Here is a 115,343-nt window from a genome sequence, read left to right as displayed (position 1 = left end):
TTGCCGGAAAGAAGAACGTCCGGCACCTTCATGCCGCGGAAATTTGCAGGGCGCGTATAATGTGGATGTTCGAGCAAACCGGAGCTATACGAGTCAAGTACAGGCGAATGTTCATTGCCGAGCACGCCGGGAAGCAAGCGAACAACACTATCGATAACGACCATCGCCGCGAGTTCTCCACCGGTTAGGACGTAATCTCCAATAGAAATTTCGTCCGTTACTACATGCTCTCGAATGCGCTCGTCATATCCTTCATAATGTCCGCAAATGAAAATGATATGTTGTTCTTTCGCCAGTTCTTCCGCTTTTTTTTGCGTATATCGTTCCCCTTGTGGACAAAGTAAAATGATGCGCGGACGATGTTCGCTCTGTTTTGTTAAATGATCGACCGCATCAAAAATCGGCTGCGGCTTCAATACCATGCCTGCACCACCGCCATAAGGATAATCGTCCACTGTTTGATGTTTATTATCGGCAAACTCGCGAAAGTTGACGAGCCGAAACGTGACAGCTCCTTTCTCTTGCGCCCGCTTTAAAATGGACTCGTTCAGCACGCCGGTAAACATCGTTGGAAATAAAGTGAGCACATCGATTTTCATTCGTCAAGCAACCCTTCCATCACATGAATCGTAATCATCTTATTTTTCACATCGACTTGTTTAACAACATCTTCAATATATGGAATGAGCACATCGCTGCCTTTTTTCCGCTTAACAACCCATACGTCATTCGCCCCTGGCGTTAAAATTTCTTTCACTTCACCAATCGTTTCACCATCTTCCGTGACAACGACAGAGCCGATAATTTCGTGAAAATAATACTCCCCTTCAGCAAGTGGTTGAAGCTGGCTTTCAGGCACTTTAATGATTGCTCCTTTAAACTTTTCAACTAAGTTAATGTTGTCATATCCTTCAAATGTTAACAAATCAAATGACTTATGCACACGATGGTTCGCCACTTTTACTTCGACTGGCGGCTCGTTTTCCATAAAAATGTATAATACATTTCCTTTTTTATATCGCTCTTCAGCAAAATCGGTGCGTGAAATGACGCGCACTTCACCGCGAATGCCGTGCGTATTTACAATTTTTCCGACATGAAACCATTTCACAACGATCACCCCTCACGTATGTCGACAACGATTCCATCTTCAATGACAATCGTTTTCGGAGACTCCCATCGCATCCCTATTTGGACGTCGATGATCGCCTCGACATCTCTTTCTTTTATTTCACTTCCTATCGGTAATATGCGCAATTGCTCAAGAAGGAAATCAAGCTCTTCTATTTTTTGACGACGAACGTTCATTTCGCGTTCAAACTTGTCTTTTATTTGCTTTGGTGAAAACGAAGTGTGCTTTTCCATTCGCTTTTGTTCAAAGATGAGTTGCGCACATTGTTGTTCCAGTTGTTGTTTTTGTTGCATAAATTGTTGAATGAGTTGCTGCTTACTGTTCTCAGTTAATCGCTGTCTCACTTCCACTTTTTGAATAATTTTCATGGCGCACCGCCTTTCTGAACGAAAAAAGGGGAGGTATGTCCCTCTCCCTTACTCTTCGATGCGTACGTCTATTCGCTTTTTCGACTCGTTTGCTGCTTGAACTACGGTGCGAATCGCTTGAATGATTCGCCCGTTCTTCCCGATCACTTTCCCTACATCTTCTTGATGAAGGGCAATCGAATACGTGATCGATTGTTGTTGTTCCGCCTCGCGAACGACGACGCATTCCGGATGATCGACAAGTGACCGAACAATCGTCTCAAGCAACGTTTTCATACATTACTTTCCGTACTTTAAGTTGTGGAATTTTTCTAAAATTCCTTGTTTTGAAAGCAAGTTGCGCACAGTGTCAGATGGTTTCGCACCGTTTTGCAACCATTTTAATGCAAGCTCTTCGTTAATTTTTACTTCTGCAGGCTCTGTTAACGGATTGTATGTGCCAATTGTTTCGATGAAACGACCGTCACGTGGAGAACGAGAGTCTGCAACAACGATACGATAAAATGGTGATTTTTTTGCACCCATACGTTTTAAACGAATTTTTACTGCCATAATTGTAGCACCTCCGAAAATATTTCACACAAGATAGTATATTAGCAATAAACGTTTTGTTTGTAAAGTGTTTTTTCTTAACACTGTTATTTTGCTTACATAAACGGGAACCGGAACCCTTTCTTTTTCCCTTTTGGCATCGTCGTCATCATTTTCATCATCTTTTTCATCTCATCAAATTGTTTAAGCAAGCGGTTGACGTCTTGTACTGTCGTTCCGCTTCCTTTCGCAATTCGCTTTTTGCGGCTAGAGTTGATGATGTCTGGGTTCATTTTTTCTTCTTTCGTCATCGAGCGAATAATTGCTTCTACCCGACTAATTTGCTTTTCATCAATGTGTATATTGTTAAGACCTTTCACCTTATTCGCGCCTGGCAACATCTTTAAAATTTCATCGAGCGGACCGAGCTTACGCACTTGTCCTAGTTGCTCTAAAAAGTCGTCAAGTGTAAATGATGCCGTGCGCATTTTTTGCTCTAGCTCTTTTGCTTTTTCTTCATCGACGGCCGCTTGCGCTTTTTCGATTAGCGTCAATACGTCGCCCATGCCTAAAATGCGTGACGCCATTCGCTCGGGATGAAACGGCTCAAGCGCATCGAGCTTTTCGCCCATTCCGACAAATTTAATCGGCGTATTCGTGACCGCTTTAATGGACAATGCTGCTCCACCGCGCGTATCACCATCGAGTTTCGTCAAAATGACGCCCGTCAGCCCAAGCTGTTCGTTGAAGCTTTGGGCGACGTTGACCGCATCTTGCCCTGTCATCGCATCGACGACGAGGAAAATTTCATCCGGCTTCGCCACTTCTTTTATTTGCTTTAATTCGTCCATGAGCGCTTCGTCAATATGAAGCCGGCCGGCTGTATCAATTAAGACGTAATCATGATGTTCTTCTTTTGCTTTCGCAATCGCTTGTTTCGCAATTTCAACAGGACTCACTTGATCGCCGAGAGAAAAAACAGGAATGTTGAGCTGTTTCCCTAACGTTTCAAGCTGTTTAATCGCTGCCGGCCGATAAATGTCGGCTGCGACGAGCAACGGTTTGCGATTATGTTTTTTGCGCAATACATTCGCTAGCTTCCCCGTTGTCGTCGTTTTTCCTGCCCCTTGTAACCCGACCATCATGACGACAGTTGGCGGGCGGCTCGCTACAGCGATTTTGCTATTTTCTCCCCCCATCAGCTCCGTCAATTCTTCTTTCACGACTTTGATGACTTGCTGTCCTGGGGTTAAGCTTTTCATCACTTCTTGTCCGACAGCCCGTTCGCTCACTTTTTTTACGAAGTCTTTGACGACTTTAAAATTGACGTCAGCTTCTAATAGCGCTAGCCGCACTTCGCGCATCATTTCTTTTACATCGGCTTCCGTGACTTTGCCTTTGCCACGAATTTTATTCATGACATGTTGCAGACGGTCGGCCAATCCTTCAAATGCCATCGTTACCGCCCCCTACTCTAATTTCTCCAACTCCACAACGAGCCTCATCAGCTCTTCATCGTTCGGATAGCGCTCGGCAATGTGCGCTTTTAATACATGTAGCAGTTTTTGCCGCTGCTGAAACTTTTGAAAGAGCAACAATTTTTGCTCATAGTCTTCTAGCATAGCTTCCGTCCGTTTAATGTTATCGTACACCGCTTGACGACTCACTTCGTACTCTTCGGCAATTTCACCGAGGGAGTAATCGTCTAAATAATAAAGGGACATATAGTTTCGTTGCTTCGGTGTTAACAACGATTGGTAAAAATCGTATAAATAGTTCATTCTCGTTGTTTTCTCTAGCATGAAACTCCCCCCTGTTAAGTGAAACGCCTTTACATGACTTTAGTTTATATGTTTTGTGCGATGCTGTCAAGTTATTCTCCTTGCACTTCCTCACGTTCCATAAACGATGCAAATAACCCATAAACGAATTGTTCTGCGTTAAATGGCTCTAGATCGTCCATTTTTTCCCCTAAACCGACAAACTTCACCGGAATGTTTAACTCGTGGCGAATCGCCAATACGATGCCACCTTTAGCCGTGCCGTCCAGTTTCGTCAGTACAATGCCCGTCACGTTTGTCGCTTCTTTAAACGTTTTCGCTTGGCTCATCGCATTTTGTCCTGTCGTTGCATCCAATACGAGCAATACTTCATGCGGTGCGCCCGGCACTTCACGTTCAATGACGCGTCTCACTTTTTCAAGCTCTTTCATTAAGTTGACTTTATTTTGTAAACGGCCGGCTGTGTCGCATAATAAAACGTCGACGTTGCGCGATTTAGCCGCTTGAATAGCATCGTACATGACCGCAGCCGGATCGGACCCAGCCGATTGTTTAATGACTTCCACACCGACTCGCTCGCCCCATACTTCAAGCTGTTCAATTGCACCTGCCCGGAACGTATCGCCAGCTGCCAACATGACTGTTTTCCCTTCGTTCTTTAATTTGTGCGCAAGCTTTCCGATCGTCGTCGTTTTTCCGACGCCGTTTACACCGACAAATAAAATGACCGTTAAGCCGTTTGATTGGATATTTAGTTCTGTTTTTTCATCGCCGCTCGCTTGATATATATCAATGAGTTTTTCGGAAATGACGCTATACATGTCTTTCGGGTCTTGAATGTTGCGGCGCTTTACTTCCATTTTCAGCTCGTCGATGAACTCCATCACAGTAGCAACCCCGACGTCAGATGCGATTAAAATTTCTTCTAGTTCTTCAAAAAACTCTTCGTCCACTTTGCGATAGCGGGCGATTAAATCGTTCACTTTTCCCGCGAACGAATCGCGCGTTTTTTCTAAACCTCGCTTAAACTTTTCCGTTACTGTATCTGCTTGTTTTGCGATTTTTTCTTTTAACTTTTTAAAAAAGCTCACCGTTTCTCATCCTTTCTTTCCAGCTGCTTCTTCCAATCGAACAGAAACAAGTTTCGATACACCTGATTGTTGCATCGTGACCCCGTACAATACATCGGCTTCTTCCATCGTTCCTTTGCGATGAGTAATGACGATAAATTGCGTTTCGCTGCTAAATTTCTTTAAATATTTTGCATATCGTTGCACGTTCGCTTCATCGAGGGCAGCTTCTACTTCGTCGAGCACGCAAAACGGAACAGGACGAACGTTTAAAATCGCAAATAAAAGCGCGATGGCTGTTAATGCCCGTTCTCCGCCTGATAATAAACTTAAATGTTGCAGTTTTTTTCCCGGCGGTTGTGCGACAATATCAACACCTGTATGAAGTAAGTCGTTCGGATCCGTAAGCTGTAAATCTGCCTTTCCTCCTCCGAACAGTTCGACAAACACGCGCGCAAATTGCGTGCGAATGAGTTCAAACGTCGTCGCAAATCGTCGCTTCATTTCATCGTCCATTTCATCAATCACTTGGTAAAGCGTATCTTTTGCCCGCTGTAAATCTTCTTTCTGTTCCGTTAAAAAGCGATGGCGTTCTGATACACGTTCATATTCTTCAATAGCACCAAGGTTGACCGTTCCGAGCTCATCAATAGCAAGTTGAATGAGCTTTACTTTTTTCCGCGCTTCTTGCGCTGGAATGTGGAGCGGGAACGATTGTTTCGCTGCTTCAAACGACAGTTTGTATCCTTCACGAAGACGGTTTAACAAATGGTCTAATTCCATATCTAAACGAGCCAGTTTCACTTCTTCGTCTTTTAACGTATCGGTTAGTTGTTTATGTTGACGTTTCCATTCTTTTATTTCTTTTTCGAGCTGTTCAAGTTTCGTTTGGTAATGTAACCGCTGCTCACGCCGCGTAGCAATAAGCTGCGTTGTTTCTTCTTTTTGTCTCGTTTTTTCTTCACATATTCGTTCAAGTTGTTGTTCATCTTCCGTTTGTTCGTTCGTATGGCGTACAAGTTCATTGCGTTCTTTTTCGATGTGCGTAAGTGTTCGCTTCACTTCCTCCCATTCTTCCGTTAGTCGATGCACATGTTGCTCTTCATTTCTGACGTGTTCTTGCTTTTCAGCGAGCGCGACTTTCAATGCGGTCAACTTTTCTTGCATTTGCTCCTTCGATTGCTGCTCTAACTGTTTTTTTTCTGTCCATTGTTTCACTTGTTCATCGATAGAAGCAATATGTTTCTCAAGTGTATGGAGCGAATGCATAATATCGTGAAGTCGAGCAGTCAATTGTTTCTTTTCTTCTTCGAGCGTCTGTCTTTCATAGCGATATACAGCGAGTCGTTCGTCCATATGTTTTTTACGAAGGTTTAGTTCCATCCATGCGCTTTTTTCTTCTTGCAGCTCCATACGGCTTGCTTCTAGCTCAGTATAAAGCGCTGTTCGCTCTTGCTCAGCTTGTGCAATGGCTTCTTTTTCTCGTTGTACAAGCTGTTCAAGCTCGATCGTTTTTTGCTCGACATCGCGCCAATGTGCTGTCACTTCTTCAAGCTCACGCGCACGACTAAATAATGAGCTTGTCTGTTTATTTACCGTTCCTCCCGTCATCGCCCCGCCTGGATTCACAACATCCCCTTCTAGCGTGACGAGACGATAGCGGTATTGCAATTGGCGAGCAAGCTCATTTGCCCCTTTTAAATCACGTGTAACAATGACTGTTCCAAGAATGTTTGTCATAATGTTTTCGTACGTTGCTTCATACGAAATTAATTCGGAAGCAATGCCAACGTAAGCGGGGTGTTTGGCAATGTTTTCCCGAACGGATGGAGGAAATAGTTTTCGCTGAATAACGTCGAGCGGCAAAAACGTCGCTCGTCCATACTTATTTTGCTTTAAAAATTGAATGGCTTCACGCGCGCTTTGTTCGTTTTTTACGACGATATGTTGCGCCGCTCCCCCGAGCGCCACTTCGATCGCTGTTTCAAGCTCAGATGGCACCGTCATCAACTCAACAACCGCTCCATGAATGCCGTTTAACCGATCTTTTGCTTTTAATACTTCTTTTACCCCTTGGAAAAATCCAGCATACTCTTGTTGCATCGCCTCTAACATTTCTTTTTTTGATTTTACTTTTTGTACATATTGATACGCTTCATATAACGTCGTTTCTTTTTTTCGATATTGTTCTTTTCGTGCGGTCAATTGTTCTTCTTTTGTTTGAAGCGTTTGCTCTTGTTTAGCGATGCGTTCTTGCAGCTCATGGATGAGTTTTTGTTTTTGTTCCCATTGTTCAACGATCTGTTCGTATGCTTGAATATGTTCGTTGTTTGCAGTGACGAGCTGCTGTTGTTTTTCTTCATTTTTTTGCAACTGGGACTCAATGTGCATGCGCTCATTTTTTAACGTCGCTTGTTCGTGAACGAGATCAATGTATTCGCTTTTTAGCCGTTCAATTTCTTCCTCCGCTTTTGGACCGTAAGCAGAAAGGACGTTGTTTTGTTCTTTTAATTGCGCTTGAAGCGCTTGCACATCTGTTTGAAGCTGTTGCAGCACTTTCTTTTTTTCAGCAATTGTCGCTTCAAGTGCACGTTCTCGCTCAGCAAGTTGCCCCATCGTTTGCTCCATTTGCTGTTGTTGCTTATAGGCGTTGCTTTTTCGCTCTTTTAATAACTGTTTTTTCCCTTCCATTTTCTCAAGCTCTTCGCTAACAAGCAACAATACTTGCTGTAAGCCATCTATCGACTCATCAAGCGCTGTCAGTTCATGACGCAACTGAGCGATGTGCGCTTCTTCTTTTTGTAACGTCGTCGCTAATTCCATTTCGTTTTGTTGATGTAAAGCGAGTTGTTTTTTCAACGCTTCCCATTTTTCATGTAGCTGCTCGATTTCATAAACAATTAAGCCGACTTCATATGTTTGTAGCTGCTCTTTTTTCTCAAGATATTCGTTGGCGATTGACGCTTGTTGTTTCAACGGCTCGAGCTGCTGGTTTAGTTCGTGTAAAATATCTTGCACACGCTGCAAATGATCTTCTGTTTCGTTTAGTTTTTGCTCTGCCTTTTTTTTCCTTGTTTTATATTTTAAGACGCCCGCTGCATCTTCAAAAATCATGCGGCGATCTTCCGCTTTACTGCTTAAAATTTCTTCTACTTTTCCTTGACTAATGATGGAGAAAGCTTCACGACCAACGCCAGAATCCATAAATAAATCGACAATATCTTTTAAACGGCAAGGCTGGTTATTAATAAAAAATTCGCTATCGCCGGAACGATAGACACGTCTTGTTATACTTACTTCTTCGTATTCGAGCGGCAAAAATTGATCGCTATTATCGAGCGTTAATGTCACTTCCGCCACGTTTAACGGCTTGCGTGATTCGCTTCCCGAAAAAATGACGTCTTCCATTTTTGCGCCGCGAAGCGACTTGGCGGACTGTTCACCAAGCACCCAACGAATCGCGTCTGTAATGTTGCTTTTTCCACTTCCGTTCGGACCGACGATCGCCGTCATCCCCGGAACAAAATCGATGGAAATACGATCCGCAAAAGATTTAAATCCGATAGCTTCTAAACGCTTGAGGAACACATATATCCGTTACAGAAAACTTACAAGACTGTTTCCTTCCTTGTTCATCGCGCCCGATTTCGCGAAACGCTACTCTCGTTTCCTTGACGCTCCGAAGGCTTCACTTCCCCACTAACGGATGGGTACATGTTGTGCTTTACTTGTCATAGTTTTTCAAGTTGATGCTTGCGTTGAGGTCACGATCCATTTCTATCCCACACGCCTCGCAACGGTACGTCCGTTCGGATAAAGAAAGCATCTCTTTTACGTGACCGCAACGGCTACACTTTTTGCTTGACGGATAAAACCGATCCGCCACGATCAACTCGATCCCATGCCATGCACATTTGTACGTCATTTGCCGCTTGAACTCGTGGAATGTTTGTTGCTGAATCGCTTTCGATAGCTTGCGATTTTTTAACATGCCGCTTGTATTCAAGTCTTCCATCACGACATACGCTGGCTTGGTTTTCACCAACGTCGTGGTGATGTGGTGGGTATAGTTTAGCTGGGTATTTTTTAGCCTTCGGCGTTTTTTCAAAACAAGGAATTCTAGTTTCTTGATGTTTTCCGTTTTTCTGTAACGGAATTCACCTCCTTCTGTTTGGATCTTGTTCATTTCATATTTTCGCGATATTTTTCTTTGCATTCGTTTCATTTGTTTTTCAAGCTTTTTCACTTGAGGCATGTGATGGATGTTAGGAAACGTCATCCCATTGCTAACGGTAGCGAACGATTTTACTCCCAAATCAATACCAATGCCTTCGTTGTACGTTTCATGTTTCACTTCCACTTCCTCTACACCGACCGTTAAAAACCAATGAAGTCCGTCAAACACGATGCGCGGATTGACATACTTTATATGTGCACCGTGAGGAATACGACCTCTTTCAGCTAGACGGATCCAATTCAATTTTTGCTTGTTTTTTTTCTTAGAAGGCGTCAGTTTCTCTAGTTTCACATGCGTGTCGGTGATTTTGATTTTCGATGTATCTTGATAAAAGCTCGGTCGCGTTCGTTTTTTCGTTTTAAACTTCGGAAACTTCGCCCGTCCTTCAAAAAAGTTTTTGTAAGCTTGATACGCGTCTTTGATTGCTTGTTTTGTGATGTTGTTTGAGAATTGATTGAGCCAACTGTACTCTTTCGTTTGTTTGAGCTGCGTTAATCTTTTTCTTAGTTCACTATCACTTAAAAATTTGCCACCTTGTTTATGATTTTCTTGTTGTTGCGCTAATGCAAAGTTATACGCCCATCTGGCAACACCTGCGCATTGAAAAAGCTTCGTCTTTTGCTTATTGTTGGGCAGAAGCATGACTTTGTACGTGCGAATCATCTTCTCCCAGCCCCTTTTTGACTTTTTTCATATAAAATGATCATCAGATTTTTATAAATATTTTATATATTTATCATGAACAGTCAAAAGTCCCCTTTATCCAAAAAAATGTCACAACAAGCAAGGCTGTCCTTTCGCACCGGATCAGCCTTGTTGTAATTGTTTTAGCTTAGCTAATGCCATTTGCGCGGCGCGCTGCTCTGCCTCTTTTTTCGAGCGCCCAACTCCAACACCGAGCTCCTCGCCATTTAACGATACGCGCGATACGAACTCTTTATTATGAGCAGGACCTCGTTCTTGTAAAATTTTATATTCTAATACTCCACTTCCATCACGTTGTACAAATTCTTGTAGTTGACTTTTGTAATCCATCACATGAGAAAAAGCACCTTCGCGGATTTTAGGGAAAATCGTTTTCCCTAAAAATTGCACGACCGTCTCCATACCTTGATCTAAATAAAGCGCTCCGATAAAAGCTTCAAATACGTCGGCTAACAACGACGGACGCATGCGACCACCCGTTAGTTCTTCCCCTTTACCGAGCAACACGAGATCGCCAAACGACAATGCATGGGCAAACGTAACAAGCGACGGTTCACAGACGATCGCTGCCCGCATTTTTGTTAATTCCCCTTCGCTCATTTGTGGAAACTGTTCAAATAAATATTGTGAAACGGTCAATTCTAAGACAGCATCCCCTAAAAATTCAAGACGCTCATTGTCTTCATGCAGCCGCTTGCGATGCTCATTCACATATGATGAATGGGTAAATGCTTGCATAAGCAATTTTTCATCGCGAAAAAAAATGCCAATTTGCTCTTGAAACTGTTTAAATTTCATGTACGGTCGTTGCTTCGACATGCATATGAACCCCCAACTGTAAACGTAAAAAGCATAGAAAGCCCCGCTTACAAAACGGGACTTTGCATATTATGATAGACGGCTTTTTATGTAGTTAACTGCATCACCTACAGTAACGATTTTCTCCGCCTCTTCATCTGAAATTTCCATATCAAACTCATCTTCTAATTCCATAACAAGCTCAACAACATCAAGAGAGTCTGCTCCTAAATCTTCTTTAAATGAAGATTCGAGCGTCACTTGCGACTCTTCTACACCAAGGCGATCTACGATAATTTTCGTTACACGCTCTAATACGTCTGCCATTTTATTCACCTCCCCTCAAGTCATTATACTGAATTATATCAGAAAATAAAACGAATTTTTACATGACCATGCCGCCGTCGACATGAATCGTTTGCCCCGTCATATAGCTTGCCCCATCTGAAACGAGAAAAGCCACGACGTGCGCAATATCTTCTGGATTTCCAAAGCGTGCAAGCGGAATTTGTTGCAACATCGCTTGGCGAACATCTTCGCTTAATTGATCCGTCATATCTGTCGTAATAAATCCGGGTGCGACAGCATTCACTGTAATGTTTCGGCTTGCGAGTTCTTTGGCCGCCGTTTTCGTCAACCCGATCACGCCCGCTTTCGCCGCAACATAGTTCGCTTGCCCAGGATTGCCGCTTACACCGACGATGGACGCTACGTTTACAATTCGGCCGTACCGTTGTTTCATCATTTGGCGCGTGACCGCTTTCGTACATAAAAAGACGCCTTTTAAGTTCGTGTTTATGACGGCATCCCATTCTTCTTCCTTCATGCGCATAAGCAAGTTATCGCGCGTAATACCTGCATTGTTCACTAAAATATCTACCCGTCCCCATCGCTCAAGCACTTCTTTTACCATGCGGTCAACGGCCTCACTGTTGGCGACGTCAGCTTGCACAGCAAACGCCTCGCCACCGTGTTCTACAATTCGCGCGACAACTTCGTTTGCTTTCGCCTCGCTTCCTGCATAGTTGACCGCTACTTTTGCACCAAGCCGAGCTAAATGTAAAGCAATTTCGCGCCCGATGCCTCGCGACGCCCCTGTGACAATCGCTACTTTCCCTTCCATTTTCATTCCCCTTTCACCGCAGCTACCGTCGCTGTAAACGATGCTTCATCAAAAATAGAATAGACGTTGACATGACGGTTTATTTTTTTCACAAGACCGCTTAACACTTTTCCAGGACCAATTTCGATAAACGTATTTACGCCGAGATCGATCATCGTTTGAATCGATTGTTCCCAACGAACAGGCGAATATAGCTGTTCGACAAGGCGCTGTTTTATTTCTATTGGATCTGTCATCGGTTGGGCTGTGACGTTTGAAATGACTGGTACGTCGCTTGCTTGGAACGACAACGTGTCGAGCACGGACGAAAACTGCTCTGCCGCTCGTTTCATTAAAATGGAGTGAAACGGCCCGCTCACTTCGAGCGGAATGACCCGCTTAGCCCCTTTTTCTTTCGCGAGCTGCGCCGCACGCTCAACTGCCTCTTTCGCACCTGAAATGACAATTTGTCCCGGACAGTTTAAGTTCGCTAATTGGACAGGTGATGATTCCGTTGCTGCTTCATCGACAACTTGTTGCAATAAAGCTTCATCCATCCCGAGCACCGCCGCCATCGTTCCTTGTCCTGACGGCACCGCCTGCTCCATCAATTCTCCGCGCTTGCGCACCGCATATACACCATCAGTGAACGAAAGCACAGACGCTGCAACAAGCGCACTATATTCTCCAAGACTATGTCCAGCTACGTAATGTGGACGAATGCCCGCTTCTTTTACTTTTTGTAAATATGCGATGCTCGTTGTTAACAATGCCGGTTGGGCATTTTCTGTTTTTGTTAGTACGTCTTGCGGCCCTTCAAAAATGAGTTGTGACAAAGACATTTGCAACCGTTCATCTGCTAGGCGAAAGATTGCAGCTACCGCCTCGTCTTTCTCTGCCCATTCTTTCCCCATGCCGACCGTTTGTGAACCTTGTCCTGGAAAAATAAATGCAATTTTCCCCATCATGCCACCTCTTATTGTTTAATTTCCGCTATCGATTGCTTTACCGTTTGTACTACTTCGTTTGCAACCATTTCTCGCGCCTGACGCACGGCGTGAAACATCGCGTGAGCATCGGATGAACCGTGCGCTTTAATGACAGGTGCGCGCAAGCCAAAGAGCGCTGCCCCACCATATTCGGCATAATCCATCTTTTGCTTCAGTTGTAGAAGTTGCGGCTTTAAAGCGAGCGCCGCCATTTTGCTGACAAATCCGCTTGTCAGCGCCGATTTTAGCATAGAAAACATGGCGATGGCCGTTCCTTCAATCGTTTTTAACGCAACGTTGCCAGTGAACCCGTCAGTAACGACGACGTCGGCTACTCCTTCTAGCAAATCGCGCGCTTCCACGTTGCCGACAAAATTTAACGATGTATGTTGCATAAGTTGAAACGCTTTTTTAGCTAGCTCATTGCCTTTTTGGTCTTCTGTCCCTACGTTTAGTAGCCCGACGCGCGGTCGTTCAACCCCGCGTACTTTTTCGGCGTATGCTGCACCCATAAACGCATATTGCAATATATGTTCTGGACGAGCGTCTACGTTAGCACCAACATCTAACAGTACAAAGCCTTTTCCATCAATCGTCGGCAGCGTCGGCGCAAGCGCTGGGCGATCAATTCCATCTATACGGCCAACAATAAACAACCCTGCCGCCATTAAAGCGCCTGTATTCCCAGCTGAAATGCACGCATCGGCACGCCCTTCACTTACTTCATTTGCCATTAACACCATGGACGCCTCTTTTTTGCGGCGAACGGCACGAACGGGCTCATCTGTTGCTTCAATGACTTGTTCCGTATGAATGATCGATAGTCGTTCATCGTTTGTTATGTACGGGCGAATGAGCGATTCGTTCCCAACAAGCGTAATTTCGATATCGTTGAAATGCTCAATCGCCTTTTGTGCACCGATCACGACTTCCTTTGGTGCGTGATCTCCTCCCATGGCATCAATTGCGATTTTCATCATTTTCTCCATCCTTTTTAACAACGTTTGAGCGGTACATATGAAATTCTCCTTGAAAAACAAGCTCTTGACCTACGTAGCTATTCACTTCGACGATCGTGCGACCGTTTTCGTTTAAATTTTTTACTTTTGCTTTGGCGACGACTCGCTCCCCTTCTTTTACCGGGCGCATAAAGCGAATGTTTGCTTTGGCGGTCAATGCTAATTCATCGTTAATGACCGCGACTGCGAGCGAGTTCGCCTGCGCAAATACGTGATGCCCTCGCGCAATTTGATTTCGTTTAAATACATGTTCTTTTTTTACATCGAAAATGGAAATCGCACTTTCGTCCAATTGCATATCGATAATTTCTCCGATCACTTCTTCAATAGGCAACGACTTCACTTCATCAGCAAATGTGCGCTCAGCGACATGTTTAATGCGCTCGCGCAATTCCGGAATCGACAGTTCAAGGCGATCGAGGCGGATCGTTTGAATGCTGACTGAAAATTTTTCGGCAAGCTGTTCGTCCGTAATAAATGGATTTTCTTCAATCGTTGCTTGCAATAGACGTTGCCGTTCTCGCTTATTTCTTCTCATCTTCGATCCACCATCCGAATTATTACTAGGTACTAATAGTAGTATATAACACCCGTGCTTCCATTTCAACAACTTTTAATCTAATTTTTCGCCGTTTAAAATGCCTGATTGTTGTAAATAGTCGCGAAGAAAGGCGTATTTATCGTCATGCCAAAAAGCTTGCGAATCAACGAGGCGAGCAGCGTCTTGACGGGCAACCTCTAAAATGCGATAGTCGTGAACGATGTCGCCAAGACGAAATTCAGGCATGCCGCTTTGTTTCGTGCCGAAAAAATCACCCGGTCCGCGCAGCTCTAAATCTTTTTCCGACAGCACAAAGCCGTCGTTCGTTTCCGTCATAATGCGCATGCGTTCTTTTCCCGTTTCTGACTTCGGATCAGCGACTAAAATGCAGTACGATTGGGCTTGTCCACGGCCAACTCGTCCGCGCAGTTGATGAAGTTGGGCAAGACCGAACCGATCCGCATCGTAAATAACCATAACGGTTGCGTTCGGGACGTTTACACCGACTTCGACAACGGTTGTAGATACTAAAATATGAATGTCGTTGGCGCTAAACGCTCGCATCACTTCTTCTTTTTCTTCTGAAGATAAGCGACCGTGCATTAATCCGATGCGATATCGCCCTTTATAGTAATGAGTAAGCATCGCATGGACATCGATTGCATTTTGAACATCGAGCTTTTCTGATTCTTCAATGAGCGGGCAAATGACGTATGCTTGATGTCCTGCATCAACTTGTTTAGCGATAAATTGAAATACGCGCTCAAGCATATCGTGCTTCACCCAGTACGTCTCGATCTTTTTTCTCCCTTTTGGCATTTCATCAATGATGGAGACGTCCATTTCTCCAAATGCTGTAATGGCCAGCGTGCGCGGAATGGGCGTTGCTGTCATAAACAACACATCAGGCGATTGCCCTTTTTCACGCAAAATGCGACGCTGTTCCACCCCAAAACGATGTTGTTCGTCCGTAATGACCGCTCCGAGTTTCGCAAAATTCACGTCATCTTGAATGAGCGCGTGCGTACCAACAACGACATGTACTTCACCAGCTGCAAGTTGCTCAAGCAGCTGCTTTCGCCTTTTTCCTTTCACCGAGCTCGTCAACAGTCGGACGTCAATTCCCATCGGCTCAAGCAGCGCACGAAGCGATTCAGCATGCTGTTCAGCTAAAATTTCTGTCGGCACCATCAACGCCCCTTGATATCCTGACAAATGGACGGCATATAATGCGATGGCGGCGACAACTGTTTTCCCGGAACCGACGTCCCCTTGAAGCAATCGATTCATGCGATATGGAGATGTTAAATCTTGTACAATTTCGCGCACAACACGCTGCTGAGCATTCGTTAGCGGAAATGGAAGCGATTGAATAAAAGCTTGAAGCTGTTCATTAGAAAAACGATGTGCGATGCCAGGCGACTGTTCGCGACGGTATTTTTTCAACGCTTGCATTTTCAATTGGAAAAGTAAAAATTCCTCATAAACGAGCCGGCGGCGCGCTTGCTTAAGTTGTTCGTGCGAAAGCGGCATATGAATCGCTCGAATGGCGTCACGTTTTGAAATAAGTCGATACGCTTGCAGCAGCTCGCTCGGTAATGGGTCGATGATTGCATCGCCGTATTGTTGTAGCGCGAGCGCAATCAATCGGCGCATCCCTTTCACCGTCACATTCCCGCGTGTAGAATAGATCGGTTCAATTTCTTTTTGTTGTTTCATTTCACCGACATGTAAATGTTGTACGGTGATCATTTGCCGATGTTTATCCCATTTTCCTGTCATCGTCACCGTCTCATGCAAAGCAAGTTTCTTTTTTAAATATGGCTGGTTAAAGCAGACGGCTGTCACTAAAAACCGATCAACGAGCACGCGAAACGTCAACCGCGACTTTTTTTTACTATAGTATGTGAGCACTGGCTCGCTATACACTTTGCCGACAATCGTCACTTTTTCATCGTGTTTTGCTTCTTCTAACGGACATATACGATAATCTTCATAACGAAAAGGGAAGTGATACAACAGTTGTTCAATTGTATCAATTCCCATTTCATGAAGTGCAGCTGCTGTTTCTTCACCAATTCCTTTGACCGCTGTGACTGCTTGTTGTAGTATGTCACTCACGTTTTTCATTCGGCTTGCCGAAAATGCTCGCTTCAAATCGACGAGCAGTCGGCGTCGCCGCTAACCCTCCTTGTGCTGTTTCTTTTAAGGCGACTGGCATCGTTTGACCGATGCGGAACATCGCTTCAATGACTTCATCGCACGGAATGCGACTTTGTATGCCGGCAAGCGCCATATCAGCAGCGATCATCGCATTCGCCGCTCCGATGGCATTTCGCTTCACGCACGGCACTTCCACTAAACCTGCTACCGGATCACAGACGAGGCCGAGCATATTTTTTAAAGCGATCGCCATCGCTTCTGCCGCTTGTTTTGGCGTCCCTCCTGCCATCTCTACGAGCGCCGCCGCCGCCATGCCTGCCGCGGAACCGACTTCTGCCTGGCATCCTCCTGCTGCTCCCGAGATTGAGGCGTTATTTGCGACGACAAATCCGAACGCACCAGCGGTAAATAAAAACTCAACCATTTGTTCGCGTGTCGGGTTTAATTTTTCCTTGACCGCAAACAACGTACCTGGAACAACCCCAGCGGAACCTGCTGTCGGCGTAGCACAAATCATCCCCATCGCCGCGTTCACTTCGTTCGTGGCCATCGCCTTGCTTACGGCATCTAAAATCGTCTCTCCCGATAAAAATTGACCGCGTGCAATGTATTGTTGCAAGCGAGTAGCGTCGCCGCCCGTTAATCCTGAATGCGAGCGGACGCCCGCTAATCCGCGCAACACCGCTTGCTCCATCACTTGTAAGTTTTTCTCCATTTGAGCGACAATGTCCTCCCGGCTTCGCTCTGTCACTTCCATCTCTTGTCGAATCATCACTTCTGCAATTTTGATTTGTTCCCGTTCTGCCCGTTCAACAAGTTCTGCTACATTTCGAAACATCGTCGTCTCCCCTTTGCGCCGCTTTAGTCTACAATTTTTGTTACATCAATAATATGTGGTAACGTTTTTAATTGCTCTACAATCGCATCGTCAATATTTTGATCCACTTCAATCGTCATAAGCGCTTGTTTTCCTTTTTCTTTGCGCGACACTTCCATATGGCCAATATTGATCGCATATTTCGCCAATACGTTAGCCACGCCTGCAATCGCTCCGTAACGGTCGTTATGCATAATTAAAAGCGCAGGATGATGGCCGGACAGCTTCAACTCAAATCCATTGAGTTCAATAATTTCGATTTTCCCGCCGCCGATGGAAATGCCAACAAGTTCCAGCTCACCTTGGTCGTCACCGAGGCGAATTTTTGCTGTGTTTGGATGAGGCGGAATCGCTTCTTCTTCGTGAAACGTAATGCGAATGCCCTCTTGCTTGGCGATGTGCAACGACGTTTTCATCCGTTCATCAAACGTATCGAAGTTTAATAACCCGCCAACGATCGCCACATCTGTTCCATGCCCTTTATACGTTTCAGCAAACGAGCCGTAAAAGAAAATATCAGCCCAAGTTGGCTTTCTTCCAAATAAACGGCGCGCCACTTTTCCAATGCGAACTGCTCCTGCCGTATGAGAGCTCGACGGACCGATCATAATGGGACCTATAATATCAAATACGCTCCGATATTTCATTTTCCATTCTCCCCTTTGTCATCTTCATGAAAAAGAAGGGGACGTTTTCCCCTTCTACTCAATTGCAAAAATAAATGGATATAACGGCTGACCACCGCGATGTGTTTCTACTTCAACGTGTGGGAATTGTCGTTCAACAAATTGAACAACGTGGGCGATTTGTTCATCGGTCGCATCTTCACCGGAAAGAACCGTTACAATTTCATCTTCTTCGCCAATCATATTGATAAGCAACGTCTCGACAACGTAAGCAAGCTCTTTATGAGATACGACAATTTTCCCATCGGCAATTCCCATATAATCATCTTTATTGATTTCGACACCATCAATATTTGTATCGCGCACAGCGAACGTCACTTGTCCCGTTTTGACGCGAGCAAGCGCCTCAGTCATCGCTTTTTCGTTTTCTTCTTTCGATGCGGAAGGGTTAAACGAGAGCAAGGCTGTCATCCCTTGTGGAACAGTTTTCGATGGAATGACGACAACGTGACATGAAGCGACAGAAGCGGCTTGTTGAGCTGCTAAAATAATATTTTTATTGTTCGGCAGCACAAATACCGTTTCCGCATTTACTTCTTCAATCGCTTTCACAATGTCTTCTGTGCTCGGGTTCATCGTTTGTCCGCCTTCGATCACAGCATGGGCACCGATGCTTTGAAATAGTTCAGCGATGCCATCCCCCATCGCTACCGCAACGATGCCGTACGGGATACGCTCTTGTTTTTTCGGCGGCTGCACTTCTTGATGAACAATACTCGCATGCTGTTCGCGCATGTTTTCAATTTTTATGTTAATTAAACTTCCGTAACGTTGCGCATAAGTGAGCACTTCACCCGGTTGTTCAGCGTGAATGTGTACTTTGACAAGCTCATCGTCTGCAATGACAAGAAGCGAATCACCGAAGCGGCTTAAATCTTGACGAAACGCTTCCTCGCTGAACGGATGTTTCGCTACTTTGTCTTGCTCAAATTTCACCATAAATTCCGTACAATAACCAAATTCAATATCTTCGGCGCTTATATGGCTTTGAACGCTACGATGATGTTCGGTACGAACGAGTTGCTCCATCGATACCGTTTCCGCCTGTGCGACCGTCTCGCCTTTTAATGCGGCCAAAAACCCTTCGTACACAAAGACGAGCCCTTGTCCACCGCTATCAACGACGCCTACTTCCTTTAGCACAGGAAGCAAATCTGGCGTACGTTTAAGCGACGCTTTCGCTTCTTTTAACGTTTCCTCCATGACGGCAACGATGTTTGTCTCTTTTTTGGCAACGTCAACTGCCCGTTTCGCTGCGTCTTTCGCAACCGTTAAAATCGTTCCTTCGACCGGCTTCATAACAGCTTTATACGCCGTCTGAACTCCCGCTTCTAGCGCAGCTGCAAACTCTTTGCTGTTTACTTCGCTTTTTTGCTCAATTGCTTTCGCAAACCCGCGAAACAGCTGGGATAAGATGACGCCTGAGTTTCCGCGCGCGCCCATTAACAGCCCTTTTGCTAAGGCGCTCGCCACTTTGCCGATATGGTCAGATACTTGATTTTTTACTTCTTTCGCACCAGACGTCATCGACAAGTTCATATTCGTTCCTGTATCTCCGTCTGGAACAGGGAAGACGTTTAATGCGTCAACTGTTTTTGCATTGTTTGCTAAATGTGCCGCGCCTTGCAACACCATTTGCGCAAAGCGTTTTCCCTCTAATGTTGTAATTGCCACCGACTATTTCCTCCTCACTTACGGATTCGTGACACGAACCCCTTGAACGTAAATGTTGATCGATTGAACAGATAAGCCTAACGTTTTATCTAGCGTATACTTTACTTTCGTTTGTACGTTGTGCGCTACTTCGGAAATTTTCGTGCCGTAGCTAACGATGACGTATAAATCAATATGCACTTCATCGTTTTCTTGCCGTACAACAATTCCTTTCGCGAAGTTTTCGCGACGTAACATTTCAGCAATTCCGTCTTTCAGTTGGTTTTTTGATGCCATGCCAACAATACCGTAACAATCTACTGCCGCTCCCCCGGCAATCGCTGCAATGACATCGTTGCTAATTTCAACACGACCATATTTCGTTTGTAATTCAATGGACATCGCTCAAGTCCCCTTTCTTGTTAGGTAGCTAACGCCATTGTACTATACTCGGCTTATTTTTAAAAGCTTCTACCCATAGTATATTTACCCGAAATAGAAAACGGATGTCAAGGTTATTTTCTTGAAACAGTTGATCGGAAGTATTGCAATCCGTTTTTATGTATGATAAATTATAGTAGTGTTTTGAGCACGTAGTTTGGCAAGTGAGGAGGGAAACAAAATGGCAAAATGCTTTGTGACTGGTAAGAAAAAATCATTCGGAAACGCTCGTTCTCACGCAATGAATGCGAGCCGCCGCACATGGAAAGCAAACCTTCAAAAAGTTCGCATTTTAGTTGACGGAAAGCCAAAGCGCGTTTGGGTTTCTGCTCGCGCATTAAAATCCGGAAAAGTAGAACGTGTGTAATAGAAAAAAGCACCAATCATTTGGTGCTTTTTATCCTTTTTTGAACGAGTTTAACATCGCCCGTACAATCCCACCTAAAAACTTCGGCAACTTAATCGTATAAAATTTCATCATCATTCCCTCCCCTACTGTGCACACTCTTCCATCATTATATTCATCTCCGCACAAATCGTACCTCGAAGCGTTATTTTTCATCCTTGCTTCTTATCATCATTAATATGCCTTCAGTAAATGAAAAAGTACCAAAATGATGGATAAGTTCGTTGCTGACGCATAATGTCGATCCGAGCGGCACATCGTGCGCATCGAGAGGGTATTTAAACCCACGAAGCGTCAACGCGCGAATCGGGGTCAACGGAATAAATGAAACATACCGGTATTCATCTTTTTTAGCAACGACATGTTTCCCGTTGCGATGAAGCGTAACGATATTTTGACGATCAATTAACTCAATTTGTCCGTCTTCTCCCTTAAATAATAGTTGAACGTTACCGAATAGATGATCGAGCCGTCCCCCTGTCGCTCCAAACAATCGAATTTTTTCCGCTTCTTGTTCAAGCGCCCACTCAAGTGCAATGTCTGTATCCGTTTGATCTTTTTCAGACGGCCATATGTCGATGTGCGGCAATTGCGTTTGTAATTGTTGCAACTCTTGCTCGCTTATCGAGTCAAAATCGCCGAACGCCCTTTTCGGTACGATCCCTTCAGCTAGCAACGTCAAGACGCCGCGATCGACCCCTATCCAGTATACATCTTCGTTATCATATGCAGACAAATGCGGCAATACATTCGTTGGTCCACCCGCAACAATATGAACAATCAATTTTCATCGCCCCTCCTAATAAAGAAGGATGTGTCAAGATGACACACCCTCACGAATTGTACGAATCGCCTGTGCGCGATCGGCTTGGTTATAAATAGCTGATCCCGCAACGAGAACGTTCGCACCTGCTTCCACGCAAAGCTTAGCCGTTTCGGCGTGAATGCCACCGTCTACTTCAATTTCAACAGAAAGCCCTCGTTCGCGGACGAGCGTGGCACATGAACGAATTTTTGGCAACACAGCCGGAATAAACGATTGTCCGCCAAATCCTGGATTAACCGTCATAAATAAAACTAAATCTACATCTTCAATAACATGTTCAATCATTGTCAACGGCGTATGTGGATTTAATGCGACACCCGCTTTCACGCCGTGCTCTTTCATCAGATGAATTGTACGATGTAAATGTGGACAAGCTTCAACGTGCACAGTTAAATAGTCAGCACCTGCTTTTGCAAACGTCGGAATATAGCGATCTGGCTGCTCAATCATTAAATGAACGTCAAGCGGCAATTTCGTCACAGGGCGGATCGCTTCAACGATAAGCGGCCCAATTGTCATGTTTGGGACGAAATGACCGTCCATCACATCGACATGAATGTAATCGGCTCCTCCGCGCTCGACGTCTACAATTTCCTCACCAAGCTTAGCAAAGTCGGCAGATAAAATAGATGGTGCAATTTTAATCATATTTAATACCTCGGCTTTCGTTCCTTAATTTCTTCAATAAAGCTAACATAATGTTCGTAGCGGTAAGAAGGAATGTCTCCTGATGCGAGCGCTTCTTTTACCGCACATTTCGGCTCAGCTGTATGCGTGCAACCGCGAAACTTGCAATCGCCGCTTCTCGCAACAAACTCTGGAAAGCAAAGCGGCAATTGTTCGAGTTCTATCTCATCAAATTCTAGTGCGCTAAACCCCGGTGTATCTGCAACGAAACCACCGCCGATTTCGATTAACTCGACATGCCTTGTCGTATGTTTTCCGCGTCCGAGGTGATGGGAAATGTCGCCCGTTTTCAATTGCAATTCCGGGCGCAATGCATTTAATAAAGACGACTTCCCAACACCTGACTGCCCAGCAAACACAGATACTTTCCCTTCAAAATATGGCAACAACGCTTCAACAGTTTCGCGCGTTTGAACAGACACTTGTAATACATCGTATCCAATTTGGCGATAGTCACGAATATACTGTTCCAGACGCGGCTTCGTTTCATCATCCACTAAATCCATTTTGCTTACGACTATAATCGGACGAATGCCTTTAGACTCAATTAATACGAGAAAGCGGTCCAACAACCCTGGGCTAAAATCTGGCTCAACGGCCGAGAACACTAAAATAGCTTGATCGATATTGGCAATCGGAGGGCGGACAAGCTCATTTTTCCGCTCAAACACATCTAATATGTAGCCCTCTCGCTCATTTTCTGCCTGAAAAACGACATAATCGCCGACAAGCGGGGTTACTTTCCGCTTGCGAAACACCCCGCGCCCTCGGCATTGATACACTTGGCCGTCACTTAATACGTAGTAAAAGCCGCTTAGTGCTTTAATAATTTTTCCTTCTGCCATAACTCCCCTCCTTTTACGGTGTTTCCGGGTACGGTACAATGCCTTCGCGAACGACCGTATCGTTAACCACGACGCGATAACGTCCTTGCGTTCCTTGTTGAATAACGAACTCGACGCGCTCTTTCATCGTTTTCGTTAGTCGATATCGTTTGTACGGTTCAGAAAATTGGCGATTGGCATCTTCAATGTACAATTCGGCAATGACAGCTTCCCCGTCTTCGCTCGCTGTAGGCTCGTATGGAATCTCGATTTCTTGGACGACTTTTTTTGTCGTCACCGGTTCCTTTCCGAGCGAAATGACAACGGTAACGGTCGCTCCTTTCTCTAATCTCGCATTCGCTTGTGGCGTTTGGGAAATGACAAGCCCTTTTTCGACCGTGTCGGAATATTGCTGTTTGACGATGACGTACAGCTGTTGATCTGCCGCATAATCGCGCACGCTTTTTTCCGTGTACCCTGTTAAATCTTTTAAAATAATTTTTTCTGGTCCAAGGCTAACTGTAAAGCGTACTTCTGTTTCTTCCGGTACAACTTTTTCATTTGGAAGCGGAAATTGATCGATAATCGTTCCTGCCGGTTCGTCGCTATATACTTCTTTTTTACTAATAAGCAAATACTTTTCGGCGCGCAGTTGCGGTTCAACGTCGCTTATTTGCTCACCGATATAATTTTTGAACTCGACCTTTTTCTTTCCTATGCTTTTGTACACCGTTATCGCTGTACCTACTTTGACCAATTTTCCAGCTGATGGGTTGGTGCGAATGACGCGCCCCGCTTCGATGTCGTCATGCTCTTCTTCGATCGTTTCTTCGATTTTTAATCCTATCTCCGTCAATTCCGCGATCGCTTCGTCGTAATCTTTGTCTGTCACATCTGGAACGGTGACATCTTTCGGAAAAAACACGTTCGGAATCCATGTGACCACGCTCACCCCGATACCGATGAGCAAAAGAAGAAAAACAGTTAAGGCGATCATCCATTTTTTTTGCCGCTTTTCTTTTTGAATGGACACGTTTTCCTTTTTTTCTGATGCGGGAGATAGCGGCGGTTTCACGACCGGAATGACTTTCGTCTCTTCATCGTCATCTTCCGTCGGCAAAGAAAATTTTTCTTCGTTCATCCGCTCCGGCAAAAGAGCGGTGCGAATATGTTGTTGCATGTCTAGCGCGCTGTTGTAGCGATGCAACGGATTTTTTGCTGTCGCTTTCAACACAATGTTTTCTACGCTTTGCGGAACGTTCGGATTCCACCGCCGAACAGACGGCGTCTCAGTTTGTAAATGTTTTAATACGATCGCTACAGCGGACTCACCGGAAAACGGCAAATGACCTGTTAACAGCTCAAACATGACAATGCCGAGTGAGTAAATATCCGACTTTTCTGTCGCCATGCCGCCTTTTGCTTGTTCAGGCGATAAATAATGGACAGAACCGAGCACAGAATTCGTCTGCGTAATCGTCGTCGAGCTTAACGCAACAGCGATGCCAAAATCCGTCACTTTAATTGTTCCATCTTCTGCCACTAAAATGTTTTGTGGCTTAATGTCGCGATGAATAACCCCGTTTTGATGAGCGTGGGCAATCGCTCCTGTTAATTCATCCATAATGCGCAACGCTTCGTGAACAGAAAGGGGAGCGTGTTGTTGAATATATTGTTTCAACGTGCAACCACGCACATATTCCATCACCATGTAATAAATGCCGTCATCTTCCCCAACGTCATAAATGGTCACAATGTTTTCATGGTTTAAGCTTGTCGCCGCTTGCGCTTCACGACGAAAACGTTTAATAAATAAATGATCGTTAACAAAATCTAAGCGCAACACTTTCACTGCGACGTCGCGGTCTAAAATCATGTCTCTCGCTAAGTAAACGTTCGCCATCCCGCCGCCGCCGATCAATTGCAACACTTTATACCGATCGTTCAATCGTTTACCGATGAGCACGGGCGATCACCTACTTTCACTCACATCTAAAAATTGCACGATCGCTAACGTAATGTTATCTTCACCACCATGCTCGTTTGCCACATCAATGAGCGCTTGCGCTTTTTCTTCGAGCGAGCGATCGGACGTAAGTAAGTCGACCATCGTCTGTTCAGTCACTTTGTTTGACAGCCCGTCAGAACAAAGCAACAACATATCTCCTTCTTCAACAGAAACCGTTTTTACGTCCAATTGAATCGTTTGCTCTGTTCCGAGTGCGCGCAATAAGACGTGTTTTCGCGGATGATATTCCGCATCTTCTTTCGATAGTTGCCCGCTTTTGACGAGCTCATTGACAAGAGAATGATCTTCCGTCATTTGTTGAAACCCGTTCGCATTCAATACGTAGCACCGGCTATCTCCAATATGCCCGATCGTTGCAAATTGTTTCGTGCAAATGGCTGCCACAATCGTTGTGCCCATGCCTTGGCAATGATCGTTCGTTTGGGAATGGTGAAAGAGCGATTCGTTTACTTTCATGACGTGTTCCTTTAACCACGCTTCCGCTTGTTGAGGAGATGAGATCGCTTCTGTTTCTTCCCAAAACTGTTTTAATTGCGTCATCGTCATTTCACTCGCTACATCGCCAGCACGGTGACCGCCCATCCCGTCGGCGACAACAGCTAAATAATCACCCGCTCGATTAATAAACACACCGCCGTTATCTTCGTTATGCGACCTAATTTTACCGACATCCGTCTGAAAAACCGCCTTCATACATGCACGACACTCGCACGAGTATCGCTTCCTCCCTTCTGTATGTGTATCCCGTTTACGCTTTCGTTTCTTCTTTCCGCTCCTTCGCTCTTAGCTGTCCGCATGCCGCATCGATGTCATGCCCTTGTTCACGACGAATCGTGACGTTAATGCCATGCTTTTTCAACGTCTTTTCAAACGCAAAAATTTGCTCGCGCGGCGTTCGAACGTAATTGCGTTCAGGGACGTAGTTCACCGGAATTAAATTCACATGGCATTTCAATCCTTTAATTAGCTTCGCTAGCTCTTCTGCATGTTCAATTTGGTCGTTTACCCCACCGAATAAACCGTATTCAAATGTGACGCGACGCCCTGTTTTTTCGATGTAATAACGTACCGCTTCCATTAATTCTGGCAATTTGTAAGCGCGGTTAATCGGCATAAGCTTCGTGCGCAATTCTGTATTTGGCGCATGCAATGAAATCGCAAAGTTAATTTGCATATTTTCATCGGCAAATTGATAAATTTTCGGAATAATGCCGCTCGTCGATACAGTAATGTGACGCGCGCCGATATGCAGCCCTTTCGGATGGTTGACAATTTTTAAAAACTTCATCAGTTCATCATAGTTGTCGAACGGCTCGCCAATGCCCATCACGACGATGCTGCTTACTCGTTCATTCGTTTCATCAAGCGCTTTTTGTACTTTGACGACTTGCGCAACAATTTCACCTGCTTGTAAATTTCGTTTTAATCCGCCTAATGTCGAAGCACAAAACGTACAGCCGATTCGGCAACCAACTTGGGTCGTGACACAAATGGAATTCCCGTAGTCATGGCGCATAAGTACCGTTTCGATCGAATAGCCGTCGTGAAGTTCAAATAAAAACTTCATCGTGCCATCTTTTGACGTTTGCTGCACGAGCGTGTTTAGCGTCGTGATGACAAAATGCTCATTTAGCCGTTCGCGTAACGTTTTTGGAATGTTCGTCATCTCTTCAAATGACGCAACTCGTTTTTGGTATAGCCATTCAAATATTTGCGTGGCGCGAAACGGCTTTTCTCCTTGCTGTTCCACCCAACTTTGCAAGTCTTCTAAACGCATCGAGTAAATGGATGGTTTCATATCATTTCACCTTTCTTTTCAATGTTGCGATAAAAAATCCGTCGCTACATACGTAATGTGGAAGCAATTGCAACATGCCGTCATGCACATATGGCGCAACCGATGACGGGAGACGGGAAGCGAGCGTTTCGTCGCGCTCATATTGAGGATGCTCATGTAAAAACTTAGCGATCACCTGTTCATTTTCTTCCCGGTCGACTGTGCATGTGCTATATACAAGCGTTCCGCCACGTTTTAATAGCGGAGCAACCGCCCGTAAAATGTCCAATTGAATATCGGCTAGTTGCGCGACATCTGTTTCGTTTTTCGCATATTTAATTTCCGGCTTTCGACGAATGACGCCAAGCCCTGAGCACGGGGCATCAACTAATATGCGATCAAACGTTTCGGCATGAAATTGCGTATAGGCTTGACGACTATCGAGTTGTTTCGCTTCAATATTCGACAAATGCAGCCGTTTTGCCTGCTGTTCAATGAGATTTACTTTATGGTCGTGAATGTCTAACGCAACGACGCGCCCGCGACCATTCATTCGTTCAGCAATATGCGTCGTTTTTCCACCCGGCGCGGCGCAACAATCTAAAACGACGTCCGTCTCATTTGGAGAAAGAGCATAAGCGACGAGCATCGAACTTTCGTCTTGAATCGTAATGAGCCCTTCGTGAAACACGCTCGTTTTCGCAGCGTTTCCGTTTGTCATTTTTATCCCTGCCGGCACGACGGAAGAAGGAACAGCGTCAATGTCTTCTTGTTTTAAGCGGGCGATCACTTCTTCAACTGTCGCGCGCGTCGTGTTGACGCGAGCGGTTTGTTCAGGCGGTAAGTTGTTCGTTTCACACATTCGTTTCGTCTCATCCCATCCGAACTGTTCGACCCACCGGCGCACGAGCCAAAGTGGATGGCTCGTGGCAACGGCGAGACGTTCGAGATCATCTTTTACTTCATCGAATGAACGCACCCCTTGGCGCTGAATGGAGCGCAATACGCCGTTCACGAGCGAGGCGATGCCGCGATGCCCTCTCCGCTTAGCTATTTCTACCGCTTCAAACAACACGGCGCGATCAGGAATACGATCTAAATATATCATTTGATAAAGCGACATCCGCAGCAACATGCGCACCCAATGTTCAATTTTCCCTTTAATAAACGGTTGTAAATAGTAATCGAGCGTATCGCGACGTTGTATTGTTCCGTACACTAATTCCGTTAAAAGCGCCACGTCTTGGGGAGATAATTTGTTCGTTTCAATCGTATGATGTAATGATAAATTGCTATATGCCCGTTTTTTTTCAATATCTACTAGCACATCTAATGCTAAGTTTCGCACGTTTTTTTTACTCATTCGCCCCTCCTAATACTGTCCCAATTTCAATCGTCGTGCCGCGCAAAAAGTCGGTCGCACTCATTTTTCGCTTTCCGGCTGGTTGCAGCTCGGTTATTTTTATCGCTGTTCCGTTTCCTGTCGCAACGATGATGCCATCTTTCTCAACGGCGATCATCGTGCCCGGTTTTGCTGGAGAAGGAGCTGGCACTTTTTCTCCCCACCAAATTTTCCAACGTTCACCACCATATGTCGTATAGGCGACAGGCCACGGATTCATGCCGCGAATATGGTTGTAAATGTCTTCCCCATCTTTTTCCCAATCAATTCGTTCTTGTTCTGGTTTAATGTTGTACGCAAACGTCGCTTTGGCGTCGTCTTGCTTGATCGGTGTAATGTCACCGCGAAGCAATTTCGGAATCGTCTCAGAAAGCAGTTTCGCCCCAGCTTCGCTCAGCTTATCGTGCAACGTTCCGACCGTATCGCGTTCGTCGATCGGCACTTCCACTTGCGTCAATATGTCGCCTGCATCTAGTTTTTCAACCATATACATAATCGTAATGCCCGTTTTTTCTTTCCCTTGCAAAATCGCATAATGAATCGGCGCCCCTCCGCGCAACTCCGGCAAAAGCGACGCATGAACGTTAATGCAGCCGTACTTTGGCGCGTCAAGGAGCGGCTTCGGTAAAATTTGTCCAAATGCCGCCGTTACGATAAGATCCGGTTGCAAGGCGAGCACTTGCTCGTATTGCTCTCGTTCGCGAATTTTTGTCGGCTGCAACACAGGAATGCCGTATGATTGTGCTGTCACTTTCACAGGAGGTGGCGTCAACTGTTGTTTCCTCCCTTTCGGCTTGTCGGGCTGCGTCACGACACCAACGACGTTGTATCCATCTTTCACGAGCTGTTCTAAAACCGGCACGGCAAAATCAGGCGTGCCCATAAATACGATGTTCATCCGTCGATCTCTCCTTCTTCATAATAGCGAATAACTTTTGACGTAAATAAGATGCCGTGCAAATGGTCAATTTCATGTTGTAATGCGCGCGCTAAAAAGCCTGTCGCTTCAATTTCAAACGGGCGCCCACGACGGTTTTGCGCACGTACTTTTACGTATTGAAAACGCTTCACTTCCCCAAATAGTCCTGGAAAACTTAAACATCCTTCTGGCCCGATTTGTTCGCCGCTCTGTGCAACGATGATAGGATTGATTAATTCGATGCGCCCATGACGGTCACCGACGTCAACGATCGCAATTTGTTGATCGATGCCAATTTGCGGAGCAGCTAAGCCGACCCCATCGGCCGCCATCATCGTATCGTACATGTCGTTTAATAGCTTAGTTAGCTTTCGGTCAAATACGGTGACCGGCTGACAAACGGTTTCTAAAATAGATGCAGGATATGTCACAATCGGTAAAATGGCCAAAACAGTTCCTCCCTTATTTACATCATCATATATGGGTTTAAATCGACTGTAATCGTTACATCGCCGCGCGCCATTTCGCGCTGATAATGTTCAATAATCGTGCGGAGCGCCGTTGTTAAGTTCGCTTCCCGCTTGTATTTTATCATGCATTGGTAACGATATCTATCATTCATCCGCGCAATCGGAGAAGCGACTGGGCCGAGCACAACCGACTCAGCGGACAAATGTTTCTTCAAATGGGCGGCAATTTTCTCCGCTATGCTTACACCTTTAAGCGGATCGAGGTGCGCTACTGTAATGAGCGCTAAATAGTAAAACGGTGGATACCCGTGTTTTTTTCGATTGATCATTTCACGCTCATAAAACGCTTCAAAATGGTGATCGGCAGCGAGCTGAATGCTGTAATGTTCCGGGGTGTACGTTTGAATAACGACTTCGCCAGGAAGATGATGCCTTCCTGCTCTGCCACTTACTTGCGTCAACAGTTGAAACGTTTTTTCCGCCGCGCGAAAATCAGGCACGTGGAGCATCGTGTCAGCAGCTAACACACCGACTAATGTAACGTTCGGAAAATCAAGCCCTTTGGCGATCATTTGTGTTCCGAGTAAAATGTCTGCTTTTCCTTCCCCAAATTCATTCAACAATCGTTCATGCGCTCCCTTTCGGCTCGTCGTATCAACGTCCATGCGAATGACGCGCGCTTCGGGGAGAAGCTTTGTTAATTCTTCTTCGACTTTTTGTGTCCCAGTCCCAAAAAAGCGAATATGCTCGCTTTGGCAAGCAGGGCAATGCGAAGACATGCGTTGTTCATAACCGCAATAATGGCATTTTAGTTGCTGTTGGACGCGATGATACGTGAGTGAGATGTCGCAATGCGGACATTGAATGACATGACCGCAATCACGGCACATCACGAAAGATGAATAGCCACGACGATTTAAAAATAAGACGGATTGTTCTCCTTTTCGTAACCGCTCCGTTAATTTTTCAAATAAAAGACGGGAAAACATCGAACGATTCCCTGCTCGCAATTCTTCTCGCATATCGACAATATCAACAGGGGGGAGCGCATGATCGTTCATGCGCTTCGTTAACGTCACTTGCTTGTATACCCCTTTTTTCGCACGCGCAAACGATTCAAGCGATGGCGTGGCGCTGCCGAGCACGACAGGACATCGATGATAGCGGCCGCGAAAAATAGCAACATCGCGCGCATGATAGCGCGGTGACTCTTCTTGTTTGTAGCTCGTTTCATGTTCCTCATCAATAATGATGATGCCAATGTTTTCAAACGGTGCGAAAATGGCTGATCGTGCCCCTACGACAAGTTGCACTTCTTTTCTCTGAATTTTTCGCCACTCATCGTACTTTTCACCGAGCGATAAGCCGCTATGCAAAACGGCTACTTTTGAGCCGAATCGTTCTTTAAACCTTTTCACCATTTGCGGAGTAAGCGAAATTTCAGGCACGAGCACAATGGCTTCTTTTCCTTTTTTTAGGACGAGGTCAATCGCTTGCATGTACACTTCCGTTTTTCCGCTTCCTGTAACACCGTACATTAAAAAAACGTCGTGAACGTCTTGCGCGATGGCTTGTCCGATATCGTGTAGCGCTTGTTGCTGTTCATCCGTTAAGGCGAGCGGCGTTGTTTTCGCAAATGATTGGTTCGCATACGGATCGCGATATACCTCTTTCTCTTTTACGACAACGAGCTGTTTGTTGACGAGGGATTGAATGGTTGATCGAGTGCTATTTGTCTCATGCAACAACTGTTTTAACGGTAAAGTGCGTGCGGTAAGCAAACGTTCAAGCACTTGCTTTTGTTTGATCGATTGCTTTGGAAGCGACGTAAATATACGTGTCACATGTTCGTCACTTCCACACAATTCAACCCACTTCTCTTTCTTTATTTTTCCTTTCTCTTCAACACGGTAAACGACTTCAATATGGCCGTTTGCAATTTCTTTTTGCAACAGGCGCACGTATGGTGTTTTTTCGACGTCGCTCCACGGAATCGTCAGACGGTCGCCAAATAGCGCTCGCACATCTTCATGGACGAGCGATATATGTCGCTCAATTAAACGAATGTCTTTCTCATATTTTGCTTTCATCGCCGCAGGTAACATCGCTTGAAATGCCGACACCATGAAACAAAGCGTCGTTTCGGCAAGCCATTTCCCTAATTGAAGCAATTCCTCATGAAAGACGGGAACGACATCAAAGAGAGAATGGATAGGCTTTAACTGTTCGAGCGGCATATCGGTCGTTTCTTTTACTTCAATGACAAACCCTTGTAATAAGCGAGTGCCAAATGGCACGGTGACACGCATCCCGGCTTGCACAACGCCGACGAGTTCAGCTGGGATGATGTAGTCAAATGGACGATCGGTTTGACTCGCAGGGATGTCAACAATGACAGAAGCAATCGTCATAGGCGTCCCTCAATTTCATCATAAACTTCGCGTAAAATTTCTTTCGCCACTTCCGATTTCGGTAAAAGCGGAAGTCGTTTTGCTGTTCCGTCTCGCTTAAATATCGTGACGATATTTGTATCCGTCCCGAAACCTGCCCCTTCTTGGACGACGTTGTTAGCAACAATCATATCCGCGTTTTTGCGCGCTAACTTCTCTTTTGCGTATCGTTCAACATCGTTCGTCTCCGCCGCAAAACCGACTAAAAATTGATGCGTTTTTCGTTCGCCGAGCGTTTGTAAAATATCGATCGTTCGCTCTAACACGACCGTATAATCCCCTTGTTGTTTTTTTATTTTATTATCAGCGACATATTTCGGGCGATAGTCCGCTACGGCAGCTGTTTTGATAACGATATGGCTGTCGTGAAAATGCTTCATCACTTCTTCGTACATTTGTTGTGCGCTTTCTACGCGAACGATATTTACACCAGCAGGGCTAGGAAGCGATGTCGGTCCCGAAATGAGGACGACATCCGCACCGAAGTCGCGCGCGGCTTCGGCGAGCGCGTAGCCCATTTTCCCTGTTGAATGATTGCTGAAAAAGCGAACAGGATCGAGCTTTTCGCGCGTCGGGCCAGCGGTTACGAGCACTTTTTTTCCTTTCAACAACGCCTCTGTCGCCATATGTTGTTCAAGCAACGAAACAATCGTTTCTGGCTCTTCTAATCGCCCTTTGCCTACATAGCCGCATGCAAGCAGCCCTTCAGCCGGCTCAATGAAACGATAGCCGAACGACTGCAATATGCGCATATTTTGTCGCACGGCCGGATGTTCGTACATATGGACGTTCATCGCTGGCGCGAGCCAAACCGGCGCTTTCGTCGCAAGCAAAACGGTTGTGACCATGTTATCCGCTATACCGTGCGCGAGTTTGGCGAGCGTGTTTGCTGTGGCAGGGGCAACGAGTACGACGTCTGCCCAATCAGCTAAATCAATGTGCGCAATGACATCTGGCTTCTTTTCATCAAACGTATCGACGTACACCTCGTTTTTACATAACGATTGAAACGTGAGTGGTGTAACAAATTGACGAGCAGCTTCGGTCATGACGACTTTGACGTTCGCTCCCGCTTGTACAAGTTTGCTTGTGAGCGTTGCCGCTTTGTATACGGCAATGCCGCCTGTAACGCATAACAATATGTTTTTTTGTTGAAGCATCGACGTTGCCCCTTTCATACGGTATTTGTAAAAAAATAACAACCTAAAACTAGGTTGTCGTAAATAGTTTATTGCGTTGCTTCCTCTTCGCTAACGACTTCAATATGACCTGCCGCAATTTCTTCTAACGCCTTGCCAACAAACTTTTTCGATACAGGTTTTTCAATCGTTAAATCATTTTTTACTTGCAGTTGGCGAGCGCGTTTTGCCGCAACCGTTACGAGCGTATATTTGGAATCTAGTTTCGTCATGAGTAAATCAATCGAAGGATATAACATGTCACTCAGCCTCCAACATCTTTTTATATCGTTGTGCGACGCGTTCACGCCGGCAATGTTCTGCCACGACAATCGCTTTAATGCGTTCACAAGCAAGCTCGACTTTGTCGTTTTCGACGACGTAATCGTACGCATCCATCATTTCTAATTCTTCTTTTGCCGCCTTTAAACGATCGCGAATAAGCTCTTCTGATTCCGTTCCGCGCGTCTCAATTCGCTTTCGCAATTCGCTTAAACTTGGCGGGGCTAAGAAAATAAAGAGCGCCTCTGGGAACACTTTGCGAACTTGCATCGCTCCTTGCACTTCAATTTCTAAAAAGACGTCTTTTCCTTCTTGTAACGTCTTTTCTACGTACTCAATTGGCGTACCGTAATAATTGCCAACATATTCTGCCCATTCTAGCAACTCATTGTTGCGAATCATGTGTTCAAACTGTTCGCGCGTTTTGAAAAAGTAATCGACACCGTCCACTTCGCCTTCGCGCGGCTGGCGCGTTGTGACGGAAATGGAATATTGCAGTTGAATATCTGGCTGCGAAAACAACGCTTTTCGTACCGTTCCTTTCCCAACGCCAGACGGTCCCGATAAAACGATTAATAATCCTCGTTCTTTCACGTTTATCCCTACCCTTCTATCATAAACAAACTACTCCACATTTTGCACTTGTTCTTTAATTTTTTCAAGGGCGCTTTTCATTTCAACGACTTCTGAAGCAATATGGCGGTCGTTCGCTTTCGAACCGATCGTATTCATTTCGCGATTCAGTTCTTGAACGAGAAAGTCAAGCTTGCGCCCGACAGCCCCACCTTCCGAGACGATGCGACGAAACTGTTCAATATGGCTATATATGCGTTTTAACTCTTCATGAATATCGACTTTTTCCGCAAACAAAGCGACTTCCATCAACAGCCGTTGCTCATCTACAACGCCTTGCACAAATTCTTGCATTCGTTTATGTATGCGATCGCGATAAGAAGCGACGACCGTCGGCGCGAGCTGTTCAATGCGACGGGCACCTTGTTCAATCGTTTCAAGTTGCGCAAGCAGATCGGCTAAAAGCGCTTTTCCTTCCCGTTCGCGCATATGCTTCAGCTGCTCAACCGCCTCTTTTGTCGCTTGTAAAAGTAAAGAGAGAAGCGCATCATTTTCAAGCGGCTGCTCCGTCATTTCGACCGCACCTGATAGCATATGTACAACATCTCGAAGCGATACATCGTCCGTCAAGTGAAACCGACTGCGCACATCGGTTAGTAGACGATAATACGCATTAACAAGCTGCCAATCGACATGCACCGTTCGTTCAACAAGCTGTTCCCCTTCGATGGTAATCAATACTTCAATACGTCCACGTGCAATATGTTCTGTAATGACTCTTTTTATTTTATCTTCAAACATCATCCACTGTCTAGGCATGCGGATCGAAATTTCGCAAAAACGGTGGTTGACCGATTTCATTTCCACCGTAACGCTTATGTTTTCATTTTCTTTTTTTGCTCGACCAAACCCTGTCATGCTGACGATCATATTCTCACATCCATCGTACATATGAAATAAAAGAAGGTAACAGATGAGCTCCATTACCTTCTCTCATTATAACATATATCGCTATATGACGAAAACATTTCATGCACGTCGGCGCGCAAATAATGAACCGGCCAATAAAAATGTTGGAATGGACGATAACCCAACAATAAGCAACCAATCCGCTAGAGGAAGCGAAACGGTATGGAAAATCGGCTGAAGCGGTGGATAATAAATGACAATAAGCAGCAACAGCAGCGACGACAACACCGCGAGCACTAAATACATATTTTCAAACGGATTGCGGTGAAACACCGATCGTTCGCTTCGGCAATCGAAAACGTGAATGAGCTGGGCAAGCACAAGCGTCGCGAAGGCGACGGTTTGCGCATACGTCAAATCTTCAGGATGACGCGTATGCACGACGAGAAAAGCAAGAAGTGTCACGATGCCGATTAAAAACCCACGGCTAACAATTTTCCAACCGAGCCCGCGCGCAAAGACGCCTTCTTTCGGATGGCGCGGCGGTCGTTTCATGACGTTATCTTCCGCAGGATCTAAGCCGAGCGCCATCGCTGGCAGCCCATCGGTCACGAGATTGACCCATAAAATTTGAATTGGAACGAGCGGAAGTGGAAGCGCTAAAATCATCGCAAACAACATAACTAAAATTTCACCGACGTTTGATGCAAGCAAGTAGCGAATAAATTTACGAATATTTTCATAAATGTTTCGTCCTTCTTCAATCGCTGCTTTAATCGTCGCGAAGTTATCATCTAACAGCACGAGCGACGCTGCTTCTTTTGATACGTCTGTTCCGGTCACGCCCATCGCGATGCCGATGTTGGCTGTTTTAATCGCCGGGGCATCGTTAACACCATCGCCTGTCATCGCGACGATATGCCCTCGTTTTTGCAACGCTTGCACAATTTTTAATTTATGCTCTGGTGATACGCGCGCAAAAACGTACACATCTTCAACGACATCTTCTAGTTCATCGACAGACAACGTCGATAACGTCTTTCCGTCCATTACTTTTCCGTTTGGTGGCAACATGTGAAGCTGCTGGGCGATCGCTTTCGCGGTTAAAATATGGTCGCCTGTAATCATCACCGTTTTAATGCCCGCTTTTTTACATTCCGCAATCGCTTGCTTCACTTCTTTTCGTGGCGGATCGATCATCCCTTGTAAGCCGACAAACGTTAAATCGCTCTCTGCGTTCGTTTCATCGTTTACCTTTTCTGTCGGTGAAAGCGGACGATACGCGATCGCGATCGTCCGTAACGCTTCCGACGCAAGCATGTTGACCGTTTGCTGTACCGTTTTCCGCTCTTGTTCGCGAAGCGGTTTAGCTTCATTGTTGATATATATGAATCGGCAACGATCAAGCAACATATCAGGCGCGCCTTTTGTAACGATCCAGCGTCGATTTGAGCGATCTTTCACGATGACTGTCATCATTTTGCGCGTGGAGTCAAACGGAAATTCATGTTCGACTGTAAATTCGTGAGCGATTTTTTCTTTCGTCCATCCAGCTTTCGCCGCAGAAACGACGAGCGCGCCTTCTGTCGGATCGCCATCGATCATATACGTTTTTCCTTTTTTCTTTATTTCCGCATGATTGCATAGCGCACCGAACAACAATAATTGTTGAAGCTGCTTATCAGGCTTTTCCTCTTTTCCGTTATAAAAAAAACGTCCTTCCGGTTCATACCCCGTCCCGCTGACCGTCCATAATCGATTGTTTGTCCATACGCGCGTCACCGTCATTTGATTTTCGGTCATCGTTCCTGTTTTATCGGAACAAATGACAGACGCGCATCCGAGCGTCTCGACAGCAGGAAGCTTGCGCACGATGGCGTTTCGCTTCATCATTCGTTGCACGCCGAGCGCGAGCACGACGGTAACGATAGCTGGCAATCCTTCTGGAATGGCGGCAACCGCAAGCGATACACCGGCTAAAAACATGTCATATAACGCATGTCCTTGCCAAACGCCGAGCACGACGACGAGCGCCGTAAGAGCTAAAGCGATCACGATTAAAATTTTTCCTAGCTGTTCGAGCTTCCGCTGCAATGGTGTCACCATCGTCGGTGCTGACTGCAATAAGTGAGCGATTTGTCCCATCGCCGTATTCATTCCCGTTCCAACGACGATGCCGACGCCGCTCCCTTTCGTCACGAGCGTGCCCATAAACGCCATGTTTGTGCGGTCGCCTAGCGCGGCATCTTGCACAAGTGGAGCCGTTTGTTTTTCTACAGGAAGCGACTCGCCCGTCAATGACGATTCTTCAATATATAGTCCTTTTGCTTCAATGATGCGCACGTCCGCTCCAATTCGATCACCGCTTGTAAATTTTACAATATCGCCAACAACAAGCTGAGCGGACGGCACTTTTCTCCATTCCCCATCACGCAAAACAAACGATTCCGGGGCAGATAGCTTTTTTAATGCCTCGAGCGATTTTTCTGCCCGCCGTTCTTGTACAAATCCTAAACACGCATTCATGATGACAATCGCTACAATCGCGATCGCATCAATATACTCTCCTAGCATAGCTGAAATGGCTGTTGCCGCCAACAAAACGAGCACCATAAAATCTTGAAACTGTCCAATAAATTGTTTTAGCGCGGACGGTTTTTTTTCTTCTGCTAACTCATTTGCACCAAACTGTTTTAGCCGTTTTTTCGCTTCTTTTTCCGTTAATCCTGATGACATGTTTGTATGGACTTGTTGTGCAACTTGTTCAACACGTAATCCGTGCCAGCTCATTTCTCTCCCCCTTCCGCTTGTCTTATCTATGACAGCTTATTCAGGCATGTACGAAAAAATGATATGGTATAATGAAAAGAAAAAAAGAGAAAGGTGTTTCTTATGTCGTTTGACGGAGTATTTACATATGCCATGACAAAAGAATTACAGCGAGCGCTTGTCGGCGGACGCATTTCGAAAATTTATCAGCCGTTTCCGCACGAATTATTGCTTCATATTCGCTCGCACGGAAGCAATTATAAATTGTTGTTATCTGCCCATCCGACGTATGCGCGCATGCATATAACAAACGAAACGTACGACAACCCTCACGAGCCGCCGATGTTTTGTATGTTGTTGCGCAAACATATGGAAGGAGGAATCATTGAAGCGATTACGCAAGTCGATTTTGATCGCATCGTCATCATTCACGTAAAAACAAGAAACGAGCTCGGCGATGTTTGTACAAAACAGCTCATCGTCGAAATGATGGGCCGCCACAGCAACATCATTCTCGTCGATGCACAGACGAATACGATCATCGACAGCGTGAAACATCTTTCGCCTGCGGTCAACCGTTACCGGACGGTTCTTCCAGGGGCGCCGTATATTTCGCCGCCGTCGCATAATAAAATGAATCCGCTTGAGGCGACAGAAGAAACGGTAGTAAAAAAAATCGATTTTCTCGCTGGAAAACTAGCTGATCAACTCGTCGCCACATTTATGGGCATCTCGCCGTTGTTTGCGCGCGAAGTTGTCCATCGAGCTGGGCTAGCTAATCGAGCAACGTTGCCGAAAAGCTTTATGTCACTCATCGCAGAAGTGCGAAATGAAGCATTTACTCCGTGTATATATCGCGGACAAAAAGAAATATTTTACGCTTTACCTCTTACGCATATGGACGGGGAAGTGCAGTCGTTTGCTACGTTCAGTGAGATGCTCGATCGCTTTTACTTCGGAAAGGCCGAACGCGACCGCGTCAAACAACAAGCACACGACTTAGAGCGGTTTGTCACAAATGAAAAAGCGAAAAATGAGAAAAAGCTGTTGAAATTAGAAAAAACGTTAGAGGAAGCAAAGCAGGCGGAACAATACCGACTATATGGGGAATTGTTAACCGCAAATCTTTATGCAGTCAAACGCGGAATGAATGAAGTGGAAGTCGTCAACTATTACGACGAAAACGGGAGTACGATCACTATTCCACTCGATGAACAAAAAACGCCGTCCGAAAATGCACAAAGCTATTTTCAAAAATACCAAAAGGCAAAACATTCCATTTCGATCGTCCAAGAACAAATCGAACGAACAAAAGAAGAAATTGCATATTTTGACACGATCCTTCAACAGCTCGAAACCGCCTCGCCAAAAGATATTGATGACATTCGCGACGAACTGATCGAACAAGGCTATTTGCGCGCTAAAACGACAAAACAGAAAAAACAAAAGCCGCGCACGATCGAGCTTGAGCGCTACGTATCGAGCGACGGCACCGACATTTTTGTCGGCAAAAATAATAAACAAAACGACTATTTGACGAACAAATTCGCAAGCAAAGACGACATTTGGCTTCATACGAAAGACATCCCAGGCTCCCACGTCGTCATTAAAAGCAAGCAACCGTCTGAACAGACGATCATCGAAGCCGCTCATTTAGCCGCTTACTTCAGCAAAGCGCGCCATTCTAGTTCCGTTCCGGTCGACTATACGCGCGTCCGCTACGTCAAAAAACCGAGCGGCGCCAAACCGGGCTTTGTCATTTACGAAAACCAACAGACCGTTTACGTCACACCGGATGAGGAGTTGGTTGTGCGGATGAAAAACCCCGTCTAAATGTTAGGCGGGGTTCATATGTAATCAAAATTTTTTGTCATTTTTACGTTCTCTCTTTGTCGAATGATGGTATAATAGAAACGGAAAAAGGAGGTGAGATGGGTGGAACAGTTGTTGCAGCGCATTTTTGATGAGCTTTCATTTTTGCGAGCAAACATGGCAACAAAGGACGACGTCGCCGCGTTAAAAGATGACATTCGGGCATTAGAAAGTCGCGTCAACCATATTGAACAAACGATGGCAACAAAAGACGACATCATCAGTATCGAGCAACGCATGGCCACGAAAGACGATATCGCTGCTGTGAATAAGCGCATCGATCAAATCGAGCAAACGATGGCGACGAAAGATGATATCATCAGTATCGAGCAACGCATGGCTACAAAAGATGATATCGCTGCTGTGAATAAGCGTATCGATCAAATCGAGCAAACGATGGCGACGAAAGATGATATCATCAGCATCGAGCAGCGCATGGCTACAAAAGATGATATCGCTGCTGTGAATAAGCGCATCGATCAAATCGAGCAAACGATGGCGACGAAAGATGATATCATCAGTATCGAGCAGCGCATGGCTACAAAAGATGATATCGCTGCTGTGAATAAGCGCATCGATCAAATCGAGCAAACGATGGCAACGAAAGATGATATCATCAGTATCGAGCAGCGCATGGCTACAAAAGACGATATCGCAAGCATCGAGCAGCGCATGGCTACAAAAGACGATATCGCAAGCATCGAGCAGCGCATGGCTACAAAAGACGATATCGCAAGCATCGAGCAGCGCATGGCGACGAAAGATGATGTGGCGCTTGTGCCAGCAATTCGTGAAATGGTTGGGCAGTTGATGGAACGAATGACTGTTGTAGAGTTGCATGTGCAAGAAATTCCAGCCATGAAACAGCAAATCGAACAGTTGTCGCAACAAATGGAAGAAGGGTTCGAGAAAATAGCGCATCAAGAAACGATTCTACAAGCACTATCACTCCGTTCGATTCAACAAGCAAACGATATCCACTACTTAAAAACAAACGCTGTTTCCACTAAATGAACATAAGATAAAAAAGGGTGTCACTCGTTAGACACCCTTTTCTTTATGCTTCTAACTGACTACGCCAACGATGCAACGTTGCTCGCTCCTCCTCGGTAATGATACCGAGTTCTAGCGCTACTTCCATGAGCGCATCGTAGTCAGTAACGGTATAGACGGGAACGCGTTCTTGTTCAAACGCGCGTTTTCCTTTTTCTAATCCGTATGTAAAAATGGCGACGACCCCAAGCACTTCGCATCCTGCTTCACGCAAGGCGCGCACAGCGTTTAATGAACTGCCTCCTGTAGAAATTAAATCTTCCACGACGACGACGTGTTGCCCTTTTTCTACTTTCCCTTCGATTTGTTTTCCTTTTCCATGTCCTTTCGCTTGACTGCGCACATAGCACATCGGCACATCGAGCCGTTCGCTCACCCATGCGGCATGAGGAATGCCTGCGGTCGCTGTTCCAGCAATGACGTGGACATGGGGGAAATGCGTGCGAATGAACGCTGTTAGCTCATCGGCAATCATCCGTCTTGTCGCTGGATAAGCTAGCGTCAGTCGGTTGTCGCAATATATGGGCGCTTGTATGCCTGAAGACCATGTAAACGGTTCGTTCGGGCTTAACGACACCGCACCGATCGAAAGAAGTTGTTTTGCGATTTGTTTCTTCATCATTGTTCACCATCCCATTCCCGTTTTAACCGCTCATACGCTTCGTGTGGATCATGCGCTTTCGTGATGCTTCGTCCGACGACGATATAAGTTGTTCCGAGCTGTCTTGCTTCGTTTGGTGTTACGACGCGCACTTGATCACCCTTTGCCTCGTTCGCAAAACGAATGCCGGGTGTGACGGTAATGAACGTTGGGCCAAAACGTGCGCGAAGAAGCGGCACTTCTTGGGCGGAACAAACGACCCCGTCCAGCCCGCTATCATGTGCAAGCGAAGCGTAATGGAGCACTGTGTCTTTCATCGTGCGGTCAATTAATAGCTCATGAACAAGCATCTGTTCGCTTATGCTCGTCAGTTGTGTCACCGCAATACAGCGTGGGCGCTTCATGCCGTGCGGCGTGCCTTCCTCTAATCCTTCTAACGCCGCACGCATCATCGCGCTTCCCCCTGATGCGTGGACGTTTACTAAATCAACTCCTAATTTTGCCAACCCTTTCATCGTTCGCTTAACTGTATTTGGGATATCATGAAGCTTTAAATCTAAAAAAATATAATGGCCACGCTGCTTTAGTTCGTCGATAATCGTCGGACCTTCTTGAAAGTATAGCTCCATGCCGACTTTGACAAATAGCGACGTATCGGAAAATAACTGTAAAAACGACTGCACTTCTTCTTTTGATGAAAAATCAAGCGCCACAATGAACGGTTGATCCATTGTTCCAACTCCTCCCCGTACATTCCGAAATGTGATCGACACCGAGTTCATCTAACAGCGCCGGCAAGTCGCGAATAATGTTTGGACAGACGTACGGGTCGATAAAATTGGCCGTTCCGATCGCGACCGCACGCGCACCGGCATAAAAAAATTCAATAACATCTTCCGCCGTTTCAATTCCACCCATCCCGATAATCGGAATGGATACGGCTTGGCTCACTTCGTAAATCATCCGAATAGCAATCGGCTTAATCGCTGGGCCAGATAGACCGCCAGTTCGATTCGCTAAAATCGGCTTCGTAGTTTTGACGTCAATACGCATACCTAACAACGTATTAATCATCGTCAACCCGTCAGCTCCAGCTTGCTCGATTGCTTTTGCCATGTGTACAATGTTTGTCACATTCGGCGATAGCTTCACGTATACAGGGACGTCAGATACTTCTTTTACCGCTCGCGTCAGTTCGGCGGCAACTTCAGGAACGGTACCGAACGCAATGCCGCCCTTTTTCACGTTCGGGCATGAAATGTTTAACTCGAGCGCATGAACGTTTGGCGCTTTTGATATACGCTTCGCCACTTCTACATATTCTTCCATCGTTGAACCGGCAACGTTGGCGATAATGGGCACGTCGTATTGCGCTAACCACGGCAATTCTTCAGCTATTACTCGATCTACACCCGGATTTTGCAACCCGATCGCATTTAACATGCCGCTTGGCGTTTCTGCTACCCGTGGGGTTGGATTACCGAAGCGCGCCTCTAACGTCGTCGCTTTAATCATGATTGCGCCTAGCACGCTTAAATCATAATACGCCGCATACTCCCGTCCAAACCCGAAACATCCAGATGCCGGCATGATCGGATTTTTTAATGATAGTCCTGGAAGCTCTACTGCAAGCCGGTTCATAACAACACCTCCCCCGCTCGAAATACTGGTCCATCGCTGCACACTTTTTTATATGCCGTCTCGCTATGAGGTACGCGGCAAACGCAAGCGAAGCAAGCTCCGATGCCGCACCCCATTCGTTCCTCGAGCGACAAATATACTTGTTGATGCGGAAAGTCATTCGCAAGCGCCCGCAACATCGGCTTCGGTCCACAAGCGTACAACACATCAAACGACAGATCATTTGCCCGAATGACATCGGTGACAAATCCTTTCATGCCATATGAACCGTCGACTGTCGCAACGTACATCTCGCCGAACGATGCAAATTTTTCATCATAAAACGCGACATGTTTCGTTTGAAAACCGAGCACGGTCGTGACGAAAACACCGTTTTGGCTAAGCTGTTTGGCGAGCTCAAACAACGGGGGAACGCCGATGCCTCCTCCGACAAGCAAAGCTCGCTCTCCTCTTTTTGCCGCTGTTACCGAAAAACCGTTCCCGAGTGGACCGAGCACATCGACTGTTTCGCCACGTGCTTTTTGTGAAAGAAGCGTCGTTCCTGCGCCTTCTACACGGTAAATGATCGTGCACTCATTCGCCTTTTGATTGATGTCGCAAAGGCTGAGCGGACGCCGTAATAGCGGCGTCGCTCCCACCTTCATATGCACAAATTGTCCCGGTATATGCATATGTTGAACGAGCGAACCGGAAAGAACAAGCTCATAAATGCGATGGGCGATCGGGCGATTCGACACAACCGTCATCATGTCTTTCATACGCCCACCTTCTTTTCTGCCATCGCCGTTGTCGAAAAAGTCATCGCTTCTAAGACGAGAAGCATCGCTTTCGCTGTATCGAGCGATGTCACGCACGGAATGCCGTTTTCTACTGCTTCGCGACGAATGCGGAAACCATCGCTTTCTGTTTCTTTTCCTTTCGTTAACGTATTGATGACGACTTGCGCCTCGCCTTGGCGAATGACGTCAAGAATGTTTGGCGAGCCGGTATGAATTTTATTTACGACTGTGACCGGAATGTTTGCTTGGCGCAACACGTTTGCCGTACCGTTTGTCGCAAGCAGCTGATAGCCAATATGGTAAAAACGCCGCGCGATATCGATCGCCTCTTCTTTATCTTTATCGGCAATAGTTAACAATACCGCCCCGTACGGACGAATGTGAATACCTGAAGCGACGAGCCCTTTATACAACGCTTTCGCAAATGTATCGTCTTTTCCGATTACTTCCCCGGTCGATTTCATTTCTGGACCGAGCGAAATATCGACGTTGCGCAACTTCGCAAATGAAAAGACAGGTGCTTTTACATAGACGCCTTCGCTTTCTTCTTTTAATCCTGTACTGTAACCAAGTTCTTTTAACTTCGCCCCTAAAATGACTTTTGTTGCGATGTTTGCCATTTTCACGTTCGTAATTTTACTTAAAAATGGAACGGTGCGGCTCGACCGTGGATTTACTTCCAATACGTATACGTCTCCGTCGTATAAGACGAATTGAATGTTTAATAAACCGACGATGCCTAGCCCCTTCGCAAGCGCAATCGTGTAGTCGACAATTTGCTGTTGTACATCTTTCGTTAACGTTTGCGGTGGATAGACGGCGATCGAATCGCCGGAATGAACTCCGGCGCGCTCAATATGTTCCATAATGCCCGGAATAAATACATCGTCACCGTCTGAAATGGCATCGACTTCAATTTCTTTCCCGATTAAATAGCGGTCAATTAATACCGGATGTTGTGGATTGACTTTCACCGCATGTTCCATGTAATGAAGGAGCTCTTCCTCTTTATATACGATTTCCATCGCCCGACCGCCAAGCACGTACGATGGACGCACGAGAACCGGATAACCGATATGTTGGGCAATGTGTACCGCTTCATCAACTGAACATGCCGTTTTTCCTTTCGGTTGCGGAATGCCAAGTTGCGCCAGCGTCCGTTCGAATTTGTCCCGGTTTTCAGCGCGATCTAAATTTTCAAGCGACGTACCGAGAATGCGCACGCCGCGCGCGGCTAGCTCCGCCGCTAAGTTGATCGCCGTTTGACCGCCGAATTGGACGATCACGCCAATCGGTTGTTCGAGATCAATGACGTGCATCACATCTTCAATCGTTAACGGTTCAAAATATAACTTATCGGAAATGCTAAAGTCGGTAGATACCGTCTCTGGATTGTTGTTAATAATGATTGCTTCGTACCCTGATTCTTTAATCGCCCATACGCAATGAACGGTCGCGTAGTCAAACTCAATTCCTTGCCCGATGCGAATCGGACCTGAGCCGAGCACGACGACGCTTTCGCGCGGGGTAACAACAGATTCGTTTTCTTCTTCGTATGTGCTGTAATAATACGGCGTTTCTGATTCAAATTCTGCCGCGCACGTATCGACCATTTTATAGACAGGCGTGAGTCCTGCTCGTTTGCGCATGTCGTATACGTCGCGCTCCGTCATGTTCCAAAGTTTCGCGATCGCCACATCGGAAAATCCGATATCTTTCGCTTTCGCTAGTACGTCTATATCGCCAACATGTTCACGTACAACTGATTCGTACTCTACAATACTTGCAATTTTTGTTAAAAAGAATACATCGATTTGACTCCATGCATGCACTTGTTCGACCGTTACGCCGCGTCGAAACGCTTCTGCAATGTAAAATAACCGTTCGTCCCCCGCTTTTTGAATGCGTTTTTGCAATAGCGCATCATCGACTTGTTCTTTTAACTCAAGATGGTACACGTTCGTTTCGAGCGAGCGCACCGCTTTTAATAGCGACTGTTCAAACGTGCGCCCGATCGCCATCACTTCGCCTGTCGCTTTCATTTGCGTACCGAGATGACGGTTCGCTGATTCAAATTTATCAAATGGAAAGCGCGGGATTTTCGTGACGACGTAATCAAGCGCCGGCTCGAAGCAAGCGTACGTTTTTCCTGTCACCGGATTCATCATTTCATCAAGCGTTAAACCGACCGCAATTTTTGCAGCTAGCTTGGCGATCGGATATCCGGTCGCTTTCGAAGCGAGTGCCGATGAGCGGCTGACGCGTGGGTTGACTTCAATGACGTAATATTGAAAACTGTGCGGATCAAGCGCAAGTTGCACGTTGCACCCACCTTCGATGCCGAGCGCGCGAATAATGCGAAGCGACGCGTTGCGCAACAGTTGATATTCGCGATCGCTTAACGTTTGGCTCGGAGCGACGACAATTGAATCGCCCGTATGAATGCCGACAGGATCAATATTTTCCATATTGCAAACGACGATGGCGTTATCTTTCGCATCGCGCATCACTTCGTATTCGATTTCTTTATAACCTGCGATGCTTTTTTCTAATAAACATTGATGGACAGGGCTCATTTTTAAGCCGCTTGAAACGATATCAATCAACTCTGTTTCGTTCGTACAAATGCCTCCTCCTGTTCCACCGAGCGTAAACGCCGGTCGGACGATGACAGGATAACCGATTTGTGCGACGAATGCATATGCTTCTTGTAAACTATGAACGATAGCGCTCTCTGGCACAGGTTCGCCAAGTTCGTTCATGAGCGCGCGAAATTGCTCGCGATCTTCCGCTTTTTCAATCGCTTCTAATTTCGTGCCGAGAATTTCAACGCCGCACTCTTCAAGCACGCCTGCTTTCGCTAATTCGACCGCCAAATTTAAGCCCGTTTGTCCGCCAAGCGTCGGCAAAATCGCATCGGGACGCTCTTTGCGAACGACGCGCGCAACAAATTCAAGCGTTAACGGTTCCATGTATACTTTGTCGGCAATTTCTGTATCGGTCATAATTGTCGCTGGATTCGAGTTGACGAGAATGACTTTATATCCTTCTTCCTTTAAGGCTAAACATGCTTGCGTCCCTGCGTAATCAAATTCCGCTGCTTGCCCGATGACGATCGGCCCTGATCCGATGACGAGAATCGTTTCAATATCTTGACGTTTAGGCATGAATGGCACCTCTTTCTTTTTTAAACTGTTCGATCATAGCGATAAAATCATCAAACAAGTCGTTAGCATCTTCTGGCCCTGGCGACGCCTCCGGATGAAATTGCACCGTAAACGCTGGAACGTCGCGATGGCGAATTCCTTCGATCGTTCCGTCGTTTAACGCGATGTGCGTCACTTCTAACCGCGTATGAACGAGCGACTGTTCCGTAACGGTATAACCGTGATTTTGCGACGTCATCGCGACTTTTCCTGTTTCTATATGTTTGACAGGGTGGTTCGAACCGCGATGACCGAACTTCATTTTTTCCGTATTCGCCCCACAAGCGAGCGCAAACAGTTGATGACCAAGACAAATGCCAAAAAGCGGAACGTGGCCGAGCACACCTCGAATCATATTAAGCGCCTCTGGCACATCTTTCGGATCCCCCGGTCCGTTTGATAACATCACCCCATCTGGATGAAGGCGCAACACGTCTTCTGCTGTTGCGTTATACGGGAGCACGACGACGTCACAATCTCGTTTATTTAACTCGCGCAAAATGCCGTGCTTCATGCCAAAGTCGATCAATACAACGCGATGGCCGCGCCCTGGACTAGCGTACGGACTTTTTGTCGAGACGCGCTTCACTTGATCGCGCGCAAGCTCCGTTTCTTTTAAATGGGCAACCGCCTCTTCAACAGATACGTCCATGTCGCAAATCATTCCTTTTAACGTGCCGTGTTGGCGGATGATGCGCGTCAGTTTCCGCGTATCTACTCCTGCTAATCCCGGGATGTTTTTCATGCGCAAATAGTCGTCAAGCGTATGTTCGCACCGCCAATTGGACGGCGATGAGCACGCTTCTTTGACGATAAAACCGAACACGTATGGTTCAATCGACTCAAAGTCGTCGCGATTTATGCCGTAGTTGCCGATCAACGGATACGTCATCGTCACGATTTGTCCGCAATACGATGGGTCGGTTAAAATTTCTTGATATCCTGTCATTCCTGTATGAAAAACAACTTCGCCGATTGTTTGCACCGTGCTTCCAAACGCTTCGCCAACAAAGCGCGTACCGTCTTCTAAAATGAGTTGTCGCTTCATCACTCTCTCCCTTTCTGCCAAACGATTTTTCCGTCGACGACCGTCATCGTCGGCCATCCTTTACATACCCAGCCTGCAAACGGTGTGTTTTTTCCTTTTGAAGCAAACGTATGAGGATCGATAACTTGTTCCGTATGTAAATCGATAACGACAAAATCTGCTTTTGCCCCAACTTTCAGCTCGCCACCGTCGATACGAAACGTTTCCGCTGGTTTTTTCGCAAGCCAATCGACGAGCTGCTTTAACGTACATACTCCTTTTTCAACGAGGTGCGTGTATAAAAGCGGAAAAGCGGTTTCTAACCCAACGATGCCAAACGGGGCGAACACCATTCCTTCATTTTTTTCTTCTTCTGTATGAGGGGCATGGTCAGTCGCGATCAAATCGATCGTTCCATCAAGCAATCCTTCGATTAACGCTTGTTGATCTTCTTTCGTGCGCAGCGGTGGATTCATTTTAAAGTTTGCGTCTAACGTTGGAATGTCTTCATCGCAAAGAAGTAAATGGTGCGGCGTCACTTCAGCGGTGACGCGAATACCTGCCCGCTTTGCTTCGCGCACGATGCGCACCGATTGTTTCGTGCTCATATGACAAACGTGATAATGGCAACCTGTCGCTTCCGCTAACAACACATCGCGCGCAATATGTACCGCTTCACAAACGGAAGGAATACCGGTCAGTCCGTGTCGTTTCGCAAACGCTCCGTCATGCACGCATCCTTTATACGTCAGCGTTTCGTCTTCACAATGTGCGACGATCGGCATATCGAGAGCAGCAGCTTGCTGCATCGCCTCGTACATCATGCGCGCGCTTTGTATCCCAACGCCATCGTCCGTAAACGCAAACGCCCCCGCCTCTTTCAATGCGGCAAAGTCAACGAGCTGTTTACCTGCTTGGCGCACGGTAATGGCGGCATACGGTAACACGCGCACATGCGCTGTTTCGCGAATGCGCTGCATAAGCCATTCCATTTGTTGTTTCGAATCGGGAACAGGTTTTGTGTTCGGCATGGCGGCGATCGTCGTAAATCCGCCTTTCGCTGCCGCTAACGTTCCTGTCGCAATCGTTTCTTTATGCTCGCCACCCGGCTCGCGCAAATGAACGTGCACGTCAATAAACCCCGGCGCGATAAATTGTTCACATACATCGATCACTTCCTCGCGATCGTGTGCCTCGATGCACGGGGCGATCGCAACGATGCGCCCTCCGTCTATTTTTATATCCGTCAACACTAGCTCGCCTCGTTCATTAAGCGAGCGCGCACGTTTGAAAATGATAGCCATTTCGCTCTCCCCCTTTTTGTAGCGCGCGTTTCAATACAGCCATGCGCACGTATACACCGTTTTCCATTTGTTTAAAAATGCGGGAACGTTCGCATTCGACGAGTTCGCTTGCAATTTCTACATCGCGATTGACAGGAGCGGGATGTAAAATGATGCTCGTTTTCTTCATCTGTTTTTCTCGCTCGATCGTTAACCCGTACTGAGCGTGGTATTGTTCCTTCGTCCACCCCATTTGTCGTTCGTGGCGTTCATGTTGAATGCGAAGGAGCATGACGACATCCGCTTCTTTTACTGCCGTATCGAAATCCACGTACGTGCCGAACGGATTCGTCGCATCTTGCCACTCGGGCGGGCTGCAAAATAAGACGTTAGCGCCGAGCCTCGTTAATATTTCAGCATTGGAGCGGGCGACACGGCTATGACGAATGTCACCAACGATCGCCACTTGAAGCCCGATAAACGTGCCGAACTGCTGATAAATCGTCATTAAATCAAGCAGCGATTGCGTCGGGTGGTGACCGCACCCATCGCCGGCGTTAATGATCGGGATATGGACTACATCGCGCAACGGTTCAAAGTAATCGTCAGACGGATGACGAATGACGACCGCCTCTACGCCGATCGCTTGCAACGTCCGAATCGTATCGTATAACGTTTCTCCTTTTTGGACGCTCGACATTTGTGCATCAAACGGAATGACTTCTAGCCCAAGCTTTCGTTCTGCAATTTCAAAGCTGCATTTTGTACGCGTACTCGGTTCAAAAAATAAGTTCGCCACAAACGTTTGTTTATTTGTTTTCCATGTTTCTCCGTTCGCAAATCGTTCCGCTTCATGCAAAATGGCAAGCACTTCATCAACGGACAACTCGGTTAACGTAAGTAAATGCATACAAGACTCCTCCTTTTTAGTAAAAAAACACCTTGCCATGCGAGGCAAGGTGTTGAAAAGCATGAGGAAAACATATGTCCTCCTCCTCGCACCTTTGTAAGCCTCGCTGGACTTCATTTAAAAGGTGCATTATGCGACATCATGATGTTGTTCATATGTGCTATCGTTCATGTTCGGACGGCCTGGTAAAATGAGATTTAATACGATGCCTGTAATCGCCGCAAGCGCCATGCCGTGCACTTCAAATTGCTCCGATACTTTTACGACCGCATCCCCGATGCCGATGACGAGAATGACGGATGAAATGACTAAGTTTCGCTTATCGCCAAAGTCGATTTTACTATCGACAAGCATGCGTAAACCAGAGGAAGCGATAATTCCGAACAACAAGATCGATACGCCGCCCATGACCGGCGTTGGAATCGAACTGATGATCGCCGTCACTTTGCCGAAAAATCCGAAGGCGATCGCAAGGACAGCTGCACCGGCTAACACGTATACGCTATATACGCGCGTAATCGCCAATACGCCGATATTTTCTCCGTACGTCGTCTTCGGTGGGCCGCCGATGAGCGCAGAAATCATCGTCGCTAATCCGTCACCGAAAATGGAGCGATGTAAGCCTGGCTCTTTAATGTAGTTGCGACCGACAACTTTGCCTAACACGAGCTGGTGGCCGATATGTTCAGACAGCGTCACGATCGCCACAGGAACCATAAGCAATACGATGTCGAGCGTAATGCGCACGTCGTAATGAACGAACGGCAAGAGGAAGTCTGGCATTTCAAGCCATTTTGCTTTCGCCACTCCTGATAAATCGACGACGCCGATCGCTAGCGCGTACACGTAGCCGACGATAATGCCCATTAATACAGGGACGAGGCTAAACATTCCTCGCGATAAAATCGAGAACATAATGGTTGCTGCAAGCGTCACGATCGCCACAGAAAAGTGCGTTAAACTATATGTTCCATCTGGGCCGTTCATCGCCATGCTGACGGCAACGTTCGCTAACCCGAGTCCGATGACGATAATGACTGGACCGACAACGATCGGCGGCAATAAATTCATAATCCAGCGATAGCCCGCTCTTTTAATCGCTAAAGCGACGATGCCGTACACAAGCCCCGCTAAAAAGCTGCCGATCATCGCCGCACCCGGTCCGCCCGCTGCTTTCGCTGCAATGATTGGCGTAATGAACGCGAACGACGAACCAAGATAAGCTGGCACTTGCCATTTTGTGACGATTAAAAAGGCGAGCGTGCCGAGTCCACTTGAAATAAGCGCCATAGCTGGACTTAGCCCGACTAAATACGGAACTAAAATCGTTGCGCCAAACATCGCGAATAAATGTTGTAAGCTAAGCGAAATGAGTTGCCCGAACGAAGGGACATCTTTCACGTCTAATACCGGTTTCATCATTCTCTCTCCTTTTTCTATTTATATAAAAAACCCTCTTTGTCCGTACGAAGGCACAAAGAGGGTGTAAAAAACCGTTCCCCTTTGTCAGCCTCGCTGGACTGCCTTTAAAAAGGGTGCTTTATTCATGTATGCTCACTTGATCCGTGTCATCGACTTCTTTTAACTCGACGACAATCATTTCCGAGCTCGATGTCGGAATGTTTTTGCCGACAAAATCAGCACGAATCGGCAATTCGCGATGGCCGCGGTCGACGAGAACAGCCAGTTGAATTTGCGCCGGACGGCCGAGATCCATGACGGCATCCATCGCCGCGCGCACCGTTCGACCAGTAAATAACACATCGTCGACTAAAATGACTTTTTGATTCGTCACAGAAAACGGGACGTCTGTTCCTTTGACGAGCGGTTCACGATCAACTGTTTTCACCGTTAAATCATCGCGGTATAACGTAATATCTAGCTCGCCGACAGGAATGGCTGTTCCTTCAATTTGTTCAATGCGCTCGGCTAACCGCTTCGCTAAGTAAATGCCACGCGTTTTAATGCCGATAAGCACACAGCCGTCAATCCCTTTATTTCGTTCAATAATTTCATGGGCGATGCGCGTCAATGCGCGTCGAATCGCTTGTTCGTCCAATACAACTGCCTTTTGCATCATTTCACCTCCATACAAAAACCCTCTCACCGTTTGGCGAGAGGGTACATGTAGGCATACGTCACCTATATCCGACACCTTCTCAGCCTCACGGGACTGAACTTAAAGGTTCTTGTTCACTTGAATTCATTTTACGTTTCCTGTTTTCATTTGTCAACGATTATTTCGCAACATATCGAGCAATCGTTCAAATTCATGAGGGAGCGGGGCTTTAAACTGCATATATTCGCCCGTGCGTGGATGATGGAAACCTAATACCCCGGCATGAAGCGCTTGTCCATCAAGCGGTAACGTTTTGCGCGGACCGTATTTCGGATCGCCTGCGAGCGGGTAGCCAATATATTTCATATGGACGCGAATTTGATGCGTTCGCCCTGTTTCGAGCTGACACTCGACGAACGTATAATGGTCAAATCGTTCAAGCACGCGGAAATGCGTCACCGCCTCCTTCCCGTTCTCAACAACCGCCATGCTTTGCCGATCGCGCGGATCGCGTCCGATCGGGGCATCAATTGTCCCATAATCGTGCGGAATAACACCGTGAACGATCGCTTCGTATTTGCGCGTAACCGTTTTGTTTACAAGCTGATTGACGAGCGATTCGTGGGCGAGATCGTTTTTAGCCACCATTAACAAGCCTGACGTATCTTTATCGATGCGGTGCACAATGCCTGGACGCAACACGCCGTTAATGCCTGAAAGGTCTTTACAATGGGCGAGCAACGCATTCACAAGCGTTCCGCGCATATGCCCTGGCGCAGGATGGACGACCATGCCGCGCGGCTTATTGACAACTAATACGTCCGCATCTTCGTAATATATGTCAAGCGGAATATGTTCTGGTTCGACATGAAGCGGTTCAGGATCCGGAATAGAGATCGTCACTTCATCGTCGACGTGACACTTATAGTTCGGCTTCACCGCCTTTCCGTTGACGAGGACGTGCCCTTCTTTTAGCCATTGTTGCACTTGAGAACGAGACCATTGCTCGTTTAATTCGGCAATCACTTTATCGATTCGTTCTCCGTCATGTTGATCTTCAATTGTGAGTTGAATTTGCTCCATCGCTCATTCCCTTTCGTTGTTTTTCTTCGATCCATGTGTAAATAAACATGAGCGCGACACCAATCGTTAACGCGGCATCAGCAACGTTGAAAATCGGAAAGCTGTAACTAAATATGTACGCATGAATGAAATCGACGACTTCTTTCCGAAAGACGCGGTCAATAAAGTTGCCAAGCGCTCCGCCAAGCATGAGCCCGAGCGCAACGCCAAACAACCGCTGCGTAGGCTGCAAGCGTTGAATGTATATGACGATGCCGACGACAACGACAACCGTAACGATATAAAACAACCAAAATTGTCCTTGCAACATGCCCCATGCTGCGCCGCGATTACGATGTGACGTCATATATAACACGTTTTCAATGATCGGAATGCTTTCCCCTAATTCCATATAGCGAACGACAAGCCACTTCGTCCATTGATCAAGCAAAATGACGACAAAAGCAAGCAAATAATATACCATCATACCCCTCCAAGACGAAATTCTTTTTCATTGTATCATAAACAATCCCCCCTTGAAAGAGAGGGGGGATTAGTGTTATTGCTTGACAATTGTCGCACAACGTGGACATAGCTCTGGGTAATCAGCATGTTCGCCGACTGTCGGTGTAACGACCCAGCAACGTGCGCACGTTTTTCCTTCCGCTTGTTTAACAACAATCGCTGTTTTCGTAAATGTTTGCGCCTCGCTCGGTGCTTCTGTAAATGAGCCACCAATCGAAAACGCGGAAACGATTAACAATTGTTTCATATCTTCTTTAATGGAGTCGATGAGCGCTTTCGCCTCTTCTGTCGGATATAAAACGACGTGCGCAGTGAGCGATTTTCCGATTAATTTTTCGCTACGCGCCACTTCTAGCGCCTTTAATACTTCGTCGCGCAGTTCCATAAACGCATCCCATTTTGCGACGATGCGATCGGCATCATCGATATGCACCGCCTCTGGCATATCAACAAGCTGTACGCTTTCTTCTTTCACGTGCGGGATGTACGACCATACTTCATCTGCCGTATGCGGTAAAATTGGCGCAACAAGTTTCGTTAACGCCACAAGCGTTTCATACAACACCGTCTGAATCGAACGGCGTTCATGACTATTTGCCGCCTCGATGTACAACACATCTTTCGAAAAGTCAAAGTAAAACGCGCTTAAATCGACGGTACAGAAGTTGTTCACTTCATGATAAATCGTCGCAAATTCGTACGTTTCATATGCTTGTTTTACTTTTTCGATGAGACGATTTAATTTCACAAGCATATAGCGGTCAACTTCGCGCAACTCGTCGATCGCAACGCGTTCTGTTGGATTGAAATCGAATAAGTTGCCGAGCATAAAACGGAACGTATTGCGAATTTTACGATACACTTCTGCCACTTGTTTTAAAATGTTGTCGGAAATGCGCACGTCTGCTTGATAATCGACCGACGCAACCCAAAGGCGCAAAATGTCGGCACCAAGCTGCTCCATCACTTTTGCTGGCACGACGACGTTGCCGAGCGATTTGCTCATTTTCCGTCCTTCGCCATCTAATACGAATCCGTGGCTTAGCACACCTTTATACGGCGCTTTGCCTGTGACGGCAACCGCTGTCGATAGCGACGAGTTAAACCAGCCGCGGTATTGGTCTGATCCTTCTAAATAAAGGTCTGCTGGACGTTGTAAATCATCGCGTTCTTCTAATACCGCTTGATGAGAAGAGCCGGAGTCAAACCATACGTCCATAATGTCCGTCTCTTTCGTAAAGCGACCGTTTGGACTGCCTGGGTGCGTAAATCCTTCTGGAAGTAAATCTTTCGCTTCCCGTTCAAACCAGACGTTTGATCCGTATTGACGGAACAAGTTCGATACGTGCTCAATCGTTTCGTCTGTAATAATTGGCTCGCCATTTTCTGCATAAAAGACCGGAATCGGTACACCCCATGCGCGTTGTCGCGAAATGCACCAGTCGCCGCGATCGCGAATCATGTTATGAATGCGAATTTCGCCCCACGCTGGCACCCATGTCGTTTCTTCCACCGCCTTCAACAATTGCTCGCGAATTTTATCAATCGACGCAAACCACTGCGCTGTCGCACGGAAAATGGTCGGTTGCTTCGTGCGCCAGTCGTGCGGATACGAGTGCGTAATAAACGATAGTTTTAACAGAGCTCCAACTTCTTGCAGTTTTTCAGTAATCGCTTTGTTCGCATCGTCGTAAAACATGCCGGCAAACCCTGGCGCTTCTTCTGTCATATAGCCGCGCTCATCGACAGGGCAAAGAACGCCTAAGCCGTATTTTTGTCCGACGACAAAGTCATCTTCCCCGTGGCCCGGAGCGGTATGGACACAACCTGTTCCTGCATCCGTTGTGACGTGTTCGCCACAAATGACGAGCGAGTCACGATCGTAAAACGGATGTTTCGCCACGACGTATTCAAGTTCGCTTCCTTTTACTGTTTTTAATACATTGACATGTTCCCAGCCGATTTCTTTTTGTACCGATTGTAATAACTCCGATGCAACGACGTATTTGCCACCATCTGCCTCAACGACGCTATATTGCAACTGTGGATGCACAGCAATTCCTAAGTTCGCTGGAATCGTCCATGGTGTCGTCGTCCAAATGACGATTTTTTCATCGCCATCAAGCACACCTTTTCCGTCTTTCACAGGAAAGGCGACGTAAATCGACGGTGAACGTTTATCTTTATATTCAATTTCCGCTTCGGCAAGCGCGGATTCGCTTGATGGCGACCAATATACTGGCTTTAGCCCTTTATAAATGAGTCCTTTTTTCGCCATTTCACCGAACACTTTAATTTGTTGTGCTTCGTATGCTGGCGTTAACGTAATGTAAGGGTTATCCCAATCACCGCGCACACCAAGCCGTTTAAATTGTTCGCGCTGGCGGTCGATTTGCTCGTACGCATATTGTTCGCACAGCTTGCGAAACTCGGCGACACTCATTTCTTTTCGATTGACGCCTTTCGTTTTCGTCAATGCTGTTTCAATCGGCAAGCCGTGCGTATCCCATCCCGGCACGTACGGTGCACAGTAGCCGCTCATCGATTTATAGCGCACGATAAAATCTTTTAAAATTTTATTGAGCGCATGCCCCATATGAATGTCGCCGTTCGCATACGGCGGTCCATCGTGCAACACGAAAAGCGGCCGATCTTTCGTGCGCTCTTGCACTTTACGGTAAATGTCCATTTCTTCCCACTTCGCTTGTATTTGCGGTTCACGTTGCGGCAAATTGCCTCGCATCGGAAAATCGGTTTTTGGCATGAGTAACGTATCTTTGTAGTCCATGACTATACCTCCTTTTATGTCAATAAAAAAAGCCTTCTCATGCCCAAAAGGGACGAGAAGGTCTCGCGGTACCACCCTTATTGACTATGTACAATAGTCCACTCGACATTCGTAACGGGAATGACGCGCCGTGGCCTACTTATGTTCGGCACGGAACTCCGGGGTGATCTTCATTCTTTCGCTTATGCCGAGCTTCCACCGCCCTCGGCTCGCTGAAATAAGCTGATGAAAGAACTACTGTCCCCTTCATCGTTTTTCCATGTATAACTGTATTCGATATTATAGGCAATAACGATGCCGCTCGTCAAGACTCCGTTATTTCTTGTATCGCTTCATCGTCAAGCTTGTAGTCTAATAAATGATCCCAGTCACCGCTGTTTAACATATCGAGCTGCGCTTCAATTAACATCTTGAAGCGGTTGCGAAACACTTTCGCTTGTCGCTTTAATTCTTCGACTTCCATTGAAATTTTCCGCGTTTTCGCGAGCGCTTCGCTAATGATGCGGTCGGCGTTTTTCTCCGCTTCTTTAATGATGAGCTTCGCCTCTTTTTGTGCGTTTCGCTTCACTTCTTCGGCGGTTTCTTGTGCGATTAAAATTGATTTATTGAGCGTCTCTTCAATGTTTGTGAAGTAATTCAGCTTTTCTGTTAGCTCCTTTACTTTTTCCTCGAGCTGCTTTTTTTCACGCAACACCATTTCATAGTCTTTAATGACTTGGTCTAAAAATTCATTTACCTCATCTTCATCATATCCGCGAAAACCTCGGCTAAATTCCTTATTATGAATATCTAACGGCGTCAACGGCATGTGGTCCACCTCCATCTTATGTACGTACCATGGCTATTCGACATGTTTTGCGAAAATCCTGCTTTTATTTCGTTTTTTCGACAACGATGCGCCACTTTTCTTTTTTCGTTTGCCCTGCAATCGTCTGCAAACGGCAGCGCCCATGTTGCCGAAGCGATAATAAGTCGCCTTCTCGACATTCAGCAGACGGCTCATCGACAACTTTCCAGTTCAATTTTGCCCATCCTTGTTCAATAAGCGTCTGCACTTTTTGACGTGACAGACGAAACGTTTGCGCGAGCACAGCGTCGAGGCGAAGGGAAGGTACAGTAATCGTCTCTTCTTCCCACGTTTCAGCGACGACGCGCATCTCCGACAACGGTCGTTGTTGCAATGAGACAGAAGCGTTGCGAATCGACGTCATATTCATCTTCACAAACGGAGCGATATCGGAGGCGACAACAAACTGAACGACGTCATCGGCAATGACAATATCGCCGAACTTCTCGCGCTTCACACCGAGCGATAAAAGCGCGCCAAGTACGTCGCGATGTTCAATCGTTACAAATTTTTTCGGATAGCGGACAGAAAATAACGTCAGTTCAAAATCATCTTCTGTCGGTTCGATGTACGGCGGATATAAAAGCGCTCGCTTCCGTTCAGCAAGAGGACACCCGCCAAAAAACGATACGTTCACGTCATCGTGATGTCCGACGACGGTGCGAACGATTTGTTGCTCGCGCGGATCTAAAAACGGGGTAAGTTTTAGACGATATTGCATAGTCACGAGCCGTTTCCATTCGCACACAAGGTCAATGAAATGATGCTCTTCTTTACGAAAATGTTGATAAATGTTCATTATAACCCTCTGCTGATCATATCTAATAACCCATAAACACCTGCTGTTGCAAAACGCAAAACAAGCAAGGCGACAATTGGGGAAATGTCGATCATGCCGATAGGTGGAATAAAGCGACGAAACGGCTCTAAATATGGTTCACAAATGGTAGCGAAAAACTGCCCGACTTTTGTGTCGCGCGCATTTGGAAACCAAGACATTAAAATGTAAACAATAATCGCATACGAATATACTTGAATAATTGTCACAACAACATTTGCAATTTGATACATTTTACCACCTCTTTATCGTTGAGTCATCGTCCGATACGACCGAAATTGAACCGCTCACATCGACGTTATCTGGCGTGCATAAAAAAATTGTCGAGCCTACTTGTTGGATATCTCCACCAATCGCATATACCGTTCCGCTCAAAAAGTCGACGATGCGGCGCGCTTGATCGCGGTCGACGCGATGAACGTTGACGACGACGGCGCGCCGATTTTTTAAATGATCGGCAATTTCTTGCACTTCTGCATACACGCGCGGCTCAAATAAAACGACTTTCGAAGATTTTTGCACGCTTTGTAAACTGACGACATTTTGCTTTTGTTCAGCTTTCGGTTGTTGCACGACTTCCTCTTGCTCGTATTCATCCTCTTCCCATTTTTCCTCATCTAAGTCGAAAAAGTCGCGAATTTTTTTTACAAATCCCATTTATTCCACCTCCTCTTCGCCTACAAGACTTGTACCAAGTCGGATGAACGTCGCCCCTTCTTCCACCGCGATGACGTAATCGTTTGACATGCCCATCGACAACTCTGTACAAGGGGCGTGCGACCATTGTTTTTCTTGCACGCGTTCCTTTAGTTCACGCAACGTCCGAAAGCAGCGGCGAATCGTCGCTTCATCATCCGTATATGGCGCCATCGTCATTAATCCGACAACTTGAATGCGTGAAAAAGCAGATAACGTTTCAATAAACGGCAATACGTCTTCCGGCGCTAATCCATGTTTCGACTGCTCGCCTGAAACATTCACTTGCACAAAACATTTGATCGTCCGATTGGCTCGCTTATCGATTTCTTCCGCTAGCGAAAGGCGGTCAAGCGAATGAATGTAATCGACGTAATCAATGACTTGTTTCACTTTTCTTGATTGTAGCGTGCCGATGAAGTGCCACGTTGCTTGTTTTCCGATCGCCTCATATTTGTGCAAAAAGCCGTCCGCACGACTTTCACCTAAGTGAACGATCCCAGCTTCCACCGCCTCTTTTGCGCGTGCGACGCTCACATATTTCGTCACCGCCACAATTTGCACATCGGATACGCTTCGTCCTGTTTTTTCACACGCTTCGGCAATGTCGTATTGAATCGTTTGTAAACGTTGCTTCACAGACATATGATCACCTCCAGCCAATAAGCGCCATCATTCTCCCTGTCTTTCCACCATCGCGACGGTGGGAGAAAAATAATGATCGCTCACAGCTTGTGCAATACGATGAAACAGCTATTTGTTGAATCGGCACCCCAGCTTGTTGCAACAGCTGTTTATTCATTTCTTTTAAATCAAGCGCATACTGTCCCCTACTTGTTTCATTATAAAGAGATGGAGAGCAATTGGCTAGCGCCTTTTGAACGAATGTGATGACGCGATCATCGACGACGTAACAGCATCGGCCGATCGATGGACCGATCACAACATGAATATGTTGGGGAGCGACGCCTTCTTCTTCCCACCGTTTCACCATTTGTCCAGCGATGTTATGGACTGTCCCTTTCCAGCCAGCGTGGGCTACCCCAATGAGCTGCTTGCTTGGCGCAAAAAAGTAAAGCGGAACACAATCCGCAAAACAAAGCGCTAAAGTTAATTGTCGCTCGTTCGTATAAAGCCCGTCTGTATGCGGCAACGCGGTGTCGTACGTGCGCACTCCTTTGCCGGCATGCGCTTTCGTCACTTTCTCTATATGCACGCCATGCACTTGATGTGCGCACACCCATCGCTCAATCGAAAGACCGAGCGTTTCGGCAACAATTGTTCGATTTTTATACACCGCATCTTCATCATCTTCCACATGCATGCCAACATTTAACGTAGCGAACGGTTCATCGCTTACCCCGCCTTGCCTCGTTGTAAACGCAACGGTAACATGTTCCCAGCCTTCAAACAAAAGCAATTGTTCGCTCACTTGGCGAAATATTTCATTCATCATTCGACATCCTTTGTACAATTTTATCACTTTTTTTCCTATTTTATCACACCTTGCCGAAAACGTGAATTATTCATCGCCATCTAATCGAACGAGAATGACATCTGCACCGATTTTTACGATATCTCTCCACGGAATGATGATTTCATCTGCCCGTCCGAATAAACCGAGCACTTTCCCTGTCCTTATAATAATAATCGCCTCAATTTGGCCGGTCGTTAAGTTAATATCGATATCTCCAATATGCCCAAGCCGTTTTCCGTTCGCGACATTGACGACATCTTTTTGTTGTAATTCAGAAATTTTCACCATGTTTCTCCGCTCCTTTTTTGTTTCTATCTCCTATATGTATGCACAAGCCGGTCGTTGTAGTCATATGCGCAAAAAAGCCTCCATCCGTTTTCGATGGAGGCGTCTATTACCATTGAATGTTTTTGTTCATTTGCTTAATCGCAGCTTTTTCTAAACGGGATACTTGCGCTTGGGAAATCCCGATTTCTTCAGCCACTTCCATTTGTGTTTTTCCTTGAAAAAATCGTTTTCGAATAATCATTTTTTCTCGTTCGTTTAGGCGGCGCAACCCTTCTTTTAAAGCAATTTCTTCAATCCAATGAGTATCGCGGTTTTTTTCGTCGCTCAGTTGGTCCATGACATAAATCGGGTCGCCCCCATCGTTGTAAATCGGCTCAAATAGCGAAACAGGATCTTGAATAGCGTCTAGGGCAAACACGATATCTTCGTGCGGAACATCTAAAATTTTCGCAATCTCTTCTGCCGTCGGTTCCTTCGCTGTTTCAGTCATTATTTTTTCCCGAACTTGAAGCGCCTTGTACGCAATATCGCGCAACGAGCGAGAAACACGAATCGGGTTATTATCTCGTAAATATCGGCGAATTTCACCGATAATCATCGGCACAGCGTACGTGGAAAACTTAACATTTTGGCTTAAGTCAAAGTTATCAATTGATTTCATAAGTCCGATGCAGCCTACTTGAAACAAGTCGTCGACATATTCACCACGATTGTTAAATCGTTGAATGACGCTTAATACGAGCCGTAAATTCCCATTAATTAGCTTTTCGCGTGCGGATACATCCCCCGCTTGCATTTGCCGAAATAATTCACGCATTTCTTCGTTTTTTAGTACAGGAAGTTTCGATGTATCAACGCCACAAATTTCAACTTTGTTTCTTGTCATGTCTTTCCCTCCTTGCAGGAGATGCTGTCAGCTTTCAGTATCTCCTTTGAAGGGAAAAATATGCATTACATCATTTTGTTAAACTCTTTTCGCAATCGTTTAATAATTCGCTTTTCTAAACGGGAAATGTACGATTGGGAAATACCTAATAAATCGGCGACGTCTTTTTGCGTTTTTTCTTCCCCCCCGCTTAATCCGAAGCGAAGTTCCATAATTTGTTTTTCGCGTTCACTTAATTGATCGAGGGCGCGAAACAGTAGGTTACGATCAATATTTGCCTCTAAATCTTTCGTAATGACATCATCTTCTGTACCTAGTACATCCGATAATAACAATTCGTTTCCATCCCAATCGATGTTTAACGGTTCATCAAACGATACTTCAGATCGCACTTTATTGTTGCGCCGTAAATACATTAAAATTTCATTTTCGATACAGCGCGACGCATATGTAGCAAGTTTAATTTTTTTCTCTGGATTAAACGTATTGACCGCTTTAATTAATCCGATCGTGCCGATGCTAATTAAATCTTCAATGTTAATGCCCGTATTTTCAAATTTGCGCGCAATATAAACGACGAGGCGAAGATTGCGCTCAATTAATAGCGAACGCGCCGTTTCATCTCCGGAAGGAAGTTTTTTTAACAATAGTTCTTCTTCTTCTTTTGTCAATGGTGGCGGAAGCGCTTCACTTCCACCGATGTAATAAATTTCGTCCGCTTTTAAACCTAGTTTTTTCAATAATTTGTACCATACATACATGAGGCGCAATTTGAACAGTTTCATAAAAAACCTCCTTCTATTTTGGCGCATGTGGCCGTATGATAATAATAATTACGAAGCTTGCGACATGACGATATGCGGATGAACAATGCAGTTATATTCTCCATCGGCAGAAAGCGTCGCTCGGGAGAAGCCGATGAGCGCTTTGTTGACGGGCGTCCATTGCTTGTCGTCTAACCATTGCACATCGTCTGGCTTGATCGCAACTAACAGCTGCTGTTCGACGCCGACGGCACGATATGGGATGAAGCGCATGCGGCTAACCCATTCGTTCGGTATATCATCTGTGTACGTACGTTCATGAATCATTTGTAAAACAGAGGCAGGCAACATATGGGCGAACGGTTGCCATTCGACGATCATCACTGGAGCGCTCGTGAGCGGATCGCGTAGTTGGTTTCCGCTATCTACTAATCCTTTTAACAACACCGTTTGTCCAAAACATGTGACGCGCACATCAATGATATGTTCAAACCGTAATTTTTTTTCGCGAATCGTCCCCATTTGCGCTTTTGATAACATCCATAAAGCTGGAAACGTCACAACGACGAACAACCAGCTTATCGAAACCGAATGCAACGTCGATCCCATTTCACTTTGCAACAAAAAGTGAAACGCGATCATGCCTCCTCCCATCACAAATGTTGCAAAATAAAAAGCAAGCACATTTTCAATGAAAAAACGAAAGCGATAAAAACCAAAACAAATCCAAACGATAAAAAAAGAGATGATAAGCTTTGTTACGACATGAGACATGATATAAGCAAAAGGAGTGAGAACAAGCAAGGCGAGCAGCGAACCGACTAACGCCGCAAGCATAAGCCGCCATAAGCGAACGCGCCGTTTTAACATGATTGCCGCAAGCCATAGCAACATCGCATCAAAGCAAAAATTTAATAACCATACGAGATCGGCATAAATCAGCGGCATCCCCTCCTTATCTTGAAACTAGTATATAGCACTTCTAATAGGAAAGTGTGTCAAACGATGACGTCATTTCTTTAGAGATTTTGTCAAAAAAGCGCCTCGCCATCGCAACCCTTCAAATAAAAAAAACGCCCACGAGTCGTGAGCGTTTTTTTAACGGCGACGGTTGCGGTTGCGCAAAAAGGCTGGAATATCGAGCGGATCTTCTACTTGTTGACTGCGCGTTGGCGAGTAGTCGATCGGCTCGTCCTTTTTTTCGCGTTTAGCGCTAACACTCGGTTTAACAACCGCTTGCCGCGTTGCTTTTGCTTGGTTCATTTCTTCGTTAAATCCTGTCGCAATGACAGTGACGATAATTTCATCTTTCAAGTTTTCGTTAATGACGGAACCGAAAATCATATTCACATCTTGGTCTGCCGCTGATGCGACAATGTCGGCCGCCTCTTGTACTTCATACAAGCTTAAGTTCGTTCCGCCGGTAATGTTCATTAACACCCCTTGGGCACCGTCGATCGACGTTTCTAGTAGCGGGCTTGAAATCGCCTTTTTCGCCGCTTCTGCCGCGCGATTTTCGCCCGTCGCTACGCCAATTCCCATCAAAGCTGAACCTTTATTTGACATGATCGTCTTCACATCAGCAAAGTCTAAGTTAATTAACCCCGGTACAGCGATTAAGTCGGAAATGCCTTGCACACCTTGACGGAGCACATTATCTGCTTCACGGAACGCTTCTAACATCGGCGTGTTTTTATCGACAATTTCTAACAAACGATCGTTCGGAATGACGATGAGCGTATCCACTGCTTCTTTCATCGCCGCAATGCCGCTTGCCGCTTGCATCGCACGCTTTCTCCCTTCAAACGTGAACGGCCGCGTAACGACACCGACTGTGAGCGCACCTAAGTCGCGCGCAATTTGTGCAATGACCGGAGCCGCGCCTGTTCCTGTTCCTCCACCCATGCCGGCTGTGACAAACACCATATCTGCCCCTTTGAGCGCTTCTTCAATTTGTTCTTTACTTTCTTCCGCCGCCTTTTTTCCTACTTCTGGATTTGCCCCAGCACCTAATCCGCGCGTCAATTTCGCTCCAATTTGCAACTTCGTTGGCGCTTTCGATAAGTTTAACGCTTGGGCGTCCGTGTTGACCGCAATAAATTCAACGCCTTGCACTCCATGTTCAATCATGCGGTTTACAGCGTTGTTTCCCCCGCCGCCGACACCAATTACTTTAATTGTTGCTAACTGATCAACCGTCGTGTCAAACTCCAACATGACATAATCCTCCTAGCCATTCAAATTGTCATTCAAAAAAGTATCCGAAAAATTTCTTTACTTTATGACCTAAATGTTGTTCTTTTTGTTTCGGTTTCGCTGGCGCTTTATGCACTTTTTTCTCCGCTTGGAAATCGCTTGCCGCTCCCGAAGGAAGAACAGGCACTTGCTTTCCTTGCAATTTCGCATTTTTATAGGCGAATTGAATAAATCCGACACCGTTTGTATATTGCGGATCGCGCACGCCAATGTAGTCCGGCATCGCCACACGAACCGTATTTTCAAATATCGCTTCCGCCAGTTCTAGCACGCCCGGCATATTGACCGTTCCGCCCGTTAACACGTAGCCGCCCGGCAAATCGCGAAATCCGCGTTTTCGAATTTCCGTTTGTGCCATGAGTAAAATTTCTTCGACACGCGCTTCGATTATATCCGCAATTTCCAATTGACTAAACTGTTGCTGTTGGTCGGTGCCAATGATCGGAACGCTAAACACTTCCTCGTCGGAGGCGAGGTCGTAAAAAGCATGTCCATGCTTAAGTTTAATGCGCTCTGCATCTTCTGTCGATGTGCGCATGCCGATCGACAAATCTTTTGTAATATGTTCTCCGCCGATCGGAAGGACGGTTGTCGCTTGCAAAAACCCTTGATCAAACACGGCAACGGTCGTCGAACCGCCACCGATGTCAATGAGCGCAACGCCTAAGTTTTTCTCGTCTTTTGACAGCGCGATAGACGCTGCTGCAAGCGGTTGTAAGCAGACGTCAAGCACTTGCAATCCTGCTCGTTCTACGCAGCGAAGCACGTTATGTAATGCTGTTTTCGATGCGGTAATCATAATGCCTTCCATTTCTAATCGAACGCCTAACATGCCGCGCGGATCGTTAATGCCATCTAGTCCATCGACGATAAACTGTTTCGGGATGACGTCGATAATTTCGCGCTCCGGAGGAATGGAAACGACTTGCGCTGCTTCGATGACGCGCGTGACATCTTCATTTGTAATTTCTTTATTCTCGTTCGATACAGCGACAATTCCATGACACGGCTGAAGCTGAATGTGATTGCCGTTTATCCCGACAATCGCGCCTTTAATCGTTACGCCAACCATTCGTTCCGCTTGGTCAACCGCTCGTTTAATCGATTGCACCGTTTCATCTATATCAATAATTGAGCCTTTTTTCAGCCCTTGCGATTTCACATTGCCGACACCGATAATGTTTAGCTGATCGTTCATCATTTCACCAATGATCACTTTCACGCTCGATGTACCGATGTCAAAACTAACATAAAAATCGTTGCTGTTCATTTTATTGGCACCTCCTTTACAAAATGAACGTTGCTATGTATATCAACACTATATTCCACATTCGAACAGCATTCCCTTTTTTATAAACGATTTTTTTGGCGGCTTTCTAACCATTTCGTTAACAAAATTCGGCGGATGACAGCGATGTTTTGAAACAGGCGCACACCGAACGCAAATACAGCTGCTAAATACAAGTCTACACCAAGATGCACACCGAGAAAAGCTAAACTTGTTGCTAAAATAATATTAAAAAAAAATCCAGATACAAAGACATGTTCATCATAAATGTTTTGTAAATGAGCGCGAATGCCGCCGATCAGCGTATCAAACGCCGCAAGCACCGCAATCGATAAGTAGTTGGAATATTCGCTCGGAATGCGCCAATCTGTCAACAATCCGAGCAAGATGCCGATCACTAAACCGAGCAACGGAAGCCACATCATGTTCACCTCCTACCTTCTTCGACTGCTTCCATTTGTTTTACGCGCACCGTTCCATCGTACGGAGGGATGACGACTCGCTTTTGCGGCTCTGAAATAGTGAGGAGTAAATTTTCAAGCGCAAAATCGTCGGCAATCGTCGATGCTTTTAATCGATTGTACAACTTATCAACATTCGCCGCGATGACTTTCACTTCAATCGGAAAGGATCGAAGCGGATATGTATCGATTTTTGTAACCCCGTTAATATCACGAATGACGGTCGTATTGACGATGCGTTGCCCGGCGATGCTCATCTGTTCTGCTCCGTACATATTGAGTTCATTCATGAGTCGGCGAAGCAAATCTGCAGACACCGTATCATGAATAGGACCGACGTATGATTCATCATACATTTGCTCGATATAAAGCACGACGCCTTCGCCGACTACTTCAGTTAATCCCGCTTCTTTTTTTAATTCCTCCAAAGTTTGTCGAAGGACAGCCCCCTTGCTCTCTGCTCGCTGCCGTTCATATTTTTCAATCGTTTCTTCATATTTTCGTATTTCAGTTAACAGTTGTTCATGTAGCTCTTGTTCTTTTTTTAAATCTTGTCGTATTTCCCATATATCGCGTGTATCGCGCACGTTTGGCTCATTGCTCGTTTGAAACTGGATCGCCAACATAAGCCCGATCACGAGCGACACAAACGTAAAATACCATGTTGTTCTCCGCGTCAACCTCGCCCCCTCCTTTTTATTTTTGCATGATCGGTTCCATAGTCATTTCCGATTTTTCCACAATGTCAACAACAATATGATCGCTCGTCAGTTGGTCTTTCACACCGCCGGCGATCGTTAACGCCGGAATTAATACGCTCGGGTCTCCAATCGCTTGAATGACAAACGGAGCGGGATGTTGCGTGCCATCGATTTCGATCACCGGGCCGTTACAAACGATATATGAACGATGCGACAGCCGTTGACCGTTGATGGCGACAGCGGATGCACCAGCAATCCATAGTTCGTTAACGACTTGAAAGACGTGTTGCTCATGGACAATATAGTTTGTGGCATTCGCTTCCGAAGGGATGTACGAAGCATCGGCTAGCGTCACTTCTACTCCTTTTCCTTTTACCTTCACTTTTCCGAGATACATGCGCAACCGTTCCGCATCTTCTACAAGATTAAAATAAACTTGTTCTTCGCTCGCTAACTCTTTTTCGATAGCGCGAACGCGCTGCTGCTTAGCGAACAATTGAGCTTGCAATTTTCGATTTTGTTCTTGTTGTTCAATGAGCTGTCGTCGATATTCGTATTCTTTATTCCATTGGCGTTCAAGCTGGCGATTAGCTATTTCTTTTTTCGTCATTTGATAAGAGAACGCCAGCATAAACCCTAAAACTAAACAAACGAACGATAAAACGACGTGGCTACCGTTCATTTTCATCAGTTTTTTCATTCCCTTCATCCGTTTCGTATGGCTTAAAATATGTGCCCATCTCTAAATGAAGAACACCTTTCATCCCCGGCTGCAACTGGCGAACGATCGAAGGATAATGAACGATTTTTTCCGCAAAACGATCGATGGTAGCACTGACTTCTATCCCGTCATTCATATAGACGGTAATATGCCTTGGATCAGATGGGCTTGGGGTATGATGAATTTCCGAGATGAGGTTTAAAATCGAATTTGGCGTGTTGGCCAGCTGGGAAGCCATATCTTGAATAGCCTCTCCTTCTTTCCACCCAATTAAAATTGGGGCATCGCTCGGAATAGCTTGCTTGACGTGCGTTAACACTTTTCCGTTATCTAAAATTGGCAAAAATGAATGGTTGTCCAAAATATAAGCGATGCGCTTTCGTTCAACGACAGCGATGTCGATGCGATTCGGGATTCGTTTTTTCACGCTCACTTCTTTCACTTCTGGATGTTGCTTTATTCGCTGCTCAATCTCATCTTTTTTCACTTTCCAAAAGCTCGTGTTTGTCGTCACACCGCTCAATTCAATAATTTCTTCAGAAGAAACGTGGTTGTTTCCTTCGACGTGGATAACCGAGACGTTGCTAAGCGGCGATTGAGCATAAATGACACCTAACAAAAGCATAAAAAATAAAGAAATGTATATGATTAGTTGGCGATTCGCACGCTGTCTTCGCTGCTCTTTTAACTTTGGCACACGTTCTTCAAGAACGACAACTTTTCCTTTTCCCATGTCCTCCACCTCGGTCGATGGACCAAATCAAAATAACAAGAAAACTAACGGCGCACGTTCGCAACCGTTAGTTCATTGTTTTCACTTCCATTATAGCATAATATAGAAAAAATTAGGATGGGGAAAATGTATTACTTCCGCCCGATAATTTCAACCTCTGTTTCTAATGAAACGCCATATAAATCATTAATCGTCTTTTTGACGTAATCAATGAGCTGAAGCACATCGTTTGCGGTTGCCCCACCCGCATTGACGATAAAATTCGCATGTTGTTCAGAAATTTTCGCCCCGCCAATCGCATACCCTTTTAATCCCGCTTTTTCAATGAGCTGTCCGGCGTAATGCGGCAACGGATTGCGAAAAATACTTCCCGCGCACGGATAGTTCCACGGTTGCGTTTCGCGGCGATAATCTTTATTTTTTTGCATCGCCGCGACAATTTCGTCGCGGTTTCCTTTTTTCATTTCAAGCGTTGCGGCAACGCAAATGCCTTTCCGTTTTTTTTGTAAAATGGACGTGCGATACGAAAATTCCATTTGTTCATTCGTTAACCATTCAATCGTTCCATCTTCAAATAAAATTTGCGCTTTTTTCACGATACGCGACATGTCTGAACCGTGAGCGCCCGCATTCATATATACCGCCCCGCCAACCGATCCCGGAATACCACCTGCAAACTCAAGTCCAGACAATCCTTGTTTACTAATGACGGTCGCCAGTTTAATAAGCGAATAGCCACCGCCAACCGTCACTTCTGTCCCGTTTATTTGTAAGTCGTCTAATCCTTCGCCAAGTTTAATGACGACGCCTTCAATTCCTCCATCTAGTACGAGCAAGTTCGAACCGCGACCGATCGCACGCCACGGCACGTTATGTTTCCGAACGATGTCGATCGTCTTTTTTAACCCATCTATATGTTTCGGTTCAACGAAAAGATCAGCAGGTCCACCGATTTTCATTGTCGTATGGCTCGCCATTCGCTCGTTTTCTTTCACCGTTCCAACATTCGCTCGTTGTAGCTCTTCACGTAGTTTTTCCAATGGGTTACCTCCTCTACCTGTTTCATATATCGTATGCAAACTATGACATTGTCTCCACCATGACGCGGTATAAACGTTGCGCTGCGTCGCGAATACCTAATTGAAACGATGCTTCTTTCATGCTTGCTAACGTTCGCTCATCTAATAAAATACGGTCGATATCTTCGAGTAAGCGTGCACCTGTCAACTCATGTTCTAAGCGAACGATGGCCGCTCCTTTTTTCTCTAGCGCGCGCGCATTTTTTTCTTGATGGTTGTTCGTCACGTACGGACTCGGAATTAAAATACTTGGAATGCCTAACGCTGTAATTTCTGCAAGCGTCGTTGCGCCCGCGCGAGCGACGATCACATCTACCCCTGCCAACACTTCTGGCATGTTATGAATGAACGGATGAATGATCACGTTCGTTGGATTCCCGACGTCGTTTACCGCCTTTATTACTTTATCATAATGAACGTCACCTGTAACATATAAAAATTGGTACGGTTTTTGTTCCGCTTCATGAAGCACTTGTAAAAACGCTTCGTTAATTGGCCGCGCCCCTCGGCTTCCCCCGACAATTAACACCGTTTTTTTCTGCTCTGCTAATCCGAGCGACCGTTTTGCTTCCTGTCCATCTTTTCCTACGACTTCTGACGCGCGCGGGTTCCCTGTTAACACCACTTTTTCTTGTGGAAAATATTCCTTCGTCTCCTCAAAACAAATAGCTACTTTATTCGCATAGCGGCTTAAAAATTTGTTCGTCAGCCCAGGAATGCTATTTTGTTCATGAATGATCGTCGGTATACCTAGTTTTGCTGCGGCATAGACGACAGGGCCGCATACGTAGCCTCCCGTACCGAGCACGACGTCCGGTTTATATTGTTTTAACAACTGTTTACATGTGCGCACGCTCGTGATGAAACGAATGAGCGTTTTCACATTTTCAAATGAAACGCTTCGTTTTAATCCGCTAATGTCAATCGCATGAAACGGAATGTTTTCTCTCGGCACAATTGTACTTTCTAACCCTTTTTCCGTTCCGATATATAATACATCTACATCACGATGTTGCTTTCTTACTTCATGAATAAAAGAAAGTGCAGGATAAATGTGGCCTCCAGTGCCACCGCCGCTCACTACAATTTTCATCGGTTTTCCCCCTCTCGAAAGTAACAGAAGAAGCTGACTTCCATGAAGTCAGCTTTTAATATCGCGCGTAGCGACTAATGTTTAACAACACGCCAATCGCCATTAACATGAGCGTCAACGACGAGCCACCATAGCTTAAAAATGGCAGCGTAATGCCTGTGACCGGCATAAGCCCTGTCACTACCCCAATGTTAATCATCACTTGAATCGCAATCATCGCAATAATGCCGACAGCTAAAAAGCTGCCGTATAAATCCGGCGCCCCTAAAGCGATGCGAATGCCGCGCCAAAGCAATAAACTAAATAAAAGCAAAACGAGGGAGCCGCCAATAAACCCAAGCTCTTCAGCTAAAATAGCAAAAATAAAGTCTGTTTGCGGCTCCGGCAAGTAAAAAAACTTTTGACGGCTTTGGCCTAATCCGAGGCCAAACAAACCGCCCGGACCGATCGCATAAAGCGATTGTATAATTTGAAAACCGCTTCCTAACGGATCTTCCCAAGGGTTCAAAAATGATGTAATGCGCTTTATGCGATACGGAGCGGATAAAACGAGCCCTGCGAACCCTACCAATCCAAGCAGGCCAAGAAGCACAAAGTGGCTTATGCGCGCTCCAGCGACAAAAATCATGACGACGCACGTGCCGACCATCACCGTTCCTGTTCCTAAATCCGGCTGCAACATAATCATGCCGAAAGCAACAAACACGAGCAACAACGATGGAAGCAATCCTTGTTTAAAGGACGCAATTTTTTTTTGATTTTCAGATAAATATTTCGCTAAAAAAGCAATCATCGCCATTTTCATAAATTCTGACGGTTGAATGGAAAACGCACCGACGCCGATCCAGCTGCGCGACCCGTTGCGCACCATGCCAACGCCCGGAATTAAGACGAGGACGAGAAGAATGAAGCAAACGATGAGCAATACTTTCGCCCACGTTCGCCACGTCCAATAGTCGATGTTCATGAAAAAAAACATCGCAACGATACCAACCGCCGCAAATAGCAGCTGACGCTTCGCAAAGAAAAACGAATCGTGAAACTTGTAGTCAGCCCAAATCGCGCTTGCGCTATACACCATAATAAGCCCGATCGCCAACAACGAAAACGTGATGAGCATTAATAAAAAATCAGGTGCAGACTTTTTTCCATGCAATGCGGAACACCTCAATTTACTTAAAATTCGTCTTATTTAAGCTTATGCACCGCAAACATAAACATGTCCCCACGCTGTTCGAAAGTTTTATATTGATCCCAGCTTGCACAAGCTGGAGATAATAAAATAACATCGCCCGGCGACGACCATTCATATGCGGCAAAAGCTGCTTGTTCCACATTATCGACACGTTTCACTTGCTGTATTCCTGCTTCACGCGCCACGCGTTCGATTTTTGGCGCCGTTTGTCCAAACGTGATGACGGCTTTCACATGATGCAAATATGGTAACAGCTCATCAAATTCGTTGCCGCGATCTAAGCCGCCAGCAAGTAAAATGACGGGCTCGTGAAAGGCGCTTAACGCTTTTTGCGTCGCCAATATGTTCGTCGCTTTCGAATCGTTATAAAACTTTCTTCCGTTAATTTCAGCGACAAATTGCAGTCGATGTGGTACACCCGTAAACGTCTTTAATACGCGGCGAATCGAATCATTGTCTGCACCTGCTAGTTTTGCTGCTACAACAGCTGCTAATATATTTTCGATGTTATGTGTCCCTCGTAACGCCACATCTCGGACATCAATAATTCGCTCATCATGAAAATAAATCGCCCCTTCTTTAACTGACGCTCCGTACGATAGCGGCGTTGTAGCAGAAAAAGGAACTTTACGTGCTCGGCTTTTCTCAGCTAAACGCATAACGATCGGATCATCAGCATTGACAACAGCGTAATCCGCTTCCGTTTGGTTTTTAAAGATATTTCCTTTCGCTTCCGCATACGCCTCTTTCGTTCCGTGATAGTCTAAGTGGGCGTCGAAAATATTTAACAATACTGCAATGTGCGGGCGAAAGCGAATCGTCCCAAGCAGTTGAAACGAAGATAGTTCCATGACGATGACGTCGTCTTTCGTCGCTTGCTTGGCAACTTCACATGCCACCGTTCCAATATTTCCTGCGATGAGCGGTCGGCATTTTGCTTCTTGCAACATATGAAAAATGAGCGTCGTCGTCGTCGTTTTTCCGTTTGAACCTGTAATGCCGATAATTGGCGCTTCTGTCGTTTCATACGCAATTTCTACTTCTGTTATGATCGGCAACTGTTTTTCGATCGCCTTTTGAACGAGTGCATTCGTATATGGGATGCCTGGATTTTTCACGACAAAATCAAATGGCTCGTCAAGCAATTCGATCGGGTGCCCCCCGTATACGAGACGAATGCCGAGCGATTGTAGCTCTTGTTTTTCTTGCTCACTCGGTTCATTTCGATCGTTGACGACAACATCCGCTCCAAGTTCTCGCAACCGTTTTGCTGCTGCTAGTCCGCTTTTTGCTAAACCTAAAACGAACACTTTTTTTCCGTTATACATTATAGCGACACCTCAATGTAAATTCCTAATATAGCAAACAATAATCCAACCGCCCAAAACGTCACGACAACGCGCCATTCAGACCAACCGATCAACTCGTAATGGTGGTGTAACGGACTCATGCGAAACACGCGTTTTCCTGTCGTTTTGAAGGAAATGACTTGAATGATGACAGACAACGTTTCGATAACGAACACGCCGCCGATAATAGCTAACAATATTTCGAGCTTTGTTAAAATCGCAACGGCTACAATTGCTCCTCCAAGCGCAAGCGAGCCGGTATCGCCCATAAACACTTTCGCAGGGTGAGCGTTAAATACGAGAAATCCGAGCACCGCACCGACGACAGCGACGCTAAAAATAGCAATATCGTATTGCCCTTGATTCCATGCTAATACAGCATACGCCCCAAACGCGATCGCCGCTGTTCCAGCAAGCAAGCCGTCCAACCCGTCTGTTAAGTTGACCGCATTCGAACCGCCGACAAGCATAAAAATGATTAACAAAACGTAGGCAACCCCTAAGTCAAACGAATAATCTGTTCCTGGAATCGCCACGACGGTTGAAATGCCATGACGTTGAAAGAAAAAGTAAAATACGAGCGCGATAAGCAATTGCCCAGCTAGTTTTTGTTTGCTCGTCAAACCGAGATTGCGCTTCATGACGACTTTAATGAAATCATCAATAAAGCCGAGCAAGCCGTAGCCAACCGTCACAAACAACAGCAAATATGTTTGCGCCGTCCGCTCGAGAAAGATGTCGCTCATGACGAGCGTAGCAACAGAAAGTGAAATTAAAATCATTAATCCGCCCATCGTCGGCGTACCTGATTTTTTTTGATGAGACTTCGGCCCTTCTTCGCGAATGCTTTGCCCAAATTTTAATCGTCTTAAAAACGGAATGAAAATTGGCGATAGCACAACCGTAATGATAAAGGCAAGCCCCGCCGTGAATAAAATGACTTTCTCGTTCATGATCGTTGCACCTTCCTCATCTCCTATTTATCTTTTCTTCGTTGAATAGCTTCACGTGCGACGACACGATCATCAAAATATAACACGTTTTTTCCAATGATTTGATACGTCTCATGCCCTTTTCCTGCAATTAAAACGACATCGCCTTCCTCGGCTTGCTCTATCGCATATGTAATCGCTTCTTTTCGATCGACAATACATACGACATCTTCCGTTACCCCTCGTTTCATGTCGTTTAAAATAGCGACCGGATCTTCAGAGCGCGGGTTGTCAGATGTAAAAATGGGCACGTCGCTATGTTGAACAGCGACTTGCGCCATCAACGGCCGCTTCGTTCGGTCGCGATCGCCACCGCAGCCAACGACGACAAATATGCGCTTTTTCGCAAATGGGCGAATCGTTTGGAGCACGTTTTGTAAACTATCTGGCGTGTGGGCGTAGTCAACGATCACTGTAAACGGCTGACCTGCATCGACGACTTCAAAGCGGCCTGGAACACCTTCCATGTCAGCAATCGCTTCAACGATCGCTTTAAGCGGAATGTTTGAGACGAGACAAGCTCCCACCGCAGCTAATAAATTATATACATTAAACATACCGATGAGTTTCGTCGTCACCCGTACCGTTTCCATCGGGGTGACAAGCTGAAACGTCGTACCGTTTGTCGTCATTTCAATTTGTTTCGCCATGATGTCGCTTCGTTGATGGATACCGTACGTCACAACGGTAGCGGCTGTGCTTTTTTTATATTCTTCTGTTGCCGCATCGTCCGCGTTCAATATCGCAAACTTCGGACGGCTATGATCGAAACGATTGCCAAGTTGAGCGAACAATAGCCCTTTTGACCAACGGTAGTGGTCCATCGTTTGATGGTAGTCTAAATGATCTTGCGTTAAATTCGTAAACACGGCGACATCAAAATCGCAGCCGTGCACTCTACCCATATGTAGCGCATGCGATGATACTTCCATCGCAGCGATGTCAACATCGGCATCGACCATTTTCCGAAACATTTTTTGCAACACGAGCGATTCTGGTGTTGTATTCTTTACATCATACGTTTCGTCGCCTATTTTCATGTTAATCGTACCGATGAGCCCCGTTTTTTTTCCAGCGTGACGACATATACGTTCAATGAAATGCGTCGTCGACGTTTTTCCGTTCGTCCCTGTCACGCCGATTAAGTGAAGTTGATGCGTCGGCTGACCGTAAAACGCATCGGCGAGCACCGCTAATGCCCAGCGGCTATCGTTTACATAAATAACTGGAACAGGCAATGTGAGCGGTCTTTCCGCCACGACAGCAACCGCTCCGCGCGCTACAGCTTGCTCAGCAAAGTCGTGACCGTCTACTGTAAATCCTTTTATGCATACAAATAACGAACCTTGTTTCACTTCTCGTGAATCCATTTCGATCGATGTAATCGTCGGATTTTCATTCGTATGCGGGGTAAAGCGATGTAAATAACGAAGCAATGTTTGTAACTTCATGCCGATCGTCCCTTTCTTTTTTCTTATATAAACAGAAAAAGAAGCCATGAGGATACTTCCTCTAGGCTTTACCGTTTCGTTCCAAAATAAACCCGAATCGTCGCTCCTTCTTTCACTTTCACTCCCGGCTTCGGTGCTTGTTCAATGACCGTATCGCCCTCGCCACTACCATCTAATTTTAAGTGAAAAAGTTGTTGTTGCAAATCTTTTTTTGTTAAACCGATTAAATTTGGCACTTCGACATACCGCGGGTCAAGCCATGTCGTTTCTTTTTCAATTTGCTCTTTGCGCGGCTTCACGCCAAGCGCGCGTAAACTATCTTCCATAATATTTCCAACAATCGGAGCAGCGACGACGCCTCCGAATTGCACGGTTCCTTTCGGATTATCGACAGCAACATACACGACAATTTGAGGGGCGTCGGCCGGCGCAAAGCCGATAAATGAAACGATATGGTTATCTTTTAAATATTGACCGTCTTTCGCTTTTTGCGCCGTTCCTGTTTTTCCACCGACGCGGTAGCCATCAACAAACGCCCCTTTCCCCGTTCCTTGCGCGACAACGCTTTCGAGCGCATAGCGAATTTGTTTGGACGTTTCCTCGGAAATAACCCTTCTTTTCACTTGCGGCGTTTGACGGCGCACGACTTCTCCTGTCACAGGATGAAGCCACTCTTTTGCAATATACGGTTGGTATAAAATCCCTCCATTCACTGCGGCAGCGACGGCCACTACTTGTTGGATCGGCGTCACCGCCACTCCTTGACCGAAAGCTGTTGTTGCCTGTTCCACCGGTCCGACGCGATGGAGGGGGAACAAAATCCCTTTTCCTTCCCCTTGTAAATCAATGCCTGTTTTTTCACCAAAACCGAACGCGCGAATGTATTCAAACAGCTTTTCTTTCCCAAGACGTTCACCAAGTTCTACAAATCCCGGGTTGCACGAGTTTTGTACTACTTCTAAAAACGTTTGGTCGCCATGTCCTCCTCGCTTCCAACAATGCAACGTCGCTCCTGCCACTTTCACATATCCTGGATCATAAAAATGTTCTTTCAATAAATCGACCTTTTTTTCTTCTAATGCGGCAGCGAGCGTAATAATTTTAAATGTAGACCCTGGTTCATACGTGCTCCAAATCGGTAAGTTTCGGTTAAAAATTTCAGGAGGAACGTTTTGAAAATCAGCAGGATCAAACGTCGGACGGCTGGCCATTCCTAAAATTTCTCCGTTATTCGGATTCATCGCAATCGCAATAATGCCGTCTGGACGGTACGTCGCTTCCGCAATGGTCAGCTCCCTTTCTAAAATCGTCTGCACGCGCGTATCAATCGTCAACTTTAAATCAAGGCCATCAACGGGTGGCGTGTACGCATCGGCCATGCCGGGCATACGTTTCCCTTTCGCATCGGAATAAAATTGTACCGACCCAGGCTTGCCGCTTAATTGTTTGTCGTAATACAACTCAAGCCCCATTAACCCTTGATTATCGATGCCTGCAAATCCGAGCACGTGCGATAAATAGCTGCCAAACGGATAATACCGCTTCGAGTCTTCAGCGATGTATACTCCTTTCATCCCTAAATCACGAATTTGTTTTGCCTGTTCGTTTGAAATTTTTCGTCCTTCAGGATGAATACGTTCAATAGACGTTTTTTTCGTCACATGTTTGTACGCTTTCTCTACCGGCATATGTAAAATATCGGCAAGCTGCTTCGCTACTTCGGCTGGATTTTCAATTTGTCTTGGGACGACGAGCACAGATGGAGCGCTTATGTTAGTCGCTAAAGGCACCCCGTTGCGATCGACAATTTGTCCGCGCTCTGGCTCAAACGGAATGTTTCGGCTCCATAAATCTTTCGCTCGTTCGGTTAACATATCCCCTAACACGAATTGCACGTAACCGAGACGTATATCAATGATCGCAAAAATGACGAATCCGATCAACAAAAAAACAGTTAATCGCTTGCGAACGGTAACTGCACGCATATCGTAGAACCCCCTCATATGTTTCGGCTCGTTCCACTATATGCTTGTACCGTTTCATATAGAACTAGTCGATCGGACCATCCGTTTCTTGTTGTTCGTTTTCTTCGTTTTCTTTTTTCTCGCTAAGTTCGGACGGTTTCGCAAGCTCAACGATGACATAATCGTTTTGTTTTATCACCGCTCCTGGAGCGATATTTTGCCTAAATACGTATCCGCTTCCGATAAAGCTCGGTTTAAGTTGCAACAATTCAGCGAGCTTCATGACATCGCGCAGCGACCAACCGGTCAAATCCGGCATGATAGCATTTCCATCGGTTTGCAGCAACACGCGATCCGGCGCAACGACGTGCTCACCCGCCCGCGGAAATTGAGCATGTACATGTTTTCCTTTTCCGATGACAGTGACATGTAGCCCTTCGTTTTTCAACGACTGCACCGCTTGTTCAACCGATTGACCGACGTAAGACGGGAGCGTCACGCTTTTTTCTTTTTTCTCCGATTTTTTCTCGGCAGTCGGTTGAATATTTAAATATTGCAAACTGCTTTTCATGACGGAATTAAAAATCATCGATACAGGAGCTGCACCTGTTTCCGTATACGAAATATTTGGCTGTTGCACGGCAACATACATGACTAAACGTGGGTTTTCGCGCGGCACCATCCCTAAAAATGAGAAAATGTAGTTTTGATGACCCGTCAAATAGCCACCTTTCGGATCTGGAATTTGCGCAGTTCCTGTTTTTCCTGCTACGCGATAACCTTCAATTTGATACGGACGACCTGTCCCTTTCTCCGATGTAACAACTGTTTCTAAAATGTCTAACACTTTTTCTGCTGTTTCTTTTGAAATCGGCGTGTCAACGACTTGCGGTTCATGTTTTACAACCGTTTTTCCGCTTTCCGGATCAACAATGCGATCAACGACGTATGGCTTCATCATTTTTCCACCATTTGCAATGGCGGTAGCTGCTTGAATTTGTTGAATAGGTGTAACGGACGTTCCTTGTCCGAACCCTGTCGTTACTTTTTCAATCGGATAGCGATACAAAATATTTCCCACTTTCTCCCCAGGCAAATCGATGCCCGTTGGTTCGTGGAAACGGAACCGGTGCAAATATTGCAAAAAGCGATCTTCGCCTAACTTTTCGCGCACCATGATGGCAAAGGCGACGTTTGACGACCGTTGCATTCCTTCAAGAAACGTAATTTTCCCCCACCCGACTTTATTATGGTCGCGAATACGATGGCCCCCTACTTGATACGAACCAGATAAATACGTCTCATCGGCTTGAAACACTCCTTCGTTCACGGCGGCGGCAAGCGTAAATATTTTCATCGTCGAACCTGGTTCGTACGGATATGCAATCGCATCATTAAAGTAGTTTTCAATATTTCGTTTGTTTGGATTAAAACTCGGGCGCGTGCTCATCGCTAAAATGGCGCCAGTTTGCGGATCTGCAACGATGGCGATCATTTTTTTCGGAGCATATTGTTTTTCGACCGCATTCATCGCATCTTCTAAAAACGCTTGAATATGTTTATCGATCGTTAAATAAATATCTTTACCGTTTTGTGGTGGGACGATTTTTTCATCTGCGTGGGGCAATTTAAACCCTTGTTGATCCCCTTCGTAAATGACGTACCCATCTTTTTCCTTTAATTGTTCATCAAACTGCTTTTCAATGCCCATTTTTCCTTCTACTTCATTCGTCTCTTCATTTTTTTGCGCATAGCCGACGACGTACGAAGCAAATGTGCCGTGCGGATAAAAACGTTTTGAATCTCGTAAAAAAATAATGCCTGGAAGTTGTAACGCTTCAATTTCTTTTTTCACCGTTTGGCTAATGCCGCGGCCATTCGGTCCGAACTCTACTTGCTTCGCATTTTTTTTCAATATGCGCTCTACATCCGCGACATCCATATTTAATAGCGGCGCCAGTTTGCGTGCCGTCGTTTCCGGATCGGACACATATTGCGGCATATCCGGGTCGAGAATAGCCGCGACAGTGTAGGAAGGGATATCTTCTGCAATCACTTCCCCGCGCCGATCGAAAATCGTTCCCCGCTTCGCTTCCAACACTTGTTTTTTCAAATAACGTTTTTGCGCTTCAACCGCTAATACTTGTCCATCCGCAACACCTGTTGCTTGCAAGTAAACGAAACGACCAAACAATATAAAAAAGAGCAAGCTAAACAACCCAAAATATATAGCTGCTCCTCTATGTGTATGTGTATGCTTTCTCATTCGGCATCAATCCTGCACAACTTTTATGTTATTTTCGTTTAATGTAAGTCCGAGCTCTTTCGCTTTTGCTAAAATGCGTTCGTATGTGCTTAATTCTTGCACTTGTACGTATAAATCAAGATTTCGTTTTTCTTGCTCTTGAATCGTCGCTTGTAATTGTTGCACTTCTTTATTCACATGATACATCGTAAATTGATTCGATACGATCGTGACGCTGCTATATAGCGCAAACGCGACAAACGCAACGAGAACGATCTTCTCCCCGAGCGTAAAGCGCACACCGCGTTTTTGTTTTTTCTTTGGCGTGCGCTGCACTTGTTGTTGTTGCTGTTGCACTTTTTGTTGAATGCGGACAGCTGCCATACGCTTTTTCCCCCTTTTTTTATAATTTTTCAGCAATGCGTAATTTCGCAGATCGTGCGCGATGATTTTGTTGCAATTCTTCTTCCGATGGAACGATCGGCTTTTTCGTAATGATTTTTAATTTCGGCTTATACTCATCTGGAACGATCGGCAATCCCGGAGGTAAGTGAGGCGTTTCACTTGCTTGTTTAAACGCCAGCTTACAAATGCGATCTTCAAGCGAATGAAACGTAATGACGCTTATTCGTCCCCCCGATTTTAATAAATCGATTGCTTGTTCGATCGCTTCTTCAAACGCGCGCAGTTCATCGTTTACAGCGATGCGAATCGCTTGGAAGATTCGTTTCGCCGGATGTCCTCCTGTTCGACGAGCAGGCGTTGGAATAGCTTCCTTAATGATGTCAGCAAGCTCCGTCGTCGTTTCAATCGGCTTTTGCTTGCGCACTTGTTCAATTTTACGCGCGATCGCTTTTGAAAATTTTTCTTCGCCATATTGGAAAAAAATTTTCACAAGCTGTTCATACGGCCATGTGTTAACAATGTCGTATGCTGTTAACGTTTGCTCGCGATCCATGCGCATATCGAGCGGCGCTTCATGTTGATAACTAAAGCCGCGCTCCGGCATATCTAGCTGCGGAGACGATACGCCAAGATCGAATAAAATGCCGTCCACTTCATGCACACCGTAAAGCGCCAACTGTTGTTTTATATAGCGGAAATTGCTTTTAATAATCGTAAATTGACCGCTATATCGTTCAAGTTTTTGCTTGGCATGATGAATGGCGATATCGTCTTGATCGAAGGCGAACAATTTCCCTTCCGGCGATAATTGCGACAGTAAATATTCGCTATGTCCAGCTCCACCGAGCGTACAATCTACATATGTACCATCTTTTTTTATGTTCAATCCATCAACCGTTTCTTTTAACAATACAGTTACATGATGAAACAACGATGTCACCTACCTTTTACAACTTTGCAATTGTATTGTACCATCATTTCACTAAATTCACTACTTACTTCCGAACTATTCTATTGTAATAAAAAAAATCCTGTGCGCGACAGGATTTTTTTATCGACGAAAATAGTTACATATATACAATTTTATGCAGCCCATTCCACCGATAATCGACATGAAGAAGTCGAGAAACAACGTCTAAACCGTAACGATTCATATAGTAAAACATATTCCATACCCGTTCTTGCGGCATGCCGTTCGGACGCAACGCCAGCGCAATGCGCTCATATTTACGCACGTGCACATCATGCTTTTGCAACATGCGCCGTGCAATCAATTGTTGAAGATAATCGATTTCTGTCTCGATCCGTTCGGCATTTTTCAACATCACTCGTTCAAGGTGCGGATCGACTTGCATCCCAATATGACGAAGTTGTTCATGTATGCGCGCCATTTCCTTTTTCGCTTCGTCAAACGCTTCATCGAACGCGATTGGCTGATTGTTGCGCAACCACTCCTCAAGCGCATCGTCCGTTCCGTTTGCCAATGCTTGTTCGACCGTCATATGCACATCAGCTAAATCGGTTGCAATATGGCGTTCAACGAGCGTCAACGACAGGCGCGGCACAATCGGGGGCATGCGCAAGCCGACATGCTCGAACACTTGCTTTAATTCGGCCCAATAGGCGATTTCGCCCGGACCGGCAATGAAAGCGAGCGTCGGAAATAACCATTCTTGCATAAGCGGTCTTGTTACGACGTTGTTGCTAAACGACTGCGGCTCCCTCTCCATTCGTTGTTTTAGCTCATCTAACGTGAAGCGATACACCCCATCTTTTGTGTAAAAACAACGTTGTCTATCATCATAATATAATAGCCGTCGTTGGCCGTCATCGTAAAACAAATGCGCGCACATCGGCGACACATCAATCGTGCGCGAATAACCTAACTTTTCAAGATGCCGTTGTTGTTCGTTTAGCGCGTTTGTCATCATATGATGATTGTGAGCGATCGTCATAAACCATTTGCTTTCGATCGCCCGTAAGTGTGGGTGAGCCGCATCTACAACAACGAGGCCTTCTTTTGCAAATAGCGATAAAACAATGGCTGCAAAAAAGTCAGCGATCGTCTTCGATTTTGCGATACATTCGTATATGTATGCACGCAATTCGTTTGTTACATCTGTTTCACCGTACGTTTTCAGCACTTCATCTATCCATTGTTTGCAGTCGTCTTCATTAAGTTCAATACGGGCAGCCATCCGCTTCTCTCTCGCTAATGGCGGATATACGTATTTTTTCACTTTCCCTTCATCACACACGTGCACATGGTTAATTTCTGCCACGTCATGATCTTCCGATGCCATCCAAAACACCGGAACAACAGGTACGCCGAGCTCACGTTCTTGTTGCTTTGCTAATGTAATGATCGAGATGATTTTGTAAATCGTATATAACGGACCTGTTAATAGTCCAGCTTGTTGTCCGCCAATGACGACGACGCTCTTTGGATGGCGCAATTTTTTAATATTTGCCATCGTTTCATCGCTCGCCCCAAACTGCTCATGGTATGTAAGTAAATGATCGACGAGCGCTTCTCGTGCATACGTTCGCTCATGCACGTATGCGAGACGTTCTTCAAATGTAAAATGGTGAAACGCTTCATGAATCGGAAACGTTCCTTTCATATATTCTGTTGCTAAACGGTTCGTGGCTGGCAATGACAGCTCCATAACTTCCATCTTAAACTTCCTTTCCCATTCATGATGAAAACACGACCATGACGCGATGAATGATCCCGTATATCAATAGTCCCATATAAGCGGTTGTAAACAATAAAAATTGCACTTTCCAATATAATTTAAACGTTCGTGGCAACGACACGTCTCCTGTCTTTTTCCAATATAAGACGATACCAATCATAAATGTAACAATAAAGAAAATGAGCAGTTCAACGATGTACGACCGATGAAAAATAGCTTGTAACAATACGTGCACCGCAAAAATAAAAAAAATGGTCGATCCGTTTACAGCGACGTGAAACGCACGCCTCCCTTTTCGTTTAAACACCGCTTTGGCGAGCGTGAAAATAAAAAAAAACGAAAGGAACGGTACGACAACCATGATGGCAATGAAAGAAGTGACTAACTCTTTCATCTTCCCTTTCCCCCCTCTAGTTCTTTCCCTTTCACAAGGGTGTATAAAAATGTGCTAATGGGGGCAGGAATGTGCTGCTCGTTTGCTCGCTCGATTACATATGCTAAAATGGCGTCTATCTCCGTTCTTCTCCCTGACTCGATGTCGCGCAACATCGAAGAGCGATTGGCGGCCGTTTGGCAACAAATCGTTTGGACGTGCTGCCATATGCGTTCTCGTTGTTCGATATGCAAAATCGAAGCGACTTCGTGAAACAATTGCTCCATCGCTTGCCGATACGGATCGTGCGCCACTAGCATACCGTTCGGGACGCGCAATAAAGCGGTAAGCGGGTTAATTAATACGTTCACCATTAATTTTTCAAGCAACATCGTTTCCCAATCGTCGACGTATTGAAACGGAAAGCGAGACGATGTGCGCAAAAGAAACGAGAACGCGTGCTGTTCCCCTCGCCATACGCTCCATTTCGTTTGGCCGACACCGGTATGAACAACGGTCGTATCGTCTACTTTCAGCGCGCCATGTTCGACGACGGCAAGCGCAATATGTTCGTGAGGCAAGCGCGATACATATCGAATATGCCCCATGCCGTTTTGCAAAAATATGATGGCGTTCGCTTGAAGCATATGTACATGCGTCGTCAATATGTTTGTTAAATCGTATTGCTTCACCGCCATAAACAACACATCGTCGTTCGTTTCGCAAACGAACGGCGTCGCTTGTACGCGATGCGTCGTTTTTTCGTCCCCACAAATGACCGTCAATCCATTCGCGCATAGCTTTTCCGCCTGCTCATGTCGCCGCGTGTAAATGGTGACATGAGCGCTTTGGCTCATGTAAGCAGCCGTCAACAAGCCGACCGCACCGCCACCAACAATTCCGATTCGCACCGTACCTCCCCCTCTGTCTTTCCTATGCTTTATTGTATAAAAAAAAGTAGCTGACGTCTATCAGCTACTACACAGACAATTGGCGCGCACGCTCTAAAATATGCATGATCGCTTTGTACTCTTGTTGCAACGCTTGCAGCTGCTTTTCCAGCTCTTCTTTTTCTTTTTGCAGCGTACATACTTGTTGGCGCAACTGTTCGATTTCTTGTTTCCCTTCTCCGCGCTGTTGCAACGTTTGCAAAAACGAAATAACATCTTGCAACGTCATATCGCGTTCGGACGGTTGCGGCTCTTTTTTCTTCTTTCGTTGCTGCTTCGCTAACTCTAGCTCTCGTTCATATGTTTTGCGCACGTATGCATTCCATCGGAAACCGCAAGCGGCGGCTGTTCGCGATAGTTTTTTTCCTACTTCTTCAAACGCTCGTAATTGTGTGCTTCCTTCGCGCACGAAAGCTAACACCGTTTCAGCAAGCAATACGTCCTCCTCTTCTGTCCACGCATCTTGACGCATCATTTCTATCCCTCCTCGCTGCATTTACTATATCATTATGCAGCTAATAGAAAAGATAGAAGATTATTTGTTTCGTTTCGCTAAAAATGATTGTACCGCCTGCTCGTGCTCTTCGCTTTCCCATAAGTGAGCGCATTGTTCAATTTCGGCAAAAAAACGACGGCGAAACTCTTCCGTTTTCCAACGCCCGATCGCAGCCTCCTTATAGGCGCGCAACACATGAGTCGATTTATTCGTATAGCCGCTCATCTCTTTTTCACACTGTTCGCGCAACGAATGATGAAACGTACGGTGAACAAAGCCGATGCGCTCCGCTTCTTCCGCTGTTATCGTTTGCGCTTGAAGCAATAGATGAAGCGCTTTGTCATACGCCATTTTTTCAAATAACATCGTCGCTCCACCCCAACCTGTCGTAATAGCTAAATTCGCTTGTACAAAACCGAGACGTGCGCCGGCGCGGGCAAAGCGAAAATCGCATGCTGTCGCCAATTCACAGCCGCCGCCAACCGCGGTGCCGTTAATGAGGGCAACAGTTGGCTTCGGCAACGTCAATAAGCGATACAAAATATTTCCCATTTTCGCAAGCATAGCGTACGCTTCCTCTTTTGTTTTTAGCTTGTGAAACACTTGTAAGTCGCCGCCGGCACAAAAGGCGTCTTCGCCAGCGCCGGTAATGACGAGCACTTTCACTTCATCATCTTGTTCAGCAAGCTCGATCGCTTCGTGCAGTTCTTCCATCACCGTATAGTCGATCGCATTTCGTCTCGTCGGACGACAAATTGTAAACCATGCGATGCCTTGTTGTTTTTCAATCATGTCTCCCTCTCCCCCTTTGCCGTATGTACATGCTTTGTATTCGCTATGCGATCCGTTTTTCCTCTATCAAATAAGAAAAGCGCAAGGGGATGACCCTTACGCTTTTCTTATTTGTTTACAACGTCTTTTCCTTTGTATGTTCCACAAACTTTACATACGCGATGAGCAAGTTTCATTTCACCGCAGTTTGGGCATTCTACCATACCAGGTACGCGCAATTTGAAGTGCGTACGACGTAGTCTCTTTTTCATTTTTGATGTTCTTCTAAAAGGTACTGCCATCATTTCCACCTCCTTAAATGGATTTAGGCAAATATGGAGGCCGGTGTAGTTCCGGATCTTCCCTTATGATTCATTTTTGTTTTCGAAAAACTTGGCTAACTTCGCAAGGCGCGGATCAATTTTGTTTTCATGTTCTTCTTCCGAAATGACCGCCCAATCTTTTCCTGATTGCGGAGCGGCATTAGGATGATCCGGCTGCTCGCTAAAAATTTGCATTGGAATTTCAAGAAGAATGAGCTCTTTTACGATCGGCATTAAGTCGATCGCCTCTCCTTGAACAACATGCGATTCTTCATCTGTTGCATCATAATCGTTTAAAAAGAACGTTTCTGTGCTTTCAATGACGAATGGATACGGTACGTCCACAAGCGTACGGGAACACGGTAACGTCATCGTCCCTTCAATCGTTAAGTGGAACGTAAATTTTTTCGCGCTCACATCTGCTCGTCCATGAACACGGACAGGAGAAATGTCACGAATAGACGCATCTACTTCTTTTAGCTCGGACACATCAGCCATTTCGTCAATCGACAGCCCTTTATGCTGCAACTGATGAAGTTGATGAATAGACCATCTCAATGATAATCACCTCAAGACAACAAAGAAAATTATACGTTTGAACAACGTTTTTGTCAATATTTTTTCTTTACACTACTTCCATTATAATCAGCTTATACTCACTGTATCACGTTTTCAACAAAAAAGAAAGGTGGACAACAGATGAAAGCGGCTGGAATCGTTGTCGAATACAATCCGTTTCATAACGGACATGCATATCATGTGCAACAAACGAGAAAAAAAACAGGGGCCGATTGCATAATCGCCGTCATGAGCAGCTCCTTTACACAACGAGGTGAGCCGGCAATCGTGCCGAAATGGCAACGTGCTAGCATGGCGCTAGCAGGCGGTGTCGATCTCGTCGTCGAGCTCCCTTATCCATTTGCGGTGCAAACAGCTGAGCTTTTCGCTCATGGGGCGATTTCGATTCTTGATGCCCTCCACTGCGAGCAATTATGTTTTGGAAGCGAACATGGAAATATCGAATCGTTTTTACAGACGGCACAACGGCTAATCGATGAACAAGAAAAACATAACGAGCGAGTAAAGCATTATATGCAACAAGGAATGAGCTATGCGAAAGCGTATGCCCTTGCACTTGGTGACATCAGTCGTGACGTGCTCGACATATCGCAGCCGAACAATATTTTAGGATTGCATTACGTTAAAGCGATACGAGAACAGCGAAGTCGGATGAAGCCGGAAACGATTTCGCGCATCGTTGCCCATTATCATGACGAAACGCCTCCGACGAATGAGCAAATCGCTAGCGCAACGAGCATTCGCCGCTTTTTGCAATCTGGTCGCGCTGAAGACATCGTGCGCTACGTTCCACACATCACATATGAGACGCTTCAAACGTATCGAATGTGGCACGACTGGGAGTCGTATTTTCCGCTTCTCAAATATCGCCTATTGACGATGGAAATAGATGACATTCGACGCATCGCAGAAGTGGAAGAAGGAATTGAACATCGGTTAAAACGAGCGATTGTACATGCTACATCGTTTCACGCATTTCTTTCAGCTGTCAAAACGAAGCGATATACGTGGACGAGATTGCAACGTATATGTACGCATATTTTGACGAATGTAACGAAAAAAGAAATGACGCAAGCGATCGAACAGAAGCGTGCGACATACATTCGTCTGCTCGCAATGAACGACAAAGGAAGAGCGTATTTACAAACCGTCAAAAAACGAACGGCATTGCCGCTTATAACGAACGTAAAACATATACAACACGACCCGGTATATCATATTGAAAAAAAAGCGACGCAAGCATATTTATCCGTGTTGCCTGAGCCGCTTTTGACAGAAGCGTTGCGCAACGAATACGCAACACCGCCGTTACGATAGTTTTTGTAAAAATTGAACAGCGTCATCGAACGTATCAACAGGAACAATTTTCATGTTTGTGCCGATATCTTTTGCCGTTTTTACAGCTTCCTTATAGTTTGAATGTTTCGCTCCGCGCTCGTTCGGGGCGAAAAAAATGTCCGCCCCCGCTTTATGAGCGGCGATAACTTTTTGAGAAATGCCACCGATCGGACCGACTTCTCCGTCGCTGTTAATCGTGCCGGTTCCAGCAATGCGATATCCTTTCGTTAAATCTTCGGGAACGAGCTGGTTGTACACTTCAAGGGCGAACATGAGACCGGCAGACGGTCCGCCAATTTGATCGGATTCAATACGAACTGGTGGATCAGTGACGATATCGCGGTCGGTCATGACGGAAACGCCGAGACCGACACGCTCTTTATCTTTCGGAAACGGCGCGAGCTTCAATGTTGCCGTTTTCTCTTTTCCTTCTCGTTTATATGTAATATGAACGCGATCGCCTTTTTTCTTTCCGCTCACGTATTGAATAAATTCATCAGCTTCATTGATTCGTTGACCGTCAATCGCTATTAATTGATCGCCGCTTTTTAACTGTTTCGCGGCCGGCATCTCATCCATGACATAAAGTACGTATACCCCTTTATTTTTGTAGGAAAACGGCTTATTTGCTTTTTTGTATGCAACGGCAATCGCCGTTTCTTTCGAGTTTTCCATCATTTTTAATTGGCGATGTGTATATTCTTCATCGCTTTCTCCTTCTTGGCGCACTTCGTCCATCCGATATAGCTCGTTATATTTACTCACGTGCGCGAGGACAAAAGAAAAAAGGTTTGCCTGCCCCATTCGAACTGTCGTTAACATCAATTCTCCTTCTTCTTTATAGCCGCCTTTTACTTCAACGAGCGGACGCAACGGCTCAGCCGTCCCCGGCATCGTCACGTAATATGGCAAATGAAAAAAAGTCGCAAAAGCAAGCAATATCGCTATGATGATCGTCGTTTGAATATACCTTTTTTTATTCATTGTTTAAACCCCTTCTCTGCAAGCAATTGGCGAATGATCGGAAGCTGTTGGCGCGCCGCTTCTTCCCCGATCCGAATCATTTCTTTCGCATGAGTGAATGCATACGAACTATATCGCTCAAGCGGCGGGCGGATGACGATATCAGCTTGGGCGATGCGATGGGACGCGAGCTCCGCTTGAATAATATCTAAACTTTGTAAAATAACATCAACCATCGATGTAATGGCACCGTTCGTTTTCACAGAAGCGACATCGACAGCGATAACGACATCCGCTCCCATGTCACGAACGACGGTAGCTGGCACGCGATCGATTACCCCTCCGTCGACAAGAAGACGGCCGTTCCATCGTTCTGGCACAAAAATGCCGGGAATAGAAATGCTTGCCCGCACCGCATCGGCTATGCTTCCGCTGCGAAAGACGACCTTTTCCCCTTTTTGCAAATCCGTCGCCACGATCGCGAGCGGAATGTGCGCGTCTTCGATTCGTTGTTGCTTTGTCATAACCGAAATGAATTGTTTTATGTAATTTCCAGCAATAAGCCCCATTTTCGGAACGGTCCAATCAATATAGTCGTTGCGTCGAAATACGGACGCTAACCGATATAATCGCTCCGTCGATATCCCCGATGCATACAACGCCCCGACGAGAGCACCGATGCTGCTTCCAGCGATCATATGAATCGGAATATGTTCTTCTTCCAACACTTTAATTACTCCAGCATGCGCAAAGCCTCGTGCCCCACCAGAGCCTAACGCCAACCCGATTTTCATTCTCGTTCCCCCTTCCTGTTCAATACTATGGTCTAAAATGTCCACATATACTCGTATATTAAAACGAGTACGATCGGCAAACGAGGAGGCTTATGAACGATGAAAGAGAAATGGAAAACATTAGTGCTATCGTCTATCATTATTTGTTTATGTATCGCCTTGCTTCGCTATCCACAGCAATCGTTTGAAGCGGCTGTGCGCGGATTACATATGTGGTGGGACGTCGTCTTTCCTTCCCTTCTCCCTTTTTTTGTTGTATCAGAAATTTTAATCGGATTTGGCGTCGTTCATTTTCTCGGTGTATTGCTTGAGCCGTTCATGCGACCGCTTTTTAAAGTGCCTGGCATCGGCGGGTTCGTTTGGGCGATGGGCATGGCTTCTGGCTATCCTGCTGGAGCAAAACTGACGGCACGATTAAAGCAACAGCAACAGCTTTCCGCCGTTGAAGCAGAACGGCTCGTTTCGTTTACAAATTCATCAAATCCGCTTTTTATTTTCGGGGCTATTTCTGTCGGTTTTTTTCACAATCCGAATATCGGCATCATTCTCGCCTTATCCCATTATCTCGGCAACATTTGCGTCGGAATGATGATGCGCTTCCACGGAAAAGACGACGCCGCTCATGTCACAAAGCAAAAAAAAGGCATTTTCCGTCAAGCGTTTCGCGCCATGCATGAAACGCGCTTAAAACATAGACAAGCGATCGGTAAACTGCTTGGGGATGCCGTCCGCTCCTCCATTCAAACGCTCTTTATGATCGGGGGGTTCATTATTTTATTTTCCGTTTTAAATAAACTGCTTTATATGACGAATATGACGAACGTGCTCGCAAGCATCGTGCAGCACGGTTTAGCTATTTTTCAATTGCCGAGCGAGTTGAGCGTACCGCTTATTGCAGGAATGTTCGAAATTACTTTAGGTAGCCAAATGGCGAGCGAAGCGACGAACGCGACACTGTTACAAAAAGTCATCGTCACAAGCTTCATCCTTGCTTTTGGCGGTTTTTCTGTACAAGCACAAGTTGCCAGCATATTAGCTGAAGCAAATATTCGCTTCCAACCTTTTTTCATTGCGCGCATATGTCACGGACTATTTGCTGCTTTTTTCGCATCGCTTCTTTGGAAACCGCTGTATGTCGAACCGTTTGAAGCAGGAGAAACATGGCCTGTATGGCTTCCGCAAACAGGGGTACAATGGTCGATTACATACGTGCATTGGCTTGAGCAGTACGGTTTTTTCATTACCGCTACATCGTGTCTCGTCTATTTGCTTATCACTTTCCGACGCGAAAAACCACCTGCTTAAAGGTGGTTTTTCGCTTCAGCGAACTTTTGACGAAGCGCTTCTTCGACGACTTTCGGGACAAGTTCAGAAATGTTTCCGTTATATTTCGCGACTTCTTTTACGATGCTTGAACTTAAAAAAGCGTATTGATTGTTCGTCATCATAAAAAACGTTTCAATTTGCTCGTTCAACACGCGGTTCATCGATGTAATTTGCATTTCGTATTCAAAATCTGACACGGCACGCAAACCGCGCAAAATGGCGCTTGCTCGTTTGCTTCGAGCATAATCGACAAGCAACCCTTGGTAACAATCTACCGTTACGTTATGTAAATCTTTCGTTACTTCTTCAAGCAATTTTACTCGTTCTTCCGTTGAAAATAACGGCTTTTTTGCTGAGTTGTTCAACACAACAACGTATACTTGATCAAACACTTTCGCCCCGCGACGAATGATGTCTAAATGCCCATACGTAACAGGATCAAAGCTCCCCGGGCATACTGCAATGCTTGCCATATTCCTATTCTTCCTCCTCTACATAAGCAAAGATGGATACTGCCGTTATACCGTACGTTTCGTCTTTCACTTTCGTTAATCGCCCAATTTGTTTTGGGAGCTCAACTTCAACCCCATGTTCAGCAACGATAAAACCGTCTTTTTGCAATAGTTGATGTGCATCGATGATCGCGATAAGCGCTTCCAACTGTTTGTTTTTATACGGTGGATCAAGAAAAATAAGGCGAAACGTCAAGCCTCTTTTGATGATCGCTTTTAGCGCCCGCTCGGCATCGTTGCGATAAATTTCTGCTTGATCTGTCAAGCGGCAAGCTGCTACATTTTTTTTTATCGTTTGCACCGCTTTGGCGTCATGATCGACGAAAATGACGCGATCTAATCCACGGCTCAACGCCTCGATGCCAAGCCCACCGCTTCCGCCAAATAAGTCTAGTCCGAGTCCGCCAGAAAAATACGGGCCGATCATATTAAACATCGCTTCTTTCACTTTATCGGTCGTCGGACGTGTCGTCATGCCCGGAACAGCTTGCAGCGACTTTCCTTTACATTTCCCCGATATAACGCGCAACACACTTCACCTCACTCGTAATGATGATCGACGAAACGATACAAAAGGAAAAATATGATGATCATGTATATTATGCAAAACAATGGTCATACTAGTAGTAACAACATCGGTAATGATGTTGTTGCCAACCACGGAGAAGACTTACGTTCCCCATAAGTTCTTCCTCCGGTTTCTCCTCTCCCTTTTTCCTTCTCTTTTTCGGCTCGTCCGAAAAAGAATGGAAGGGCCCCTGCGGCATATGCCACAGGGATTTTTTTTATTATTGACCGACTACATAAATGTTTTCATCCGTCTCGCTAATGTAGACGGAAAACCATTTCGGAAATTCCGTTCGCTCGATATATAACGATCCGTCCCATTGTTGAATGACAGCGTTCGTTCCATTTATAAAAAAGCGCCAACGTTCCCCGTCTTTCTCAATAAATATTGCCTCTCCTGACCGGTTCACCGTATAGCCAAGCGTGCGCATAATCGGAATGAACGGAAATAATTGCTGTCCATCTTTTAATAACACGCGCGCATTCGGCAATTGCACGTCATTGACGACGAGCATTTTTCGTTCGGTGAAAGTCATATACCGTTTTTCGTCTTGGAAAAATGTCGTATGTCCCCCGTATGCGTTTCCTAACCATTCGTCTAGCTTTTTCATCGTCAACGGCTCATGTTTATGCGTCGTCACAGATGTCCAAAACGTTTGTTGCTCTTCTTTCGTCAACGTCTTTTGCAATTGCTCGAAAGCGCGTTTCGCTTGTTTTGTCACTGGTTCTGTTTTTGTCATATACGCAATAAGCAAATCCCATACCCACTCTGGAACGGAACTGTTCGGAAAGCGCGCTTCTAACTGAACGCGAACGTAAGCGCGCTGAACCGTTGGAAACGAGACACGATCCGGTATAATGACGAACGTCGGCGTCATATATTGAAGCGAAAACGGGGTGATGACGAGCGTCTCGACATCGCTTTGTTGCCAAAACGATAACGCCGAATGGTCTATTGGCTTCGCTGCATATACGCTCAGTCGATCATGAAGCGATATTTGAAGCGGCTGAGCTTGAAAATAAAGCGGAACAGCTTTTCCCCCTTCTTTCTCCCACATAAAAAGCGAAAAAGACGGTTTATGGACATAGCCGACAAGCTTTCCGTCCGCAATCCAAATCCCTTTCGGATGAACGGTGTCCGTTAACGAAATCGTCATTTGTTGCGGTTGAGCAGTATGAAAGCGAATGAGCCATTCTTTCATAAAGAGCGGCTCTTTTTGTGCAACCGGCACGCGATATGTGAACGAAAGCTCGTCTGTATGTGAGGCGTCGACAATCGTTTTGCCGTTTTGTCGTTTTACGCATGCTTTTTGTTCGGAACACGAAATATGTTTCACTTCGTTTGGCACAATTACTTCATATGTGCGAGCGACAGCTCCGCGAATACGATGGGTAACTTCCATCTCCTTCCCGCTAAATGTCGCTTCCACGTCATGTTGAAGCACAGACTGTTTCGTCGCTTCTGTACGATATTCGTCCCATTGGTAATATAAAGCTCCTGCGCTAATGCCGAGGAAAAGGAGCGTCGAAATAAAAGCCACCTTCCACATATGATTGCCCCTTATCAAACAATTTATATTATAACAATAACAAAATTTCAATGCGTTGTCATACACCGTTTTCCCTAATTGTCGAAAAAAGTTGAACGTGTTAAAGTTAATGATGGAACAAAACGTAAAAGTGAGGGAATGAACAGATGATTCAACGTTTTATTGAACTAGGGGAAGGATATTCCGACATTTATGAGCTCATTGAAATTGCAAAATCAAACCGTCACCGCTTATCCGGTTTGTTTGCTTTTCATACGACGAAAGACGGAAAAGCGCTCACATCGTTCGTCGTTGTGCTCCATCCGACTGAACCGGGCGATTTTCAACCGCTATACATTTGCCGCGAAGGCATTCCACATCCGTCCGTGAAAATAACGAAGCGATACGAATTGTTCATCGACCTAGCTAAACAACTCAATCAAGAAATTATTCATTTGGACGTAAAACCATCGAACTTTTTTGCCGATTTGCAATTGTATTATCAACATTTAATCGGCATTATGCGCATGAATCGATTCATTCCGCCATTGCAATAAGAAAGTAAAAAGGATGTCTAGCCGCGACATCCTTTTTTGATTATATCCCATATTCATATTCTTTCTCTTTGTCCGCTTTCGATTCAAATTCCACTTTCACATACGGACGGTAAGACGGTTCGACTCGCTTTACAAACGGTAAGGAGGCGAGCTTTTTCATCACCTCTTCCGCTTCGTCCATGTTGCAATATAAGACGGCATATTTAAGCCGCTTCGATACGTAATGAACGTTCCCGTATTTTCGCAACTGTTTACTATGTTTCATTGAATAAAGCCAAACGATAATTCCTTGTCGCATCGGAAACATAAACCCCATCCCCTTTTTATTTCGTCCGACAGCCGCACGTTCCACCGACACCGCATCCCCCACCGCAAGAGAGGGAGTCGAAATATGGGTTCCCCGTCGGCACTTTAATGTTTTCAGATACAGCGCGACCGATTATTGTGCTAATTTCATCTAAAAGCAATTGCATATCTTTTTCTGCCTTTTTAAAGGCGGCAATCGGCTCATACAAATCGAGCTCGCGTTTTGCATCGCGCACTTGCTTCGTTACTTCTTTGTAATCTGGATGATATTTTCCAAAACGCTGCACTTCTTCGTATCGCTCTTTCAACTGAACGAAGCGCGAAATGAGTTGCTGCGCCTTCTCATCTCGTTTCATATAATAAAAGCTGCGGCGATATTGTTCTGCCACATCTGATTGGATGATCATTTTGCCAAGCTCTTCTGCGAAATCTAATATTTGTAAACGTTCAACCGTTGCTACAAGCACGAGCAACACCTCCACAACGGTATCATAACACGATTTAACAAACAAAACAAATAAGTCTGGTTGCCCCAGACTTACGAAATAGTCACGGTAAATTCATGTGATATGTGGTAGCGGCTCGCATCGTTATGGACGAGCTCGAGGCGAATCGAATGCTTTCCGGCAGGCAATCCGCGAATAACGAAAGCAGCTGTTGTCATTTCGCTTACTTTTTTCCCATTGACATATACGTGAATGCGCCCTTGTCCGTTTTTTTTCGGATGTTTTCCTTTCGTAAACGTAAATTGATCGACGATGCACTCGACAAAAACGTTATTTCCTTTCACATGATGTTTGACGAATAACGTTTGCTTTTGTTCAGCAAACACCGTATGCCTATGGTCGCTAACGTGCGTTGAAAACAACAATACGACACATAAAAAAAAGAAACGCAACACTTTCACCATCCTTTCGTAGTGATAGTGTTTACGTTTCCCGTTTAATTATGAGTGTCATTCATCAGTTTCATCATGGCCATCATCATTTTCGCCATTTCAATCGTTTGGACGACGTTTTGCACTTTATGCGACATCGTTTGTTTATAATATTGACGCGCCTCTTTTTCCATTTCTTTTATATCCATCGGGCGTCTCGCTAACCTTCGATACCATGACGGGTGTTCACGTAAAAATTGATGAAGTTTCGGCTTTACAACAATGTATTCGTACACATCTTTTCTCATCTTTTGTCCCTTTAATCTTTCCGAAACGAAAACGGATCTTTCGTATTTGTTTGTTGCATTTGCCGTACAACTTCTTGAATGGACGTAATCGCTTGTTGAACATTTGTCACGTATGTTTGAAGCTCATTTACATCTACATGTTTTAAATAGCTCACTAATTTTTGAATAAGCGCGCTTTGTTCTTCTTTTTCATTTGTTGATTTATATACATCCCACATTTCATCTTCTTCACCAAACACGTACCAATCGTTGTACAGCTCTTTCCACGTCTTTCTCCCTTGCCGCACTTCTTCAATGATTTTCGGGTGTTTTTTAACAAATTGTTTAAATTGTTCAATGGACATCATCGGTCGCCCCTTTCTAGTTTGTTTGCCTACCATATATTACGACCGAATGAACGATACGTGCGCCTATTTTGGTTGGGACAAAGGGCGAATGAAATTTTGTGTGTAATACCGCTTATATACTCCGACACCTAAATGCGTTAGTTCGTCGTTTAACAACGTTTGTCGATGGCTTCGGCTATTGAGCCACGCTTCTACAACGGCAGGGGCATCGACATATTCGGCAGCAATATTTTCTCCTGCTAATTCAAACGAAATGCTTGCTCGAATGAGCCGCTGCTGTAAGTCGCCGCTCGTTGGCGATTCGTGCGCAAAAAAATTGTTTTCTGCCATATCTTTACTATGTTCATATGCTACTTTCGCCACGCGCTCGTCCCATGTCAACGGAGAAATGCCGTGACGTGCGCGCATGACGTTTGTAATATCAAAAATTTGTTCCGCATTCGCTCGTTCAATTTGTTTTTCAAGCGTTTCATCGATCGCCACTTCCGGTAGCGGCCCGCGATATTCAAGTTCGTACGGACGAATGTGTACTAACGTCTCGCCATCGAGAAAGCGAACGCTTGATAATGTGCCGGTAAAACGGTCAACATATAATTGCACATATACATCACCAAACGAAAGGAGCGGCTGAATCATTAAATCTTCTTCTGTCAGTTGAAAGCGATATACTCCATCATCGAGTTGCACGTGAATATCATCATGAAGCGGCATCGTTTGTAGCAGCTCATTAATTGAGCGATTGATTTGAAACGGAGCTACGTTCACCTCGGGCCCACACGCATAAATCGTGACGACTCGTCCGTCACGTATGCCGATTTGCATATACGTTTTCGGATTGTTATATACCCACCAGACGTAGCCGTAAGCGGACGGATCGATACGCACAGGTTGTCCAAACGTTTGCTTCACTTCCTCCTCCGTTTTGCCGATCCATGCCCCTAATCCTTCTATCACGATGTTATCATGACTTCTTTGTTCCATTTGGAAAGATGTGTCGTTGAACGGAGCTTGTTCATCGGGTGGTGAAAAATAAAAGACTATAATAAAAACTGTAATTAAAACCACTATCCAACGCATGCGTCATTCTCCCTCAGTTACTATCTATATTTCCATTATATACAGTTTGTCCGCCTCACAACACAAAAAAATAAGGCTATGCGAAAACATAGCCTCCTTCAACACGTTAATTAATGATATTGCGATATGTGTGTAAGTGCCTCTCCTGCTTGGTCGTCACTCATTTCATGGACGGCTAAATCACCGAGCGACATCATCCCGACTAACGCATCCCCTTCGACGACAGGCAAGCGGCGAATTTGGTACTTTGCCATCAGCTGAGCAGCTTCTGTCACAGAAGCGGCCGGTGAAATCGTCACGAGCTGTTCGCTCATCACTTCTGTGACAGCGGTCGAGGCTGGCTTTTTCTCAGCAATGCCACGCACAACTAAATCGCGATCCGTGACAATGCCGACAAGTCGATTTCCGTCTGTAATCGGAATCGCACCGACGTTGTAGTCGCGCATTTTTACAGCCGCTTCGTATATATTATCGAGCGGTGTACAACATTCAATGTCCGTCGTCATCATGTCTTTTACTTTTGGCATGTTCATCTCCCCTTTCTCCCTTTAGTTTCACCAAAATCGGAACAATTATGAAGCTCGTCATTGAAAGTTATGCGCTTTCGTACTATTATTAATGGAGGAATGTTTTATTTTACATAAGGGGGAAATGAACGATGCGCTTTGAAAATACAGGTATTGAAAATCAAACAGCGCCATTAACACGTTTAGATGAATTAATGGAAAGTCTCGGTTTTGTGCGCGCAGGTCAATGGGATTACGATCGTGTGACATATGATCGTAAATTCGAACTAAAAAACGACGTATTTTATTTGCGTGTGCAAGGGTATGCGATCGAAGGAGACGTTGGGGCTCATCGTGCTGTTATTAAATTATTGAAGCCGCTGTTAGGTAAACATTATTATCCACACGGCGTAGAATACGGTGACGGAGAACATTTCCCTTCGTCATTAGTTAGTCAATGTGAAGCCATTTTAGCAAAAGTGAAAGAAGGCCTCGCTAACATTCAAAACGCATGAGCGCGCTCATGCGTTTTTTCCGGCAATAAGCTTTCGGACATATAGATGAACAGCAAACACGGTTTGCCCTGTCATCTCGTATATGTCGTCAATTACTTGTTTTTGTAATTGTTCACATAAAGTAAGCATATGCTCGCACGCTTTGAAAGAGACGGTCATATGAATCGTCAGTCCGTTATGCCGGACATATATTTTCGTTTCTTCTAATATGACATCATCAAATGGTTGTACACTCATCGCAACAATCGTTATAATGGGTTTATGCATATACATCCTCCATATGATTTATGAAATGAAAGCAGGTGTCGTTTTGTTGTTCGAGAAAATTCCAAAGCGGTCCATATATATGATTGTTATTCTTATTGCGATCGTTTTACTCACGTACTGGATCGCTCCAATTGCTGTTCCAATTTTGTTCGCTTTAATTACAGCCATTCTTTTAGAACCAGCGGTGAAGGTTGCTCAGCAACGGATAGGTCTCAAAAGACAGGCCGCTGTCCTCCTTGTATTTAGCTTATTCACGTTGTTTATGTTTTTGGGAGGTTACTTTATTATTACAAAAATTGTGACTGAGGCGTTTCACTTTTTCAGAAACTCACCATTGTATGTAAATGAAATGATTGCAGGATGGAATGAACTTGTTGCCCGCTGGTACAAGCAAACGGAAAAATTGCCACCATTTATCGTGGCAGAGTTAACTCACCAAGTCGATTTGTTTTTAACAAAGCTAAAAACACAACTCACTGCCTCGCTCAGCTTAAATAAAGTCAGTGCGCTAGTGGCAAATATTCCAAAGTTTTTAATTAATTTTCTCGTCTATTTGATTACATTATTTCTATTTATGCACGATTTGCCGAAAATACGAGAAGCTATTTTTTCACATTTAACAGAAGAAACGAGAGAAAAAGTGCATTTCATGTTGTCGCGTCTATCGTACGTTGTATTCGGCTTTTGGAAAGCGCAATTTCTCGTAAGCTTAATTATTTTTGCCGTCTCGTTAGTAGGGTTGCTGCTTATTGCGCCAAAAGTTGCTTTATTTACGGCGTTTATTATTTGGGTGATCGACTTTATTCCGATTATCGGCTCCATTATCGTTATGGCACCGTGGGCGATCTTCCACTTCATTACAGGTGACACTGTATTGGCAACGAAATTAACGATTCTCGGTGTAATTTTGCTCATTTTACGCCGAACGATTGAGCCGAAAGTGATGGGTGCCCATATGGGGCTATCTCCACTAGCAACTCTTATCTCAATGTATTTAGGGGTAAAAATTATGGGGGTGCTTGGCTTAATTTTATTCCCACTGCTACTAATTGGCATAAAATCTGCAAAAGAAGCTGAGATCATCAAATTTAACTTTAAACTATAAAGAGGGTGAATCGTTCACCCTCTTTTTTCAAGAGTAACACTCTTCTTAAAAGCCTAAAATCGCCTTAATGACCGATGTCGTTTCACCGCCGCGGTAAAAGACGTATAACAATAAATAGACGGCTACACCTGTCGTTGCCGTAAAAAACCAAACAACGCTTGTGATTGGACCGAGCTTTTTATGTCGCACCCAATTTTTTTTCACTGCAGATAGCAATGTCACGATGCCAAATACAGCACCAGCAGTCGCTAAAAAAATGTGGAAAAACAAAAAGAGTGTGTAGTAAATTTTCAAATGATCCGGTCCACCAAAGCTTGTATTTCCAATGAAAATCGTACGTGATAAATAAATGATGAAAAATGCTAGTGCAAAAGCTGCGGCAAGCCACATCGTTTTTTCATGCTTTTCCACTTGCTTTTGTCGAATGAAATACCAGCCAACCGCAACAAGAATGGCACTAACGACAATAAAGCTCGTACTAATAGTAGGTAAAATCGGTAATGAATTCATAACATTCCCCTCTTTAGTCTATGATTTTGTCGTTTGAGCTACTATGTTCTCTTCGTCCCTTTCTTTTCGATACCATTCAATAAAGATGTAGAACAGCATGACGCCATACACGATTTCTTGAATAACTTTCATTAATACGCCACCAAGCTGTTGGTCGTGTAACAGAGACATGGAGCTGAACATTTCAGGACCGCTTAATTCGAGCGACGCTAACGTACTTTGTGGCACACAAAGCGCCAAAGCGTTCATCCAAGCAGCTGGATCGTAATATGTGGCATACAACGGTGTATCGGCGAAAATAATAAGCGCACAAGCAGGTGTAAGCAATACACCATCAGCGAAAATATAACCAACTTTTTTCACACCCGATAATCTCGGAAAACCATGAACGTCGTTCACAAGTGGCCACCACATCATCATTGCCGCAATAAAAATAGTTGTCGTCATGAGCGCGTGCAGCCACATATTCGTTTTCACGACATCGAAAATAAGTGGCACATGGTATAACGAAAATGTACCATTAAACAAAAACAATGCAATGAGCGGCTTCGTAGTAAAAGCAACAATGGAACGAATCATTCGAATGCGAAATACTGCTTCAAACATCCATGAAGGAATACCCTTAATAAGAAGTGGTGGAACGATTAAATAAAGAACAGCCATTTGCGTCATATGCGCACTAAACATTAAATGACCTAACAAATCGACAGGAGAACCTTTACAAATATAAAGCAAAACAATCGCAGTCACAAACAACGTTTTTTGTTTTGTCGTCGTCGGCTGTTTTGAACGGTTTACGAGCCAAAAATAAACGATCGTTACAGCGACTAAAGAAACGAAAAAGTACGGACTCCACATCGCTTCAAAACCGAATATACTTAACGGCATCATACTCACCTCGCTTTTTTTCCGACCTTATTATACTACAAACATAACAAACGTGAAAAGAAAAGAAGCTAGCAAACGCTAGCTTCTTAAATCCAGACGATTGTTAAAAACGCCCAAATGGTAACGAAAGCAACGACTACACCGCCATATAAGAAAAGCGCTGGAAGTTCATGTCCTTTATGGCTCATATGCATAAAGTAATACAGTTGGAAAATGACTTGTACGACCGCTAATAATAAGATGAACGGTACAGAAAACCAAGCGGAAAAGCCTTCGTATCCAACCGCAAAAAAGGCGATGAGCGTTAAGAAAATCATTAACGTAAACGAGATAATTTGATGCTTCATCTCTTCCGCATTTTTTTTGCGACGATACGCTACATCTACTTTTGGGTTTTGCACATGTGTATGATTTGCCACACAATCACCCCACCATTCCCATTAAGTATACGACCGTGAAAATGAACACCCAAACGACGTCGATAAAGTGCCAATATAAGCTCGCAACATAAAACTTCGGTGCATTATATAAGTTTAACCCGCGTTTCGCGTTACGAACCATTAGTGTAACAATCCAAAGCAAACCGAACGCCACGTGGGCACCGTGTGTTCCGACAAGCGTATAAAACGCTGAAGAAAAGGCACTTGTTGAGAACGTAAGTCCTTCATGCACATACTCTGTAAACTCGTAAATTTCAAGCGCTAAAAAGGCTGCACCAAGCAATACAGTAATGCCGAGCCAAAGCTGCATTTTTTTAAAGTCAAAGTTGCGCATATGATGCATTGCATATACGCTCGTTAAACTGCTCGTTAAAAGCAACATCGTCGCTAAAAAGACGATCGGCATTTGGAACAGTTCTTTTCCAGATGGTCCTCCTGCCACAGAGTCTTTTAACGCCAAATATGTGGCGAAGAGAGAGGCGAACAACACCGTCTCTCCACCGAGGAAAAGCCAAAAACCTAAAAACTTATTTTTCCCTTCGAGGGTTGCTTTTTCTGGCTCTGCCGGGAACGTCTCCGGCGTTAATTTTTCTTCCACATGCATTATGCCCCAGCCCCCTTTTTCTCTGCTTCCATTACTTCTTCTTTAGGAATATGGAAGCCGTGGTCATCAATAATTGAACGGAAGAACATGGCAACTAGCGTGATCAGTAACCCGATAATACCAACAGGTAATCCCCAACCGTAGTCGTTATGGAATAAGAAGCCTAACGCTGAAATGAATAGACCTAACGACATAACGAACGGCAAAATCGTAGGGTTTGGCATATGAATATCGCCAAGCGGCTCTGCTGGCGTTAAGCCTTTTTTGCCTTCCATCTTTTCAATCCAGTATGCATCTAATCCACGCACAAGTGGCGTTTGCGCAAAGTTGTATTCTGGCAATGGAGAAGGTACCGCCCATTCAAGCGTACGCCCATCTTCCCACGGATCGTTGCCTACTCGTTTTCCTTTTACTGTTGTAATCACAACATTTGCTAAAAGTACAACCGTACCTGCTGCCATGAAAAATGCACCGATTGTACTAATTAAGTTTCCTGTTTCAAGTCCTTGACCAGGCAAGAATGTAAATACGCGACGTGGCATACCCATTAAGCCAAGGAAATGTTGAATAAAGAACGTCAAATGGAAGCCGATAAAGAACAACCAGAATGTCACTTTTCCTAATTTTTCATCTAACATTTTACCAAACATTTTTGGCCACCAGTAGTGAGCACCTGCTAGTAGCGCGAAAACAACCCCACCGACGATAACGTAGTGGAAGTGCGCAACGACGAAATAACTGTCATGATATTGATAGTCTGCCGCTGCTGCAGCGTTCATGATACCTGTCACTCCACCGATGACGAACGACGGAATAAACGCAATGGCATATATCATTGGTGTTGTGAAGCGAATGCTTCCACCCCACATCGTAAACAGCCAGTTGAAAATTTTAATTCCTGTAGGAACGGCAATCGCCATCGTTGCTACTGCAAAGATCGCGTTGGCAATTGGACCTAAACCAACTGTAAACATATGATGCGCCCACACCATGAATCCTAAAAATCCGATTAACACCGTTGCAAATACCATCGATGAATAACCGAACAAACGTTTACGTGAAAACGTTGCAAAAATTTCAGAGAAAATACCGAACGCTGGCAATACGAGAATGTATACTTCTGGGTGACCGAAAATCCAGAATAAATGTTCCCAAATGATCGTATTTCCACCAAGCGCTGGATCAAAGAAGTTTCCACCGAACAAGCGATCCATCATCATGAAAATTAAACCAACTGTCAATGGCGGGAACGCGAATAAAATGAGCGCAGACGCCACAAATGTTGACCATGTAAACATCGGCATGCGCATATAAGTCATTCCTGGTGCACGCATATTGATAATCGTGACGAGGAAGTTAATTCCACCGATTAACGTTCCGATACCGGAAATTTGTAAACCTAATACGTAAAAGTCGATCCCGTGTGTTGGTGATGCAAGCGACAACGATGCGTAAGATGTCCAACCCGCATCTGGTGCTCCGCCTAAAAACCAAGATAAGTTTAAAAACACACCACCGAAGAAAAATAGCCAAAAGCCGAGCGAATTTAAAAATGGAAACGCGACGTCACGAGCTCCAATTTGAAGTGGGACGACAGCGTTCATTAGAGCAAACACAAGCGGCATCGCCGCAAGGAAAATCATTGTCGTTCCGTGCATCGTCAGCACTTCGTTATAGAAACCTGCACTAATAAAATCGTTGTTTGGTACGGCGAGCTGAATGCGAATAATCATCGCCTCCAAACCACCGAGCAAGAAAAAAAACCCGCCGGCGATTAAGTACAAAATCGCAATCTTTTTATGGTCTACTGTCGTTAAGTAGTCCCAAATAACTGCGCCGACACCTTGTTTCCGAGCTAACGTACTCACAGTTTAACCTCCCTTTATCAATAATCCCCTTACTCAACAGACAATGTCATTAAGTATTTTGTTAACGCTTCAAGTTCTTCGTCAGATAATGACGGATATGTTCCTGTCATTTTGTTGCCTGGCTTAATTTTTTCTGGGTCTTTTAACCAAGCTTTTAAGTTTTCTTCATTATGTTCTAAAATACCCGCAATGCGAGAACGATCTGCAAAGTCCGCTAAGTTTGGCGCGATGCGCGCTTGTTCAGGACGACCATCAATTGGTGTGACAGCATGACAGCCAATACAGCTTTTATTGAAAATTTCTTCTCCTCGTTGCACAACTGGATCTGTTGAAGCAACAGGCTTTGCATTTTTCATTTTTTCTACCCATTGATCAAACTCAGCGCGAGGAATGGCCTTTACTTTAAAGTCCATCAATGCATGGGACGGACCGCAAAGCTCCGCACATTTTCCGTAAAATAGACGCCCTGCCTCTTCGGCGCGGTTTTCATCAAATGTAAGGAAAAATTGGTTTGTATTATCTGTATTTGTATCCATTTTTCCTCCAGCCGCTGGAATCCAGAACGAGTGCTTGACGTCGGATGCTTTCAAATTGAAGTACACACGCTCATTTGTTGGAACAACTAAATCTTGACCAGTAATAATGCCATAATCCGGGTACTCAAACTCCCACCAGTACAAACTCGCGCGCACGTTAACAACAAGAACGTCACGATTTTCTTCATTCATCGGTTTTACATCAGCAAGTTTGAATGTGTATAAAACCGTTGGAACAGCTAGAATGATTAGTAAAATAATCGGAATAACTGTCCAAATGATTTCAAGCGTATGGCTTCCTTCCACTTGTTTTGGAATTTTGTTTTCCTCCCCTTTACGGCGACGGAAGCGAGTCACAACGTAAAGGAAGATGATCGTTACAACCGCAATGACGATGACCATGATGGCCGTGCTGAGTAGCATAAGGTCGTACTGCATGTCAGCTACTTCTCCTGCTGGTTGAAGCGTCGATAAAAACGGCTTGCCGCAACCAGCTAGCAAAAGCGCCATGGCGGAGATAAGAGAAACCAAGCGCCAATTTCGTAGCCACTTTTTCATAGCCTAATCAAACCCCTCTTTCGATTATGAAGTAAAGTGAAATATATACATTCTTTCTTTACAAAAAGAAAGAATTGTAAACCTTTTAATCAATGGTGACAATGACCATCGTCACGAACAAAATCGTTAAATAATTCAATGAATAAATGAACATCCATTTCGCCCATTTCATATCATCTTTCATCTTAAAACCTGCTAATCCAAGCGCTAACCAACCGACATTTAATAGCGTGGCGATGACCATAAACGGAACGCCTAGTGAAAATAAGTAAAACGGCAACGGTAATAGCGCCACGATCCAAATGACGATTTGCCGCTTTGTCACTTCAAATCCGTGAACGACCGGCAACATCGGAATGCCCGCTGCACGATACTCTTCACACCGCTTCATCGCAAGCGCTAAAAAGTGCGGCGGCTGCCATAAAAACATAAGTAAAAATAAAATAACTGGAACGATGTGGAACGCATCATCAACCGCTGTCCAGCCAATGACGGGCGGAACTGCGCCAGAGACGCTTCCGATGACCGTATTGAACGTATTGCTTCTTTTCGACCACATCGTATATAAAAAGACGTACGTCACGACGCCAACTAATCCAATGATGGCGGCGGTGACAGTCGTCATAAGCAAACTGATCGTACCGGCCGCGACAAGAAGAATGCCAAACCAGAGTACGCGCTTCGGCTCTACGCTTCCACTTACCGTCGGGCGACCTTTTGTCCGCTCCATCAAATGATCAATATCGCGATCAATGAAATTATTTAACGCACATGAACCTGCAATGACGAGCGCAGATCCAATGAGCGCCAAAAACACCGTATGCAAGTTGCTTAAAAAACCTTTCCCAGTAAAATGAAGGGCTAACCAAAGTCCCGTAAACGTCGTAATTAAATTGGAATTGACGATGCCAATTTTAACGACCGCCAACACATCTTTTAAAACACCTGTTTGTATTTTTGTCGTTTTTACATTTTCGACTACATCCGCCATCTGCCGCTACTCCTCTCTTAATGCCTTTGAAGGCGTTTCCATTATATACACGATAACGATATGTCGTCTCTGTATATTAAAGCACATTTCTCCATCAAATTGTGAACTTTTTTTGTCTTAATTGTGTCGAATTTGTGTCAAAATGATATTGCTACAATGAAGACGTTAAAAAATAGCCTCTCTTATATTTCTAGCAAACTCCGTCCAAATATTCAACTACATTTGTCACGTTTGCTATATTGTAAAATAATAAAACTTTGCGCTTTTCGACATTTTCCGCTAATATGAGAATAGAATTTTTTTGTACGTATTTCCCATTTTTATTATACAGTTTTTACTAGATATTTGCTATATAAAATTTTATGTTAAGGAAGTGGATACATTGCAACGGCTTTTGAAATGGTTTGCAGTAACAACAACAATCGGCATGCTTTTCGTTTTAATCGGCGGCGCACTTGTGACGAAAACAGGATCAGGTCTAGGATGCGGACGCTCATGGCCGCTATGCCATGGCGAACTCATTCCATCGAACATTACGGCTGAGCTTTTAATTGAATTAAGTCATCGCGTCGTCTCCGCTGTCGTCGGACTGATGGTGCTCATTTTATCCGTTTGGGCATGGAAAGCGATCGGTCACATTCGTGAAACGAAATTTTTAGCCATCGTTTCGTTCGTCTTCCTCGTTTTACAAGGACTCATTGGAGCAGCTGCGGTCGTATGGGGGCAATCTCCCGTTGTCCTCGCGCTTCATTTCGGTATTTCGTTAATTTCATTTGCTGCCGTCTTTTTATTGACGCTATTTATTTTTGAAGTCGATCGAAAGTTTCATGCTGCATCTGTCGTTCTTGATCGCACGATGAAAGTTCATATTTACGGCATTATCGTGTACTGCTACATCGTCGTCTATACAGGGGCGCTCGTTCGCCACAAACATGCAAGTCTAGCGTGTCCAAGTTGGCCATTTTGTGCACAAACACGCTTATTCCCAACGCAATTACATGAATGGATACAAATGGGACACCGATTTGCAGCTGGACTGTTGTTCATTTGGATTTTGTGGGCGACGATATATGCTGTGAAACGGTATAAACATCAGCCCGTCATATACTGGGGATGGCTGATCGCGCTCGCGCTCGTCACCTGCCAAGTTGCAACAGGGGCGCTCGTCGTCTTTACAGAACTCAATTTATACGTTGCCTTAGCCCACGCATTTTTCATTTCATGTTTGTTCGGTGTGCTTAGCTATTTTGTATTATTAGCGACGCGCAGTAAAAAAGAGCACGACGTGCCGCAACGGGCGAACGTCATGCCATCTACCGCTCTAAAATAAAAGAACGAGGCGAGCCTCGTTCTTTTATTTTTCCGCTAATTCAATTAACAAATCGCCCGTTTGAATGGCATCGCCGCCTTGGACGTAAATGTCTTTGACGAGACCTGAAAACGGCGCTTGCACCGTCGTTTCCATTTTCATCGCTTCCGTAATCATGAGGTGGTCGCCTTTTTTCACCTTTTCCCCTTTTTCAACGAGCACTTTTACGACCGTTCCCGGCATCGTCGCAGCAATATGGTTCGGATTGTTGCGATCGGCTTTCACGCGCGCGACAACTGTTGTTTTAATGCTTTCATCTTTAATGACTATTTCGCGCGGTTGACCGTTTAATTCAAAGTATACGATTCGCGTACCGTCCGCTTGCGGCTGACCGATGGAGACGAGTTTGACGATTAACGTTTTCCCTCTCTCAATTTCAACTTCAATTTCTTCACCAAGGCGCATGCCGTATAAAAACGTCGGCGTATCCAAAACAGATACATCCCCAAACTGCTCAACGGTGCGCGCATATTCAACGAACACTTTCGGGTATAGCGCATAAGCGAGCACGTCGTAGTCTGTCACTTCGCGCTGGGTGAGATGATACAGTTCTTCCCGTACCTTTTCAAAATCGACAGGCTCTAACAGCTCTCCAGGACGAACGGTAATCGGTTCGCGCCCTTTTAAAATGATGCGCTGCAACGTTTCTGGGAATCCGCCGTGCGGCTGACCGAGATATCCTTCAAACAGTTCAACAACCGAATCAGGAAAATCAAGCGTCTCCCCACGCTCATAAATGTCTTGTTCCGTTAAATTGTTTTGCACCATATATAACGCCATATCGCCGACAACTTTAGACGATGGCGTCACTTTCACGATGTCGCCAAATAAATCGTTGACGCGACGATACATTTCTTTTACTTCGTCCCAGCGATCACCTAAGCCGACCGCTTTCGCTTGTTGTTGTAAGTTGCTATATTGTCCGCCCGGCATTTCGTGCATATACACTTCCGTATGCGGCGCGTTCATGCCGCTCTCAAAATCGGCGTAATATTTGCGAACATCTTCCCAATAGCGCGATAGTTTTTCAAGCGATCCAATGTCGACTTCCGGTGCGCGTTCCGTCCCTTCAAGCGCATAATAAAGCGTGTTGGCGCTCGGCTGTGACGTTAAACCAGCCATCGCACTTACCGCTACGTCGACAATATCGACTCCTGCCTCGATCGCTTTTGCGTACGTGTAAATGCCGTTTCCGCTCGTATCGTGCGTATGCAAATGAATCGGAATGTCGACTACTTCTTTCAAAGCAGAAATAAACGTATAGGCAGCTTGCGGCTTTAATAGCCCCGCCATATCTTTAATGGCTAAAATGTGGGCGCCAGCTTGTTCAAGCTCTTTCGCTAAGTTTTTATAGTAGTCGAGGTTATATTTTGTACGAGCTGGGTCAAAAATATCACCCGTATAGCAAATAGCTGCTTCAGCAACTTTTCCTGTTTGACGTACCGCATCGATCGCAACCGTCATTCCTTTCACCCAGTTTAAGCTGTCGAAAATGCGGAACACGTCAATCCCTGCTTCGGCTGATTTAGCAACAAACTCGCGAATGACGTTGTCTGGATAGTTTTTATATCCGACAGCATTCGATGCACGAAGCAACATTTGGAACAAGACGTTTGGAATTTTTTCACGCAATTGAATGAGCCGCTCCCACGGGTCTTCTTTTAAGAAACGATACGCGACATCAAACGTCGCCCCGCCCCACATTTCCATCGAGAAGAGCTGCGGCCATAAGCGTGCGGTCGGCTCAGCAATGCGCAACAAATCGTTTGTGCGCACGCGCGTCGCTAACAGCGATTGATGAGCATCACGAAACGTTGTATCCGTAAGCAATACACGGTTTTGCTCTTTAATCCATCGCACAAGCCCGTCCGCGCCATGTTCATCTAAAATATGTTTCGTCCCTTTTGGCATCGGTTCGATATAGTTCACTTTCGGGATGCGAGGAGGGTCAAATACCGGTTTTTTCTTTTTCCCGATGCCCGGAAAGCCGTTGACTGTCACCGTTCCGATATACGACAACATTTTCGTTCCGCGGTCTTTTCGTTTCGGGAAAATAAATAGCTCCGGCGTCGTATCAATAAATGACGTATCATATTCGCCTTTTAGAAACTTCGGATGTTGAACGACGTTTTCTAAAAACGGAATGTTCGTTTTAATGCCGCGAATACGAAACTCACGCAAGTTGCGCAACATTTTCGCCGCCGCTTGTTCAAACGTTAACGCCCACGTCGTCACTTTAACTAACAACGAATCGTAATATGGCGTAATGATCGCCCCTTGAAAGCTATTCCCTGCATCTAAACGGACGCCGAAGCCGCCTCCGGAACGATACGCCATAATTCTTCCTGTATCTGGCATGAAGTTATTTAACGGATCTTCCGTTGTCACGCGCGATTGAATCGCATAGCCGTGAACAAAAATTTGTTCTTGCTTTGGAATACCAACTTTTTCGCTATGTAGCGCATGTCCTTCCGCAATTAAAATTTGCGCTTGAACGATGTCAATACCTGTAATCATTTCCGTAATCGTATGTTCGACTTGAATGCGAGGGTTGACTTCAATAAAATAAAACTCATCGCCAGAAACGAGAAACTCAACCGTCCCTGCGTTGACGTATTGCACGTTTTTCATCAATTTTACTGCCGCTTCGCAAATGTTTTCGCGCAACGTCTCCGAAAGCGATACGCTTGGCGCTACTTCAACAACTTTTTGATGGCGGCGCTGCACCGAGCAATCCCGATCGTATAAGTGAACGATATTGCCGTATGCATCACCTAAAATTTGTACTTCAATATGTTTTGGACGTTCAATTAATTTTTCGACATATACTTCATCGCTACCAAATGCCGCTTTCGCCTCTGATTTGGCGCGCTCGTACGCTTCTTTCACTTCCGCTTGCGAACGGACGATGCGCATCCCACGACCGCCGCCGCCTAACGCAGCTTTAATGATCATCGGATAACCGTATGTCTCACCAAAGCGCAACACGTCCTCCAAGCTTTGCACAGGGCCATCGCTTCCCGGAATAACCGGAATGCCCGCTTGTTTCGCTTGGTGGCGCGCTTTCACTTTATCGCCGAACATATCTAAATGTTGTTGGCGCGGTCCGATGAAAATGATACCTTCCTCTTCACATCGTTTCGCAAATTCGATGTTTTCCGATAAAAAGCCGTAGCCCGGATGAATAGCATCTACATCATGCATTTTAGCAATCTCGATGATCCCTTCGATGTCTAAATAAGCTTCAATCGGCTTTTTTCCTTCCCCAACTAAATACGCTTCATCCGCTTTGTAGCGATGATACGATCCGGCATCTTCGCGCGAGTAAATCGCAACGGTGCGAATGCCGAGCTCGTTGCACGCGCGAAACACGCGAATCGCAATTTCCCCACGGTTTGCAACAAGTACTTTTTGAATACGCCTCATTATGCATCCTCCCCCTATCGTTCATATAAAAACTATAACGAATTTTCTGTATTTGTAAATAGGATTACGAAAAAGAAACATGATTTTTTTGAATATTGTTTTGTTTTTCTGTTTTATATTTTTCGTAGTTTGCGACAGCAGAAATGTTGGCAAGCACTCCCACAGACATCATAAGTAAAACGAGCGACGATCCGCCGTAGCTGACAAACGGAAGCGGCACCCCTGTAAGCGGGATAATACCTGTCACCCCACCGAGATTGATGGACGCTTGAATGCCGATCATTGCGGAAATACCGATAGCTAATAAACTGCCGAACGCATCTGGACATCTCCTTGCAATGACAAAGCCGCGCAATACGATAAACGATAGTAAAATAAGGACGAATGAAACGCCGAATAAACCAAGCTCCTCTGCGATGACTGCCATAATAAAGTCGGTATGCGCTTCTGGCAAATAGCCGTATTTTTGAATGCCTTGTCCAAGACCGAGACCTTTTAGTCCCCCGTTTGCGATTGCGAAATATGAGTTAATGAGTTGATATCCTTCTTTTTGTGCGTATGCAAACGGATCTAAAAAGCTGTACAGCCGCGCCTTGCGCACTTCAGTAAAAACTTCATCATATATGAACGGAAGGGATAAGAGAAAAACAAACCCGAATAATACGCCTTGTTTAATTAATAGCCATTTGCTTGTTGCTGACGAAAGAATAATTGTTAAACAAATCGCAACGATAATGAGCATTGTTCCAGCGTCTGGTTGAAGAAAAATAAGCAAGCAAATAAACAGCATATAATAAATGGGAAAGAGCGCTTCTTGTGGCGATGTAAGCAATTTTTTTTGCTTGTTAGCTAAGACGCCGCTTAAGTAAATAATTAAACCGATTTTCGCAAATTCAGCTGGCTGAACGCGAATGAGACCGATTTTAATCCAGCTCGTCGCGTTGTTTGCTGTATGTCCAAATAAAAGGACGTAAAGGAGCGGCATCGGCATCGCAAAAAAAATAAATTGCAAAAACTTTTTGCGCGCATAATGTTTGTACGGAATGAAGGCCGTGAGCACAAACATGCACGCCCCGATCATCCATGCCCATTTTTGCTTTTGGAAAAAATAATCGCTTGGAGTATGAAAGCGGACGACCGCTGTAATCATGCTTGCGCTATATACCATCACAAGCCCGAACAACGATAATAAACATACCGCGAGGATGAGCGGATAATCATGGTATTTGACGAATGTTTTCAAACGCATATACTCCATCTTCCCTTTTCTTCTTTGCTCTCATTGTACTACAAAATAGAAAAAACCCAAACGAAATTCGTTTGAGTTTTTGTCATTTTTTCTTCTTTTTCGTGCACGCTTCATGCAATGCCGAAAGCTCGCGCTCAAGCCGATCTAAAATCGCCTTCCCGTCTTTTTCATCGACAAGACCTAACCGAATCGCAAAATCGATTTCACGGGACAAACCGAACATTTGCGTATCTAACACTTCTTCGTATAGCGGACATTGCGGCATCGTTAAATGATCCATTTGTACTTGAATGAGCTTGACGATTTTTTCCGCATCCGCTTGCAATAGCGAATAGGCTCTTTCCCGAAAGTTTATCGCCACTTCAGGCGTCACGCTGACCCCTCCGTTCCGTACGTTCCTGTTCCTTCATCTTATCGTGAATGCGAGAAAAATGCAAGCATGACGTCTTGCTGTACAATTTTACAAACAAGCGCTTTCATCATATAATGAAAGGTAGATAGGGGGAATAAATATGGTAATCGTCATCAAAGGGAACGTGAAATTTACAATTACACTCGATCCGAGCGTATGGATTTTCGATGATCGAAAAGTAGATGTACATACTTATTTTACAAACAATGATGAAGTGACACAACAGAAAGAGACGGACGATATTCAAAAAATTTCAGCATATTGGGATCGTGAAATTCAAGAGGGAGCTGTCTCCCCACCAACGCTACAGACGGAAAAACAATTTGAAAAAGAAAAAATATTGACAGGCACGTTTGGTATGCCGTTTGCCCCGTTTTTGCGCAACGCCGAACCGAACGATGACGCGGCGCGCGTCGTCATCGTGACAGAGCACGGTGATACGACCATTTCCATTGCGGAAGCATACGAACTTTTATTATGTTTCTCAAAAGATGGCAAGCCGTTAAAAGAAGACGGGCCTGTCCATATTTATTTCGGCGATGGCTCGAACCGCGACAATCCGATCACACACGTGCGGGCGTTTATCGTCGAGTAAAAAGAGGCTTTTCGCCTCTTTTCGTGCTTTATAAAAGATCGGCGGCAAGCTGCGCAAGCGACGAACGCTCTCCTTTAATTAACCGCACGTGTCCAGCGACTTTTTGGTCTTTAAATTTTTCAACGACGTATGTGAGCCCATTATTGTATTCATCCAAATACGGATGGTCGATTTGGGCAGGGTCACCCATTAATACAATTTTGCTTCGTTCCCCTACGCGCGTTAAAATCGTTTTCACTTCATGTTTCGTTAAATTTTGCGCTTCGTCAATAATAATGAACTGCTCCGGAATGCTTCGTCCGCGTATATATGTGAGCGCCTCCACTTCAATCGAACCCATTCCTGATAAAATGGCATCGAGTTCTCCCGGCTTTTTCGTATCAAATAAAAAGTGCAAGTTATCGAAAATCGGCTGCATCCACGGCCGTAATTTTTCTTGCTTCTCCCCCGGCAAATAGCCGATATCTTTCCCGACAGGTACGATTGGGCGAGCAACGAGCAACTTTTTATATAGCCGCAAATCTTCCGTTTGCATCAACCCCGCTGCTAAAGCAAGCAACGTCTTTCCTGTGCCCGCTTTTCCGATGAGCGTCACGAGCGGAATATCGGTGCGCAACAGCAACTCACATGCCATCGTTTGTTGCACGTTGCGCGGACGAATGCCCCAAATGTGATCGTAATGAAACACGAGTTTGCGCACTTTTTTTCCTGTATGATCGACAATGCCAAGCGCCGATGAAGAACCGCCAAGCGCGTCTTTCATAACGATAAATTGATTCGGGTAAAACGGATGGTTTGTAATTTCAGCAAGCACAAGCTCACCTTTTTCATAAAAGCGCGCCAAATGATCTGAACTTATGTACAAATCTAAAAAGCCGGTGTAAATATGGTCAATTTCCACGACGCGATCGCTTAAAAAATCTTCCGCTTCAAGCCCGATCGCATCTGCTTTGACGCGCACGAGCGCATCTTTGCTCACTAAAATGACAGGTCGGCCATTTTCTTTCGTCTGCTCCTCAAGCAATAAATTTTTAGCGACCGCCAAAATACGATTGTCGTTCGTTTTTTCAATGAAAATTTCTTGCAGTTGGTGAAACGAGCGATGGTTTAATTCAATGCGCAGCACACCGCCGTTATGGAGCGGAATTTTTTCATGGAGTTTGCCGTTTTGGCGCAATTGATCAATGAGTTTGGACACTTGGCGCGCGTTTCGTCCTACTTCGTCCATATATCGTTTTTTCGAGTCCACTTCTTCTAATACGACAGCCGGGATGACGACTTCATTATCTTGAAAGGAAAAAATGGAATACGGGTCTTGTAAAAGGACGTTCGTATCTAATACGTATATTTTTTTGCTCACGTTTTCTCCCCCTTGACGACCGTCGGTGGACGGGATTGTTGTTTATATATATGAATGGACGCATAAAGATAGAAGAAGTTTCGCAAAATAAAGTTAAAGACGAAAAGGGGTGGAACGATTGAAATATATAATTGTTTTTATTTTGCTTGTTGCGAGCGCCTGCGGACAGCAAGCGCAGCCAAATGACCGCCAATCGCTCGTTCATGTGAAAAATACGACAAACGAACAAATTGTCAATAAATCAGGACAACAAATTGCCCGTCATCTTGCGGATCTTGCCAGCAGCGTGCCGAACGTAAACGATGCGACCGTTCTCGTCGTCGGAAAATACGCGTTAGTAGGCATTGACGTGAACGCAAAACTTGATCCATCGCGCGTCGGGACAGTAAAATATTCCGTCGTCGAAAGCTTGCAAAAAGATCCGTACGGGGCGAACGCGATCGTTATTGCCGATGCAGATTTGAATACGCGGCTTCGCGCCATTCAAAAGCAAGTCGAAAAAGGAAAGCCGATTCAAGGGTTTATGGATGAACTGGCAGCGATTGTCGGTCGCGTCATGCCTGAAATTCCAAGCGACTTTTTACAAACGACAAATCCGCGCTCAACAAGACAAAACGATAAGCAGCTAAATGAAGGGGAACAGCAGCAGTTAGAAAACGAACAACAAAAACAATCAAACGACCATATGAAATAAGCCGAGCGATCTCGCCCGGCTTATGCTTGTTTTAACGCGCTCATTACTTGTTGATCGAGCTTGGCGGCAGCTTGCGCATCGTACGTTTTTTCATATTTCGGCTCAACGGAAATTTTCGCTCCGTAAAACATGACATCACGCACTTCTTCAATATCGACTTGAATAACAGCCAATTTGAGCGGGACGTTCTCGAGCTTTTCGACTTTCACATGCGCTTTCCCGCTAATTGAATACGTCGATTCGTTTGCGATCAACACGATCGATATCGCATCGTTCGCACGCACGTTGGCAACGATGCGCGAACGTTGGTCAACCGCAAAATATACTTTATCGTTCGTTGGTGCGTACACCCACGAAATCGCACTTGCGTTTGGCGCACCTGTTTCATGATCGACCGTACAAACGATCACGAATCGTTCTTTTTGTAATGATTGGAATAAAGGTTCAATTAATGTCGGTTCTACCGTATTTGGCATATCCATCCCTCCTTGTTTTTATCATAGTATGAGTAAAATGTTTGTGGGAGAAAAAAAGACAGGTTCCTGATTTGGTATAATAAGGAACCTGTCAGATATGTAAGCAAAATAGATGAAAAACGGGCTCTCCTCCTGGTAAGGTAGTAAGTGCAA

118 protein-coding genes, 1 pseudogene and 1 other annotated feature (1 of these 120 running past the window's edge) are annotated in these 115,343 nt (G+C 45.3%); of the genes and pseudogenes, 11 read left to right on the top strand and 108 right to left on the bottom strand.

The genetic code is table 11. The annotated features are described in order from the left end of the window. The 21 genes from trmD to K1I44_RS03755 form a co-directional block, all read right to left on the bottom strand. Positions 1–599, bottom strand: the 5' portion of a protein-coding gene (gene trmD, locus K1I44_RS03855) for a tRNA (guanosine(37)-N1)-methyltransferase TrmD (protein ID WP_003394945.1). Its footprint begins 139 nt before the window's first position; the window shows 599 of its 738 coding nt (coding positions 1–599); it begins with the start codon at positions 597–599; its stop codon lies off the left edge, out of view. Beyond that, a complete protein-coding gene (rimM, locus tag K1I44_RS03850; protein ID WP_338390254.1) occupies positions 596–1,117 on the bottom strand; it encodes a ribosome maturation factor RimM in 522 nt (173 codons plus the stop codon). The genes trmD and rimM overlap by 4 nt, the downstream gene beginning before the upstream one ends. Continuing rightward, positions 1,117–1,500, bottom strand: coding sequence for a YlqD family protein (locus K1I44_RS03845; RefSeq protein ID WP_003394950.1), 384 nt, complete (start codon positions 1,498–1,500; stop codon positions 1,117–1,119). Before K1I44_RS03845 ends, rimM begins: the two co-directional genes overlap by 1 nt. A 48-nt stretch (positions 1,501–1,548) precedes the next feature. Then, complete coding sequence (locus K1I44_RS03840) at positions 1,549–1,776, bottom strand: KH domain-containing protein (protein ID WP_219985326.1); 228 nt, start codon at positions 1,774–1,776, stop codon at positions 1,549–1,551. 3 nt (positions 1,777–1,779) lie between these two features. Then, complete coding sequence (gene rpsP, locus K1I44_RS03835) at positions 1,780–2,052, bottom strand: 30S ribosomal protein S16 (protein ID WP_003394954.1); 273 nt, start codon at positions 2,050–2,052, stop codon at positions 1,780–1,782. A 95-nt stretch (positions 2,053–2,147) separates the two neighbouring features. Further along, positions 2,148–3,488, bottom strand: coding sequence for a signal recognition particle protein (gene ffh / locus K1I44_RS03830; protein ID WP_003394956.1), 1,341 nt, complete (start codon positions 3,486–3,488; stop codon positions 2,148–2,150). Between the two features lie 12 nt (positions 3,489–3,500). Further along, positions 3,501–3,833, bottom strand: coding sequence for a putative DNA-binding protein (locus K1I44_RS03825; RefSeq protein WP_091700012.1), 333 nt, complete (start codon positions 3,831–3,833; stop codon positions 3,501–3,503). 71 nt (positions 3,834–3,904) lie between these two features. Further along, the gene (gene ftsY / locus K1I44_RS03820) at positions 3,905–4,903 is read right to left on the bottom strand and encodes a signal recognition particle-docking protein FtsY (RefSeq protein ID WP_219985325.1); all 999 of its coding nucleotides are present in this window, start codon (positions 4,901–4,903) and stop codon (positions 3,905–3,907) included. Positions 4,904–4,909: 6 nt separating this feature from the next. Next, a complete protein-coding gene (gene smc, locus K1I44_RS03815) occupies positions 4,910–8,470 on the bottom strand; it encodes a chromosome segregation protein SMC (RefSeq protein ID WP_219985324.1) in 3,561 nt (1,186 codons plus the stop codon). A gap of 136 nt (positions 8,471–8,606) precedes the next feature. Further along, entirely contained in the window at positions 8,607–9,782 is a 1,176-nt protein-coding gene (locus tag K1I44_RS03810) for an RNA-guided endonuclease InsQ/TnpB family protein (protein WP_219985323.1), read from the bottom strand. Between the two features lie 144 nt (positions 9,783–9,926). Further along, the gene (gene rnc, locus K1I44_RS03805) at positions 9,927–10,643 is read right to left on the bottom strand and encodes a ribonuclease III (protein WP_219985322.1); all 717 of its coding nucleotides are present in this window, start codon (positions 10,641–10,643) and stop codon (positions 9,927–9,929) included. A 69-nt stretch (positions 10,644–10,712) separates the two neighbouring features. Next, a complete protein-coding gene (gene acpP, locus K1I44_RS03800; protein ID WP_003394967.1) occupies positions 10,713–10,949 on the bottom strand; it encodes an acyl carrier protein in 237 nt (78 codons plus the stop codon). A gap of 58 nt (positions 10,950–11,007) precedes the next feature. Next, positions 11,008–11,751, bottom strand: coding sequence for a 3-oxoacyl-[acyl-carrier-protein] reductase (gene fabG / locus K1I44_RS03795; RefSeq protein ID WP_219985321.1), 744 nt, complete (start codon positions 11,749–11,751; stop codon positions 11,008–11,010). Continuing rightward, positions 11,748–12,689, bottom strand: coding sequence for an ACP S-malonyltransferase (gene fabD, locus K1I44_RS03790; RefSeq protein WP_003394971.1), 942 nt, complete (start codon positions 12,687–12,689; stop codon positions 11,748–11,750). The genes fabG and fabD overlap by 4 nt, the downstream gene beginning before the upstream one ends. An 11-nt stretch (positions 12,690–12,700) precedes the next feature. Beyond that, positions 12,701–13,690 carry a phosphate acyltransferase PlsX gene (gene plsX / locus K1I44_RS03785; protein WP_003394973.1) on the bottom strand — a complete coding sequence of 330 codons (990 nt, stop codon included), beginning with the start codon at positions 13,688–13,690 and terminating at the stop codon, positions 12,701–12,703. Continuing rightward, complete coding sequence (fapR, locus tag K1I44_RS03780; protein ID WP_003394974.1) at positions 13,674–14,270, bottom strand: transcription factor FapR; 597 nt, start codon at positions 14,268–14,270, stop codon at positions 13,674–13,676. The genes plsX and fapR overlap by 17 nt, the downstream gene beginning before the upstream one ends. Before the next feature lie 75 nt (positions 14,271–14,345). Further along, entirely contained in the window at positions 14,346–16,394 is a 2,049-nt protein-coding gene (gene recG, locus K1I44_RS03775; protein ID WP_219985320.1) for an ATP-dependent DNA helicase RecG, read from the bottom strand. Beyond that, complete coding sequence (gene sdaAA / locus K1I44_RS03770) at positions 16,387–17,274, bottom strand: L-serine ammonia-lyase, iron-sulfur-dependent, subunit alpha (RefSeq protein WP_003394979.1); 888 nt, start codon at positions 17,272–17,274, stop codon at positions 16,387–16,389. The genes recG and sdaAA overlap by 8 nt, the downstream gene beginning before the upstream one ends. 23 nt (positions 17,275–17,297) lie before the next feature. Next, positions 17,298–17,960, bottom strand: coding sequence for an L-serine ammonia-lyase, iron-sulfur-dependent subunit beta (gene sdaAB, locus K1I44_RS03765; RefSeq protein WP_219985319.1), 663 nt, complete (start codon positions 17,958–17,960; stop codon positions 17,298–17,300). Between the two features lie 54 nt (positions 17,961–18,014). Further along, the gene (locus K1I44_RS03760; protein WP_219985317.1) at positions 18,015–19,673 is read right to left on the bottom strand and encodes a DAK2 domain-containing protein; all 1,659 of its coding nucleotides are present in this window, start codon (positions 19,671–19,673) and stop codon (positions 18,015–18,017) included. Positions 19,674–19,691: 18 nt separating this feature from the next. Then, positions 19,692–20,054 (bottom strand): Asp23/Gls24 family envelope stress response protein, encoded by a 363-nt coding sequence (locus tag K1I44_RS03755; RefSeq protein ID WP_003394986.1) that lies wholly within the window; start codon positions 20,052–20,054, stop codon positions 19,692–19,694. Between the two features lie 220 nt (positions 20,055–20,274). Between K1I44_RS03755 and rpmB the strand changes: the two genes are divergently transcribed. Then, complete coding sequence (rpmB, locus tag K1I44_RS03750; protein WP_003394988.1) at positions 20,275–20,460, top strand: 50S ribosomal protein L28; 186 nt, start codon at positions 20,275–20,277, stop codon at positions 20,458–20,460. Between the two features lie 30 nt (positions 20,461–20,490). Here rpmB and spoVM read toward each other — a convergent pair whose 3' ends face one another. The 16 genes from spoVM to K1I44_RS03670 form a co-directional block, all read right to left on the bottom strand. Continuing rightward, positions 20,491–20,571: a stage V sporulation protein SpoVM gene (gene spoVM / locus K1I44_RS03745; RefSeq protein WP_003394991.1), complete on the bottom strand. Its 81-nt coding sequence runs from the start codon at positions 20,569–20,571 to the stop codon at positions 20,491–20,493. Between the two features lie 73 nt (positions 20,572–20,644). After that, entirely contained in the window at positions 20,645–21,283 is a 639-nt protein-coding gene (locus K1I44_RS03740; protein WP_003394993.1) for a thiamine diphosphokinase, read from the bottom strand. 33 nt (positions 21,284–21,316) lie between these two features. Next, positions 21,317–21,973 (bottom strand): ribulose-phosphate 3-epimerase, encoded by a 657-nt coding sequence (gene rpe, locus K1I44_RS03735; protein WP_003394996.1) that lies wholly within the window; start codon positions 21,971–21,973, stop codon positions 21,317–21,319. 2 nt (positions 21,974–21,975) lie between these two features. After that, a complete protein-coding gene (gene rsgA / locus K1I44_RS03730; RefSeq protein WP_091700022.1) occupies positions 21,976–22,857 on the bottom strand; it encodes a ribosome small subunit-dependent GTPase A in 882 nt (293 codons plus the stop codon). Between the two features lie 13 nt (positions 22,858–22,870). Further along, positions 22,871–24,802, bottom strand: coding sequence for a Stk1 family PASTA domain-containing Ser/Thr kinase (gene pknB / locus K1I44_RS03725; RefSeq protein WP_219985316.1), 1,932 nt, complete (start codon positions 24,800–24,802; stop codon positions 22,871–22,873). A 6-nt stretch (positions 24,803–24,808) separates the two neighbouring features. Further along, the gene (locus tag K1I44_RS03720) at positions 24,809–25,558 is read right to left on the bottom strand and encodes a Stp1/IreP family PP2C-type Ser/Thr phosphatase (RefSeq protein ID WP_003395002.1); all 750 of its coding nucleotides are present in this window, start codon (positions 25,556–25,558) and stop codon (positions 24,809–24,811) included. 55 nt (positions 25,559–25,613) lie between these two features. Next, on the bottom strand, positions 25,614–26,663 hold the full coding sequence (gene rlmN, locus K1I44_RS03715; RefSeq protein WP_219985315.1) for a dual-specificity RNA methyltransferase RlmN: 1,050 nt from the start codon (positions 26,661–26,663) through the stop codon (positions 25,614–25,616). Position 26,664: 1 nt separating this feature from the next. Next, positions 26,665–28,005, bottom strand: a complete 1,341-nt coding sequence (rsmB, locus tag K1I44_RS03710; RefSeq protein WP_003395006.1) for a 16S rRNA (cytosine(967)-C(5))-methyltransferase RsmB — start codon at positions 28,003–28,005, stop codon at positions 26,665–26,667. Beyond that, on the bottom strand, positions 27,998–28,942 hold the full coding sequence (gene fmt / locus K1I44_RS03705; protein WP_003395007.1) for a methionyl-tRNA formyltransferase: 945 nt from the start codon (positions 28,940–28,942) through the stop codon (positions 27,998–28,000). Before fmt ends, rsmB begins: the two co-directional genes overlap by 8 nt. Continuing rightward, positions 28,939–29,412 carry a peptide deformylase gene (gene def, locus K1I44_RS03700; protein WP_003395010.1) on the bottom strand — a complete coding sequence of 158 codons (474 nt, stop codon included), beginning with the start codon at positions 29,410–29,412 and terminating at the stop codon, positions 28,939–28,941. Before def ends, fmt begins: the two co-directional genes overlap by 4 nt. Positions 29,413–29,429: 17 nt before the next feature. Beyond that, positions 29,430–31,844 (bottom strand): primosomal protein N', encoded by a 2,415-nt coding sequence (gene priA, locus K1I44_RS03695; RefSeq protein ID WP_003395012.1) that lies wholly within the window; start codon positions 31,842–31,844, stop codon positions 29,430–29,432. Further along, the gene (gene coaBC, locus K1I44_RS03690) at positions 31,841–33,043 is read right to left on the bottom strand and encodes a bifunctional phosphopantothenoylcysteine decarboxylase/phosphopantothenate--cysteine ligase CoaBC (RefSeq protein WP_219985314.1); all 1,203 of its coding nucleotides are present in this window, start codon (positions 33,041–33,043) and stop codon (positions 31,841–31,843) included. Before coaBC ends, priA begins: the two co-directional genes overlap by 4 nt. Positions 33,044–33,111: 68 nt before the next feature. Then, a complete protein-coding gene (gene rpoZ, locus K1I44_RS03685; protein WP_003395016.1) occupies positions 33,112–33,321 on the bottom strand; it encodes a DNA-directed RNA polymerase subunit omega in 210 nt (69 codons plus the stop codon). Between the two features lies 1 nt (position 33,322). Next, on the bottom strand, positions 33,323–33,937 hold the full coding sequence (gmk, locus tag K1I44_RS03680) for a guanylate kinase (RefSeq protein WP_003395019.1): 615 nt from the start codon (positions 33,935–33,937) through the stop codon (positions 33,323–33,325). Positions 33,938–33,967: 30 nt separating this feature from the next. After that, positions 33,968–34,846, bottom strand: a complete 879-nt coding sequence (locus K1I44_RS03675) for a YicC/YloC family endoribonuclease (protein ID WP_219985313.1) — start codon at positions 34,844–34,846, stop codon at positions 33,968–33,970. Between the two features lie 99 nt (positions 34,847–34,945). Beyond that, positions 34,946–37,615, bottom strand: coding sequence for a calcium-transporting P-type ATPase, PMR1-type (locus tag K1I44_RS03670; protein ID WP_219985312.1), 2,670 nt, complete (start codon positions 37,613–37,615; stop codon positions 34,946–34,948). A gap of 102 nt (positions 37,616–37,717) precedes the next feature. Here K1I44_RS03670 and K1I44_RS03665 point away from each other — a divergent pair, with 102 nt between their 5' ends. Further along, a complete protein-coding gene (locus tag K1I44_RS03665) occupies positions 37,718–39,427 on the top strand; it encodes an Rqc2 family fibronectin-binding protein (RefSeq protein WP_219985311.1) in 1,710 nt (569 codons plus the stop codon). A 102-nt stretch (positions 39,428–39,529) separates the two neighbouring features. Beyond that, a complete protein-coding gene (locus K1I44_RS03660; RefSeq protein WP_219985310.1) occupies positions 39,530–40,480 on the top strand; it encodes a hypothetical protein in 951 nt (316 codons plus the stop codon). Positions 40,481–40,523: 43 nt separating this feature from the next. Here K1I44_RS03660 and pyrE read toward each other — a convergent pair whose 3' ends face one another. The 46 genes from pyrE to K1I44_RS03430 all read right to left on the bottom strand — a co-directional run bounded on the left by pyrE (position 40,524) and on the right by K1I44_RS03430 (position 86,299). Beyond that, the gene (gene pyrE / locus K1I44_RS03655; RefSeq protein WP_219985369.1) at positions 40,524–41,138 is read right to left on the bottom strand and encodes an orotate phosphoribosyltransferase; all 615 of its coding nucleotides are present in this window, start codon (positions 41,136–41,138) and stop codon (positions 40,524–40,526) included. Continuing rightward, positions 41,138–41,851, bottom strand: coding sequence for an orotidine-5'-phosphate decarboxylase (gene pyrF, locus K1I44_RS03650; RefSeq protein WP_219985309.1), 714 nt, complete (start codon positions 41,849–41,851; stop codon positions 41,138–41,140). Before pyrF ends, pyrE begins: the two co-directional genes overlap by 1 nt. Continuing rightward, complete coding sequence (locus tag K1I44_RS03645) at positions 41,823–42,761, bottom strand: dihydroorotate dehydrogenase (protein WP_091700034.1); 939 nt, start codon at positions 42,759–42,761, stop codon at positions 41,823–41,825. The genes pyrF and K1I44_RS03645 overlap by 29 nt, the downstream gene beginning before the upstream one ends. After that, positions 42,758–43,519 carry a dihydroorotate dehydrogenase electron transfer subunit gene (locus K1I44_RS03640; RefSeq protein WP_219985308.1) on the bottom strand — a complete coding sequence of 254 codons (762 nt, stop codon included), beginning with the start codon at positions 43,517–43,519 and terminating at the stop codon, positions 42,758–42,760. Before K1I44_RS03640 ends, K1I44_RS03645 begins: the two co-directional genes overlap by 4 nt. After that, complete coding sequence (carB, locus tag K1I44_RS03635; protein ID WP_219985307.1) at positions 43,516–46,707, bottom strand: carbamoyl-phosphate synthase large subunit; 3,192 nt, start codon at positions 46,705–46,707, stop codon at positions 43,516–43,518. The genes K1I44_RS03640 and carB overlap by 4 nt, the downstream gene beginning before the upstream one ends. After that, the gene (locus K1I44_RS03630; RefSeq protein WP_219985306.1) at positions 46,700–47,794 is read right to left on the bottom strand and encodes a carbamoyl phosphate synthase small subunit; all 1,095 of its coding nucleotides are present in this window, start codon (positions 47,792–47,794) and stop codon (positions 46,700–46,702) included. Before K1I44_RS03630 ends, carB begins: the two co-directional genes overlap by 8 nt. Further along, positions 47,794–49,077: a dihydroorotase gene (locus K1I44_RS03625; protein ID WP_219985305.1), complete on the bottom strand. Its 1,284-nt coding sequence runs from the start codon at positions 49,075–49,077 to the stop codon at positions 47,794–47,796. Before K1I44_RS03625 ends, K1I44_RS03630 begins: the two co-directional genes overlap by 1 nt. Next, positions 49,043–49,966, bottom strand: a complete 924-nt coding sequence (locus K1I44_RS03620) for an aspartate carbamoyltransferase catalytic subunit (protein WP_219985304.1) — start codon at positions 49,964–49,966, stop codon at positions 49,043–49,045. Before K1I44_RS03620 ends, K1I44_RS03625 begins: the two co-directional genes overlap by 35 nt. 129 nt (positions 49,967–50,095) lie before the next feature. Continuing rightward, entirely contained in the window at positions 50,096–51,388 is a 1,293-nt protein-coding gene (locus K1I44_RS03615; protein WP_219985303.1) for a solute carrier family 23 protein, read from the bottom strand. Positions 51,389–51,506: 118 nt separating this feature from the next. Next, entirely contained in the window at positions 51,507–52,043 is a 537-nt protein-coding gene (pyrR, locus tag K1I44_RS03610; protein WP_219985302.1) for a bifunctional pyr operon transcriptional regulator/uracil phosphoribosyltransferase PyrR, read from the bottom strand. A 153-nt stretch (positions 52,044–52,196) separates the two neighbouring features. Further along, positions 52,197–53,108 carry an RluA family pseudouridine synthase gene (locus K1I44_RS03605; RefSeq protein ID WP_003395047.1) on the bottom strand — a complete coding sequence of 304 codons (912 nt, stop codon included), beginning with the start codon at positions 53,106–53,108 and terminating at the stop codon, positions 52,197–52,199. Further along, positions 53,083–53,571 (bottom strand): signal peptidase II, encoded by a 489-nt coding sequence (gene lspA, locus K1I44_RS03600; protein WP_219985368.1) that lies wholly within the window; start codon positions 53,569–53,571, stop codon positions 53,083–53,085. The genes K1I44_RS03605 and lspA overlap by 26 nt, the downstream gene beginning before the upstream one ends. Before the next feature lie 75 nt (positions 53,572–53,646). After that, the gene (gene ileS / locus K1I44_RS03595; RefSeq protein WP_219985301.1) at positions 53,647–56,400 is read right to left on the bottom strand and encodes an isoleucine--tRNA ligase; all 2,754 of its coding nucleotides are present in this window, start codon (positions 56,398–56,400) and stop codon (positions 53,647–53,649) included. Positions 56,401–56,445: 45 nt separating this feature from the next. Continuing rightward, positions 56,446–56,659, bottom strand: a binding site (T-box leader). A 45-nt stretch (positions 56,660–56,704) separates the two neighbouring features. After that, positions 56,705–57,208 carry a DivIVA domain-containing protein gene (locus K1I44_RS03590; RefSeq protein ID WP_003395054.1) on the bottom strand — a complete coding sequence of 168 codons (504 nt, stop codon included), beginning with the start codon at positions 57,206–57,208 and terminating at the stop codon, positions 56,705–56,707. A 64-nt stretch (positions 57,209–57,272) separates the two neighbouring features. Next, positions 57,273–58,046, bottom strand: coding sequence for a YlmH family RNA-binding protein (locus K1I44_RS03585; protein WP_219985300.1), 774 nt, complete (start codon positions 58,044–58,046; stop codon positions 57,273–57,275). Then, complete coding sequence (locus K1I44_RS03580) at positions 58,046–58,318, bottom strand: YggT family protein (RefSeq protein ID WP_003395056.1); 273 nt, start codon at positions 58,316–58,318, stop codon at positions 58,046–58,048. Before K1I44_RS03580 ends, K1I44_RS03585 begins: the two co-directional genes overlap by 1 nt. Position 58,319: 1 nt before the next feature. Continuing rightward, a complete protein-coding gene (locus tag K1I44_RS03575; RefSeq protein ID WP_003395059.1) occupies positions 58,320–58,742 on the bottom strand; it encodes a cell division protein SepF in 423 nt (140 codons plus the stop codon). Beyond that, entirely contained in the window at positions 58,743–59,426 is a 684-nt protein-coding gene (locus K1I44_RS03570) for a YggS family pyridoxal phosphate-dependent enzyme (RefSeq protein ID WP_219985299.1), read from the bottom strand. A 4-nt stretch (positions 59,427–59,430) separates the two neighbouring features. After that, a complete protein-coding gene (pgeF, locus tag K1I44_RS03565; RefSeq protein WP_003395063.1) occupies positions 59,431–60,234 on the bottom strand; it encodes a peptidoglycan editing factor PgeF in 804 nt (267 codons plus the stop codon). Between the two features lie 69 nt (positions 60,235–60,303). Continuing rightward, on the bottom strand, positions 60,304–60,546 hold the full coding sequence (locus K1I44_RS03560) for a YlmC/YmxH family sporulation protein (protein ID WP_219985298.1): 243 nt from the start codon (positions 60,544–60,546) through the stop codon (positions 60,304–60,306). Positions 60,547–60,652: 106 nt separating this feature from the next. Beyond that, positions 60,653–61,432, bottom strand: coding sequence for an RNA polymerase sporulation sigma factor SigG (sigG, locus tag K1I44_RS03555; protein WP_219985297.1), 780 nt, complete (start codon positions 61,430–61,432; stop codon positions 60,653–60,655). Positions 61,433–61,497: 65 nt separating this feature from the next. Next, positions 61,498–62,217 (bottom strand): RNA polymerase sporulation sigma factor SigE, encoded by a 720-nt coding sequence (gene sigE / locus K1I44_RS03550; RefSeq protein WP_003395069.1) that lies wholly within the window; start codon positions 62,215–62,217, stop codon positions 61,498–61,500. A gap of 48 nt (positions 62,218–62,265) precedes the next feature. Beyond that, positions 62,266–63,144, bottom strand: a complete 879-nt coding sequence (gene spoIIGA, locus K1I44_RS03545) for a sigma-E processing peptidase SpoIIGA (RefSeq protein ID WP_219985296.1) — start codon at positions 63,142–63,144, stop codon at positions 62,266–62,268. A 150-nt stretch (positions 63,145–63,294) separates the two neighbouring features. Further along, complete coding sequence (ftsZ, locus tag K1I44_RS03540; RefSeq protein ID WP_003395073.1) at positions 63,295–64,413, bottom strand: cell division protein FtsZ; 1,119 nt, start codon at positions 64,411–64,413, stop codon at positions 63,295–63,297. Positions 64,414–64,441: 28 nt separating this feature from the next. After that, a complete protein-coding gene (ftsA, locus tag K1I44_RS03535; RefSeq protein ID WP_219985295.1) occupies positions 64,442–65,722 on the bottom strand; it encodes a cell division protein FtsA in 1,281 nt (426 codons plus the stop codon). Positions 65,723–65,802: 80 nt separating this feature from the next. Next, entirely contained in the window at positions 65,803–66,162 is a 360-nt protein-coding gene (locus tag K1I44_RS03530) for a small basic family protein (RefSeq protein WP_003395078.1), read from the bottom strand. A gap of 5 nt (positions 66,163–66,167) precedes the next feature. After that, complete coding sequence (locus K1I44_RS03525; protein WP_219985367.1) at positions 66,168–66,827, bottom strand: DUF881 domain-containing protein; 660 nt, start codon at positions 66,825–66,827, stop codon at positions 66,168–66,170. A gap of 70 nt (positions 66,828–66,897) precedes the next feature. Then, complete coding sequence (locus K1I44_RS03520; RefSeq protein WP_219985294.1) at positions 66,898–67,611, bottom strand: DUF881 domain-containing protein; 714 nt, start codon at positions 67,609–67,611, stop codon at positions 66,898–66,900. After that, positions 67,574–68,356: a cell division protein FtsQ/DivIB gene (locus tag K1I44_RS03515; RefSeq protein ID WP_219985293.1), complete on the bottom strand. Its 783-nt coding sequence runs from the start codon at positions 68,354–68,356 to the stop codon at positions 67,574–67,576. The genes K1I44_RS03520 and K1I44_RS03515 overlap by 38 nt, the downstream gene beginning before the upstream one ends. A 131-nt stretch (positions 68,357–68,487) precedes the next feature. Beyond that, the gene (murB, locus tag K1I44_RS03510) at positions 68,488–69,396 is read right to left on the bottom strand and encodes a UDP-N-acetylmuramate dehydrogenase (RefSeq protein WP_219985292.1); all 909 of its coding nucleotides are present in this window, start codon (positions 69,394–69,396) and stop codon (positions 68,488–68,490) included. 40 nt (positions 69,397–69,436) lie between these two features. Next, on the bottom strand, positions 69,437–70,528 hold the full coding sequence (murG, locus tag K1I44_RS03505) for an undecaprenyldiphospho-muramoylpentapeptide beta-N-acetylglucosaminyltransferase (protein ID WP_219985291.1): 1,092 nt from the start codon (positions 70,526–70,528) through the stop codon (positions 69,437–69,439). A 55-nt stretch (positions 70,529–70,583) separates the two neighbouring features. Then, positions 70,584–71,684, bottom strand: a complete 1,101-nt coding sequence (spoVE, locus tag K1I44_RS03500; RefSeq protein ID WP_219985290.1) for a stage V sporulation protein E — start codon at positions 71,682–71,684, stop codon at positions 70,584–70,586. A gap of 32 nt (positions 71,685–71,716) precedes the next feature. Continuing rightward, positions 71,717–73,051, bottom strand: a complete 1,335-nt coding sequence (gene murD, locus K1I44_RS03495; RefSeq protein ID WP_219985289.1) for a UDP-N-acetylmuramoyl-L-alanine--D-glutamate ligase — start codon at positions 73,049–73,051, stop codon at positions 71,717–71,719. Continuing rightward, on the bottom strand, positions 73,051–74,025 hold the full coding sequence (mraY, locus tag K1I44_RS03490; protein ID WP_219985288.1) for a phospho-N-acetylmuramoyl-pentapeptide-transferase: 975 nt from the start codon (positions 74,023–74,025) through the stop codon (positions 73,051–73,053). Before mraY ends, murD begins: the two co-directional genes overlap by 1 nt. Before the next feature lie 23 nt (positions 74,026–74,048). Next, on the bottom strand, positions 74,049–75,515 hold the full coding sequence (locus tag K1I44_RS03485) for a UDP-N-acetylmuramoyl-L-alanyl-D-glutamate--2,6-diaminopimelate ligase (RefSeq protein ID WP_219985366.1): 1,467 nt from the start codon (positions 75,513–75,515) through the stop codon (positions 74,049–74,051). 68 nt (positions 75,516–75,583) lie between these two features. Beyond that, a complete protein-coding gene (locus tag K1I44_RS03480) occupies positions 75,584–77,500 on the bottom strand; it encodes a stage V sporulation protein D (RefSeq protein WP_219985287.1) in 1,917 nt (638 codons plus the stop codon). 64 nt (positions 77,501–77,564) lie between these two features. Continuing rightward, positions 77,565–79,745, bottom strand: coding sequence for a penicillin-binding protein (locus K1I44_RS03475; RefSeq protein WP_219985286.1), 2,181 nt, complete (start codon positions 79,743–79,745; stop codon positions 77,565–77,567). A 6-nt stretch (positions 79,746–79,751) separates the two neighbouring features. Continuing rightward, positions 79,752–80,108, bottom strand: a complete 357-nt coding sequence (gene ftsL / locus K1I44_RS03470) for a cell division protein FtsL (RefSeq protein ID WP_219985285.1) — start codon at positions 80,106–80,108, stop codon at positions 79,752–79,754. A 19-nt stretch (positions 80,109–80,127) separates the two neighbouring features. Beyond that, positions 80,128–81,060, bottom strand: coding sequence for a 16S rRNA (cytosine(1402)-N(4))-methyltransferase RsmH (gene rsmH / locus K1I44_RS03465; RefSeq protein ID WP_219985284.1), 933 nt, complete (start codon positions 81,058–81,060; stop codon positions 80,128–80,130). A 136-nt stretch (positions 81,061–81,196) separates the two neighbouring features. Next, positions 81,197–82,807 (bottom strand): bacillithiol biosynthesis cysteine-adding enzyme BshC, encoded by a 1,611-nt coding sequence (gene bshC, locus K1I44_RS03460; protein WP_219985283.1) that lies wholly within the window; start codon positions 82,805–82,807, stop codon positions 81,197–81,199. Between the two features lie 19 nt (positions 82,808–82,826). Further along, on the bottom strand, positions 82,827–83,222 hold the full coding sequence (locus K1I44_RS03455) for a DUF3397 domain-containing protein (protein WP_091703696.1): 396 nt from the start codon (positions 83,220–83,222) through the stop codon (positions 82,827–82,829). Next, positions 83,219–84,112, bottom strand: a complete 894-nt coding sequence (locus tag K1I44_RS03450; protein WP_219985282.1) for a 2-dehydropantoate 2-reductase — start codon at positions 84,110–84,112, stop codon at positions 83,219–83,221. Before K1I44_RS03450 ends, K1I44_RS03455 begins: the two co-directional genes overlap by 4 nt. A 67-nt stretch (positions 84,113–84,179) precedes the next feature. Further along, on the bottom strand, positions 84,180–84,626 hold the full coding sequence (locus K1I44_RS03445) for an RsfA family transcriptional regulator (RefSeq protein ID WP_003395108.1): 447 nt from the start codon (positions 84,624–84,626) through the stop codon (positions 84,180–84,182). 60 nt (positions 84,627–84,686) lie between these two features. Beyond that, the gene (locus tag K1I44_RS03440; RefSeq protein WP_219985281.1) at positions 84,687–85,439 is read right to left on the bottom strand and encodes an enoyl-CoA hydratase/isomerase family protein; all 753 of its coding nucleotides are present in this window, start codon (positions 85,437–85,439) and stop codon (positions 84,687–84,689) included. Positions 85,440–85,546: 107 nt separating this feature from the next. Further along, entirely contained in the window at positions 85,547–85,720 is a 174-nt protein-coding gene (gene rpmF, locus K1I44_RS03435) for a 50S ribosomal protein L32 (RefSeq protein WP_003395111.1), read from the bottom strand. Between the two features lie 63 nt (positions 85,721–85,783). Further along, entirely contained in the window at positions 85,784–86,299 is a 516-nt protein-coding gene (locus K1I44_RS03430) for a YceD family protein (protein WP_003395113.1), read from the bottom strand. Positions 86,300–86,440: 141 nt separating this feature from the next. On the opposite strand from K1I44_RS03430, the gene K1I44_RS03425 reads away from it, so the two are divergent. Then, complete coding sequence (locus K1I44_RS03425) at positions 86,441–87,637, top strand: nucleotidyltransferase (protein WP_219985280.1); 1,197 nt, start codon at positions 86,441–86,443, stop codon at positions 87,635–87,637. Here K1I44_RS03425 and K1I44_RS03420 read toward each other — a convergent pair. Next, the gene (locus K1I44_RS03420) at positions 87,629–88,642 is read right to left on the bottom strand and encodes a SepM family pheromone-processing serine protease (protein WP_219985279.1); all 1,014 of its coding nucleotides are present in this window, start codon (positions 88,640–88,642) and stop codon (positions 87,629–87,631) included. The two genes, K1I44_RS03425 and K1I44_RS03420, sit on opposite strands and share 9 nt — an antisense overlap. After that, positions 88,639–89,415, bottom strand: a complete 777-nt coding sequence (locus K1I44_RS03415) for a patatin-like phospholipase family protein (RefSeq protein WP_219985278.1) — start codon at positions 89,413–89,415, stop codon at positions 88,639–88,641. The genes K1I44_RS03420 and K1I44_RS03415 overlap by 4 nt, the downstream gene beginning before the upstream one ends. Positions 89,416–89,514: 99 nt before the next feature. Between K1I44_RS03415 and ylbJ the strand changes: the two genes are divergently transcribed. Continuing rightward, entirely contained in the window at positions 89,515–90,720 is a 1,206-nt protein-coding gene (ylbJ, locus tag K1I44_RS03410) for a sporulation integral membrane protein YlbJ (RefSeq protein WP_219985277.1), read from the top strand. Here ylbJ and coaD read toward each other — a convergent pair. The 3 genes from coaD to K1I44_RS03395 all read right to left on the bottom strand — a co-directional run bounded on the left by coaD (position 90,717) and on the right by K1I44_RS03395 (position 93,370). Next, positions 90,717–91,214, bottom strand: coding sequence for a pantetheine-phosphate adenylyltransferase (gene coaD, locus K1I44_RS03405; protein ID WP_003395122.1), 498 nt, complete (start codon positions 91,212–91,214; stop codon positions 90,717–90,719). The genes ylbJ and coaD overlap by 4 nt on opposite strands. Positions 91,215–91,218: 4 nt before the next feature. After that, positions 91,219–91,782 carry a 16S rRNA (guanine(966)-N(2))-methyltransferase RsmD gene (rsmD, locus tag K1I44_RS03400; RefSeq protein ID WP_003395125.1) on the bottom strand — a complete coding sequence of 188 codons (564 nt, stop codon included), beginning with the start codon at positions 91,780–91,782 and terminating at the stop codon, positions 91,219–91,221. 259 nt (positions 91,783–92,041) lie between these two features. Continuing rightward, positions 92,042–93,370, bottom strand: coding sequence for a hypothetical protein (locus K1I44_RS03395; RefSeq protein WP_219985276.1), 1,329 nt, complete (start codon positions 93,368–93,370; stop codon positions 92,042–92,044). A gap of 146 nt (positions 93,371–93,516) precedes the next feature. On the opposite strand from K1I44_RS03395, the gene K1I44_RS03390 reads away from it, so the two are divergent. Continuing rightward, a complete protein-coding gene (locus K1I44_RS03390) occupies positions 93,517–93,906 on the top strand; it encodes a DUF7147 family protein (protein WP_091703232.1) in 390 nt (129 codons plus the stop codon). Positions 93,907–93,946: 40 nt separating this feature from the next. On the opposite strand, the gene K1I44_RS03385 is transcribed toward K1I44_RS03390, so the two are convergent. The 7 genes from K1I44_RS03385 to K1I44_RS03355 all read right to left on the bottom strand — a co-directional run bounded on the left by K1I44_RS03385 (position 93,947) and on the right by K1I44_RS03355 (position 97,348). Beyond that, on the bottom strand, positions 93,947–94,213 hold the full coding sequence (locus K1I44_RS03385) for a YlbG family protein (RefSeq protein ID WP_219985365.1): 267 nt from the start codon (positions 94,211–94,213) through the stop codon (positions 93,947–93,949). 16 nt (positions 94,214–94,229) lie between these two features. Continuing rightward, on the bottom strand, positions 94,230–94,679 hold the full coding sequence (locus K1I44_RS03380) for a YlbF/YmcA family competence regulator (protein ID WP_091703226.1): 450 nt from the start codon (positions 94,677–94,679) through the stop codon (positions 94,230–94,232). Between the two features lie 71 nt (positions 94,680–94,750). Further along, complete coding sequence (locus tag K1I44_RS03375) at positions 94,751–95,122, bottom strand: hypothetical protein (RefSeq protein WP_244149235.1); 372 nt, start codon at positions 95,120–95,122, stop codon at positions 94,751–94,753. 32 nt (positions 95,123–95,154) lie between these two features. Further along, positions 95,155–95,397 carry a YlbE-like family protein gene (locus tag K1I44_RS03370; protein ID WP_219985275.1) on the bottom strand — a complete coding sequence of 81 codons (243 nt, stop codon included), beginning with the start codon at positions 95,395–95,397 and terminating at the stop codon, positions 95,155–95,157. 11 nt (positions 95,398–95,408) lie between these two features. Then, positions 95,409–95,741 carry a YlbD family protein gene (locus tag K1I44_RS03365; RefSeq protein WP_219985364.1) on the bottom strand — a complete coding sequence of 111 codons (333 nt, stop codon included), beginning with the start codon at positions 95,739–95,741 and terminating at the stop codon, positions 95,409–95,411. Positions 95,742–95,807: 66 nt separating this feature from the next. Further along, positions 95,808–96,821: a CAP domain-containing protein gene (locus K1I44_RS03360; protein WP_219985274.1), complete on the bottom strand. Its 1,014-nt coding sequence runs from the start codon at positions 96,819–96,821 to the stop codon at positions 95,808–95,810. A gap of 110 nt (positions 96,822–96,931) precedes the next feature. After that, positions 96,932–97,348, bottom strand: a complete 417-nt coding sequence (locus K1I44_RS03355; RefSeq protein ID WP_091703215.1) for a CBS domain-containing protein — start codon at positions 97,346–97,348, stop codon at positions 96,932–96,934. A 131-nt stretch (positions 97,349–97,479) separates the two neighbouring features. Here K1I44_RS03355 and K1I44_RS03350 point away from each other — a divergent pair, with 131 nt between their 5' ends. Further along, on the top strand, positions 97,480–97,842 hold the full coding sequence (locus K1I44_RS03350) for a YugN family protein (RefSeq protein ID WP_219985273.1): 363 nt from the start codon (positions 97,480–97,482) through the stop codon (positions 97,840–97,842). A 6-nt stretch (positions 97,843–97,848) separates the two neighbouring features. Here the strand turns inward: K1I44_RS03350 and K1I44_RS03345 are convergent, their stop codons facing one another. Then, positions 97,849–98,109 carry a hypothetical protein gene (locus K1I44_RS03345; RefSeq protein ID WP_219985272.1) on the bottom strand — a complete coding sequence of 87 codons (261 nt, stop codon included), beginning with the start codon at positions 98,107–98,109 and terminating at the stop codon, positions 97,849–97,851. Here K1I44_RS03345 and ytvI point away from each other — a divergent pair. Then, a complete protein-coding gene (gene ytvI / locus K1I44_RS03340) occupies positions 98,096–99,214 on the top strand; it encodes a sporulation integral membrane protein YtvI (protein WP_219985271.1) in 1,119 nt (372 codons plus the stop codon). The two genes, K1I44_RS03345 and ytvI, sit on opposite strands and share 14 nt — an antisense overlap. 45 nt (positions 99,215–99,259) lie before the next feature. Here ytvI and K1I44_RS03335 read toward each other — a convergent pair whose 3' ends face one another. The 7 genes and pseudogenes from K1I44_RS03335 to cyoE all read right to left on the bottom strand — a co-directional run. Next, positions 99,260–99,724, bottom strand: a complete 465-nt coding sequence (locus K1I44_RS03335) for a DUF420 domain-containing protein (protein ID WP_219985270.1) — start codon at positions 99,722–99,724, stop codon at positions 99,260–99,262. Between the two features lie 18 nt (positions 99,725–99,742). Next, positions 99,743–100,615, bottom strand: coding sequence for a cytochrome c oxidase assembly factor CtaG (ctaG, locus tag K1I44_RS03330; RefSeq protein WP_219985269.1), 873 nt, complete (start codon positions 100,613–100,615; stop codon positions 99,743–99,745). Between the two features lie 83 nt (positions 100,616–100,698). Further along, positions 100,699–101,031, bottom strand: coding sequence for a cytochrome c oxidase subunit IVB (ctaF, locus tag K1I44_RS03325; RefSeq protein WP_219985268.1), 333 nt, complete (start codon positions 101,029–101,031; stop codon positions 100,699–100,701). A gap of 4 nt (positions 101,032–101,035) precedes the next feature. Next, on the bottom strand, positions 101,036–101,656 hold the full coding sequence (gene ctaE / locus K1I44_RS03320) for a cytochrome c oxidase subunit III (protein WP_219985267.1): 621 nt from the start codon (positions 101,654–101,656) through the stop codon (positions 101,036–101,038). Further along, positions 101,656–103,524: a cytochrome c oxidase subunit I gene (gene ctaD, locus K1I44_RS03315; protein ID WP_219985266.1), complete on the bottom strand. Its 1,869-nt coding sequence runs from the start codon at positions 103,522–103,524 to the stop codon at positions 101,656–101,658. Before ctaD ends, ctaE begins: the two co-directional genes overlap by 1 nt. Before the next feature lie 29 nt (positions 103,525–103,553). Then, on the bottom strand, positions 103,554–104,618 hold the full coding sequence (gene coxB, locus K1I44_RS03310) for a cytochrome c oxidase subunit II (protein WP_219985265.1): 1,065 nt from the start codon (positions 104,616–104,618) through the stop codon (positions 103,554–103,556). Positions 104,619–104,703: 85 nt separating this feature from the next. Then, positions 104,704–105,555: pseudogene (cyoE, locus tag K1I44_RS03305) on the bottom strand (heme o synthase); the annotation flags it as partial. 436 nt (positions 105,556–105,991) lie between these two features. On the opposite strand from cyoE, the gene K1I44_RS03300 reads away from it, so the two are divergent. Next, positions 105,992–106,939, top strand: coding sequence for a COX15/CtaA family protein (locus K1I44_RS03300; RefSeq protein ID WP_219985263.1), 948 nt, complete (start codon positions 105,992–105,994; stop codon positions 106,937–106,939). Positions 106,940–106,963: 24 nt separating this feature from the next. Here K1I44_RS03300 and pyc read toward each other — a convergent pair whose 3' ends face one another. From pyc to K1I44_RS03285, 3 genes are all read right to left on the bottom strand, one after another. Then, a complete protein-coding gene (gene pyc / locus K1I44_RS03295) occupies positions 106,964–110,404 on the bottom strand; it encodes a pyruvate carboxylase (protein ID WP_219985262.1) in 3,441 nt (1,146 codons plus the stop codon). A 64-nt stretch (positions 110,405–110,468) separates the two neighbouring features. After that, positions 110,469–111,662, bottom strand: coding sequence for an FtsW/RodA/SpoVE family cell cycle protein (locus tag K1I44_RS03290; RefSeq protein WP_219985261.1), 1,194 nt, complete (start codon positions 111,660–111,662; stop codon positions 110,469–110,471). 73 nt (positions 111,663–111,735) lie between these two features. Beyond that, entirely contained in the window at positions 111,736–112,026 is a 291-nt protein-coding gene (locus tag K1I44_RS03285) for an Fpa/YlaN family protein (protein WP_003395168.1), read from the bottom strand. A gap of 139 nt (positions 112,027–112,165) precedes the next feature. Between K1I44_RS03285 and K1I44_RS03280 the strand changes: the two genes are divergently transcribed. Further along, the gene (locus tag K1I44_RS03280) at positions 112,166–112,660 is read left to right on the top strand and encodes a molybdopterin-binding protein (RefSeq protein WP_219985259.1); all 495 of its coding nucleotides are present in this window, start codon (positions 112,166–112,168) and stop codon (positions 112,658–112,660) included. A gap of 28 nt (positions 112,661–112,688) precedes the next feature. Here K1I44_RS03280 and K1I44_RS03275 read toward each other — a convergent pair whose 3' ends face one another. After that, a complete protein-coding gene (locus tag K1I44_RS03275) occupies positions 112,689–114,020 on the bottom strand; it encodes a PhoH family protein (RefSeq protein ID WP_003395173.1) in 1,332 nt (443 codons plus the stop codon). Positions 114,021–114,129: 109 nt separating this feature from the next. Here K1I44_RS03275 and K1I44_RS03270 point away from each other — a divergent pair, with 109 nt between their 5' ends. Then, the gene (locus K1I44_RS03270) at positions 114,130–114,714 is read left to right on the top strand and encodes a YhcN/YlaJ family sporulation lipoprotein (protein ID WP_219985258.1); all 585 of its coding nucleotides are present in this window, start codon (positions 114,130–114,132) and stop codon (positions 114,712–114,714) included. A gap of 20 nt (positions 114,715–114,734) precedes the next feature. Here K1I44_RS03270 and K1I44_RS03265 read toward each other — a convergent pair whose 3' ends face one another. Further along, the gene (locus K1I44_RS03265; RefSeq protein WP_219985257.1) at positions 114,735–115,190 is read right to left on the bottom strand and encodes a pyridoxamine 5'-phosphate oxidase family protein; all 456 of its coding nucleotides are present in this window, start codon (positions 115,188–115,190) and stop codon (positions 114,735–114,737) included. Positions 115,191–115,343: the final 153 nt, after the last annotated feature.

The organism is Anoxybacillus sp. ST4 (genome assembly GCF_019448545.1).
Taxonomy (GTDB): Bacteria; Bacillota; Bacilli; order Bacillales; family Anoxybacillaceae; genus Anoxybacillus; species Anoxybacillus pushchinoensis.
This window is presented reverse-complemented; position numbering and strand designations above follow the sequence as displayed.

Bases quoted from the DNA above. Each gene is read 5' to 3' on its own strand.
- fmt (WP_003395007.1), bottom strand. From the start codon at position 28,942: ATGAACATCGTATTTATGGGCACGCCTGATTTTGCCGTGCCGGTTTTA.
- K1I44_RS03665 (WP_219985311.1), top strand. From the start codon at position 37,718: ATGTCGTTTGACGGAGTATTTACATATGCCATGACAAAAGAATTACAG.
- K1I44_RS03395 (WP_219985276.1), bottom strand. From the start codon at position 93,370: ATGTGGAAGGTGGCTTTTATTTCGACGCTCCTTTTCCTCGGCATTAGC.
- ftsA (WP_219985295.1), bottom strand. From the start codon at position 65,722: ATGAACAGCAACGATTTTTATGTTAGTTTTGACATCGGTACATCGAGC.
- ftsZ (WP_003395073.1), bottom strand. From the start codon at position 64,413: ATGTTGGAGTTTGACACGACGGTTGATCAGTTAGCAACAATTAAAGTA.
- K1I44_RS03425 (WP_219985280.1), top strand. From the start codon at position 86,441: ATGAAAGCGGCTGGAATCGTTGTCGAATACAATCCGTTTCATAACGGA.
- K1I44_RS03355 (WP_091703215.1), bottom strand. From the start codon at position 97,348: ATGCCAAAAGTAAAAGACATGATGACGACGGACATTGAATGTTGTACA.
- K1I44_RS03675 (WP_219985313.1), bottom strand. From the start codon at position 34,846: ATGATCGTCAGCATGACAGGGTTTGGTCGAGCAAAAAAAGAAAATGAA.
- rsgA (WP_091700022.1), bottom strand. From the start codon at position 22,857: ATGGCAGAAGGAAAAATTATTAAAGCACTAAGCGGCTTTTACTACGTA.
- K1I44_RS03560 (WP_219985298.1), bottom strand. From the start codon at position 60,546: ATGGTGAAAATTTCTGAATTACAACAAAAAGATGTCGTCAATGTCGCG.
- K1I44_RS03845 (WP_003394950.1), bottom strand. From the start codon at position 1,500: ATGAAAATTATTCAAAAAGTGGAAGTGAGACAGCGATTAACTGAGAAC.
- spoVM (WP_003394991.1), bottom strand. From the start codon at position 20,571: ATGAAATTTTATACGATTAAGTTGCCGAAGTTTTTAGGTGGGATTGTA.
- ctaE (WP_219985267.1), bottom strand. From the start codon at position 101,656: ATGCATGTGGAAGAAAAATTAACGCCGGAGACGTTCCCGGCAGAGCCA.
- K1I44_RS03810 (WP_219985323.1), bottom strand. From the start codon at position 9,782: ATGATTCGCACGTACAAAGTCATGCTTCTGCCCAACAATAAGCAAAAG.
- fapR (WP_003394974.1), bottom strand. From the start codon at position 14,270: ATGAGAAGAAATAAGCGAGAACGGCAACGTCTATTGCAAGCAACGATT.
- fabD (WP_003394971.1), bottom strand. From the start codon at position 12,689: ATGGGGAAAATTGCATTTATTTTTCCAGGACAAGGTTCACAAACGGTC.
- rpmB (WP_003394988.1), top strand. From the start codon at position 20,275: ATGGCAAAATGCTTTGTGACTGGTAAGAAAAAATCATTCGGAAACGCT.
- pyrE (WP_219985369.1), bottom strand. From the start codon at position 41,138: ATGAAGAAACAAATCGCAAAACAACTTCTTTCGATCGGTGCGGTGTCG.
- K1I44_RS03290 (WP_219985261.1), bottom strand. From the start codon at position 111,662: ATGGAGTATATGCGTTTGAAAACATTCGTCAAATACCATGATTATCCG.
- coxB (WP_219985265.1), bottom strand. From the start codon at position 104,618: ATGAAAAAGTGGCTACGAAATTGGCGCTTGGTTTCTCTTATCTCCGCC.
- K1I44_RS03615 (WP_219985303.1), bottom strand. From the start codon at position 51,388: ATGATGAAACCGGTATTAGACGTGAAAGATGTCCCTTCGTTCGGGCAA.
- rpoZ (WP_003395016.1), bottom strand. From the start codon at position 33,321: ATGTTATATCCTTCGATTGATTTACTCATGACGAAACTAGATTCCAAA.
- mraY (WP_219985288.1), bottom strand. From the start codon at position 74,025: ATGAACGAGAAAGTCATTTTATTCACGGCGGGGCTTGCCTTTATCATT.
- ylbJ (WP_219985277.1), top strand. From the start codon at position 89,515: ATGAAAGAGAAATGGAAAACATTAGTGCTATCGTCTATCATTATTTGT.
- acpP (WP_003394967.1), bottom strand. From the start codon at position 10,949: ATGGCAGACGTATTAGAGCGTGTAACGAAAATTATCGTAGATCGCCTT.
- carB (WP_219985307.1), bottom strand. From the start codon at position 46,707: ATGCCTAAACGTCAAGATATTGAAACGATTCTCGTCATCGGATCAGGG.
- fabG (WP_219985321.1), bottom strand. From the start codon at position 11,751: ATGAAAATGGAAGGGAAAGTAGCGATTGTCACAGGGGCGTCGCGAGGC.
- ctaG (WP_219985269.1), bottom strand. From the start codon at position 100,615: ATGATGCCGTTAAGTATATTCGGTTTTGAAGCGATGTGGAGTCCGTAC.
- pyrF (WP_219985309.1), bottom strand. From the start codon at position 41,851: ATGGATCAACCGTTCATTGTGGCGCTTGATTTTTCATCAAAAGAAGAA.
- K1I44_RS03670 (WP_219985312.1), bottom strand. From the start codon at position 37,615: ATGAGCTGGCACGGATTACGTGTTGAACAAGTTGCACAACAAGTCCAT.
- K1I44_RS03440 (WP_219985281.1), bottom strand. From the start codon at position 85,439: ATGATTGAAAAACAACAAGGCATCGCATGGTTTACAATTTGTCGTCCG.
- rnc (WP_219985322.1), bottom strand. From the start codon at position 10,643: ATGTCGAAGCAACGACCGTACATGAAATTTAAACAGTTTCAAGAGCAA.
- K1I44_RS03570 (WP_219985299.1), bottom strand. From the start codon at position 59,426: ATGTCTGTGAAGCAACGTTTACAAACGATTCAATACGACATTGCCGAA.
- coaBC (WP_219985314.1), bottom strand. From the start codon at position 33,043: ATGCTTCAACAAAAAAACATATTGTTATGCGTTACAGGCGGCATTGCC.
- sdaAB (WP_219985319.1), bottom strand. From the start codon at position 17,960: ATGAAATATCGGAGCGTATTTGATATTATAGGTCCCATTATGATCGGT.
- K1I44_RS03345 (WP_219985272.1), bottom strand. From the start codon at position 98,109: ATGCATAAACCCATTATAACGATTGTTGCGATGAGTGTACAACCATTT.
- K1I44_RS03825 (WP_091700012.1), bottom strand. From the start codon at position 3,833: ATGCTAGAGAAAACAACGAGAATGAACTATTTATACGATTTTTACCAA.
- rpe (WP_003394996.1), bottom strand. From the start codon at position 21,973: ATGATTAAAATTGCACCATCTATTTTATCTGCCGACTTTGCTAAGCTT.
- ytvI (WP_219985271.1), top strand. From the start codon at position 98,096: ATGGGTTTATGCATATACATCCTCCATATGATTTATGAAATGAAAGCA.
- K1I44_RS03525 (WP_219985367.1), bottom strand. From the start codon at position 66,827: ATGTTGGCGATCCAGTTTCAAACGAGCAATGAGCCAAACGTGCGCGAT.
- K1I44_RS03585 (WP_219985300.1), bottom strand. From the start codon at position 58,046: ATGAACATTTATCAACATTTTCGTAAAGAAGAGCATCATTTCATTGAC.
- K1I44_RS03415 (WP_219985278.1), bottom strand. From the start codon at position 89,415: ATGAAAATCGGGTTGGCGTTAGGCTCTGGTGGGGCACGAGGCTTTGCG.
- murG (WP_219985291.1), bottom strand. From the start codon at position 70,528: ATGAAAATTGTAGTGAGCGGCGGTGGCACTGGAGGCCACATTTATCCT.
- K1I44_RS03580 (WP_003395056.1), bottom strand. From the start codon at position 58,318: ATGTATCAAATTGCAAATGTTGTTGTGACAATTATTCAAGTATATTCG.
- K1I44_RS03350 (WP_219985273.1), top strand. From the start codon at position 97,480: ATGCGCTTTGAAAATACAGGTATTGAAAATCAAACAGCGCCATTAACA.
- sigG (WP_219985297.1), bottom strand. From the start codon at position 61,432: ATGACAAGAAACAAAGTTGAAATTTGTGGCGTTGATACATCGAAACTT.
- sdaAA (WP_003394979.1), bottom strand. From the start codon at position 17,274: ATGTTTCGAAATGTAGCAGAACTTGTTGAACGGGCAGAACGGGAACAA.
- plsX (WP_003394973.1), bottom strand. From the start codon at position 13,690: ATGAAAATCGCAATTGATGCCATGGGAGGAGATCACGCACCAAAGGAA.
- K1I44_RS03575 (WP_003395059.1), bottom strand. From the start codon at position 58,742: ATGGGATTTGTAAAAAAAATTCGCGACTTTTTCGACTTAGATGAGGAA.
- K1I44_RS03515 (WP_219985293.1), bottom strand. From the start codon at position 68,356: ATGGGAAAAGGAAAAGTTGTCGTTCTTGAAGAACGTGTGCCAAAGTTA.
- spoIIGA (WP_219985296.1), bottom strand. From the start codon at position 63,144: ATGCCGCTGATTTATGCCGATCTCGTATGGTTATTAAATTTTTGCTTT.
- rpsP (WP_003394954.1), bottom strand. From the start codon at position 2,052: ATGGCAGTAAAAATTCGTTTAAAACGTATGGGTGCAAAAAAATCACCA.
- K1I44_RS03390 (WP_091703232.1), top strand. From the start codon at position 93,517: ATGATTCAACGTTTTATTGAACTAGGGGAAGGATATTCCGACATTTAT.
- ffh (WP_003394956.1), bottom strand. From the start codon at position 3,488: ATGGCATTTGAAGGATTGGCCGACCGTCTGCAACATGTCATGAATAAA.
- K1I44_RS03475 (WP_219985286.1), bottom strand. From the start codon at position 79,745: ATGAGAAAGCATACACATACACATAGAGGAGCAGCTATATATTTTGGG.
- K1I44_RS03335 (WP_219985270.1), bottom strand. From the start codon at position 99,724: ATGAATTCATTACCGATTTTACCTACTATTAGTACGAGCTTTATTGTC.
- K1I44_RS03630 (WP_219985306.1), bottom strand. From the start codon at position 47,794: ATGAAGCGACAACTCATTTTAGAAGACGGTACGCGCTTTGTTGGCGAA.
- K1I44_RS03480 (WP_219985287.1), bottom strand. From the start codon at position 77,500: ATGCGTGCAGTTACCGTTCGCAAGCGATTAACTGTTTTTTTGTTGATC.
- K1I44_RS03280 (WP_219985259.1), top strand. From the start codon at position 112,166: ATGGTAATCGTCATCAAAGGGAACGTGAAATTTACAATTACACTCGAT.
- K1I44_RS03360 (WP_219985274.1), bottom strand. From the start codon at position 96,821: ATGCGTTGGATAGTGGTTTTAATTACAGTTTTTATTATAGTCTTTTAT.
- K1I44_RS03625 (WP_219985305.1), bottom strand. From the start codon at position 49,077: ATGGCTATCATTTTCAAACGTGCGCGCTCGCTTAATGAACGAGGCGAG.
- rlmN (WP_219985315.1), bottom strand. From the start codon at position 26,663: ATGAAACCATCCATTTACTCGATGCGTTTAGAAGACTTGCAAAGTTGG.
- K1I44_RS03420 (WP_219985279.1), bottom strand. From the start codon at position 88,642: ATGAATAAAAAAAGGTATATTCAAACGACGATCATCATAGCGATATTG.
- K1I44_RS03375 (WP_244149235.1), bottom strand. From the start codon at position 95,122: ATGGTGAAAGTGTTGCGTTTCTTTTTTTTATGTGTCGTATTGTTGTTT.
- K1I44_RS03720 (WP_003395002.1), bottom strand. From the start codon at position 25,558: ATGAAGGCGGTTTTTCAGACGGATGTCGGTAAAATTAGGTCGCATAAC.
- pyrR (WP_219985302.1), bottom strand. From the start codon at position 52,043: ATGCAAAAGGCAGTTGTATTGGACGAACAAGCGATTCGACGCGCATTG.
- K1I44_RS03365 (WP_219985364.1), bottom strand. From the start codon at position 95,741: ATGTCCATTGAACAATTTAAACAATTTGTTAAAAAACACCCGAAAATC.
- K1I44_RS03605 (WP_003395047.1), bottom strand. From the start codon at position 53,108: ATGGAGCAAATTCAACTCACAATTGAAGATCAACATGACGGAGAACGA.
- K1I44_RS03485 (WP_219985366.1), bottom strand. From the start codon at position 75,515: ATGAAGTTACAAACATTGCTTCGTTATTTACATCGCTTTACCCCGCAT.
- pgeF (WP_003395063.1), bottom strand. From the start codon at position 60,234: ATGAATGAAATATTTCGCCAAGTGAGCGAACAATTGCTTTTGTTTGAA.
- K1I44_RS03520 (WP_219985294.1), bottom strand. From the start codon at position 67,611: ATGAAGGGAATGAAAAAACTGATGAAAATGAACGGTAGCCACGTCGTT.
- murD (WP_219985289.1), bottom strand. From the start codon at position 73,051: ATGTATAACGGAAAAAAAGTGTTCGTTTTAGGTTTAGCAAAAAGCGGA.
- K1I44_RS03840 (WP_219985326.1), bottom strand. From the start codon at position 1,776: ATGAAAACGTTGCTTGAGACGATTGTTCGGTCACTTGTCGATCATCCG.
- pyc (WP_219985262.1), bottom strand. From the start codon at position 110,404: ATGAGGCGTATTCAAAAAGTACTTGTTGCAAACCGTGGGGAAATTGCG.
- priA (WP_003395012.1), bottom strand. From the start codon at position 31,844: ATGACGATTGCTTCTGTCATTGTTGACATCCCTGCGAGTCAAACCGAT.
- bshC (WP_219985283.1), bottom strand. From the start codon at position 82,807: ATGGAAGTTATGGAGCTGTCATTGCCAGCCACGAACCGTTTAGCAACA.
- K1I44_RS03620 (WP_219985304.1), bottom strand. From the start codon at position 49,966: ATGCATTTACTTACGTTAACCGAGTTGTCCGTTGATGAAGTGCTTGCC.
- ftsL (WP_219985285.1), bottom strand. From the start codon at position 80,108: ATGGCAGCTGTCCGCATTCAACAAAAAGTGCAACAGCAACAACAACAA.
- coaD (WP_003395122.1), bottom strand. From the start codon at position 91,214: ATGGCAAGCATTGCAGTATGCCCGGGGAGCTTTGATCCTGTTACGTAT.
- K1I44_RS03755 (WP_003394986.1), bottom strand. From the start codon at position 20,054: ATGTCCATTGAATTACAAACGAAATATGGTCGTGTTGAAATTAGCAAC.
- sigE (WP_003395069.1), bottom strand. From the start codon at position 62,217: ATGAAACTGTTCAAATTGCGCCTCATGTATGTATGGTACAAATTATTG.
- ileS (WP_219985301.1), bottom strand. From the start codon at position 56,400: ATGGACTACAAAGATACGTTACTCATGCCAAAAACCGATTTTCCGATG.
- K1I44_RS03265 (WP_219985257.1), bottom strand. From the start codon at position 115,190: ATGCCAAATACGGTAGAACCGACATTAATTGAACCTTTATTCCAATCA.
- rsmB (WP_003395006.1), bottom strand. From the start codon at position 28,005: ATGAGTAAAAAAAACGTGCGAAACTTAGCATTAGATGTGCTAGTAGAT.
- lspA (WP_219985368.1), bottom strand. From the start codon at position 53,571: ATGGTATATTATTTGCTTGCTTTTGTCGTCATTTTGCTTGATCAATGG.
- K1I44_RS03640 (WP_219985308.1), bottom strand. From the start codon at position 43,519: ATGAAAGACATGATGACGGTTGTGTCGAATCGCCCGATCGCCCATCGC.
- K1I44_RS03455 (WP_091703696.1), bottom strand. From the start codon at position 83,222: ATGAAAGAGTTAGTCACTTCTTTCATTGCCATCATGGTTGTCGTACCG.
- K1I44_RS03370 (WP_219985275.1), bottom strand. From the start codon at position 95,397: ATGAGAAAAGATGTGTACGAATACATTGTTGTAAAGCCGAAACTTCAT.
- K1I44_RS03645 (WP_091700034.1), bottom strand. From the start codon at position 42,761: ATGAACCGGCTTGCAGTAGAGCTTCCAGGACTATCATTAAAAAATCCG.
- rpmF (WP_003395111.1), bottom strand. From the start codon at position 85,720: ATGGCAGTACCTTTTAGAAGAACATCAAAAATGAAAAAGAGACTACGT.
- K1I44_RS03530 (WP_003395078.1), bottom strand. From the start codon at position 66,162: ATGTGGCTTCCGTTGCTCGGTTTAGTGATCGGCATCTTGCTCGGATTG.
- K1I44_RS03385 (WP_219985365.1), bottom strand. From the start codon at position 94,213: ATGTTTCCGATGCGACAAGGAATTATCGTTTGGCTTTATTCAATGAAA.
- K1I44_RS03590 (WP_003395054.1), bottom strand. From the start codon at position 57,208: ATGCCGTTGACGCCGTTAGATATTCATAATAAGGAATTTAGCCGAGGT.
- K1I44_RS03445 (WP_003395108.1), bottom strand. From the start codon at position 84,626: ATGATGCGTCAAGATGCGTGGACAGAAGAGGAGGACGTATTGCTTGCT.